This window comes from Burkholderia sola, from assembly GCF_905400185.1.
Taxonomy (GTDB): domain Bacteria; phylum Pseudomonadota; class Gammaproteobacteria; order Burkholderiales; family Burkholderiaceae; genus Burkholderia; species Burkholderia sola.
This window is the reverse complement of record NZ_FR989676.1, coordinates 736,226-851,568: the sequence shown is the minus strand read 5'-3', so window position 1 is coordinate 851,568 and position 115,343 is coordinate 736,226. Positions and strand designations below refer to the sequence as shown.

The window sequence follows — 115,343 nt, the reverse complement described above, 5'->3', positions numbered from 1 at the left end:
CACGGCCCCTCGATCGCGTCGCCGCCGAGCCGGATCAGCTCGCGCAGCTTGTTCGCCGCACCCGGCGTCTCGATCTTGAAGTACGCGACCTGCTCGATCTCGCGGGCCATCCGCGCGAGGAACGGCGCGGACAGCGGCGTGCCGCTCGCCGGTGCGTCCTGGATCATGATCGGGATGTCGATCGCATCGGACACGCGCGCGAAGAAATCGAAGATCTGCGCTTCCGGCACGCGAAACGTCGCGCCGTGATACGGCGGCATCGCCATCACCATCGCCGCGCCGAGCTGCTGCGCGCGCAGGCTGCGCGCCGCGCAAACCTGCGTGCTGTAGTGCGACGTCGTGACGATCACCGGCACGCGGCCGGCGACGTGTTCGAGGATCGTGCACGTGAGCACGTCGCGTTCGTCGTCGGTGATCGCGAACTGCTCGGAGAAGTTCGCGAGGATGCACAGCCCGTCCGATCCGGCGTCGATCATGAAGTCGACCGCGCGCTTCTGGCTCGCGAGGTCGAGCTCGCCGGTGTCGGAAAACGTCGTCGGAACGACGGGGAAGATGCCGCGATAGCGCGGTGTGCTGCTCGATGTCATGGTGGGTCCTGCGTCAGTCGAATCGGCGTTCAGCCGGAAAACAAGGCGTTCAGGATTCGCGGGCGAATGCGCCCGCGGCCGGCTCGGGCGCGCGCAGTGCGGCCCGGACCACGAACGTCATCAGCACCGCGAACAGCAGCGTCGCCGCGAGAAAGTACAGGCCGGCCGCGAGGCTGCCGGTCGATGCCTTGATCAGCCCGATCCCGTACGGCCCGACGTAGCCGCCGAGATTCGCGAGCGAATTGATCGCGGCGATGCCGACCGCGGCGCTCGTGCCGGCCAGGAATTCGCCGGGCAGCGCCCACACGACGGCCTGGATCGAATAGAGCGAGAACGCGGTCAGGCAGATGAACATGAATTGCAGCGCCGGCTGCCGCACCCACGCGCTCGCGGCCATCGTCACGGCGGCGGCCGCCGACACGACGACGATGTGCCAGTAGCGCTCGCGCTTGCGATCCGAATGGCGCGGCACGACGAGCAGGCCGACCACCGCGAACAGGTAGGGCACGGCGGACAGCAGGCCGGTCGTCGCATCGCCGGCGCCGAACGCGTGGATGATCGTCGGCAGCCACAGCGACAGCCCGTAGATGCACAGCGGGAACGGCAGGAACAGCGCGGCGAGCAGCAGCACGCGGCGGTCGCGCAACGCGGCGAGCGGATTGCCGTGCGAATCGGGGCGATACGTGTCGCGGTCGGCGGCGAGCTGCCGCGCGATCCAGCGGCGTTCGTCGTCGTTCAGCCAGCGCGCATGCGCGGGCGATTCGGGCAACAGCCGCAGCGTCGGCCATGCGAGCAGCACGGCCGGCAAGCCGCTGACGACGAACAGTGTCTGCCAGTCCGACAGGCCGAACCACCCGTGCGTCGACAGCAGCCATCCGGCGAGCGGCCCGGTGACGATACCGGCGAGCGGCTGCGCGAGCACGAGCAGGCCGATCACGCGGGCGCGATCCCGCATCGGGAACCATTGCGTGAGGAAGTACAGGATGCCGGGATAGAGGCCGGCTTCGGCCGCGCCGAGCAGGAAGCGCAGCATGTAGAAGCTGGTCGGCCCCTGCACGAGCGCCATCGCCATCGTGATCACGCCCCACGTCGCGAGGATGCGCGCGAACCACACGCGTGCGCCGAAGCGGCCGAGCGCGAGGTTGCTCGGCACCTCGCACAGGAAGTAGCCGATGAAGAACAGTCCGGCGCCGAGCCCGTACGCGGCGTCGCCGAGGCCGATCGCCGCGTTCATGTGGAGCTTCGCGAAGCCGACGACGGTACGGTCGACGTACGCGACCACGTAGATCAGCGCGAGGAACGGCACCAGCTTGCGCGTGAGCAGGCGGGTCAGTTGCCGTTCGTCGACGGCTGCCGGAGAGTCGGACTGGTCCGCCGCGGCCTGCGCGGGCGTGTACTGCGTCGTCATCTTGTCTCCTGTCGGCCGCCGTTAGCGCTTTTACGGCGGCCCCACGCTTCGCGGTCGGCCCACGTTAGCGCTTCAGCGCTTACGCGGGCCGTATCTCTGCACAACCGGCGGTCACCGCCCGCCACTCAATGCGAATGGCTCGGCACGTCCGCGCCGCGCATGCCGACCAGGAAGTCGAGGTCGCACCCCTCGTCGGCCTGCAGCACGTGATCGATATACAGCCGTGCGTAACCGCCCTTGCCGAGCTGCCCGGCCACGCCCGGCGCCGCGGTCGGATCGACGTCCGACAGGCGGCGCTGCAGCTCCTCGTCCGTAATGTCCAGATGCAGCGTGCCGGCCTCGCAGTCGAGTTCGATCCAGTCGCCGTTGCGCACGGCAGCAAGCGGCCCACCGGCCGCGGCTTCCGGCGCGACGTGCAGCACGACCGTGCCGTACGCGGTGCCGCTCATCCGCGCATCGGAAATCCGCACCATGTCCTTCACGCCCTGGCGCAGCAGCTTCGGCGGCAGCCCCATGTTGCCGACCTCGGCCATGCCCGGATAACCGCGCGGCCCGCAATTCTTCAGCACCATCACCGAGCTCGCGTCGATGTCGAGCGCTTCGTCGTTGATCGTCGCCTTGTAGTGGTCGAGGTTCTCGAACACCACCGCGCGGCCGCGATGCTTCAGCAGTTCGGGGCTCGCCGCCGACGGTTTCAGCACCGCGCCGCGCGGCGCGAGATTGCCGCGCAGGATGCAGATCCCGCCGTCCGCGATCAGCGGGCGGTCAAGCGGACGGATCACTTCATCGTCGTAGTTCGGCGCTTCGCGCACGTTGTCCCACAGCGACTTGCCGTTCACGGTCAGCGCATCCGGGTGCGGCAGCAGCCCGCCTTCGCCGAGCCGGCGCAGCACGGCCGGCAGGCCGCCCGCGTAATAGAACTCTTCCATCAGGAAGCGCCCCGACGGCATCAGGTCGACGATCGTCGGCGTGTCGCGGCCGATGCGCATCCAGTCTTCCAGTTCGAGCGGCACGCCGATGCGGCCGGCAATCGCCTTCAGGTGAATCACCGCATTGGTCGAACCGCCGATCGCCGCGTTCGCGCGGATCGCGTTCTCGAACGCCGCGCGCGTCAGGATCTTCGACAGCACGAGCCCTTCGAGCGCCATCTCGACGATCCGGATACCCGACATGTGCGCGAGCACGTAGCGGCGCGAATCGACGGCCGGAATCGCCGCGTTGTGCGGCAGCGCGACGCCGAGCGCCTCGGCCATGCACGCCATCGTCGACGCGGTGCCCATCGTGTTGCAGGTGCCGGCCGAGCGCGACATCCCGGCTTCGGCCGACAGGAAGTGATGCACGTCGATCTCGCCGGCCTTCAGCGCTTCGTGCAGCTGCCACACGGCCGTGCCCGAACCGATGTTCTTGCCCTCGAGCTTGCCGTTCAGCATCGGGCCGCCCGACACGACGATCGCCGGCACGTCGCAGCTTGCCGCGCCCATCAGCAGCGCGGGCGTCGTCTTGTCGCAGCCGGCGAGCAGCACGACCGCGTCGATCGGGTTGCCGCGGATCGCTTCCTCGACGTCCATCGACGCAAGATTGCGCGTGAGCATCGCGGACGGGCGCAGGTTCGATTCACCGTTCGAGAACACCGGGAACTCGACCGGGAAGCCGCCCGCTTCCGAGATTCCGCGCTTCACGTGCTCGGCGAGCTTGCGAAAGTGCGCGTTGCACGGCGTCAGTTCGGACCACGTGTTGCAGATGCCGATGATCGGCCGGCCGTCGAATTCGTGATCGGGAATGCCCTGGTTCTTCATCCAGCTTCGGTACATGAAGCCGTTCTTGTCGTTCGTGCCGAACCATTGAGCGGAGCGCAGCCTGGGTTTTGTTGCCGACATCGTCAGTCCTGTGGTGACGGGATACCGGCGCAGTCTAGGCAGAATTTTGATAACTGGCTAATGACGATTTAGGCGATTACGATATCGATTCAGATATCGATATAAACCCGTACGATGACCGAAGCCAGCCCGTGGGGAAACCGCGCCCGCCTGAAGACGCGCCAGTTGCTGCTGCTCGTCGCGCTCGCCGACGAAGGCAGCATTCACCGCGCGGCGGCCGCGCTGAACATGACGCAGCCGGCCGCGTCGAAGCTGCTGCGCGAACTCGAGGAATCGATCGGCGCGGTGCTGTTCGAGCGCCTGCCGCGCGGGATGCGGCCGACGCTGTACGGCGACGCGCTGATCCGCCACGCGCGCGCGGCGCTCGGCAGCCTCGACCAGGCGCGCGAGGAGCTGGCCGCGCTAAAGGCCGGGCATCTCGGCCACGTCGCCGTGGGGGCGATCACGTCGCCGGGCCTGCGGCTCGTGCCGCCGGCCGTCGCCGCGGTGAAGGGCACGCATGCGGGCCTGCACGTGTCGGTCGAGATCGACACCAGCAACGTGCTGCTCGAACACCTCGCTCAGGAAAAGATCGACATCGTGCTCGGCCGGCTGTCCGCCGAACACGACAAGCTGCGCCTGCGCTACGAACCGCTGACCGGCGAGTCGGTGGCCGCCGTCGTGCGGCCCGGCCACCCGCTGCTCGCGCAGGCGCCGCTGTCGCTCGCAGACGTGCAGCGCGCCGCGTGGGTCGTGCCGCCGGCCGGCAGCGTGCTGCGTCACCGCTTCGAGCTCGTGTTCCAGCGCGCGAGCCTCGCGCCGCCGGCGAACGTCGTCGAGACGGCCGCGCTGCTGTTCATCACGCAATTGATCGAGCAGAGCGACATGATCGCGGTGCTCGCCGAGGACGTCGCGCACTACTACGCGCGGCACGGCATCGTCACGGTGCTGCCGCTGGAGATGGATTGCCGGATGGACGATTTCGGGCTCATCACGCGCACCGACCGGCTGCATTCGCCGGCCGTCGCGGTGATGGTCGATGCGATTCGGGCCGCGGCGCGGGAGGTTTACGGCGTCGCGCCGTGACTGTGCAGCTGCGGTTGCCTACTCCGCGGCAAACTCGACCACCGGTTCGCAGCGAATCGGGAAGTTGACCGAATTCGCGATGTAGCACTGCGCATGCGCATCGTGATGCAGATGCGCGGCCCGTTCGCGATCGTCGCCGGCCCGGATCGTCACCTGCGGCCGCAGCACGATCTCGGTGAAGCGGCCCGCTCCGGCGCCGTCGACCATCATGCCTTCCGCGTGGTCGACGTAGGCCAGTACGCGGATGCCGGCCTCCGCGCACAGATGCAGATACCAGAGCTTGTGGCATGCCGACGCCGACGCGAGCAGCAGGTCTTCGGGGTTCCAGCGCGCCGCGTCGCCGCGGAACGCCGGGTCCGACGAACCGGGGATATCCGGCTTCGAACCGGCGCGGATCACGTGATCGCGGCCGTACTCGCGATACCCCGACGTGCCGGTGCCGCGATTGCCCGTCCACTCCACTGCGACGCGATAGTGATGTTCACCCGATGCCATCTCGCTCTCCATTGATGTCGGTTGTCTTGACCGGTCCGAACGGGCCGGACGCCGTTACGTGAAGCCCGCCGGTGATCGCCATTCTGGCACCGGATCGTCGTTTGGTATACCATTATTCCAAAATAACGGAACACGCAGGCATGGAAGCCAAACTCGACTCCACCGCTGACGCGGTCGCCGCGTCGCTGCGCGACATGATCATCAACGGCGAGCTGGCGGCCGGCGAGCGGCTCGTCGAGCGCGACCTGGCCGAACGGTTCGGCATCAGCCGAATTCCGATGCGCGAAGCGATCCAGCGGCTCGAACGCGAAGGCTTGCTCGATATCTTCAGGAATCGCGGCGCGGTCGTACGGACGCTGAGCGCGTCCGACGTGCAGGAAATCTACGATTTGCGCGTGCTGCTCGAAGGCGATGCGATCTACCGCAGCGTGAAGCGGCTCGACGACGAGACGCTCGCGCGCGCCGAACTCGTGCATCGGCTGCTCGGCGATGCGACGGCGCCGCGCCGGCAAGGCGAGCTGAACCGCGAATTCCACGCGTTGCTGTATGCGTGCTGCGGCAACGCGCGGCAGTTGAAGTCGATCGCGGAGCTGCGCAGCCAGGTCGAACGTTACGAGCGCCTGCAGGCCACGCTGCTCGCGGATACGCCGTCGTTCCAGGTCGATCACGAAGAGATTCTGCAGGCATGTCGCGAACGCAATGCGCGGGCGGCACGCGCGATGACCGTCGCGCATCTCGATTCGGCGCGACGCACCGTGCTGCGGCTCGTCGAAGGTGGTTGAGGCCGGCGCGACGATGCGCGCGGCCCACATCGTCAGCGGGATATCAGCGTGAAGCGCGGCGCTTGCCGGTTTTCGTGGGCGCCGGCGCAGTAGATTGCGCCATGTCCGTGATGTGCCGCAGCGCGATTTCACGCCAGAGCGCGAATGCGGCCCGCGCCACGGCAGGGTCACTGCCCGTCACGACATCGATGGTCAACCCGCGGATCATCGATCCGGCCAGTAACTGCAATTGCGTGATCTTGAGCGCAATCGCACGATCGAAACCCGCGACGGCATCGTCCATCAATGCGCGAAACCCCTCGCCGAACGGCCTGAGGATACGCGTCACCGCCTCGTCGAGCTCCTTGTCGGCGCGCCGCGCCAACTGGATCTCCATGCTGGCGGCGAATAGCGGCGTGCCGATGAGCACGCCCGCGACATCGAGCATCCGGTCGATCCGCTCGAGCGGCGTCGTGGCGCTGCGCGCCGCGCGTTCGAACTGCGCGAAGCGATCGCCGGTGAGCCGTTCCTGCACCGCGGCCATCAATTCCGCCTTGGTCGGAAACTGGTGCTGCATGGCGCCCATGCTGACGTCGGCCTCGCGCCGGATCGCGAGCGTCGTCGCGCCAGAATAGCCTTCCCTGTGCAGCAGCGATATCGCGGCGGCAATGACGCGCTCACGCGTCGCCTGGCTGCGCTCCGCCTGCGTGGGCCGGCGTGCGCGCGCCGTGCCGGAAGCCGATGCCGTACCTGTCTTGACGGTTTTCTTCATTCACGTATTGGATCGAGCGCCGAAGCGGGCGCGGGTCGGCGGTCTGGCGTAGCCGCCGGCTGGCTGGGTCGCTGCCGGCGGCTGTCCACGGATGCGAATTCTACCAACGAACCTCGCGCCGCCACCTGGCCGGTTCGCGGCCTTACGTGCGGCGCGACCGCCCGGCACGGTGCGGTGCGCGGCCGTGCACCGGCCCCGTCGTACCGCGCACCGCCAGCGTCGGCGGTGACGCGACCCGCACGCGCGATGCGTCGTCACCCCGCCCGCCCGCCTCGCGCAGCGTATTGAGCAATTCGACCGCGATACCGGCCGCCTCGGCGGTCGGGATCGCGACGGTCGTCAGCGTGGGCCGCGTGTCGCGGGCGAGATGGATGTCGGTGATGCCGACGATCGACAGATCGTCGGGCACGCGCCGGCCGCGATCGGCCGCCGCGTGCATCGCGCCGATCGCCGGCAGGTCGTTGGTCGCGACGAGCGCGGTCAGCTCGGGATGCGCATCGAGCAACTGCCCGGCCGCGCGCACGCCGCCCTCGATCGAATCGTGCCCGGCGCCGACGCGCGACGCGTCCAGCCCGGCTTCGCGCATCACGTCGACGCAGCCGTCGTAGCGCGCGGCCTGCACGCCGTTTGCCGACCCGCCGACGATCACGCCGATCTCGCGATGGCCGAGTTCGAGCAGATGCCGCGTCGCGATCCGCCCCGCCTCGCGGAAATCGATCGCCACGCATGGCAGCCCGTCGGGCGGCGCCTCGGGCCGCTCCCACAGGCACAGCACGACCGGCACACCGCGCCGCGCGACGTCGAGCAGATCCGGCAGATGCAGGTTCGCGTTGGTCACGAGAATTCCTTCGGAGACCGTGCCGGCGATCTGGTCGAGATACGCTCGCCCCTGCAACGGATCTTCGTTCGTGTTGCAGACGATCAGGAACTGCCCGTTGCGGCGCACCGCGCGCTCGACCGCCAGCGCGAACTCCGGATAGAACGGGTTCGCGATGCTCGATACCATCAGCGCGACCGTCGGCGCGCGCCCTTCCGCCAGCGCCCGCGCGGCGAGATGCGGCCGATAGCCGAGCGCGTCGACCGCTTCGAGCACCCGCGCGCGCGTCGCGTCGCCCACCCGGCCGCGGTCGCGCAGCACGTTCGACACCGTCGCGGCCGTCACGCCGGCGCGGCGCGCCACTTCATCCAGTGTTGCCATCGCTTACCCACTATATGAGACGTCGATCCAGTATTTGCTTCGCTCACCGAAGCGGCGCACTATCGCCGCACACCTTGCCGCCCGCCAACGGGCGCGACTCGGCCGCGATCGCATCGCCCCTTTTTTTGATCGCGGTGATTAAGCGCTTAATCAAGTCGTACGGCGCATTAAAACATGGAGCGGAGACAATGGCGAGCATCTCGATGCGACGCGTGCAGAAAGCCTACGGCGAGCACGCGCCGGTCATTCGCGACGTCGATCTGGAGATCGGCGCGCACGAGTTCTGCGTGTTTCTCGGGCCGTCCGGATGCGGGAAATCGACGCTGCTGCGCATGATCGCCGGGCTCGAGGATCTGAGCGCCGGCGAGTTGTCGATCGACGGCCGCCGCGTCGACGACGTGCCGGCCGCCCAGCGCGGCGTCGCGATGGTGTTCCAGAGCTACGCGCTGTTTCCGCACATGACGGTGTACGAGAACATGGCGTTCGGGCTGAAGCTCGCGCGCGTGCCGAAGGCCGAGATCGACCGGAAGGTGCGCGACGCCGCGCGCATCCTGCAGCTCGACACGCTGCTCGAGCGCAAGCCGAAGGCGCTGTCCGGCGGCCAGCGGCAGCGCGTCGCGATCGGCCGCGCGATCGTGCGCGAGCCCGGCGTGTTCCTGTTCGACGAACCGCTGTCGAACCTCGACGCGGCGTTGCGCGGCCAGACCCGCATCGAGATCGCGCGGCTGCATCGTCAGTTCGAACGCGCGAGCGTCGTCTACGTGACGCACGACCAGACCGAGGCGATGACACTCGCCGACAAGATCGTGCTGCTGCACGCCGGCGCGGATACCGCACAGCACGGCAGCATCGCGCAGGTCGGCGCGCCGCTCGACCTCTACCACCATCCGGCCAGCCGCTTCGTCGCGGGCTTCATCGGCTCGCCGCGGATGAACTTCCTGCCGGCCGTCGTGACCGCATGCGACGCGCGTCGCACGGCCGTCACGCTCGTGCCGTCCGGCGAAACCTTCGTGCTGCCGCGCGACGGCTCGGCGCTCTCCGCCGGCGCCGCCGTGACGCTCGGCATCCGCCCCGAACACCTGACGCTCGGCGCCGCGCCCGACGCGACGACGCTCGCGCGCGACGTCGCGCTCGTCGAACGCCTGGGCGAGCAGACCTACGTGCACCTCGATCCGGCCGGCCAGCCGAACGCGACGCCACTGATCGCGAAAGTGCCCGGCGACGCGCAGGTGCGCACCGGCGAACGCGTGCACGTGCACGCGCCGGCCGCGGCCTGCCACCTGTTCACCGAAGACGGCCGCGCGGTGCCCGCGTGCGCCGACCTTCCCGTCCACCACTACGCATAAGGATCGGGCATGCGCCTCGGAGTCTGTTACTACCCCGAACACTGGCCGGAATCGATGTGGGCCGACGACGCCCGCCGGATGAAAGCGCTCGGCATCGAGCAGGTGCGGATCGCCGAATTCGCATGGAGCCGCATCGAGCCGTCGCCGGGCGAATACGACTGGGGCTGGCTCGACCGCGCGGTCGACGTGCTCGGCGCGGCCGGCCTCGAGATCGTGATGTGCACGCCGACCGCGACGCCGCCGAAATGGCTGGTCGACCGCCATCCCGATATCCTCGCGATCGGCGCCGACGGCCGGCCGCGCGCGTTCGGCTCGCGCCGCCACTACGACTTCTCGTCGCCGACCTATCTCGAAGCGTCGCGCCAGATCTGCACGGCGGTCGCCGAACGCTACGGCCGCCACCCGGCCGTGCGCTACTGGCAGACCGACAACGAGCTGGGTTGCCACCAGACCGTCGTCAGCTACTCGCCGGCCGCGCTCGTGCGCTTTCGCGAATGGCTGAAAGCGCGCTACGGCACGATCGGCGCGCTGAACCGCGCGTGGGGCACCGTGTTCTGGAGCATGGAGTATCGCCATTTCGACGAAGTCGACGCGCCGGTGGGCACCGTGACCGAAGCCCATCCGTCGCATCGCCTCGACTACCGGCGCTTCGCGTCCGACGAGCTCGCGCGCTATCACCGGATGCAGGTCGACGTGATCCGCGCGCACTCGCCGGGCCGCGTCGTCGCGCACAACTTCATGCAGCTGTTCACCGAGTTCGATCACTACGAAGTCGCGCGCGACCTCGACGTCGCGACGTGGGACAGCTATCCGCTCGGCGCGCTCGAGGAGCTGTGGTTCGCGCCCGACGTGAAGGCGCGCTGGCTGCGTACCGGCCATCCCGATTTCGCGTCGTTCAATCACGATCTCTATCGCGGCATGTCGAAGCTGCCGTTCTGGGTGATGGAGCAGCAGCCGGGCCCGGTGAACTGGGCGCACTGGAACCCCGCGCCGCTGCCGGGCATGGTGCGGCTGTGGAGCTGGGAAGCGTTCGCGCACGGCGCCGGCTGCGTATCGTACTTCCGCTGGCGGCAGGCGCCGTTCGCGCAGGAGCAGATGCACGCGGGCCTGAACACCCCCGACAACCGGCTCGACGAAGGCGGCCGCGAAGCGCAGCGCGTCGCGCAGGAAATCGCCGCCGTGCTCGACGCCGGCGCGGATGCCGACGCAACCGGCCCGGTGCGCGCGCCGGTCGCGCTGGTGTTCGACTACGAAGCGAAATGGCTGTTCGAAGTGCAGCCGCAGGGCGCCGATTTCCACTACCCGCGTTTCGCGTTCGAGTACTACTCGGCGCTGCGCTCGCTCGGCCTCGACGTCGACATCGTGTCCGCGCATGCGCCGCTCGACGGCTACCGGCTCGTCGTCGTGCCGCCGCTGCCGGTCGTGCCGGACGATTTCGCGTCGCGGCTCGCCGCATCGGGTGCGCACGCGGTGTTCGGCCCGCGCACCGGCTCGAAGACGGCCGACCTGCAGATTCCGCCGGCGCTGCCGCCCGGCCCGCTCGCATCGATCCTGCCGGTACGCGTGTGGCGCGTCGAATCGCTGCGGCCGAACCTGACCGAACGGATCGACGGCACGCTGCGCGACGGCTCGCCGCTCGCGGGCGAAGCGCGTCACTGGCGCGACCTCGTCGAATTGAACGACGACGGCGCCCGCTGCGTCGTGCACGCACGCTTCGCCGACGGCCATCCGGCCTGCGTGTCGCACGGCACGCTGCACTACTGGGCCGCGCTGTTCGACGACGCGACCACCGCGCGGCTGTTCGCCGATGTCGCAGCCGTTGCGGGCCTGGCCCCGACGCCGCTCGGCGACACCGTGCGCGTGAGCCGGCGCGGCGGCCTGACCTACGTATTCAACTATCGCGACACGCCGCATGCGATCGACGGCGTACCGCCGTCCGCGTTCGTGGTCGGCGCCGCGCAGGTCGAGCCGCAAGGCGTGGCCGTGTATCGAAGCCGTTCGTAGCAACCGCCCCCGGCGCCGCCACGCGCCGGGTCACGCACAAACAACGACACACAGGACTGGAGACACTCATGACCCATCGCCCCCTTCGCGTCGCTGCCCGCCTGGCGAGCGCCGCCGCCATCGCGTTCGCGTCGTTCGGCGCGACGACGCCCGCCGATGCCGGCACGCTGACCATCAACATCGCGTTCAAGGGCGCGAGCCAGCGCGCCGTGTGGCAGTCGACGATCGAAGCGTTCCACAAGGCCCATCCCGACATCGACGTGAAGCCGACCTTCGTCGACGAGGAAGCGTACAAGGTGCAGCTCCCCGCGTGGCTCACGACCGTCGCGCCGGACGTCGTGAACTGGCACGCGGGCGAGCGGATGGCGTACTACGCGAAGCGCGGACTGTTCGAGGACCTGAGCGGCGACTGGACGAAGAACGGCTGGGACGCGATGTACGCGTCGACGCGCAGCGCGTCGTCGTATAACGGCAAGCAGTACGCGGCGCCGACCGTCTACTACTCGTGGGGCCTCTTCTACCGCAAGGACCTGTTCCGCAAGGTCGGCATCGCCGACGAACCGAAGACCTGGGACCAGTTTCTCGATGCGTGCAAGAAGCTGAAGGCGGCCGGCATCACGCCGATCGCGATCGGCGGCCGCGACGCGTGGACGCTCGCCGGCTGGTTCGACTATCTCGACCTGCGCCTGAACGGCAACGCGTTTCACCAGCAGCTGATGGCCGGCGACGTGGCGTACACCGACCCGCGCGTGAAGAAGGTCTACACGACGTGGAAATCGCTGATCGACTCGGGCTACTTCATCGACAACGCGCTGTCCTACGATCTCGACGGCGCGCAGCCGTTCCTGTTCCAGGGCAAGGCCGCGATGATGCTGATGGGCACCTTCATCGCGGCCGGCTTTCCGCCGAACGTGAAGCCGGAAATGGGCTACTACCGCTTCCCCGTCATCGACCCGAAGGTGCCGACCGCCGAGGACGGCCCGGTCGAATCGCTGCACATCCCGACCAAGGCGAAGAACAAGGCCGACGCGCACACGTTCCTCGCATTCGTCGAAACGCCCGAGATCGGCGCGAAACTCGCCGAAGGGCTCGGTTCGCTGTCGGCCAACAGCAAGTCGCCGGAGCCGGCCGATCCGATCTCGCGGATCGGCTTCCGGATCCTCGCCGACACGAAGGGCGGCGTCGCGCAGTTCTACGACCGCGACATGACGAAGGAAATGGCCGACGAGGGGATGAAGGGCATGCAGCAGTTCGTCGCGAATCCCGCGCAGCTCGACACGGTGCTCGCGCAACTCGAACAGACCCGCAAGCGGATCTACAAGAAGTGACCGCGTGACCCAACCGGCGGCGGCGCGCCGCCGTGTCCGTTTCAGGAGGCTTGCCGTGTCCAGTCCGATCGCGTCCCCCCCGCCCGCCGGCGCCGCGCCGCCGTCGCGCGGCTCATCCGCCGACGCATTGCCCGCGCGCCGCCCGTCGCCCGCCGTGCGGCGGCAACGGCGCGCCGCGTGGCTCTTTCTCGCGCCGGCCTGCGCGATGGTGGCCGTCTATGTGATCTGGCCGATCCTGTCGACGCTATGGCTGAGCCTGTACAACTGGGACGGGATGACCGAGCGCACCTTCGTCGGCCTCGCGAACTACGCGGAGTTGCTGCATGCGCCGACGTTCTACACGGCGCTGCGCAACAACGTGATCTGGCTCGTGCTGTTCATGCTCGCGCCGCCGCTCGGCCTCGCGCTCGCGCTCTACCTGAACCAGGCGGTCGGCGGCATCCGGCTCGTGAAGTCGCTGTTCTTCGCACCGTTCGTGCTGTCGGGCGTGGTCGTCGGGCTGATCTTCTCGTGGTTCTACGATCCGACCTTCGGGCTGCTCGCGCTCATCGCCGGGCACGGCATCCCGGTGCTCGGCGACGCGCGCTACGCGACCTTCGGCATCGTGTTGGCCGCGCTGTGGCCGCAAACGGCGTACTGCATGATCCTGTACCTGACCGGCCTCACGTCGGTCAACCCGGAACAGATCGAAGCCGCACGGATGGAAGGCGCGCGCGGCTTCGCGCTGCTGTGGCACGTCGTGCTGCCGCAGCTGCGGCCGACCACGTTCATGGCGATCGTCGTCACCGTGATCGGCGCGCTGCGCAGCTTCGACCTGATCTCGGTGATGACGGGCGGCGGCCCGTTCGAGAGCTCGACCGTGCTCGCGTATTACATGTACGACCAGGCGATCAAGTACTACCGGCTCGGCTATTCCGCGTCGATCGCGGTCGTGCTGTTCGCGATCATGCTCGTCTACATCGCGTTCCAGTTGCGCCGCATGCTGCGCAACGAACAGTGACCTTTCGGGAGTTCATTCATCATGTTTCCGACACCCGTTGCCCACTGGAAGCCGGTATCGCGCCGGCTGTACAAGCTGTCGCTGCCCGTCGCGCTCGTGATCTGGCTGCTGCCGATGATCGCCGTGTTCGTCACGTCGGTGCGCTCGACCGAGGAACTCGTCGAAGGCCATTACTGGGGCTGGCCGCGGCATTTCTCGATGATCGAGAACTATCGCGACGCGCTGACCACGTCGCCGATGCTGCACTACTTCTGGAACAGCGTGCAGATCACGGTGCCGTCGGTCGTCGGCTCGATCGCGCTCGCGGCGATGGCCGGCTTCGCGCTCGCGACCTACCGGTTTCGCGGCAATACCGCGCTGTTCGGCACGTTCGTCGCCGGCAACTTCGTGCCGGTGCAGGTGCTGATGATTCCGGTACGCGACCTGTCGCTGCGCCTCGGCGTGTTCAATACCGTCGAAGCGCTGATCCTGTTTCACGTCGCGTTTCAGACGGGGTTCTGCACGCTGTTCCTGCGCAACTTCATCAAGCAGCTGCCGTTCGAACTGATCGAGGCGGCGCGCATCGAAGGCGCGGGCGAATGGACGGTGTTCTGGCGCATCGTGCTGCCGCTGATCCGGCCGGCGCTGGCCGCGCTCGCGATTCTCGTGTTCACGTTCGTGTGGAACGATTACTTCTGGGCGCTGTGCCTCACGCAAGGCGACGAGGCCGCGCCGATCACGGCGGGTGTCGCGGCGTTGAAGGGGCAATGGACGACGTCATGGAATCTGGTATCGGCCGGGTCGATCCTCGCCGCGCTGCCGTCGGTCGCGATGTTCTTCGCGATGCAGAAGCATTTCGTCGCGGGGCTCACGTTCGGCGCGACGAAAGGCTGAACGCGCGCCGGTTGCGTTTTCGCATCTCCCCCTCCGCATCGTGAGGTTGCCCGCTTCGGCGGGCTTTTTTCATGCCTTGCGGGTTGGGCGGATGTCGGTTGGTGAGCCTGATCCGCCATCCCGGCTTCAACGCTGTCGACGATCGCCTGTCGTCGATGCCGTTTATCCGGATGGTCGGGCTTGCGATTACTCGCCGCGACCCGAAGCGAGGTTGGCATGGATCCACGACGCCACGTCGGTGACCGGGATGGCGTGGCGTTGATTGAACGTCCCGCTCTTGTCCCATGCGACGCCCCGCCCTTGAGCAAATGCCGCACGGTACTTGCGCATCATGTTGTTCGGATCGCGCGCCAGCTCGTCGAGCAAATACTGCTCACTCCATACCGAACGGCTGAAGGGACGGCCGAGGCCCGCTTCCAGCTTGTCGGCGACCTCCCCGTAAGTCACGGTGTCGCCGGCCAGATACACGATCTCGTTCCGGATACGGGGTTCGGCGAACACGATCGCGGCAGTCAGCGCGCCGATATCGTCGGGCGTCGTCAGCGTCACGGCGGTGTCGAGGCTACCCAGCGCGTGGACTGCGTCGTTTTTCAGGTCGACTACGCCGAAGTCCGGCTCGAATAGATAGCTCGTGAACATGCCGGTCGAGATGACGACCCACTCGGTCTCGTGCTGACTACGCAGCAATTCGCGCACGTCCAGCTGGGCGTCGAAGATGTCCTGCGGACTACCGCGACCGATCACGTCGAAATCGACGCCGAACTGCCAGGGGAAGTACCTCGGGATGCGCGCCTGCAACGCAGCCCGCGCCAACTTCATCGGCGTGTCGATGCCGGCTGTAATGCCCGCGCAACCGATTACCGTGTCATATCGCGCGAACAGGGCGGCGAGTTCATCGATGGAATGCTTCACGAAATCGCCTACGACGATCTCGATTCCAAGCGCGCGAATCTCCGCGATATCATGCCGCTTGGCGGGTGCGCTGGACTCGAGGGCACTCGCGCGCAGCAGCACGCTGACCTTCGCGCCGGCGACGTCCTTCGCTCTACGTGCAAGATTGCGGAGTACCGGGAGGCCGAGTTCGCCGGCACCGAGCACGAGGATGTTCCGAGAAGTCGCGTGAGGGTCTGTTGGGTTCATCGTCCAGCCTGCTGAGGAATGTGTTGCACGCAGTCTAGCGATGCACGGACATGTATGAAAGAAGGTACACGCGTGATACTGGGAGCCGGATAGTTGGATCGAGACGAACTTCTCCGATATTCGCAGACCGTGTGTGACGGCCTGCGAGACGATGATGACGGGTTGCGGCGGGAGGTGCTCGCCCATGCCGGAAGCCGTTGGTCGCTCGGTGTCGTCCACACGCTCGGCGTGTACGGCAGACTGCGCCATGCGGAAATCGGCAGGCGCATGCACGGGGTGACTCAGCGCATGTTGACGCGCACGTTACGGCAGCTCGAGCGTGACGGCCTGGTGCTCCGTCACGATTTCGAAGAAGTACCGCCTAGAGTCGAATACGAGTTGTCCGACACGGGCATGGACCTGCTCGTCAGGATGGTTCCGCTGTGGACCTGGATCGTCGAGAATGCGGACCGCTTCCGGGAAGCGAGGCAGAATTTCGACAGAGCGCACCGCGACACAGACGCGTAGCTTGCCGGGATTTCGACGCGCCTCGCAGATGGGTACGACTTCGATCGACATCGGTCGTCGAGACATATTTCGACCTGCTGACAAAACCTGGGAGACAGCGTCCGCGGAAGTTTGGCGTCGTGCGGAACTGCCGTCCGCACACGCCAGCCTTCGGCATCGAGCGACACCGATTCGACTACGCGTACTTGTCGCCGACCGTACTGCGAATCGGATGGGTGTCGTAGACGATGATCATCCGTTCGATGAGCCCCGCAGTGTCGAACTCGAACACGTCGACGCACTCGAAGTGCGCCACCGAACCGTCGTTCAGCGCCCAGTCGTAGATGAAGTAACCTGTCGCACGTCGAGCGCCGGTCGTGCTGACGCAGATATCGATCGGTGTAATCTTGCTTTCTCCGGATACGGCGGCGACCTTCGAAAAGAAGGGCCCGGGGTGCATCCAGCCGAGAAATGGCGAGAAAATCCGCGCGTCCGGCGTGAATAGCGCGCAGATGGCGCCGACATCGCCGCGCTCCAGTTCCCGCAGGTAAGCGCGAACCTGTTCCGTGTAGAGTGATTCCGACGTTGAGCCCAAAATTATCCTCCGATCGTTCGTCGACAACCCGTTCATTCGCCAGAACAGGGCATCCGGTAGACGCACGATAGCGACGCACCGATGACCGAACAATCGAAAAATTTGCATCCCGGGTATGCGGCGCATGCATATCCGCTGGCCGACCTGACGCGGCCGCTCCCGCCGCTGGCGGCAATTCAGTCGTTCGTCGCCGCGGCGCAACTGGGCAGCGTCAGCAAGGCCGCGGATCATCTATGCCGCACGCAAGGCGCGGTGAGCCGCCAGATACAGCAGTTGGAAACGCATTATCGATGCGCACTCTTCGTGCGCCATGTCTCGGGGCTGACGTTGACGCCGGAAGGCAATGCACTGCTGACGGTCGCGGTCAACGTGCTCACGCAACTGGTTCAGCATGCGGATTCCCATGCACGGGCGACCTCGGTGCTCACGTTGAAGTTGCCGTCCACGTTCGCCGTTCGCTGGTTGCTCCCGCGGCTGCCGGACATTCATCGCGCGATGAGCGGCACGGAGCTGCGTATTTCGACCTCCGCGGACGACACGCCGGATTTCACGACGTCCGACGTCGACGCCATCGTCGTGCGCGGCACGGGACAGTGGACCGGTATGGAAGCAGTACCGCTCTTTTCCGAGCGGCTCACGCCGATGTGCGCGCCCGCGTTGGCGACATCGCTGCGATCCGTTGCCGACCTTGCGCAGGTCGATTTGCTCCATCCCGGGCCCAGCCACGCAGAGTGGAGATGCTGGCTCGATCACGTGGGGGCACGCCAGACGGATGCGGGACGCGGGCTCGTATTCGATACCCTCGAATTGACGCTCGCGGCGTCGATGGAAGGACACGGCATTGCAATCGGCGACCCGCGAATGGCGAGAGACCGACTCCGTGCCGGATCGCTGGTGACCCCGTTTGAGGAAGTGGTTGAAGACGGCCTTTCCTACTTCCTCGTCTATCCGCCCCAACGGGCGGCACAACCGAAAATTCGGGCCCTCGCCGATATCTTGCTACGACTGGCGCGAGAAGATTGATCGATAGGCTAGCGTCCGATACGTGGTGCGAAGCCGACCTTCAAATCGCGCACCAACGTACCGACGAACGACGCGCCCGGTCAAAGATCCCCGCGCACTTCCCCGGTTCCCAACGCGCTCCGCTGCCGGTTGACCTCCGCCCACAGTTCATCGCTGTCGTCGTCGCGCAGCACGATCATCCAGTCCAGTTGCTCGTCGGTCACGCCGAAGTACGCCATAATTTCCCGCCGCACCCCATCGATGAACGCCGCGTATTCCGGCGTGGCCTGTGCCCGCGCGTGCAGTGCGTCGTATTCCGCATCGTCCACGCCGCCGCCCTGCTCGTCGATATAGCGCGAGATCCACTGGTCTCGTTCGTGGTCGTAATCGGCCTCGGCGCGCATCGCTTGCACAGCCGTGTAGAAATCCAGTTGGGCAAACGCGGCGATCGCCGCCGTTGTCGCCTCGTCGAATGTCGTCGTCATTCCATCTCTCACTTCAGTCATCGCACATCATGGGTCACGCGGCGAAGCCGCTATCGCGCGCGGTTTCAGGTCGCTCACGAGAAAACCGGCAGCGCTGTTCCGAACCACCCCTATGCGTTCACTGCATCGGACGGTTCGATCGTATCGGGCACTTTGAAAGGGAAGGATTCAGGCTACCTGGACGGTCTGCCAGGTTTGCCGCGACCACCAGCAGATTTACCGGCAGCCTTCCCCGGCGCCGGTTTGCCGGCCGGTTTGCTGCGCGGCTTGTGCACGCTGAACGGGCTGCCGATGGTGTAGTCCGGGCCTTGACCGGCACCATTGGCCGCCGCGTGCTGCACCCCAGGCTTGCGCTTGCCTTCGCCACCTTGCGTATGCGGCTTCTTGCCCGGCGTCTGCTTGGCCACCGGCCCAGCTTGCGGCACCTTCGGTTTCTTCGGCTTTTTGGGTTTCTTGATGATCTGGCCCGTCGCGCTGGTTTCCGGCACGCGGTGTTCGGCTTCGAAACCGGGCTCTTCCTCCCGGCGCAGCGTCTGCCGGATCAGCGCTTCGATCGCGGCCAGTTGTGGCGCTTCATCCGCGCACACGAGCGACACCGCGACGCCGCTGGCGCCCGCGCGGCCGGTCCGGCCGATACGGTGCACGTAGTCTTGCGCGACGATCGGCAGATCGACGTTGATCACCAGCGGCAGATCGTCGATATCGAGCCCGCGCGCCGCCACATCGGTGGCGACCAGCATCTGCACCTCACCCGTCTTGAAGCGCTCCAGCGCGCGCAAACGTGCGGGTTGCGGCTTGTCGCCGTGGATCGTATCGACCGCATAGCCGGCTTTCTCCAGCATCACCGCCAGATAGTCGACACCATTGCGGGTCTTGACGAACACCAGCGCGTGCTCCCACTTGTTCTGGGCCACCAGATGCATGAAGAGGTCGGGCTTGTTCCGCTTGTCGACCGGTACGACCCACTGCTTGATCTTGCTGGCCGTGGCGTTGGGCGGGCTGACGCTGATGTCGACCGGGCTGCGCAGAATGCCGGCCGCCAGCGTGCGGATTTCGTCGGAGAACGTCGCGGAGAACAGCAGCGTCTGGCGCTTGGCGGGCAACGCGGCAAACACCGCGTCGAGTTCGCGCGCGAAGCCGAGATCGAGCATGCGGTCGGCTTCATCGAGCACCAGCGTCTGGACCTGATCGAACTGCACGGCGTTCTGCCGATTGAGGTCGAGCAAGCGGCCGGGCGTCGCGACGAGCACGTCGACACCCTTGCGCAGCTTCATCATCTGAGGATTGATGCTCACCCCGCCGTACGCGGCCAGAAAGCGCAGATCGAGCCCCTTCCCGTACTCGACGAAGCTTTGCAGCACTTGCTCGGCCAGTTCGCGCGTGGGCACCAGCACCAGCACGCGCGCACGGTTGCTGGACACCGCCGGGCCGTGTTGGACGAGCCGTTGCAACAGCGGCAGCGCAAAGCCGGCCGTCTTGCCGGTGCCGGTCTGTGCGGCGGCCATGACGTCCTTGCCGCCGAGCACGACGGGAATCGCCTTGGCCTGCACCGGCGTGGGTGTCTGGTAATTGAGGCCCTGCAGATTACGCAGCAACGGCTCGATCAGGCCAAGCGAGGCAAAAGACATGGACGTGTTCCGGGCTAAAACCGCAATTCTAGCGGTTACCGCATCGGCCAGGCCCGCCCGCTCATGTCCACCCTTCGAGCCGCAACGTCGAACGCACGAGCCGCTGTTCCTCCTGCTCGATCTCGCGCAGATAGTCGACGCACTGACGGATATGTTCGCTCGCGGCCTTGCGTGCCTGGTCGGGCAGCCGGCCGGTGACCGCGTTGTAGAGCCGCGCATGCTGGCGGTCGATCTGCTTCTTCAGCGGTTCGCGGTGATAGAGGTTGTTCACCGACGCGAACACCGAGCTGAGCAGCAGGTCGGTCAGCGACTGCAGCGTGTTGACGAGCACCGGGTTGTGCGATGCCTCGCAGATCGCCAGATGAAACGCGTGGTCGAGCTTCGCACGCGCAGCGGGATCGAGATCCTGCGCGTCGGCCGCCGTCATTTCCTCGTAGCGGCGCCGGATCAGGATGAAATCGGCCGGCGTACCGCGCAGCGCCGCGAGCCGGGCGGCCTCGGCCTCGAGCATCCCGCGCACCTCGAACAGGTCGTACAGCGTGCGCGGCTGCGAGCCGAGCAGATGCATCATCGGCGTGATCGCGCGCTGCGGGGTCAGGCTCGCGACGAACGAACCCTTGCCGTGCGCCGTGTCGATGATCCCGCGCGCGTGCAGCAGCTTTATGCCTTCGCGCACGGCCGTGCGCGATACGCCGAGCTTCTCGGTCAGCCGCCGCTCCGACGGCAACGCCTGCCCGGCCTTCAGCACGCCGTCGACGATCAACTGCTCGATCCGCTCGGCGACGACGTCGGCCACGCGCCGCGCCGGCCGCTCCCGATCCTGCATTTCCATACTGGTATGACCACTTTTGACGGATGCCGTCGATTTTCGCACAAAGCCTTGTCTCGATTGGGTTTTATCGATCATTCAGGAAACCAGGATCGATGCCTTTCCAAAAACTGGTACGACCACTGTCAAGACGGCTGGACAGGCCCGCGCGTCCCGCCAAGAATGCCGTCCATCCGGCGTGTCGCGCATCGCGCGGCCAACTGCCTGGTGGAGACGGAGACACACGATGAGTTTCATCTACGACGAACGGATCGACGGCCCGTTGGCGACCGTCGACCGCGCCACGCTCGCCGCCGCGCTGCGCGCGGCGGCGCCCGGCCTCGACGTGCTGCATGAACGCGAGGCGTTGAAGCCGTTCGAATGCGATGGCCTCGCCGCGTACCGCACGGTGCCGCTCGCGGTCGTGCTGCCCGATACGGTCGACCAGGTGCGCGCGGTGCTGCGCGTCGCGGCCGCGCACCGCGTGCCGGTCGTCGCGCGCGGCGCCGGCACGGGGCTGTCGGGCGGCGCGATGCCGCTCGAAAAAGGCATCCTGCTGGTGATGGCGAAGTTCAACCGGATGCTCGACATCGACCCCGATGCCGGCATTGCGCGCGTGCAGCCCGGCGTGCGCAACCTCGCGATTTCGCAGGCTGCCGCGCCGCACGGCCTTTACTACGCGCCCGACCCGTCGTCACAGATGGCGTGCTCGATCGGCGGCAACGTCGCCGAGAATGCGGGCGGCGTGCATTGCCTGAAATACGGGCTCACGGTACACAACATCCTGAAGGTCGAGATCCTGACGATCGACGGCGACACGCTCACGCTCGGCGCCGACGCGCTCGACGCACCTGGCTTCGACCTGCTCGCGCTGTTCACCGGCTCCGAGGGGATGCTCGGGATCGTCACCGAAGTGACCGTGAAGCTGCTGCCGTTGCCGCCGAGCGTGAAGGTGCTGATGGCGAGCTTCGACGACGTCGCCGAGGCCGGCGCCGCGGTCGCGCGGATCATCGGCGCGGGCGTGATCCCAGGCGGCCTCGAGATGATGGACAACCTCGCGATCCGCGCGGCCGAGGATTTCATCCACGCCGGCTATCCGGTCGACGCGCAGGCGATCCTGCTGTGCGAGCTCGACGGCGCGGCCAGCGATGTCGAAGAAGATGCCGAACGCGTCGCCGCGCTGCTGCGCGACGCGGGCGCAAGCGAGATTCGCGTCGCGCGCGACGAAACCGAACGCCAGCGCTTCTGGGCCGGCCGCAAGAACGCGTTCCCGGCGGTCGGCCGGATGTCGCCCGACTACTACTGCATGGACGGCACGATCCCGCGCCGCGAGCTGCCGCGCGTGCTCGAAGGGATCGCCGCGCTGTCCGCCGAATACGGGCTGCCGGTCGCGAACGTGTTCCACGCGGGCGACGGCAACCTGCATCCGCTGATCCTGTTCGATGCGAACCGGCAGGGCGAGCTCGACCGCGCGGAAGCGCTCGGCGGCAAGATCCTCGCGCTGTGCGTCGCCGTGGGCGGCAGCATTACCGGCGAACACGGCGTCGGGCGCGAAAAGATCAACCAGATGTGCGTGCAGTTCAACGCCGATGAAATCACGTTCTTCCACGCGGTGAAGGCCGCGTTCGATCCGCAGCGCCTGCTCAATCCCGGCAAGAACATCCCGACGCTGCACCGCTGCGCCGAATTCGGCGCGATGCACGTCCATCACGGCAAGCTGCCGTTTCCCGAACTGGAGCGCTTCTGATGCGACGCGACATCGAATCCATCGAGTCCATCGACGACAGCGCGGCGCTCGTCGCGCAGGTCGACGCGGCGATCCACGCTCGCCAGCCGCTGCACATCCGCGGCGCCGGCACGAAGGCGTTCGTCGGCCGGCCGGTCGAAGGCCGCACGCTCGACGTGCGCACGCATCGCGGCGTCGTGTCGTACGACCCGACCGAACTCGTGATCACCGCGCGCGCGGGCACGCCGCTCGCCGATCTCGATGCGATGCTCGACGCGGCCGGCCAGATGCTGCCATGCGAGCCGCCGTCGTTCGGCGGCGCGGCGACGGTCGGCGGCATGTTCGCGGCGGCGCTGTCGGGCCCGCGCCGCCCGTGGGCCGGCGCGGTGCGCGACTTCGTGCTCGGCTGCCGCGTGATCACCGGCCACGCGAAGCATCTGCGCTTCGGCGGCGAGGTGATGAAGAACGTCGCGGGCTACGACGTGTCGCGGCTGCTCGCCGGCAGTTTCGGCTGCCTCGGCGTCGTGACCGAGGTCTCGCTGAAGGTGCTGCCGAAGCCGCGCGCGACCGGCGATCTCGCGTTGACGCTCACGGCGAGCGAAGCCGTGCAACGCGTCGCCGCGTGGCGTCGCGCGGGGCTGCCGCTCGCGGGCGCGTGCCACGCGGACGGCGTGCTGCGCGTGCGGCTCGAAGGCGGCGACGGCTCGGTGAAGGCCGCGCGCGACACGATCGGCGGCGACCGGATGGACGACCGCGACGACGCGTTCTGGGCACATCTGCGCGACCTGTCGCTGCCGTTCTTCGACGATCCGCGGCCGCTGTGGCGCGTATCGGTGCCGGCCGCCGCGCCGCTCGACGCGCTCGCGGGCGCGCAGCTCGTCGACTGGGGCGGCGCGCAGCGCTGGCTGAAGACCGACGCCGCGCCGGCCGACGTGCAGCGCTTCGCCGCGCAGTGCGGCGGCCACGCGACCTGCTACACGCCGGGCACGACAGCGGAGCCGTTCCAGCCGCTGCCGCCCGCGCTGCTGCGCGTGCACCGGCAACTCAAGGCGCAGCTCGACCCGCACACGATTTTCAATCCCGGCCGGCTCTACGCCGACTTCTGACGCGAACCCGACTTCGACCCGCCGATGCAAACCAACCTCAGCGAAGCAAGCAAGGCCCTCGCCCGGGCCGACGAAGCGGAAGCGATCCTGCGCGCCTGCGTGCACTGCGGCTTCTGCAATGCGACCTGCCCGACCTACCAGGTGCTCGGCAACGAGCTCGACGGGCCGCGCGGCCGCATCTACCTGATCAAGCAGCTGCTCGAAGGCGAGCCGTGCGGCGAACGCACGCAACAACATCTCGACCGTTGCCTGACGTGCCGCAACTGCGAAACGACCTGCCCGTCCGGCGTGCGCTATCACACGCTGCTCGACATCGGCCGCGCGGAAGCCGAGAAGCGCGCGCGGCGGCCCACGCGCGAGCGCCTGCTGCGTGCGGGGTTGCGTCACGTGGTGCCGCGCCCGGCGACGTTCGCCGCGCTGCTGAAGGCCGGCCGCGCGCTGCGCCCGCTGCTGCCCGGCACGCTGCAGGACAAGATCCCGGCCGCCGTGCCCGCGGCCGCGCCGCGCCCGGCCGTGCGTCATGCGCGGCGCGTGCTGATGCTCGAGGGCTGCGTGCAGCCATCGCTGTCGCCGAACACCAATGCGGCCGCCGCGCGCGTGCTCGACCGGCTCGGCATCAGCGTGACGCCGGCGCGCGAAGCCGGCTGCTGCGGGGCGACCGAATATCACCTGAACGCGCAGGACGCGGGCCTTCAACGCGCACGCCGCAACATCGACGCGTGGTGGCCGGCGATCGAGGCCGGCGCGGAAGCGATCGTGCTGACCGCGAGCGGCTGCGGCGCGTTCGTGAAGGAATACGGCGACCTGCTGCGCTCCGACCCCGTCTATGCGGAGAAGGCACGGCGCGTCGGCGCACTCGCGCGCGATCTGGCCGAAGTGATCGCGGCGGAGCCGCTCGACGCGCTCGCCGACGCGACGCCACGGCGCGTCGCGGTTCACTGCCCGTGCACGCTGCAGCACGCACAGCGCCTCGGCGGCGCGGTGGAAAGCATCCTGACGCGGCTCGGCTTCGATCTGACGAATGTCGCCGACGGCCATCTGTGCTGCGGCTCGGCCGGCACCTATTCGCTGACGCAGCCCGCACTCGCGACGACATTACGCGACAACAAGCTCGATGCGCTCGAAGCCGCGCAGCCGGACCTGATTGTCACCGCCAACGTCGGCTGCCAGACTCACCTGAACGGCGCGGGCCGCACGCGCGTGCGCCACTGGATCGAGCTCGTCGACAACCGGCTGGTCGACTGACCGCCTATTCCGGAGGAACGCCATGCAAACGAAACCCGAACTCGAACTGGCCGATGCCGAGCGCATGCTCGCCGCGGCCCGCGCGGAGGCGGAACGCCACGGCTGGGCCGTGTCGATCGCCGTCGTCGACGATGGCGGCCACCTGCTCGCGTTCGCGCGGCTGGACGGCGCATCGCCGGCCAGCAGCACCATCGCGCAGGACAAGGCGCGCGCGGCGGCGCTCGGCCGTCGCGAGACGAAGGCGTATGAGGATATGATCAACGGTGGCCGCACCGCGTTCCTGAGCGCGCCGCTGACGGGGTTGCTCGAAGGCGGCGTGCCGGTCACGGTCGACGGCCGGATTGCAGGCGCGATCGGTGTGTCTGGCGTAAAGTCCGAACAGGACGCGCAGATCGCCCGCGCCGGTACACAAAGCGTCGTGGCATAGCCAGCCAACGCGCGCGCGTTTTTCAATTCCCCGGGAGGAATCACGATGATCGACCAAGCAGGACTGCAAGTCGCGCCAGCGCTGAGCCAGTTCATTGAAAACGAAGCGCTGCCGGGCACCGGCATCGACAAGGCCGCGTTCTGGAGCGGTTTCTCGGCCCTGGTGCACGACCTCGCGCCGCGCAACCGCGAGCTGCTCGCCGAACGCGACCGCCTGCAGCAGGAACTCGACGCGTGGCATCGCGCGCACCCGGGCCCGGTACGCGACCACGCCGCGTATCGCGCGTTCCTCGAACAGATCGGCTACCTCGTGCCGGTCCCGTCGAACGTCGCGGCCGCCACCGCGAACGTCGACAGCGAGATCGCCACGCAGGCGGGCCCGCAGCTCGTCGTGCCGCTGTCGAACGCGCGCTATGCGCTGAACGCCGCGAACGCGCGCTGGGGCAGCCTGTACGACGCGCTGTACGGCACCGACGCGCTGCCGGAAGACGGCGGAGCCGAACGCACCGCGGCCTACAACCCGACGCGCGGCCAGCGCGTGATCGACTATGCGCGCAACGTGCTCGACAACGCGGCGCCGCTCGCGAGCGGCTCGCACCGCGACGCGCTGCGCTACCGCGTGCAGGACGGCCAGCTCGCGGTCGAAACCGCGAAGGGCAACGTCGCGCTCGCGCAGCCGGCGCAGTTCGTCGGCTACCAGGGCGCGGCCGACGCGCCGTCCGCGATCCTGCTGAAGCACAACGGCCTGCACGTCGAGATCCAGATCGACGCATCGGCGCCGATCGGCCGCGCCGATCTCGCGAACGTGAAGGACGTCGTGCTCGAAGCCGCGGTCAGCACGATCATCGACTGCGAGGATTCGGTCGCGGCGGTCGACGCCGACGACAAGGTCCAGCTCTACCGCAACTGGCTCGGCCTGATGCAGGGCACGCTCGTCGAGGCAGTCGCGAAAGGCGGCAAGACGTTTACGCGCCGCCTGAACGCCGATCGCGAGTACACGACGCCGGCCGGCGGCACGCTGTCGCTGCACGGCCGCTCGCTGCTGTTCGTGCGCAACGTCGGCCACCTGATGACCAACGGCGCGGTGCTCGATCGCGACGGCAACGAGATTCCGGAAGGCATTCTCGACGGCGTCGTCACGACGTTGTGCGCGCTGCACGACCTGAAGGCCAAGCGCAACTCGCGCACGGGCTCGATCTACATCGTGAAGCCGAAGATGCACGGCCCGGCCGAAGTCGCGTTCGCCGACACGCTGTTCGCGCGCATCGAGGATCTGTACACCCTGCCGCGCAACACGCTGAAGATGGGCATCATGGACGAGGAGCGCCGCACCAGCGTGAACCTCGCCGCGTGCATCGCGGCAGCGGCCGCGCGCGTCGCGTTCATCAACACCGGCTTCCTCGACCGCACCGGCGACGAGATGCACACCGCGATGGAAGCGGGCCCGATGATCCGCAAGGGCGACATGAAATCGTCCGCGTGGATCCAGTCGTACGAGCGCAACAACGTGCTTGCGGGCCTGTCGGCCGGCCTGCGCGGCCGCGCACAGATCGGCAAGGGCATGTGGGCGATGCCGGACCTGATGCATGCGATGCTCGAGCAGAAGATCGCGCATCCGCGCGCCGGCGCGAACACCGCGTGGGTGCCGTCGCCGACCGCCGCGACGCTGCACGCGCTGCACTACCACCTCGTCGACGTGCAGGCCGTCCAGCAGGAACTCGAGAAGACGCCGTACGCGAGCGAGCGCGACGCGCTGCTCGAAGGGCTGCTGACGGTCCCGGTCGTCGAGCGCGCCGCGTGGAGCGAGGCCGAGATCCTGAGCGAGGTCGAGAACAACGCGCAGGGCATCCTCGGCTACGTCGTGCGCTGGGTCGAACAGGGCGTCGGCTGCTCGAAGGTGCCGGACATCCACGACGTCGGCCTGATGGAAGACCGCGCGACGCTGCGCATTTCGAGCCAGCACATCGCGAACTGGCTGCGCCACGGCGTGATCACCGAGGCGTTCGTGCTCGACGTGTTCAAGCGCATGGCCCGCGTCGTCGACCAGCAGAACGCGGGCGATCCGAACTATCGCCCGATGGCGCCCGGCTACGACCAGTCGACCGCGTTCAAGGCCGCATGCGCGCTCGCGCTGCAAGGCACGTCGCAACCGAGCGGCTATACCGAGCCGCTGCTGCATCGGTTCCGGCTCGCGTTCAAGGCGCAACAGCACGGCGCCTGAACCTGCGCACGCGGGCTCGCCCGCATGCCGGGCGCCGGTCGTACGCCGACCTTGCGAAACGGGCAGCCCGCGCGGCTGCCCGTTTTCCTATTTGCGTGCACCGTGCCGTTGAAACCGATAATCGGTAGATATCGCGCGCTTTCGCATGCGGTGCTCACCCGACGTTAATCCCGGTGCGCCCGCGGACGTGCGCCGCACGGCCTTTTCCGCACTGCCGCACAGCCTTGCGCGACAACGCTTCGCCGATATTTGCAAGCCCGGGATTACGCGAAAATTTGATCCCGATCAACAGGTTGCAACATTTTCCGCGCACACAAACACGCGCGTTATACTCCGTTCAATTCGCGTCGCGATTCGTCAGATGGTCGAATTGCAGCAGACGTTACCTGTGAATACCCGGTTTATCGGTTTCTCGGGCCGCGATTGTCGATAATCGGTGCCCGGTTTCTCCGCTGAACGGAAGGCTGGCACGGGAAGGGCGCGCACCGGATCGCCACCGGTAGTCATACGAACAATCGCATCGGCCCGCCGCCCGGCGACGATGCCCCCGATCCACGGACCATGGCAGAAACCGACTACGCAATGCCCAGCGAATCCGGCGTGACGAGCCGTGTCGCCGCTCATCTGCGCCGGTCCCTGCTGCCGCACCTGATCTTCTATACGGGGCTGCTGATCGCGCTGATCCTGCTGCTGCTGTGCGGGATCGTGCTGTACGAAGGCCGGATCGACGCGCGCGACCGCTCGCGCAGCATGCAGCAGAACCTCGCGCTGATGGCGTCGTGGGACATCGAACGCAACATCGAGATCTATTCGCTGTCGCTGCAGGCGGTCGTCGAAGGCGCGAACGACCCGGCGGTGACCCGGCTGCCGATGGCGCTGCGCCGCCAGGTGCTGTTCGATCGCGCGACGACCGCCAAGTACCTCGGCGGCATCTACGTGCTCGACGCGAAAGGCGACATCGCGGTCGACGGCATGAGCGACGTGCCGCGCAAGGCCAACTTCGCCAACGAACCGTACTTCACCGTGCACCGCGACCGTCCCGACGTCGGCCTGTACGTCAGCCCCCCGTATCACTCGCGGCTGCGCGGCGGCTCGCCGAGCATCGCGCTCAGCCGGCGAATCACGCGGCCCGACGGATCGTTCGGCGGCGTCGCGGTGATGTCGATCCGGCTCGAATATTTTCAGAACCTGTTCTCGCGGCTGTCGCTCGGCGATCGCGGCTCGGTCGCCCTGATCAACACGGATGGCAGGATGGTCGCGCGCGAGCCGTACGACCCCAAGATCGTCGGCCGCGACATCAGCCGCGCGAGCACGTTCCGGCACTTCATGACCGCCAACGAAGGCAGCTTCGCCGATACCGCAACGATCGACGGCGTGCGGCGCCTGTACGTGTTCCGGCACCTCGAGCACCTGCCGCTCATCGTCATGGTCGCGCGCTCGGAAGCGGACACCTACGCCGCGTGGTACGACCGTGCGATCCCGATCGGCTCCGCGATGGTCGCGCTCGCGATCGGCTTCGTCGGCCTGTCGCTGCTGCTCGACGTGCAGTTGCGCAAACGCCATCGCGCGGAAACCGAGCTGCAGGCGCTCGCGCGCACCGACGGCCTGACGGGCCTCGACAACCGCCGGATGCTCGACGTCACGCTCGCGCGCGAATGGCGCCGCGCCGCGCGCTCGCAACATGCGCTGTCGCTGCTGTTCATCGACGTCGACGACTTCAAGCGCTACAACGACACGCAGGGCCACCAGGCCGGCGACGACGCACTCGCCGCGGTCGGCCACTGCATCGCCGGCTGCCTGCGCCGCCCGGCCGACTATGCGGCGCGCTACGGCGGCGAGGAATTCGTCGTCGTGCTGCCGGATATCGACACGGACGGCGCGGTGACGATCGCCGAAACCATCCGCACGGGCATCCTCGATCTCGGCATCCGGCACGACGCGGGCACGGTCGGCCGCCTGACGGTGAGCATCGGCGTGACGACCAGCTACCCCGAACACGACGACAACATCCAGGCCGCGCTGAAGCGGGCCGACGATGCGCTGTATCGGGCGAAGGAAGGCGGGCGCAACCGCATCGCCGTGCAGGCGGCCACGTCGCCCGACACTCGCGAATCGCGGCGGGCCTGAACGCACGGGCAGCGGCGGGGCGGCGGCCGCCGCCCGCCTGCAAAATCGCCGACAATACCGGCTCGATATGCCACCGCGCGGCCGCGCGGCCGATGCGCCCGGCCTGCGCGCCTGGCCGGCCGCGTGGGCCGGCCGCTTCGCACCACCATGAGACTCAAGGCAAAGATCTTCCTTCTGGCCATCGTGCCGTTCCTGCTCGCGATTGCCGGCATCGGCTTCGGCGTGCGCCAGCAGGCGACGACGCTCGCGCGCACGCAGCACGCGACGATCCAGGCCGCGTACCTGTCGAGCAAGGAAGTCGAGCTGAAGCACTACGTCGAACTCGCGACGAGCGCGATCATGCCGCTCTACGACGCGAGCGGCCACAATGCGCGCGACGACGCGCTGCTGCGCACGCAGGCGCTCGCGATGCTGCAGAAGATGGATTTCGGCCCCGACGGCTATTTCTTCGTCTACGACCTGCACGGCAATTCGCTGATGCATCCGCGCGAGCCCGAGCGCGTCGGTCACAACTTCTGGTCGATGCGCGACCCGCAGGGCGCGCTGACCATCCAGAAGCTGATCGGCGCGGCGTCGCAGGGCGGCGGCTACGTGCGCTATGCATGGCAGCGGCCGTCGACGGGCCGCGTCGCGCCGAAGCTCGGCTACGTCGTCGCGCTCGAGCGCTGGGGCTGGATGGTCGGCACCGGCATCTATCTCGACGACGTCGACACCGCGCTGCAGCGCATCGATGCGCGCGCGTCCGCGAACATCGAGCGCACGATGAGCTGGCTCACCGCGATCGCGCTCACCGGCGCGGCGGCGATCGCCGTGTGCGCGCTGGTACTGAACGTCAGCGAGTCGCGCAGCGCCGACGCGAAGCTCAAGCTGCTCGCGCAACGCGTCGTCGAATCGCAGGAGCAGGAGCGTGCGCGGCTGTCGCGCGAACTGCACGACGGGATCAGCCAGATGATGGTGTCCGCGAAGCTGATGCTCGAATCCGCGCTGGCGCGCTTCGAGCGCGGCACGTCGCGCGTGCCCGAAGCCGAGCAGGCGCTCGCGTCGGGCGTCGGGCGGCTCGGCGACACGCTGCGCGAAGTCCGACGCATCTCGCACGCGCTGCGCCCGTCGATGCTCGACGATCTCGGCCTCGCGGCCGCGCTCGAGCAACTCGTGCGCGAGCTGGGCGCGGAAAGCGGCATCGACATCGGCTACACGCAGGTCGCGCACGGCGGCACGCAGCCGCTGCCCGAAGCCGTCAACACCGCGCTGTTCCGGATCGCGCAGGAAGCGCTGAGCAACATCGTGCATCATGCGCGGGCGTCGCGCGCGGCCGTCACGCTCGACGTCGGCGCACAATCCGTCACGCTGACCATCGCCGACAACGGCTGCGGCTTCGACGCCGAACGCTCGCAGGCCGACGCGCGCCGCGGCATCGGCCTGCGCAACATGCGCGAGCGCCTCGACGCGCTCGACGGCACGCTGACGATCACGTCGCAGGTCGGCCATACCGTCGTGGCCGCGCGCGTGCCGCTGCGGCGCGCGGCCGCCTGAGCACGCACACCCTACCCGGAGACCTTGCCCATGAGCGCCCCCGATACCGCCCGGCACGCCGCCCGACTACTGCTCGTCGACGATCACCCGCTCGTGCGCGATGGCTTGCGGATGCGGCTCGAAGCGGCCGACCTGTCGGTGGTCGGCGAGGCCGGCAACGCGGACGAGGCGCTCGCGCTGGCCGCCTCGCTCGAACCCGATCTCGCGCTGATGGACGTCGGCATGAACGGGATGAACGGCATCACGCTCGCGGGCGTGTTCCACGAGCGTTTTCCGGGTATTCGCGTGCTGATGCTGTCGATGCACGACAACATCGAGTACGTGACGCAGGCGGTGCGCGCCGGCGCGAGCGGCTATCTGCTGAAGGATTCGCCCGCGAGCGAGATCGTGCGTGCGATCGGCGTGGTGCTGGCCGGGCAGACGTTCTTCAGCGAAGGGCTGGCCGCGCGGATGATCCAGGCCAGCGCGACGGCGTCGCCGCTGGACCGGCTGACGCCGCGCGAGCGCGACATCCTCGACGCGCTGGCCGAAGGGCTGTCGAGCAAGCAGATCGCGCAACAGACGGGGCTGTCGGTGCGCACGGTCGAGACGCACCGGCTCAACCTGAAACGCAAGCTGGAGATCGAAGGGCAGGCCGAGCTGATCAAGTTCGCGGTCGAGCATCGGCGGCGGTAGGCAAGCGCACCCGGATGGCTCGCGCGACGCGCAATTCACTTTCAAATTTCATACTTGTCCAATCGACCTCACCCTGGGGCGATGGAATTCTTTCGCTTGCCGAAACGAGCACCGTGCTCGTGATTCGCATGACACGCGTGAACTCGTCATGCGGCCCCGGCATCACCGGCTGATATCGGTGACCTGGATCGAGGAGCGAAATCATGATGCGCCGTATCGCCGTTGTCGGTGACGCGCTGGAAACCGGCGGACACATTCTCGCCTACGCAGGGCCGCCATTCACGTTTGGCGACGCTGGCCATCAGGTTGCGCTGATCGGCGGCCTCGCGTTCTGCGAAGCGTGTGAAAGCACCGGCCGGATCGCCAAGATGGGCGGCCCCAAGCGCATCGAATTCATGGGCGAGACGGCGGCCGACGGCGACATCGTTCAATGTCGATGCTCGACACCACCGCGCATCGTCGCGCTGCTCGCCGGCAATTCATGGTGCGACGACCAGGCGGAAGCGGCAGGCGTCGTTACTTCCGGACTGAACCGGGCAGGCAACGTCACGAGCTTAGCCGCAGGTGCCTACGACGAATGCGTCCGCGCCGTCGGAAACGGCGCGTCGCCAGACTATCCCTACATCATCGAAACATCGGACGGGCGCATTCATTCAGGCAGGCTCGACAGCACCGCGTGCCTGCCGCGCATCCATACGACCGACAGCGACGAGTACACGGTCTATTGGGGCGACGAAGCGCTCGCGAGATCGGACGGAGACGCTTAATGCCGAACGGAAAAACAGTCGTCAGGACAACCGCCGTGCAAAACTCGTACAAGGAAGTCGAGCTGAAGTCGGTGACGTTTTCCGAGCTGTGGAAGAACTACGCTCACGGCAACCCGTACGATGATCCGAACGGACAGTACAAGAACCAGTGTGCGATCCGGATAAGCGTGACGCTGCACAAGGTCGGCATCGCAATGAAGTCGTTTTCGCAGAAGCGGGTTCGGCCGATGCCCGGCAAACCGGCGCTGGGCCGCCTTCTGATCGACGGCAAACCGACCGCGACTCGCGCATACGAGTTCGCGGAGTGGTTGAAGCTGCGGCCGATCGCGGGAGTACTGGCTCCGGAGAACATCACGGGTCAGAATTGGGCGAGTAGGATATCCGGTCGGACCGGAATCATATTCTTCGACGGCTATTGGCTTCAGGATGGCGACTCACCGGACAACTTGAGCGGCGGTCACGTCGACCTCTGGAACGGGAGCAAACTCACTGGCTTCGGATCAGGCGTGCGGATCTCATGGAATATAGTCCTACCGGGCATCTGGTCGGATTTCCGAAATTCGAAAACCATCTTGTTTTTTCCCGTCAAATGAAACTCGTGACTGTGGTAGCAGGCGCACTTGTCGGTGGAGCGCTCGCGACAATGTTCTGCTGGGGAGCGCTCTACGTGTACGGGGCATTCGTTCTGCATGGCAAGGGAAGCCTCTTCGACACGGACCCGGAGATCGCGAATCTATTTTTCGTCACATGGGGCGGATTGATTTTAATTTTCGCAATGGCCGGCGCAATTGTCGTGACTCGCAGGAAATCCCGTTAGCCAACTGATTACCCCTACGATGCTGTTTTTTCTCGCCTCGTATGTGATTCGCTGAGTCAGCCTCTTGCATTAGCCACCCTCGTTCGACCGACCTACGAATAGAAAAGGCGCCCGAAGGCGCCTTCCATGCATCTGAACTACGCGCAACAGCCGTCAGTTCGTCCGCGAATTGTGCTTCTGCAGATACGCGATCAGGCCGTCGATCCCGCCCGTCGCGAGCTGGCTCTTGAACTGGCCCTGGTAGACCTGGATCAGCCACGCGCCCGACATGTCGATGTCGTAGATCTTCCAGTCGTTGCCGACCTTGCCGAGACGATAGCCGACCGACTGGCTGTCGCCCGGCGTCGTGACCGTCGACTGCACGAGCGCATCGGCACCCGACGCGCCGCCTGGCTTGAACGAGAACTTCGCGTCCTGGTTGCCGAGCTGCGCGAGCGACGCGGCGTAGGTGCGCGTCATCAGCAACCGGAACTGCTTGTACAGCTCCTGCTGCTGTTGCGGCGTGGCCTGCTTCCACGCGTCGCCGACCGCGATGCGGGTCGTGCGCTCGAAGTTGGTCACGGGCAGGAAGCGTTGCTCGACCACCTGCGTGATCTTCGCCATGTCACCGCCGCGGGCGGCCGGATCGGCCTTCATCGCGTTGACGGTGCCCTCGACCGCCGTGCGGACGAGGTCGACCGGCGCGCTCTGCGCGAAAGCGGAAACCGACACGGCGGCCGCCGCGACGAAAGCAAACAGATGACGTTTCATACGAATTTCGCACTCGATGGGAAAAAACGGCCGGCTCTTTGCATCGGCCGGTGGAGCAAAGTATACCGGGCCCGACGCCGCGTTGCCGCCCGGTGACCGACTGTTACCTTTCAGCGCCGTTTGTCACAGGCGCTTCGCGGCGTGTCGACGCATCGCCGCGGCGATTATGTAAATATATGCATACAAATGATCCGGCCGCGCGATCCGATTGCCACGCCGGTAGCAAATATCCTTCCCGCCCCGATTCTCCGCAACGTCACGACCGTCGCCGCGCCGCGCCGGTATACTTGGCTACTTTGCCCTAGCCAGCCGCTCCCCACCACCACATGGTGACATCTCTCATCGTCCGACTCGTTGCGTGGTCGGTGCGCCGCCCCGTCTGGGTCGTCGTCCTGTCGCTCGTCATCGCCGCCTTCAGCGGCGTCTATGTCGCGCAGCATTTCAAGATCAACACCGACATCAGCAAGCTCGTCGATGCGGAACCGCAATGGGCCGCGCTCGGCCAGGCCGTCGACAAGGCGTTCCCGCAACGCAACGGCACGATCCTCGCGGTCGTCGAGGCGCCCGCGCCCGAATTCGCGACGGCCGCCGCGCATGCGCTGACCGAAGCGCTGCAGAAGGACGCCGCCGCCGGCCGCATCGGCCCGGTCGCCGAACCGGGCGGCGGGCCGTTCTTCGAACACAACGGGCTGCTGTTCCTGTCGCCGCAGGAGGTCTCCGATACGACCGCGCAGCTCGCGAGCGCGCGCCCGCTCGTCAACGAACTCGCGAAGAACCCGAGCCTCACCGGGCTCGCCACCACGCTGTCCACCACGCTCGGCCAGCCGCTCCTGACCGGCCAGGTGAAGCTGCCCGCGATGGCGAAGCTGCTCGCGCGCAGCGCGGCGACGGTCGACGACGTGCTGGCCGGCAAGCCGGCCGCGTTCTCGTGGCGCGCGCTGGTCGACAGCGACGCCGCGCGGCAGCCCGCGCGCGCGTTCGTCACCGTGCAGCCGGTGGTCAACTACGGCGCGCTGAAGGCCGGCGCGGCAACGAGCCAGGTGATCCGCGACGCGGCCCGTTCGCTCGACCTCGACAAGCGCTACGGCGCGGCCGTGCGCCTGACCGGCGAACAGCCGCTCGCCGACGACGAATTCGCGTCGGTCGAAGACGGCGCCGCGCTCAATGGCGTGCTCACGCTGCTCGCCGTGCTCGTCATCCTGTGGCTTGCACTGCGCTCGAAGCGGATGATCGGCTCGGTGCTCGTCACGCTGTTTGTCGGCCTCGTCGTGACGGCCGCGCTCGGCCTCGCGATGGTCGGCTCGCTGAACATGATCTCGGTCGCGTTCATGGTGCTGTTCGTCGGCCTCGGCGTCGACTTCTCGATCCAGTACGGCGTGAAGTACCGCGAGGAACGCTTCCGCGACGAGCGCATCGATCACGCGCTGATCGGCGCCGCGCACTCGATGGGCATGCCGCTCGCGCTCGCCACCGCGGCCGTGGCAGCAAGCTTCTTCTCGTTCATTCCGACCGCGTATCGCGGCGTGTCCGAGCTCGGCCTGATCGCGGGCGTCGGGATGTTCGTCGCACTGCTGACCACGCTCACGCTGCTGCCCGCACTGCTGCGCCTGTTCGCGCCGCCTGGCGAATCGAAGACGCCGGGCTTTCCGTGGCTCGCGCCGGTCGACGATTATCTCGATCGCCATCGCAAGCCGATCCTGATCGGCACGCTGGCGGTCGTGATCGGCGCGCTGCCGCTGCTCGCGTTCCTGCATTTCGACTTCAACCCGCTGCACCTGAAGGACCCGAACAGCGAATCGATGGCGACGCTGCTCGCGCTGAAGGATTCGCCGGAAGCCGCCGTCAACGACGTCACGCTGCTCGCGCCGTCGCTCGCGCAAGCCGACGCGGCCGCGAAGCGCCTCGACGCGCTGCCCGAAGTCGGCCGCACGACCACGCTGTCGACCTTCATCCCCGCCGACCAGCCGGCCAAGCGCGCGGCGATCGCCGCGGCTGCGAGCGAGCTGCTGCCCGCGCTGACGCAGCCGGCCGCGCCGCCCGCGACCGACGCGCAACGCGTGGCCGCGCTCAAGCGCGTGTCGGACCTGTTGAGCTATGCGGCCGAGGATCACCCGGGCCCGGGCGCCGCGGCCGCGCAGCACCTGTCCGCGTCGCTCGCGAAGCTCGCCGCCGCCGACAGCGCGACGCGCGACCGTGCCGAACGCGCGTTCTCCGATACGCTGCGCATCGCGCTCAATCAGCTCGCTGCGCTGCTGCAGCCGCAGGACATCACGCGCGAATCGCTGCCGCCGCAGGTCGTGCGCGACTGGGTTGCGCCGGACGGCCACGCGCTCGTGCAGATCTCGCCGAAGGTGCCGAAGGGCGTCGACCCGAACGACGACACGATGCTGCGCCGTTTCGCCAAGGCCGTGAAGGCCGCGGAACCGGGCGCGACTGGCGGCCCGATCTCGATCCTGCATTCGGCCGACACGATCATCAACGCGTTCCTGCACGCGGCGCTGTGGTCGATCATCTCGATCACGGTCCTGCTGTGGGTCACGCTGCGCCGCTTCGGCGACGTGCTGCGTACGCTGGTACCGCTGCTCGTGTCGGGCATCGTGACGCTCGAGATGTGCGTCGTGCTCGGCATGTCGCTGAACTTCGCGAACATCATCGCGCTGCCGCTGATGCTCGGCGTCGGCGTCGCGTTCAAGGTGTATTTCGTGATGGCGTGGCGCGCGGGGCAGACGGGGCTGCTGCATTCGAGCCTCACGCACGCCGTGCTGTTCAGCGCCGCGACGACGGCGACCGCCTTCGGCAGCCTGTGGCTGTCGCACCATCCGGGCACGTCGAGCATGGGCAAGCTGCTCGCGCTGGCCCTGACCTGTACGCTGATCGGCGCCGTGGTGTTCCAGCCCGTCCTGATGGGCAAACCGCGCGTCAAGCGCGCCCAGAACCAATCGCAAGGAATCAATGAATAAGGTGCGAATCATTGCGGCGACCGTCGCCGCCAGCACGATGCTGACCGGCTGCGCGACGGGACCGAACCGCAATCCCAACGACCCGCTCGAGCCGATGAACCGGGCGATGTACACGTTCAACGACACGGTCGACACGCACATCGCGCAGCCGATCGCGAAGGGTTACCAGAAAGTCACGCCGACGCCGGTGCGCACCGCGATCAGCAACTTCTTCTCGAACCTCGGCGATCTCGGCAACATGGCGAACAACCTGCTGCAGTTGCGCATCACCGATGCGACGCAGGATCTGATGCGCGTGGCGATGAACTCGCTGTTCGGCGTCGCCGGCCTGATCGACATCGCGACGCCGGCCGGGCTGCCTAAGCATCACCAGGATTTCGGGCTGACGATGGCGCGCTGGGGCATGCCGTCCGGCCCGTACCTCGTGCTGCCCGTGTTCGGGCCGAGCACGATCCGCGACGGCGTCGGCCGCGCGGTGGACGTGCGCTTCAACCTGCTGAACTACATCGAGCCGGCCGCACGCAATCCGATGTACATCGCGCAGTTCATCAGCGCGCGTTCGGACCTGCTCGGTGCGACCGATCTGCTGAAGCAGGCCGCGCTCGATCCGTATTCGTTCGTGCGCGACGCGTACCTGCAGCAGCGCAAGTCGCTGACGTATCACGGCCAGTCGGCATCGGCTGCCGCGCCGAACGACGCTGAGCCGGGTGAAGCCGGCGCGGTGCCGGCGGCCACGCCAACCACGCCGGGCGGCTTGCCGAACTATGAGGATCCGGGCGATGCGGGCGGCGCATCGGGCGCCACGCCGAACAACGCACCGGCCGCGCCGGGATTGCCGCAGTATGACGATCCGGGTGCGGACAATGCGATGCCGGCGAGTGCGCCTGCTGCGGCACCGGTCGCTGCGTCGGCCGGAGCGACGACAGCGCCGGCCGCCAACGGCGCGCCGATCGCGCCGGCGATGCCGACGATGCCCGCGAGCAGTCCGGCCGCACAGTAACGCCGCAACGGCGGCCGCGCAAAAAAAGAGCGCTGCGTCATGCAGCGCTCTTTTTTTGTCCGCGCGAAACGGCAGACCGGGAAGCGGGGGAAAGGCCAGCAGCGAACGCCGCTCAGACGATCCGCATCGCGCCCGCCCGCTCGAACGCGTGGCGTGCCTGGATCAGTGTCGTGCGCGCCGCGCGCGCATCGCTGGCGACTTGCAACAACGGACCGAGCTGCGACGGCTGCTTCAGCAGTTCGCGCAGGATCGGCAGGATCGCCGTGCTGCCGTCGTCGCGCAGCCCGGCCGTCGCCGCGCGCGGCAGCGTGCGCCACGCCGGATCGACGATCGCGCGGCACACCGCGAACGGCACGCCGCGCGCGGCCGCGAAGGCCGCCGCGATATGCGATTCCATGTCGACGGCAAGCGCGCCATTCGCACGATGCAGCGACGTCTTGTCCTGCTCGCTGACCACCGGCGCGCCGACGGCCGCCATCGTGCCGCGCGTGACACGCGCCCACACCGGCGTGTCCTGCAGCGCGGCGACGAGCCGCGCGCTCCAGCCCGTATCGGTCTGCACGCGGCCGAACGGCCCGTCGATCGCGTCCGCGATCACGAGCGCGCCCGGCGCGAGGTCGGGCGCGAGCCCGCCCGCGGTACCGAAGCTGACGATGCCCGCGCAGCCGCGCGCGGTCGCTTCGGCCAGTGCGCGCTCGAGCCGGTCGGCCCGCGCGGCGAACACGGCCTCGACGCCGTCGCCGCGCGCGATGCGCGCCTCGAACGCCATCCCTGTGACCGCGATGACGGGCAATGCGCCGTTGTGCTGCGTCGTCGCCACGCGTTACATCCCGACCGTCACGCGCGTCGCGTTCGCGCGCTTCAGGTTGCGGTAGCGCGCGAGCGCCCACAGCGGGAAGAACTTGCGATAGCCGTGGTAGCGCAGGTAGAACACGCGCGGGAAGCCCGTCGCCGTGAAGCGCGTCTCGTCCCACAAGCCTTCTTCGTTCTGCTGCGCGACCAGGTAGTCGACGCCGCGCGCCACGGCCGGGTTGTTCACTTCGCCGGCCGCCATCAGGCCGAGCAGCGCCCAGGCCGTCTGCGACGCCGTGCTCGGCGCCTGCTCGTAACCGCGATAGTTGAGCTTGTAGCTGTCGCCGTCCTCGCCCCAGCCGCCGTCCTTGTTCTGGATCGACAGCAGCCACTGCGCACCGCGCTTCATGCGCGGGTCGTCCGGCGTCAGGCCGGCCGCGTTCAGCGAGCACAGGGCCGTCCACGTGCCGTACACGTAGTTCATCCCCCAGCGGCCGTACCAGCTGCCGTCCGGCTCCTGCTCCTTCAGCATGTAGTCGAGCGCGCGGCGGGCCGGCTCGCTGTTCAGCGGCGTCTCGCCGAGCTGCGACAGCATCGACAGGCAGCGGCCCGACACGTCGGCCGTCGGCGGATCGAGCAGCGCGCCGTGATCGGAGAACGGGATGTTGTTCAGGTAGTACTGCGTGTTTTCAGGTTCGAACGCGCCCCAGCCGCCGTCGCTGCTCTGCATGCCGACGACCCATTCGCGCGCACGCGCCATCGATTCGCGATACGTGTCCGACTGCGTGAGCTTCTGCGCACGATCCATCGCCATCACGACCACGGCCGTATCGTCGACGTCCGGGTAGTGCGCATTCGCGTACTGGAACGCCCAGCCGCCGGGCCGCACGTTCGGGCGGCGCGAGATCCAGTCGCCGCGCACGTCGAGGATCTGCAGCGGACGCAGCCATTCGAGGCCGCGCAGCACCGCTTCCTGCGCACGCGCATCGCCGGTCTCGAGCAGCGCATGCGCAACGAGCGACGTGTCCCACACGGGCGACAGGCACGGCTGGCAATACGCTTCGTCCTCCTGCACGACGAGCAGCTTGTCGAGCGCCTTGCGCGCGATCGCGCGGTTCGGATGGTCTTCCGCATAGCCGAGCACGTCGTACATCATCACCGCGTTGGCCATCGCCGGATAGATCGCGCCGAGGCCGTCCTCGCCGTTCAGGCGCTCGTCGACGAACGACACGGCCTGACGGATCGCGCGTTCGCGCGTATAGCTCGGGAACAGGCCGTCGACCGCGCGCAGCGCATGGTCGACCACGCGGAAAAACGCGAACCAGCCCGCGCTCTGGTGGCCCTGACGCGGCAGCAGCCCGGCGTTGACGGGCGGGTCGATGAACAGCTCGTCGATGCGCACGCCGCGCGGGTTCTTCGCGAGCGGACGCTTCGCGTTCAGCACGAGCAGCGGCACGATCACGGTGCGCGCCCAGTACGACACCTTCGACAGATGGAACGGGAACCACTGCGGCAGCAGCATGATCTCGACCGGCATCATCGGCACCGCGCGCCACGGAATCGCACCGTACAGCGCGAGCTGGATGCGCGTGAACACGTTCGACATCTCGGCGCCGCCCATCGCGTGGATCGCGCGGCGCGCGCGCTGCATGTGCTCGGCGTTCTCGTCGTCGCCGATCACCTTCAGCGCGAAATACGCCTTCACGCTCGCGCTGATGTTCGGTGCGCCGTCGGTAAACAGCGGCCAGCCGCCGTCGGCCTGCTGGATGCGGCGCAGATACTTGCCGATCTTCTGTTCGAGCTCGAGGTTCGGCGTCTCGCCCAGATAGTGGACGAGCAGCACGTATTCAGCAGGAATCGTCGAATCCGCTTCGAGTTCGTAGACCCAGTGTCCGTCCGCTTGCTGCGCGGCCAGCAGCGCGTCGGTCGCACACGCGACAGCCGCGTCGACGTCGGCCGGCACGGCGCCGGCGGACAAGGTAGCCATTTCGGTGAGATCGTTCATCGGTCCCTCTCTTTATTGCGTCTGGAGCACGTCCGCGGCCAACTGGCCGGAACGGATCGCGCCCTCGATCGTGGCGGGCAGGCCGGTGGCAATCCAGTCGCCCGCGAGTACAAGATTGGTCCAGCGCGTACGCACGGCCGGCCGTTTCATTTCCTGCGACGGCACCGCCGCAAAGCCCGCGCGCGGCTCGACGACGAGTTGCCACGCGGGGATGGTTTCCGGGTTCGCGCCGGTCACGCGCGCGACGTCTTCCCAGATGCGCCGCGCGAGCGTGTCGCGCGGCATGTCGAGCCAGCGGCCCGCATCGCGGATCGTCGCCGCGAGCTGGCCGTCACCGGTCCGCACCGCATCGACGACGCCGTTGACGACGGTCGTCTGCAGTGGATGACCGGCCGGCGATTCGACCGCGAAATACGCGGTCACGACCGCGCTGAAGGTGTCGGGCGCGGTGAGTTCGGGCACGAGCGGCTGCGCAACCTCGGGCGGCACGGCCAGCACGACCGCGTCGCCCGGCGCGAGATCGATCCGCTCGCCGCCGACCGACACGGCATCGATCGCATTGCCGTGCGCGCCGAATTCGAACGCGTCGAGCCGCGAATTCAGGCGGATCTGCGCGCCGCCGTACTGCAGCATCCGCAGCGCCGGTTCGACGAACGCGCTGCCGAGCCCGCGGCGCGCGACGAGCGGACGGCTGCCGGGGCCGCCCGCGGCAAACGTGCCGCACAGCGCGGCGCGCGCGAGTTCGGCGCTCGCGTGGCGCGGCTCGATATTCAGCACCCCGAGGAAATACGGTCGCAGCCAGCGATCCCACAGCACGCCGTCGCATCGCATCGTCTGCGCGAGCGAGCGGCCCGTGCGGGCGAATGCGAGCGGGGCCAGCGCGAGATAGTCGAGCGGCGTCGTGCCCGGCGCCCGTGACGCAGCATCGAACAGCCACGACGGCCAGCGGCCGTTGCCGAAACGCAGCGTCCAGCGCTGCTGCGACGCGATGTCGATGACCGGGAGTTCAGCCAGCGCGGGCCCCGCGAGCTGATCGGCCGCGCCGATCGCGCGCAGGTAGCGCTGCGTCGCGGGCTGTCCCGCGAAAACCGTGTGCAGCCCACTGTCGAGCGTCGTGTTCAGCGTCCCGTCGAACCACGAGCGGCAGCGGCCGCCCGCGTGCGCATGCGCGTCGTGCAGCACGATGCGCCGCCCGCGACGTTGCAGCTCGACCGCGGCCGACAGGCCCGCGAGTCCTGCGCCGATCACGTGGACGGTTCTGGGCATCGCGTCGGTCGACTCAGAACAGCGCGTAGCGCGCGGCGATCATCAGCATGCGCGCCTTCGGCTTGCGCAGCGGCGCGCGCGGCGCGGCAAAGCCGCGCGCGATCGCGGCCTCGAGAATGCAGCGATACGCGCCCGACATGATGCGCGGCGCCTTCACCTGCGCACGCGGGCAGGTATCCATCACCGCGTCGGCCTGGCGGAAGTGCTCGAGCGCGCGCTCGACGAGCGTCGCGCACACGCGCGGCAGCGCCGGATCGCGCACGATCGTCGCCGGATCGGTGATCGCGATGCCTTCGCGCGCAAGCAGCTCGCGCGGCAGGTAGCACCGGTTGATCGCCGCGTCGTCGTCGATGTCGCGCAGGATGTTGGTCAGTTGCAGCGCGCGGCCGAGGTGGTGCGACAACGTGATCCCTTCGGCTTCCGGCATCCCGAAAATCCTCACCGACAGCCGGCCGGCCGCGCTCGCCACGCGATCGCAGAACAGGTCGAGCGTCGGCTCGTCGGGCGCGCAGATGTCTTCCACCGCGTCCATCGCCATCCCGTCGATCATCGCGTGGAAATCGTCGCGCTGCAGGTCGAACGCGCGAATCTCGCGATCGAGCGCGACGAGGTGGCGCGGCGGGCGGCCGGCGAAGCAGGCGTCGATGTCCGCGCGCCAGCGATTCAGGCCCGCGGTGCGCTCGGCGCGCGGCAGGTCGCTGTCGGCGATGTCGTCGACCGCGCGGCAAAACGCATAGACCTGGAACATCGCATCGCGCTGCACGGCCGGCAGGATGCGCATCGCCAGATAGAAGGAGCTGCCCGATGTGACGGCAGCGGCGTCGGTTTCTTGTTCGTCCACGACGGAATGGGAAACGGCCAAGACGAAGCTCCACGGAGACACCCACGCGGGGCGATTGAAGAAGCCATGCCCGGCTGGGATGGTCAGGGCGTCGAATGCGTGCGAGATATGCGAACGATCGACGCAGACAGGCACAAATTACCGGCCGGAAGCCGGAATTGGGCGAAAGTATAGCAATCTTTGAAGTTCGATGGCGGACGCGCACCCTGTCCGGCGGGGTGCCGAGCGCCACCGGCGGGCCGGTGCGCCGGCCTTTGCGAACGGCGGCCCGAACGCGCGTCAGCCGTACACGATGTCGCGCTGCAGATCGAGCGCGATGAGCCCCATTTCGCGCGTGAGCTGCAGCATCGAGCGGCGCTCGAGGCGCGAGCCCATGAAGCTCGTCACGCGGCCGTCGGGCTCGGCGGTGAACTGGAAAACCGCGCCGCCGGTACCGAACCACGCGCCCGGCACGTCGAGTGATTCCTGCCAGTCGATCTGCTCGAACACGCGCGCGATTCCCGCGCGCACCACGGCGCCCGGGCCGATCGGCGGCGCGATGTCGCCCAGGTCGTCGAGCGAATAGGGGCCGGGTTTGTTCGGCTTCCGATAGAAGAGATAGTCGACGTTCATGGGGTGCAATCGCAGGCAAAGCAACAAATTAGCGCGCTTCGGCACAAATTCAAATCGGATCAGGACGAAATGTGGCCTGTGCGACACAAAGGGACGGATCGTTGCCGGTCAAGAAACGCGCCGCGCGAGCGCGTCTCGATGGCGGCCGGTTCGTCTAAGATGACACCTTTCTCGAAAAAATACGGACACCATGGAGACGAACGCCCCCGCCACCCCGCCGTCCGATCATCCCGTTTTCGTGCTCGTGCACGGCGCGTGGCATGGCGCGTGGTGCTATGCCCACGTGGCGGCCGCGCTGGCCGCGCGCGGCTACCTGTCGATCGCGCGCGACCTGCCCGCGCACGGCATCCATGCGCGCTTTCCCGCGTCGTATCTCGCCCGGCCGCTCGACAAGGACGCGTTCGGCGCCGAGCCGTCGCCGGTCGCCAACACGACGCTCGACGACTACGCGACGCAGGTGACGCAGGCCGTCGACGACGCGTACGCGCTCGGCCGCGGCAAGGTCGTGCTGGTCGGGCACAGCATGGGCGGCCTCGCGATCACGGCGGCCGCCGAACGCGCGCCGGACAAGATCGCGAAGATCGTCTATCTCGCGGCCTTCATGCCCGCGTCGGGCGTACCGGGCCTCGACTACGTGCGCGCGCCGGAAAACAACGGCGAGCTGCTCGGCCCGCTGATGCTCGCGAGCCCGCGCGTGGTCGGCGCGCTGCGCGTCGATCCGCACAGCGGCGACGCCGCGTATCGCGCATCGATGAAGCGCGCGCTGTACGAAGACGTGCCGCAAGCCGATTTCGACGCGGTCGCGAACCTGATGAGCTGCGACGTGCCGGCCGCGCCGTTCGCGACCGCGATCCCGACGACCGCCGCACGCTGGGGCGCGATCGACCGCCACTACATCAAGTGCCTGGCCGATCGCGTGATCCTGCCCGCGCTGCAGCAACGCTTCATCGACGAAGCCGACGCGTTCGCGCCCGGCAACCCGACCCACGTGCACCAGCTCGACAGCAGCCACTCGCCGTTCGTGTCGCAGCCGGCCGTGCTGGCCGGCGTGCTCGCCGACATCGCAAAAAGCTGAGCGGAGCGGGCGCGGTCAGTCGGCGTACGCGACCGACCGATCGCGCCCGAGCCGCTTCGCCCGATAGAGCGCGGCGTCGGCCTCGTTGACGAGTACGTCGCAGGTCGGCGCGCCGGCTTTCGCGCACGCGCCGCCGACGCTCGCCGTGACCGGCACGCTGACGCCCTCGGCGTCGACCGGCACGCTGCCGATCGCGTCGCGCACCTTGTCGGCCACCCGCATCGCCTCGTCGAGCGTCGTGCACGGCAGCAACAGCGCGAATTCCTCGCCGCCGAACCGGCCGAACGTATCCTGCGCGCGCACGATCGACGCGACGCGGCGCGCCGTCTCGCGCAGCACCGCGTCGCCCACCGCATGCCCGAAGCGGTCGTTGATCGTCTTGAAGTGGTCGAGGTCGAACAGCAGCACCGACAGGTCGCCGCCGTAGCGCTGCCAGCGCGCGAATTCGTCGCCGAGCCGCGCCTCGAAGAAGCGCCGGTTCGCGATGCCGGTCAGCCCGTCGAGATTCGCGTGCTCGCGCAGCTTCGCGACCGCTTCCTCGCGCTCTCGCTGCATCACGCTCACATGCGTGACGTCGGAGATCGTCACGCACACGGCCTCGACGTCGCGGCCGCGCGTGAGCGGCATGAACGTGCAGTCCTGCTGCATGTAGTCGACGCCGCCCGTGATCGGCCGATCGTGCTCGAAGCGGAACAGGTAGGGCCGCTGCTCCCACGAGCTGAATGCGAAGCTGCCAAGCTGGAACACGCTCTCGAGCTTGCGCGACAGCCACGCACGCGGCAGGTCCGGGAAGCGGTCGAACAGGTTGCGGCCGATCACGTCGGCGGCCGGGATCCCGCTGTGGTCCTGCATGAAGCGATTCCACATCAGGACGGTCATCGAACGGTCGAGCACGAACAGGCCGAAGCCGACGCGCTCGATCACGAGGTCGCTCAGCGACGGGGCGGCGGCCGTCATAGCGCGGACAGCAACGCGTCGAGCGCGTCGCCCATCAGCCGGATCGAATCCTCGGCCATCAACATCACGAAATGCGCGCGGAACATATGGTTCTCGAGCCCGAAATTCACCTCGAGCAGCAGCGCGACGCTCCATCCCAGTTCGTTCGGCTGGAACACGTCGTCGAACGACACGTTCGCGCCGAGCAGCCCCGGCGGAAAGAACACGGGCTTGCGGCCGAGTTCGTCGAGGATCGACGCGACGCAGGCGCCCATCAGCACGTTCGCGACGTCGAACACGAGTTCGTCCGGCGTCGCCATGCCGCCGTACACGCCGTCGCCGAACGTGCGGTCGACGACCGACATCAACCGCGCGACGCCCGCCGTGCGGCACAGCACGATCGCCTCGCCCTTGATGTCGGAACGGAAGCCCTGGCGCACGGCGGTCACGTTGTCGTGGATGCCCGTCATCTCGCGCAGCGCGTCGCTCGCATCGGCCGCTTTCACGACGCGCACGCGCGGCACCGACAGCTCGATGAAGTGCCCGAGCAGCAACGCAAGCCGCGCGGCGGCGCGGCCCATTGCAAGGTTGGCGATTTCCTGCAACGCGTCGCGTTGCTCCGCCGTGAACACCGATTCAGGCATACAACCCATACTCCTTGAGAATGGGCAGCAATGCCTCCGACGTCACGGGCTTGGCAACGAATGCGATCGCGCCCAATTCACGCACGCGTGCTTGCGCCTGCGGCTGAATATCGGCGGATACCACGATCACGAACGTGTTCAGATCTTCGTGGCGCAGTGTTTCCAGGACCTGATATCCGCTCATGTCGGGCATCGTCAGATCCAGAAACATCACGGAAGCTTTGCCGTCACGATAGAGCGCCAAGGCCTCGCGACCATTCGCTGCATACGCGATGTCGACGTCCCAATCTCCCGGCAGCGCCTTTGTCAGCAGTTTGCGAGCGAGCAGCGAATCGTCGGCAATTACAATCGGCAAAGGCATGGGGCGATGCGGTATACGGAATGGTCTCTCTCGCGTTAACGACCGCGCGGCGCATTTCTTTAGGGCCATGCGTTTCGGCGCGGGCAACCGCCTTGCGGCCGCGCACGGGCGCCGCGACGCAGGTGCGCGCGACGCACCGCGCGGCAATCGCCGGCGGGCGCATGTATCTGTCATAGGGAAAGCAAGGCGCGATTCTCGGAGTAAACCGGAGGCGATGCAACTCGCCATTTTCGCCATTTCGAACAGAATTGGTCCGATCTCGCATCATTCCGAAAATAGCCGCGACCATTTTCGAGATAAGTACGCAAAATTTTTCCTTGTGTACGTTTGCGCTGCCGGATTCGTCGCGTTTTCAATCCGACGGTTTACCGCTGTCATATACGGCAGGATCGCGCCTGTACGAACGGCAGGATCGCCACGTACGGCGCCGCGCGGCGGGCCGTCGCAACTCGTTTATGATGACAGACACCGCTGCCTCACCCGCTTTCCTCGATGACGTCCGAACGGCCTGCCGACTCCCACACCCCCGCGCCTCCTCCCGCCGACGACTGGCAGGACGACGGCAGCTACGCGGCCGGCGCACCCGAGCACGATTTCGCGGTGCGCCGCGTGACGCTGATCGTGCTGCTCGTCGCGGCGATCGTGCTGCCGTGCATCTACGTGGTGGTGATGGCGTACAGCGACCTGAAGGCGCGCGAGGCCGCCGCGAGCGACGTGACGATGCGCACGGTGCGCGTGGCCGAGGAGCACGCGCTCAAGGTGTTCGACCTGAGCGAAACGCTCGATGCGCGCATCGTCGACCTCGTGCAGGACATGGACGACGCGACCGTGCGCGGCAGGGAATCCGACATCCACGAGGCGCTGAACACGATCGGCGGCGGCTATCCGCAAGTGGCCGCCGTGTCGATCTTCGGTGCGAGCGGGATGCTGCTCGCCAACAGCCTCTACTATCCGGCGCCGTATGCGTCGATCGCGAATCGCGACGACTTCGCCGGCATCCGAGACGGCAAGGTCATCGAACACATCTCGAAACTGATGATGGGGCCGCTCAAGCTCGAGAACATTCCCGTATTCAACACCGGCGTCGCGCGACGCCATAGCGACGGTTCGTTCGCCGGCATGGTGTCGATCGCGCTGAAATCGTCGTATTTCAACGCGTTCTACCGCGACCTGCTCGGCGGCGCGAGCACGCCGATGACGATGGCGCTCGCGCGCTCGGACGGCGCGGTGATCGCGTCGTATCCGCCGCCGCCGTCGCTGGCGCACACCGATCGCTCGGTCACGTTCGGCAACGCGCACAACGAGCCGCGCGCGGGCGTCGTGCGCGTGCGTCACGACGACGCGAGCAGCGAGATCGTCGCGTATCGCCAGGTCGGCAGCTATCCCGTCTACGTGAGCTGCGCGTACCGCACGTCGGCAATCTGGCATGAATGGTACGAACACCTGAGCGTGCTGTTCATCTCGATGTTCGCGCCGTCGGTCGCGCTGTGGTCCGTGATCTGGCTGTCGCTCAAGCGGCTGAAGGCGGAAGAGGAGGCATGGGACCGCTGGCAGGCCGAAGCGTCGATGCGGCGCTCGATCGAATCGGCGTACCGGCAGTCGCGCAAGATGCAGGCGCTCGGCAATCTCGTCGGCAGCGTCGCGCACGACTTCAACAACCTGCTGATGATCATCTCGAGCAACGTGCAGATCGCGCGGCGGCGCGGCGTCCAGCATCTCGACAAGGAGCTCGGCGCGATCGAACGCGCGCTGAAGAACGGGCAGTCGCTCACGCGCCAGCTGCTCGGCGTCGCGCGCAAGCAGCCGCTGCACAACGAGACGATCGACATCGGGCAATGGGTCGGCACGTGCCGCGAGCTGCTGAAGACGTCGCTCGGGTCGAAGTCGTCGCTGGTCGTCGCGATCGAGCCGGGCGTCTGGCCGATCCGCGTCGACGTCGCGGAACTCGAGCTCGCGGTGATCAACCTCGCGGTCAACGCGCGCGACGCGATGGCGACCGGCGGACGCTTCACGGTCGGCGCGCGCAACGTCACGCTGCGCCGTGAGGACGGCTTCCCGCTGACCGGCGATTTCGTGCAGATCTCGCTTGACGACACGGGGTCGGGCATGGCGCCCGACGTGCTCGCGCGCGCGTTCGAACCGCTGTTCACGACGAAGGCGCAGGGGATGGGGACCGGGCTCGGCCTGCCGCAGGTCTTCGCGTTCTGCGAACGCTCGGGCGGCCTCGCGACGATCGACAGCGCGGTCGGTGCGGGGACGTCGGTGCGTCTGTACCTGCCGCGCGCGCGCGCCGAGGATGTCGTCGCGCGGCCGGCGGCCGCCGCGCACGATGCGGCCAATGGCGAGCTCGCCGGCCTGCACGTGCTGCTCGTCGAGGACAACGGCGAAGTCGCGGCCGGCACGGAAGCGCTGCTGTCGCTGCTCGGTCATCGCGTGACCTACGCGCCCACCGCCGACGACGCATTGCGCCTGATCGAAGGCGCCGCCGCGAACGACGCGTTCGACCTCGTGATTTCGGACATTCATATGCCGGGCCGCCTGAACGGCATCGACCTGGCCGAAGCGATCGACAAGCGGCCGGGGAAGCTGCCCGTGATTCTCGTCACCGGTTATGCAGAGGAGCTCGACCGCACGCGCACGGTCAACGTCCGCGTGCTGTCGAAGCCGTTCGATATCGCGCTGCTCGACGAGATCCTGCTGGGCATCCGCGAAGCGCGCGACGCACGACACGCCGGCGCGTGACCCGCGGTGCGCAGGGCGGCGCCGGCGCGACGGCGTGAACGAACGCGGCGATCAGGCCGCCGACGACGTCACGCCGATTTCAGCAGACGCACCCAGCCCGCGTAACGATCGACGAAGCCCTGCAGGAACTTGCGGGTGTCCTCGCTGACGATCTGCCCCTGGTCGTCGATGCGCGCCGGGTCGTGCTTGATGAACATCTCGGGCTGACCGAGCGTCTTCACGTCGAGGTAAGCGAGCACGTTGCGCAGGTGCTGCTGCGCGAGCGCGGTGCCCACCGCGCCCGGCGACGTGCCGAGCACCGCGCCCGGCTTGCCCGACCACGAATTCGAACCCCATGGGCGCGAGCCCCAGTCGAGCGCATTCTTCAGCACGCCCGGCATCGACCGGTTGTACTCGGGCGTGACGAACAGCAGCGCGTCCGCGGCTTCGATCGACTGCTTGAAGCGCTTCGCGACTTCCGGGAAATCCGCGTCGTAGTCCTGGCTGTACAGCGGCAGCTCGCCGATCTCGACGAACTCGAACGAAAAATCGGCGGGGGCGAGCGAGATCACGGCGTGCGCGAGCGCGCGATTCGTCGACGCGCGACGCAGGCTGCCGACGACGACCGCAATACGATAGGACATGGCATTCTCCTTCCGGTGAGTGAGGAATCGGATCGATTGCTTCCGAATGGGCGACAAAGGTCTGTTTATAGGCAAGCCAGCCCGCGAGCCGTCCCACGGGGCCGTCCGGCCGACTTTCCACAAGGTTTTCCACAGAAATTGTGGATAACTCGACCGATATGTTCCGACGTTACAGATCGCCCGCCGCGCGGCGTGGTCGACGCGCGACACGGGGTTCGGCAAGCATAGCGCAGCGCGGCGGCGGGCTCCGTGAATTCGTGACGGAACATTGCGTTGCAGGCGCGGACCGCGCCCAGTAAGCTGCTCGCACCGCGACGCGCCCGCTCCCGTGACGCTCGCGCGATTGCCATTGCTTCGAGACACTGCAACCAGACATGCCGTCCGCACACGACGATCCCGCCTATCTCGCGCAACTGCGGCGCGACCTGCTGCGCTTCGCGCGACTCCAGCTCCGCGATGCCGACGCGGCCGAAGACGCCGTGCAGGAAGCGCTGGCCGCCGCGTGGTCGCATGCCGGCGAGTTCGCGGGGCTGTCGGCCCACAAGACCTGGGTGTTCGGGATCCTGCGCAACAAGCTGATCGACGTGCTGCGCGCGCGCCAGCGAATGGTGAGCCTGACCGCGCTCGATGCGGAGCTCGACGGCGAATCCGTGCTCGATCGCGAACTGTTCAAGGACAATGGGCACTGGGCCGCGCATGCGAAACCGCGACCGTGGCCGAAGCCCGAAACGCTGTTGCAACAACAGCAATTCTGGACGCTGTTCCAGGTCTGCCTCGACCATCTGCCGGAGCAGATCGGACGCGTGTTCATGATGCGCGAATTCCTCGATGTCGAGATTGTGGATATCTGTAGCGAATTGACGCTGACGACGAATCATTGCAGCGTGCTGCTGTACCGGGCGCGCACGCGCCTGCGAACCTGCCTGAGCGAAAAAGGACTGACGACCGAAGATGCTGCCGGGGAAATGTACTGACGTGACACGACTGCTGTCGGATGCGCTCGATCGGCATCTGACGCTGCACGAGCGTCTGCAGGTACGCGTGCATCTGCCGACCTGCAGCGGATGCCGCGCCTATCGTGGACAGATCGCGCTGTTGCGGACGGCCGCGAAAGCGGCGGCGGGGCAGGAGTCGGACGATGATGAGGGATCGTCCGGTGGCGGCTAGGCGGCGCGGGGTGTCGACGTGTCGTTCCGCCGGCCGCTCGCGCGTGCGGCCCGGCGGTTGCGTCGGCCTGGATTGCCGTTGCGTGTGCCGGGCCGGACTCGGTCGCGTTGATGCAATAAGAAAAATACGCCGGGGAAGAATTATTCGAACAGCGCCTTCACCGACTCGGGCGGGCGACCGATCGCCGCCTTGCCGCGATATACGACGATAGGGCGTTGCAGCAGGATCGGATGGGCGGCGATCGCCGCGTAGGCTTCGGCGTCGCTCAGATCCGCGCGAGCCAGATTCAATGTCTTGTACGGCTCCTCGCCGTCGCGCAGCATGTCGCGAACCGGGCGGCCGAGCTGCCGATGCAGCGTTTCCACTTCCTCGACCGTCGGCGGCGTCTTCAGGTACTCGACGACGTTCAACGGCGCGCCGGCGGTATTCAGCGACTCGACCAACGCGAGCGTCTCGCGGGACTTCGAGCATCGGGGGTTGTGGTAGATCGTGATCATCATTCAAGCCTGGATGGGGGAGCCCTGTATTGTAGCCAGTCTGCATTGACGGGCTCGGTGGGGTGGTTCAAGCGAGATCGGGGTGGTTTTCCTCTCGACAGGTTGCTGCGGTGGTTCGGTTTGGCGATGTGCTGTGCGTCGGGTGTCTGGGAGACGCTTCGAAGATGCGGTTACGTTTATGCGCATAAAGGCCGGGCAACGGCCTCGCGGGACCGGCAACTGTGGTCAGCCTGACCAATGCCCAGTGAGGGCTGTCCCGGGTGGCGAAAGGGCGCGTGATTGCGGGACACTTCGGCTGCGTTTATGCGCATAAAGCCTGCGATTGTCGGGCGAGGTGCGAGGCCACTCTGACGTAGGTCTATGCCCAGACGAGACGGCACCAGACAATGGCTATATCGATAATCCATCGCCCCGGCACGACATCATTGCGCTCCTGACGCGGGCGAGGCGCCTGCCTTCGGCCCTTCTCCGCGGGCCATCCTTGCGTCTGGTTTATGCGCATAAACGCCGCGGGCCGAGACGGCGTTGTCTCGATGCACATCGGTTCTGCGATGGATATCGAAGACGCACGTCCAGCCTCACAGACCCACTCATCCCGCTCGCGAATGCGCGGCGGGTTCCCCAACGAAGTTGATCGCCGTGAGCTCTGCCGAGTTTATGCGCACAAACTCGGCGGCTCGCAGGCAACGCGGCCCATCTAGCGAAAGGGGAGCGTACCGAGACATATCTCTACGACGAGCAGCGCCCGGCGACGTAGCCCGTGAAGACGCAGCCATCGAGCACCGCATCGACCGCTCGGCATCGGCCTCGCCATCTCCACGACACCACCAACACCCGCCGTCCATCTCCGCCATCTCGTTTATGCGCATAAACCGATAGTCCGAATGGCCAACGCGTAGTTGTCGAACGACAATTTCATTGAAATTCAAATATCGTCCTGTAGAATTCCAACGACCAAAACAGGAGTGAAAATTGGCCGCGGAAATCATTGCAGTCACTCAACAAAAAGGTGGCGTCGGCAAAAGCACGATTGCCATGCATCTCGGCGCCGCGTTCCATGAAAAAGGGAAGCGCGTCCTCGTCATCGACGCAGACCGTCAAAACACGCTGGTTCACTGGTCGAGCGCATCCGGCGACAGCGACAACGGCATCCCGTTTCCGGTCGTCAACCTGGCCGAAGCCGACGGCCAGATCCATCGCGAGATCAAGAAGTTCATCAACGACTACGACATCATCGTCGTGGACTGCCCGCCGTCGATCACCGAGAAAGTCTCCGGCGTCGTCCTGCTGGCCGCATCGATTGCCGTGATCCCGACATCGTCGTCGCCGGCCGATTACTGGTCGAGCGTCGGGCTGGTCAAACTGATTCAGCAGGCGCAGGTGATGAACGAAGACCTCCGCGCGGTGTTCCTGCTGAACAAGACCGAAGAGAAGCGCATGCTGACCCGCGAGCTCAAGCGTGCGCTCGAGGAACTCGGCTTCCCGCTGCTGAAGACGCAGATTCCGACCCGGGAAGCGTACAAGCAGGCAATGGCGCTCGGTCAGACCGTGCTGCAGATGAACGATCGCGGCGGCAAGCTGGCCGCCGCCGAAATTCGCGCATGCGCCGACGAAATCGTCGCCATGCTGCCCTGACTTTATGCGCATAAAGGAGTCACATGAAACCTTCCCAATTTGCCAAAGGATTCCAAGCGCGCCCGGATATCACGACGAGCGAGAAGCGCACGGCGCTTGATCGGCTCAATGCGATCGACGGCATCGTCAAGTCCGACACGCCGACCCCGGCATCGACCAAATCCGCGAAAAAGGACATCGCCCCTCCGCCTGCTCCGGAATTCACGATCGATCCGTCGATCGACGAATCGCAGCAATATCGCGCGTGGCGCCTCGAGAATCGCTATGCGCCGGGGCAAGTGATCGAGTTGCCGCTGAAGGCGATCAAGCATAGCCCGTTCAACCCGCGGCACTTCTATCTGAAATCGTCGATTGCCGAACTTGCGGTCAACCTCGCGAAGCAGGGTCAGCAGCAGGCCATCCACGTGATTCCGGATTACGACAATCCGGGCACGTATTTCGTCAGTGATGGCGGCCGCCGCGTGCGGGCGCTGAAGGAAGCGAACAAGGAGTCGGTCAAGGCGATCGTGATCGACGTGCCGATCGGCATCCAGAGCTACAAGCTCGGCTACGACCTCAACGTTCAGCGCGATTCGCAGACGGTGTTCGACAACGCCGTCGTGTGGCGCCGTTTCCTCGACGACAAGCATTTCCAGAGCCAGAAAGAACTCTCCGAGCACCTCGGCCTCGACGAGTCGACGGTGGCCGTCGCGTTGTCGATCGGCAAGTTGCCGGAAGCGATCATGCAGGAAATGGTCGCGCGCCCCGATCGCTTCGGATCGAACATGGCGTATCAGGTCGGCCGCTATCACAATGCGCGCGGCACCGAGGCAACGCTGCGGCTGATCAACAAGATCGTGTCGGACGATCTCAGCACGCGTCAGGTGTCGGATATCGTCAAGGGCCGCGTCGCGGCGCAGGAGACGCCAAAGGCGGCCGGCCGTCAACGCTATGCGCAGCGTCTCGAGATCAAGCTCGGCGGCAAGTCAGTCGGCGACCTGAAGTCGTATGGCGAAGACCGCATCGAGCTGCGCCTGCGCGGCCTCCCGAAGGACAAGCGCGACGCGATCCTCGAGCAGCTCGAGCGGATGCTGTTGTCGGAGTGAGGGAAGCGGCCGGCAGGGCCTGGTGAGGACGCCGGCCCCGCCCGACTGGGGCTGGGGACCGGCGGCGGCCCGTCAGCGGGCCTGAGCGGACGTCAAGCGGCCCGCGACTGGTTCAGCGTGAACGACAGCAGGTCGCCGTCCGTCGGCTCGCCCCAGGTCTTCTGGGCCAGCCAGTCGAAAAAGGCCGTCTCGGCCAGTTTGGAATCGAGGCCGCGCTTGCGCCAGTCGTCGCGCAGATGCGAGCCCATCGTCGGCAATGCCTCCGACTCGAATGACTCGCGCGCGACTTCGCGCTCCGCGTCGCCCTGCTCTTCGTACAGCACCTTCGCTTCCTTGCGGCGGAACGCCGCGAACTCGCTCAGCAAGCGCGCCTTCAGATCGTCCGGCTGCGCAACCGCGACCTTCGCGGACGGCGTGCCGGCCGGCAGTGCGTCGACCGACTCGACCGGCGGCGCATACCCCTTCTTCAGCGCATCCTTGAACAGCGCCGGCGCGCTGCGCACCGGCGGCAGCGTCGTACTGCGCATCCGCTGCTCGGTCATCTGCAGCGCGGCGCGAATCCGGTTTTCCTCGCTGTCCGCATAGAGCGTCTGCGCTTCCTTCAGCGGGATCCCGAGCTTCACCATCCGGTCGACCAGCGTGCTGTCGAACACGTTCGGGTGTTCGTCGAGCGCGAGCATCGGCTGCTTGCGCTCGGTCACGCGGAACTGGATCTCGGCCACCCGACGCCCTTCGCGGTGCTCGATCAGCTCGACGAAGATGTTGGTGACCGCGTTGACTTCCGCGATCGCGGGGCGCAGGTAATCGCGCTTGAAGTACTTGTACTCGCGCTTCGCTTCGTCGCCGGCTTCCGTGTCGGGCGTGCCCGACAGGATCGGCCGCCACCATTCCCACGGCTCGCGCATCGTCAGGTGGCTCGGGTTCGTCAGGTAGCGCACGCAGATCTCGTACAGCGCGAGACCGGCGCTGCTGCGCAGCTGGCTCTGGAACTGCAGGCTGAGGCGCGCGTACTGGACCGGGTCGAGCAGCTTCTTCTTGATCTTCGGCGCGAACGAGAATTCGACCCACACGCGACGGGTAGTCGGATCCTCGAGAATTTCCGCATCGGCGATCAGCGTGGAGATCCCCCACTTGCGGCCGGGCTTCTGGCTTGATGTGCCCGTGCTCCATTCGACCTGTACGGACACCATGCGGCGCAGGTGTTCCTTCACCAACGCGGTGTCGTTCGAATCGAAAGCGGAGTTGGCGACGATGTCCGACAGCAGCGCACGATACGTGTCGCCCGAGTCGTCGGCCTGCTGCGCGACGGCCAGCAGGACATTGAACAGCTTGCGAGTGAGGAGCGTGATCTTGCCGCTCTTCGGCTGAATGGCGATCGCCTCGACGGCCTTTCGCAATTCGGCTGAACTGGCACTCACCACATCCACATCGGTTTTCTTGGCGCGCTTCGTCGTGGCCATACGTCGGGTCGGAGGAGAAGTTTCCCGGAAGGATAGCGCCTGCGGTGATGTGCGTCCAGAACGACATGCTCACCATAGCCGGTGAAGCACGCCGGCAAAACGGCACTCACCCGTACCGCTCCCGAAAACGCTCACCGGTCCGCCCGGACGGCGTTCCGGACTCGTCCAGACGTGCCGCGGCATGCGCCGATTCACAGAATTTCACCTGTGCAGGACACGTGCGAAATTGGCTCCCGTATCGGCTCACCTTTCGATTTGTCGTAATTTTGCGACTGCGCAACCGTGAGTTCGACACAGGGTCGCGATTGCACCTCACCGTTCGTCCCGGACCGCCGCCCATCGGCCTGTATGCATGTACAGGCGTGATCCGCCGGAACATCGGTTCGGCTTCGACACGTGGAAAACCGCCATCGAAACCGGTACGCGCAGCCCGATCGGCGGCTGCTTCGCCAGCCCGGGCGCGCATTGTACAGTGCGCGAATCGTGTCCAGTCCCGAAAATACTCACCTGTGGCACAGCATGCGGATTCGTTCGGATGCCGACGAAGGTCCGACACACGCGGGACTCGCTACCAATGACTCCCGCAAACGCTCACCTTACAGAAGAAATGCGGCACCGCAGCGGGTCCGGAAATGACTCCCGAAAAATCTCACCGTAACCGGCGCGGTATCAAAAATCTCAATCCCTTCCGATACTTATGCACAGAAGGCATTTGGCTGTGCATCGCCGGGATCCCCCGAAAAGCCTCACCTTTCGACGGGAATCCTTCATACGACAACCGAATCTCGGCCCCTGAAAAGTCTCACCTGTGCCAAAAAGTGGCACAGCAAAAACGAGATTTCCGCCAGTCCTGACGGGCTTTTCGGCGAATTAGGCCGGTCACGAGTCCCGAAAAGCCTCACCTCTGACCATTTTTTCAGCAAATACGGCTCCCGGAAAGCCTCACCTGTGAGCGAGATCGCAGCCTGTGATCGATGCCCCGAAAAAGCTCACCTTTAGGGGATCGGAGCAGGAAAACCCGGATTTCGCTCCCGAAAAACCTCACCTTTGGGGCATCACAGGCGCCGAAAAGCACTTTTGCTGTGCAAAATGGCGTTTGCTTCCCGGAAATCCTCACAGCAAATTCCCGTGGAGTCCCGTGAAACCTCACCTTTCGCCAAATCTGCCCAAAAGATGGGCAGAATCAGGGCGCGAAGCACGTCCTGCAAGTTCTCACCTATGTCTGCACAGGCAGAAAACTGTGCAGCCAGGCATGGCGCGGGTTCTGTGGCTGTGCGGCCCCGAAAACCCTCACCTGTGGGAAAACGCGTGTTTTACTGTGATCCCGAATCCGCTCACGACCCTTCCTGCAACGGCTCACGCAGCTCCCTGAACCCCATCACGTCAGCTCCCGCAGAAGATCACCTTGGCTCCCGTAAAACTTCACCTTGTCGGCCGGAAAGCCTTGCGCCATAAGGCTGTGCCGTGGCGTTAACGTTTTTAACTAAGGGTTCAAGGGTGTTTACTTCTAATACTCTCAAACCATCCGCTGGGGAGTTTTCCACAGACACCCCAACCCCTGAACACCCACAGGCAACCCGATCGATCGTCATGTGAAACAAATGCCCAAATTCGGGGTTCACGGAAAATCGCTTGCAGTACAAAGACTTGGCTGACTTTCTTCGCTTTGTTTCACGGAATTCCAGGTCACCGTCAGCAGGATGGACTCGCCGAGCCGATTTCTGTGCAAAACGACGTAAATTCACAACGGACCCTCGAAATAAGTATCGGTGAATACGTATTTCGTTATGATTGCCACATTTCATTGTCTGTGAGCATGGCCATGACCCTGGACGAAATGCGTCAAGTCATTCGGGAAGAACTGGAATCGCTACGCGCAAGCGGTGCACGGCGTCAGGAATTGTCGCTCCATGCATGCAAGCGCTTGTTCTTCGATCTCGGCATCCGGCCGTCGGCCGCCAACGTCCGCGATCTCACCCAGACCGGCAGCGCCAGCGACATCCCGAAAGACATCGATCATTTCTGGGAGCGCATCCGTGCCGCTTCCAAGATCCGGCTCGACGGCGCGGCGATCCCGAAAGCTGTCGAGGAAAAAGCCGGCGCGTTGCTCGGCGCACTCTATGAAGAGGCATTGAAAGCCGCACGCGACAGCCTCGATGGAGACCGCGAGCAGGTCCGCGCCGACATGGCCGACGCGGAACAGCGGTTGCGCGACGCAACTATCCGTCAGGAGACGCTCGAAGGCGCGCTCGCGCGCGGGGAAGCGAGAAACGAGCAATTACAGGCGCGGGTGACCGAACTCGAGGTGCAGCTCGCGTCCCAGACCACCCACGGTTCGGCAAGCGAAGCCACGTTGCTCACCACAGTCGCTCGACTGGAAAAGGAATTGGCCGCGGCTGCCGGCCGGATCGATGCCGAGCAAGCGCAGAACGCCGCGCTACGCGACCGCATCGATGCGCTGCAGGCCGAATTGCAGCAGCGCACCGAGCATTACGCGCAGCAAATCAAGGATGCGGTGGCCGAAGCCGAACGCCGCGTCAAGCCGATGCTGGTCGAACTGGATTCGTTGCGCAGCATGGCGTCGACGTACCAGAGCGGGTTGCGGGACGTCCAGCGCAAGGAATTCGATTTCCTGCAGCAGTTGAGCTCGGCCAAGGCGCGCGCCGACCGGCTCGAAGAACAGTTGCGTACCCAGAGCGACGAACTGGAGCGCGCCACGCGCGACGTGAATTCATTGCGCGCGAACCGCGGAATGAATCCGGAAATCGCCGCGCTGATCCGGCGCCTGGCCGAGGCGGGACGGCTCGATGCCAACGCGTATGCCGCGATCGGCACCTCGCTGGACCACGAGATTCCGGCGCCGACCCGGTGCCCGCATTGCGACGGCGAACCGGAACTGTCACATGGCAACGAGGGGTTTGAAGTCGCGTGCCCCGAGTGCGAGCACGCGTCCGGCGCATGGCCGTCCCGCTTCGAAGCCGTCGCGCGTTTTGCGCAGACCTGACGTGAAAGCCGGCAGCGCCTCACAGGTGAGAAGATCCGGGAAGCTTGAGGTGAGGTTTTTCGGGAGCTGTGAAACGGTGAGGCTGCGCCACACAAGGCTGCTCACGGATCGTTTCCGTGAGCAGCCTTTTCCCGATCAGTGAGTTTCGTCGCGGTCGGACGCGTCACCGTTGCTGTCGGCCAGCCCGTCACGCCAGTTTTTCCAGGCGCGATGCAGGCGATTCGACGAGATCGGCCGCATGAAGCCCAGCCATTTGCCGACGCGCTCCGGCGGCACGTCGTGCTCGAACAGTTCGGCCGCGTAGCTATTGCGCAGGGTTTGCGGGCTGGCGCGCGCCGTGCGTGACGATGTGAGCCCGGCCGATTCGACGATCGCGTCGATCGCGCGCAGCATCGTCGCCTTGTGCATCGGCCGCCCGGCATGCGATGCGGGGAAGACGAGTTCTCCTGGAATCTCCTGGCGTTTGCGTTCGGTGAGCCACGCTTCGAGCAACGCGATCGCAAACGAGGCCAGATGGGTGTCGCGCGAGTAATCCGGATGCGTCGACGCGATCCGCAGCGACGTGCCGCTCGTATTGATGCAACTAATCGTAAGTGCGCGCGCTTCGCCGGTTTTGATGCCGGCGCCAAGAAACGCGGCGACGAGCGCACGGTCGCGGCGTTCCTTCCAGTACGCGGAACCCGAGACGCCGATCGGCGAAAACAGATACGCGAGCAACGTCGCCCGTTCCGCCGGCGTGAGGAAACCGGTCGGTTCGTTGTCGCGTGCCTTGCGCCAGTTCGCTTCGCCATCCTGAGCAATGAAGCGGGCCGGATTGGTCGATGCGTACTCGGTGCGGCGGACATGATCGAGCACCCGCTCGATCAGCCGGAGATAGCGCATTCGCTGGGTTTTCTTGATCGGCAGTTCGCCGACGAAATTCGCAATGGTCGGCGTATCGACCGTCGCCAGGTTCTTTTGATGGGCGCGCATCCACGTGAGAAACGCACCCCATTGCGCGCGATAGACGTCGGCCGACGAGCGGCGATAGTCCTGCATCGCCAGCCAAGCGTCGAACGCGGCTTCGGGCGAGGCGACCCAGTCGGACGCATCGCGGTCGAACAGATCCTTTTCTTCCGGCGAGGCGGCGGTGTCGGGAGAGGCGGGAAGGGACATGGCATTAATTCCGTTAGTTGCGTACATGGTAGCCCTTTTCCGCAACGTATCGGGCAGCAAGCGGGTGAACCGGCCGCCATGCGCGACGGCCGGGGCCGGGCCGTCAGTCGCCCCACGCCTTGGACTGGCGGTGCGGGCGCGCGGGACGCGCGGTGTCGTGCGCGTTTGCCGCGGCTTCGTACGCGAGCACGGCAAACGAAAAGACCGCCGGCAGCGCATTCGAGCGCCCGAAGTCGATCGGATCGTCCGTTTCGGGAAACGTCATGTCCGACGGCCGTTCGAACAGTTGACGCATGCCCGCGTCGTGTCGGCTGGCAAAGCCGAGATCGGCGAGCGCTTCGGCTTCGATCGCATGCAGCAGGCGCCACGTCAGCGGCACGCGCTGACGGATGTAGCGCGCCGCGATATGGCGAACGATCAATTCGAGGTCATGCGCGGCAGCCTTGAAGCTGAGCGCGGCTAAATCTTGTTCTTCTGTCATTGCAGGCTCCTGTCGACCGGGACGGGCGCCTCGGTGCGCCGGCTCCGGCCCATGCATGGCGGAATGTCCGTATACTGTACAAACATACAGTATTTTCCGCAACTGGCCTGCGACTGACCTTTTAGCGTGAACAGGCCCTGGCTATCCGCGCCGTCAGCGATGGATCACGATCAGCAATGCCCGCGCTTCGGCCTTGCCGGGATTGCGGATCGCATGCGGCTCGTCGGCCGGGTAGCGCGCGGTGTCGCCCGTCTTCAGCCGGCGGCTGGCCGCGGCGGCCTCGATTTCCATCGCGCCCTGCAGCACGGTGAGGTGCTCGCGCGTGCCGGGTTCGTGCGCGTTCGATACCAGTGCGCCGCCGCCCGGCAGCGTCAACTCGTACCACTCGAACTTGCCGGCGAGGTCGATCGGGCCCCATACGCGCAACTGGTACCGGCCGTCGTGGCCGGCGAGCGTCGGAATGTCGTGCGGGCCGTCCACGCGGATCGTCTCGGGCGCCTTCGGCTGCGAAAACAGTTCGTCGAGCGTGATGCCGAGCGCGTTCGTCAGCCGCCATGCGACGGCGATCGTCGGGTTGGCCTTGTCGCGTTCGATCTCGGAGAGCATCGATTTCGATACGCCGGCTGCGCGCGACAGGTCGTCGAGCGTCAGCTTGCGCTCGTTGCGCAGCCGCTGGATCTGCTCGCCGACGCGCGGCGGAGTCGCGGCCGGTGGTTGCGGGGCGGCGTCGGCGGGCGTGCGCCGCGATCCGGAGGAACTTGCCATTTGGATTCCGTTCGCTTAGAGTTGTTCGATATTTCGAATTCTAGTTCGGAATATAGGATAAATGCGGTCAACCGAACGACCGACTATAACAGTAGCAAGCCGTTGCGCCGCCACGAGCCGTGCGCCGCGGAATGCGAAACCCTGTCAGGAGCTTTGCGATGCGTGATGCCTTTCTCGCCCAGGTGCGCGGGACGCTCGACCAGATCCGCGCGGACGGTTTTTACAAGACCGAGCGCGAGATCGCGAGTCCCCAGGCGGCAGCCGTGCGGCTCGCCGGCGGCGCCGGCGTGCTCAATTTCTGCGCGAACAACTATCTGGGTCTGGCGAACGATCCGCGGCTGATCGACGCGGCCAAGGCCGGCCTCGACCAGGACGGCTTCGGCATGGCGTCGGTGCGCTTCATCTGCGGCACGCAAACCGTCCACAAGCAACTGGAAAGCGCGCTGGCCGCGTTTCTCGGCACCGAGGACAGCATCCTCTATTCGAGCTGCTTCGACGCGAACGGCGGGCTGTTCGAGACGCTGCTCGACGAGAACGACGCGGTGATCAGCGACGAGCTGAATCACGCGAGCATCATCGACGGCATTCGCCTGTGCAAGGCGAAGCGCTTTCGCTACAAGAACAACGATCTGTCCGACCTCGAGGCGAAGCTCAAGGAAGCCGATGCCGCGGGTGCGCGCCACAAGCTGATCGCGACCGACGGCGTGTTCTCGATGGACGGCATCATCGCCGATCTGAAAGGCATCTGCGATCTCGCCGATCGCTACGGCGCGCTCGTGATGGTCGACGATTCGCATGCGGTCGGCTTCATCGGCACGCACGGTCGCGGCACGCCCGAGCATTGCGGCGTCGAAGGCCGCGTGGACATCATCACCGGCACGCTCGGCAAGGCGCTCGGCGGCGCGTCGGGCGGCTATGTCGCCGCGCGGCGCGAGGTGATCGAGCTGCTGCGCCAGCGCTCGCGTCCGTATCTGTTCTCGAACACGCTCACGCCGAGCATCGCCGCGGCATCGCTGAAGGTGCTCGAACTGCTCGGCAGCGACGAAGGCGCGAAGCTGCGCGAGCGCGTGCGCGAGAACGGCGCGCAGTTCCGCAAGCAGATGACCGAAGCCGGCTTCACGCTCGTGCCCGGCGCGCATCCGATCATTCCGGTGATGCTCGGCGACGCGCAGCTCGCGACGAACATGGCCGACAAGCTGCTCGGCGAAGGCGTCTACGTGATCGGCTTCTCGTTCCCCGTGGTGCCGCGCGGCCGGGCGCGCATCCGCACGCAGATGAGCGCCGCGCATACGCCCGAACAGATCGACCAGACGGTCGCCGCGTTCGTGCGTGTCGGCAAGTCGCTTGGCATCATCTGACGGAGGCGCGACCATGAAAGCACTGGCAAAGCTCGAACGCGGCCCCGGCCTCACGCTCACGCGCGTGAAGCGCCCCGAAGTCGGCCACAACGACGTGCTGATCAAGATCCGCCGCACGGCGATCTGCGGCACCGACATCCATATCTGGAAGTGGGACGACTGGGCGCAGAAGACGATTCCGGTGCCGATGCACGTCGGCCACGAATATGTCGGCGAGATCGTCGAGATGGGGCAGGAAGTGCGCGGCTTCGCGATCGGCGATCGCGTGTCCGGCGAAGGGCACATCACCTGCGGTTTCTGCCGCAACTGTCGCGCCGGGCGCCGGCATCTGTGCCGCAACACGGTGGGCGTCGGCGTGAACCGCGAAGGCGCGTTCGCCGAATACCTGGCGATTCCGGCGTTCAACGCGTTCAAGATTCCGCCGGAGATCTCCGACGATCTCGCGTCGATCTTCGATCCTTTCGGCAACGCGACGCACACGGCGTTGTCGTTCAACCTCGTCGGCGAAGACGTGCTGATCACCGGCGCGGGCCCGATCGGCATCATGGCCGTCGCGATCGCGAAGCACGTCGGCGCGCGCAACGTCGTCATTACCGACATCAACGACTATCGGCTGGAGCTCGCGCGCAAGATGGGCGCGACGCGCGCGGTCAACGTCGCACGCGAGTCGCTGCGCGACGTGATGGCCGACCTGCACATGACCGAAGGCTTCGACGTCGGTCTCGAGATGTCCGGCGTGCCGAGCGCGTTCACGAGCCTGCTCGAGGCGATGAACCACGGCGGCAAGGTTGCGCTGCTCGGCATCCCGCCCGCGCAGACGGCGATCGACTGGAACCAGGTGATCTTCAAGGGGCTCGAGATCAAGGGCATCTACGGCCGCGAGATGTTCGAGACCTGGTACAAGATGGTCGCGATGCTGCAGAGCGGCCTCGACCTGTCGCCGATCATCACGCATCGCTTCGCGGCCGACGATTACGAGCAAGGCTTCGCCGCGATGCTGTCCGGCGAAAGCGGCAAGGTGATTCTCGACTGGACCGTCTGAGTCGGGGGGCGACAGAGCCGGGGCGGCGCGGCACGTTGGCCGGCTGCCCCGTTTTCGTTTGCACACGCACGCACCGTCGTGCATCGAAACGCGTGATTCAACGCTTGAGGTGAGGTTATTCGGGAGCGGTGTTCGCGCGCCGAATCGTCGCACGATCCCGCATAGGTGACGTGCAATGGCAGATTCGCTTCACCTATCGGCAGCCGCTTCGCTTCTCGCCGTCACGCTATTCGGTGCTCGTTTTTCCTCTTCCATGCACTTCCCCGCTTCGTTTGGCGCGCGAGCGTTCGCCCGCAACCTTAGGCGGCATCGTACCGACCCGGAACATCAACCGTGAGCCGCATGCAGCGCTGCGACTCACTGAGACGAAGCGCGATCGGCCTCGACCGGTGCGCGACCCCCACTTGATCCGTTCACCCTCGAATCCGCGCGGATCGCGCTGAAGGCTCAGCCCGACGAGCCGGCGCTTCGCGCGAGATTCAGCCCTCCCACCGGCAGGGCTTTTTTCATCCGGGTATTGACGACGGAGAACGATCGTTCTACCGTAAACCGATGAACACACCTCTCGACTCCTCCGGCGAACCGGGCGTTCGCGACCGGCTGCTCGACGCGGCCGAAGCGCTGATCTATTCGGGCGGCATCCATGCGACCGGCGTCGATGCGATCGTCAAGCGATCCGGCGCGGCGCGAAAGAGCTTTTATTCGCATTTCGAATCGAAAGAGGCACTGGTCGTCGCCGCGCTCGAACGTCGCGACGCGCGCTGGATGCGCTGGTTCGTCGACGCCACGCTGGCGCGCGGCCACGCGCCGCGCGCGCAACTGCTCGGCATGTTCGACGTGCTGCGCGACTGGTTCGGGCAGCCCGACTTTCACGGCTGCGCGTTCCTGAATGCGTCGGGCGAGATATCCGACGCCGACGATCCGGTGCGCGTCGTCGCCCGCATGCACAAGGCACGCCTGCTGGCATTCGTGCGCGAGCGCTTCGACGCCTACGCCGACGAAACCGGCGTCGCGCGCCGCGGGCTCGCACGCCTCGCACGTCAGTGGCTCGTGCTGATCGACGGCGCGATCGGCGTGGCGCTCGTCAGTGGCGATGCAAACGCCGCGCGCGATGCGCACGCGACGGCTGAACTGCTGCTCGATACCGTATCGCGGTAGCCGACGCAGCGAATCCGAACCGGCTGCGTGCGTTCGCAGCCAGAACCCTGAACAGGAGCAATCCATGTCCGCTTCCCCCGAAGTTCGTCCGCCCGTTCCGCCCTTCACGCTTGAAACGGCGCGCCAGAAAGTGCGCGCCGCCGAGGACGGGTGGAACACGCGCGATCCGCAACGCGTGTCGCTCGCCTATACGCCGCAAAGCCGCTGGCGCAACCGCGCGGAATTCGTGACGGGCCGCGACGAGATCGTCGCGCTGCTGCAGCGGAAGTGGGCGCGCGAACTCGACTACCGGCTGATCAAGGAGCTGTGGGCGTTCGACGGCAATCGCATCGCGGTGCGCTTTGCGTACGAGTGGCATGACGATGCCGGCAACTGGTTCCGTTCGTACGGTAACGAGAACTGGGAGTTCGACGAAAACGGCCTGATGGCGCATCGTCACGCGAGCATCAACGATCTGCCGATTCGCGAGGCGGACCGTCTTTATCACTGGCCGCTCGGCCGTCGTCCGGACGATCATCCGGGGCTGTCCGACCTCGGGCTGTGATGCTCGCGCCCGTTCGAAGGAGCGGCGAACGCATCAGCGGAGGTTCAATGGTGAGGAAATTCGGGAGCCTTCCGCTGAAGGTGAGATTTTTCGGGACGAGGTGAAATGTCGCGTCGAACTGTGTGCGTTGAACAGGTCGACGCGACATCGCACGGGTAAAGCGGTGCATACGTCGACGTGCAGCGGTGTGCGTCACCGTGCGATGCATTTCACCGATCGTGTCGAAGCGATCGTGCATTGACGATCGGTGTGCGCGAGCGACACGTGCAACTCATCGATCGGATCATCTTTCGGCTTGCGATGAAAAACCGCGCAAGCAGTGCGCGTTGCGATGCGTTGTTGCTCACCGCTCGACTTCACGCCGACGCATCGGCGGAGTCCGCTAACGTGCGCGACCGCATCGTGCGTCGCTCGCCGCAGACCGATTCACGAAGCGCCGCCCGGCGCGCGCGCCGGGCACGACCCTCGACCCTCAGCCCGCGATCCGCGCGGCGATCGCCTCGCCCACTTCCTGCGTGCCCGCGTTGCCGCCGAGATCGCGCGTACGCGGCCCCGTGCGCAGCACGTCCTCGATCGCGGCGACGATCGCATCGTGCGCGTCGCGTTCGCGGCCCGTGCCGTTGCCGAGGAAATCGAGCATCATCGCCGCCGACCAGATCATCGCGACCGGATTCGCGATGTATTGCCCCGCGATGTCGGGCGCCGAACCGTGCACCGGTTCGAACAGCGACGGGAACGTGCGATCGGGGTTCAGGTTCGCCGACGGCGCGATGCCGATCGTGCCCGTACAGGCCGGCCCGAGATCCGACAGGATGTCGCCGAACAGGTTCGACGCGACGACGACGTCGAAGCGGTCCGGCTGCAGCACGAAGCGCGCGCACAGGATGTCGATGTGCTGCTTGTCGACCGCGATTTCCGGATAGCGTTCGGCCATCTCGGCCGCGCGCGCATCCCACCACGGCATGCTGATCGCGATGCCGTTGCTTTTGGTCGCGACGGTGACGCGCTTCGCGCGCCGCTGCGCGAGCTCGAACGCGAATTTCAGCACGCGCTCGGTGCCGTGCCGCGTGAAGATCGACTGCTGCATCACGACTTCGCGCTCGGTGCCTTCGAACATCGTGCCGCCGACCGACGAATATTCACCCTCGGTGTTCTCGCGCACGATCATGAAATCGATGTCGCCCGGGCGGCGGCCGGCGAGCGGCGACGGCACGCCGTCGAACAGGCGCGCGGGCCGCAGGTTGATGTACTGGTCGAATTCGCGGCGGAATTTCAGCAGCGAGCCCCACAGCGAAATGTGATCGGGCACCGTCGCCGGCCAGCCGACCGCGCCGAACAGGATCGCGTCCATGTCCGACAGCTGCGCTTTCCAGTCGTCCGGCATCATCGTGCCGTGCTGCGCGTAGTAGTCGCAGCTCGCCCAGTCGATCTCGACGAAGTCGAAGCGGATGCCGAAGCGCGCGGTCACGGCGGCGAGCGCGCGCAGGCCCTCGGGCATCACTTCGCGGCCGATGCCGTCGCCGGGGATCACGGCAATCCTGTAAGTCCTGTCGGTCATGCAAATCTCCTTGTCTGGTTGGCCGGCCGCCGGGAAGGCAACGGCCCGTCACGCCATTCTATTTATTTCCATCTGGATTAAAATCGCTCAAAAGTTAATCGACTTTCCACGAATCGTGAATAAATCGCCGAACCTCGACGACCTGCGCGTGTTCAGCCTGGTGGTCCGCCTCGCGAGCTTCAGCGCGGCCGCCGAGCAGCTCGCGGTGTCGCCCGCGTATGTCAGCAAGCGCGTCGCGATGCTCGAGGCGCAGCTCGGCACGCGCCTGCTGCATCGCTCGACGCGCCGCATGACGGTCACCGAAGCCGGCGAACGCGTGTTCGCGCGCGCCGAAAAGATTCTGGACGACGTCGATCATCTCGTCGAGGACGTGTCGACCACGCGCACGGTGCCGCGCGGCACGTTGCGCATGTCGAGCAGCTTCGGCTTCGGCCGGCACGTCGTCGCGCCGGCGCTGCTCGACTTCAGCGCGCGCTATCCGCAACTGAACGTGCGGCTCGATCTGTTCGACCGGCTCGTCGATGTGGCCGGCGAAGGCTACGACCTCGACGTGCGCATCGGCGACGACATCGCCGATCACCTGATCGCGCGCCGCCTTGCCGCGAACCATCGCGTGCTGTGCGCATCGCCCGACTATCTCGCCCGCCGCGGGACGCCGCGCTCGCTCGCGGATCTGGCGTCGCACGACTGTCTCGCGATCAAGGAGCGCGATCATCCGTTCGGCGTATGGCGGCTGACCGTGCGCGGCGAAACGGCGACGGTGAAGGTCGGCGGCGCGCTGTCGACGAACCACGGCGAGGTGGCCGTGCAATGGGCGCTGGCCGGGCGCGGGATCGTGCTGCGCTCGATCTGGGAAGCCGGGCCGCTGATCGAGCGCGGTGCGTTGTGCCGCGTGCTGCCGGACGCGGTCCAGCCCGCGAACATCTGGGCCGTGTATCCGGAGCGCGTCGCGGCGTCGGCGAAGGTGCGCGTATGCGTGGATTTTCTGGTGGAGACGCTGGCCGGCCTGAATGCCGCCGCGGGTGACGATACGGCCTGAAACCGGCTAAAGGTGAGCTTTTACGGGGGGCATGCGCAGGCACCGTCGACGATGCCTGCGGGCGCGTCACGCCGCGTGTCGCGCACCGAGCATCAAGTCGAGATTCTGCACGGCGGCGCCGGATGCCCCTTTGCCGAGATTGTCGAACACGGCGGACAGCAGCACCTGGCCGCCGTCTGCGTTGACGAACACGCCGAGCCGCAGGTCGTTGGTGCCGTTCAGCGTTTGCGGATCGAGATGCGTGGCCGCGCGTGTGTCCGCGAGCGGCATCACGTCGACGTGACGCGCGTCCGCGTAATGGTGCGCAAGACACGCATGCAGCCGCTCACCGGTCACCTCGGCCGGCAGCAGGCGCAGCTCGATCGGGATGGTGAGCACGATGCCTTGCCGATAGGCACCGTAGGCCGGCACGAAGAACGGACGGTGCGCGAGCCCCGCATGCTGCCGGATCTCGGGCACGTGCTTGTGCTCGAGCGCGAGGCCGTAGACCTGCAGCGGCAACGCGTGTGCGGCGGCGTCGCCCGATTCGAACGCGTCGACGGCGGCCCTTCCGCCGCCCGAGTAACCGGACACCGCGTGGATGCTCACCGGGTAGTCGCGCGGCAGCAGCCCGGCCTGCAGCAGCGGGCGCAGCAGGCCGATCGCGCCCGTCGGGTAGCAGCCCGGATTGGTCACGCGCTTCGCCTGCGCGATGTGTTGCGCTTGTCCGTCGGCCATCTCGGGAAAGCCGTAGACCCAGTCGGGCTGCGTGCGATGGGCCGAACTCGCGTCGATTACGCGTACCGCCGGGTTCCGGATGAAGCCGACCGCTTCGCGTGCGGCCGCATCGGGCAGGCACAGGATCGCGATATCGCACGCGTTGAGTGCGTCGGCGCGGCGGGCCGCGTCCTTGCGTTCGGCGGCGGGAAGCGTGAGCAGCCGCAGGTCGGTGCGCTCGCGCAGACGCGCGTGAATCTGCAACCCGGTCGTGCCCTGGTCGCCGTCGATGAAGACAGTGGGGAAGCTCATGATGGTCGTGTGCGTCGCGTTCGGTCGTCGGGGGAAACCGTATCGTCCACCGAACGCCTAGAATAGGAAAAGTTGAATTTGCTGACCGTCCGATTCAGCTTTTCTGAACGAGAGGTGTGTGATGCGCGAGATCAGTCTGGACCGCCTGCGTACGCTGGTCGCGATCGCGGACCACGGATCCTTCGTGGCGGCGGCGCAATGGCTTCATCTCGCGCCGCCGACCGTCAGCCTGCATGTCGCCGAGCTGGAAAGCCGCATCGGCGCGCCGCTGCTGTCCCGCACGCGCGGCAACGTGCGTCCTTCGGTGATCGGCGAAGTGCTGGTGGAGCGGGCGCGGCGTCTGCTGGCGGAAGTCGAATCCACGCTGGACGACGTGCAGCGACAGGTGCAGGGGTTGACCGGGCGCGTCCGCCTCGGCGCATCGACCGGCGCGATCGCGCACCTGTTGCCGCAGGCGGTGGCCGGATTGCGCGCGCAGCATCCGGATATCGACGTGCAGATCGCGGTGCTCACGTCGCAGGACACGCTGGCGCGCCTTGCGCAAGGCACGCTCGATGTCGGGCTGGTCGCGCTGCCGCAAGCGCCGGTCGCGGGGCTGTCGATCCACCCGTGGCGTCGCGATCCGGTGATGGCCTTCCTGCCCGCGGACTGGCCGCTTCCGGCGCGTGTGACGTCCGCGTATCTGGCCGAGCGGCCGCTGATTCTCAACGATGCGACGACGCGCCTGTCGCGGCTCACGACCGAATGGTTCGCGCTCGGCGGCCACCGGCCCGAGCCGCGGATCGAACTCAACTACAACGACGCGATCAAGAGCCTGGTCGCCGCAGGATACGGCGCGACGCTGCTGCCGCATGAGGCGGGCGCGCCGCTGCCGGATGCGCGCATCGTGATGCGGCCGCTACGCCCGGCGTTGTGGCGTGAATTGGGGATTGCGCATCGAGCCGGCCCGGTCGAACGGGCGACGCAGCACGTGCTCGATGCGCTGCGGGCGCTCCGCGCGCGATAGCGTCCGTCGTGCGGCTGACGCGCGCGAGCCGTGCGGCCCAACGCGCGTTCAGAGCCGGTTGTCCTTCGCGAGCGTGAGCACGCGCGCCCAGCGCTGCGCATCGCGCTTGTCCATCATCGGCAGCTTCCATTCGCCGCGCACGGCGTCGCGCACGCGCACGACGAGATGCCAGCGGCCGTCGATCGGCGCGGCCTCGCAGCCGTCGAGCTGCGACAGCGTATAGCGGCCGTCCGCGCCGTCATGCGACAGCCACAGCAGCCCTTGCGTCGCGGACACGCGCAACTCGCCCCACGCGCGATGCACGATATGCGTCCAGCCTTCTTCCTTCGTGTTCGGTGCGATGTCGCGACGGCGCTTCAGCCACCACGCGATCAGCGCGATCAGGAGCGCGGCGGCCAGCACGGCGGCCGCGATCGCGACCGGCGGGCCGAACTGCGCGGCGATGACGTGAAACAGGTGAACGGCGCCCCAGCCCAGGGCGATGAGCGCGAGCAGCGCAATGAAAATCGGCATGTCGAATCGGAAAGGAGGACGGGCCGGCGCAGGCGGCGCGCCGGCCCGTGGCACACGGCATTACCGGCGGCGGTGAATGTCGTGCGTGACGAAGCCCGCGTCGTTGACGGGCAGCGCGAGGCCGTCCTTCACCGCGAGCGTCTTGCGGATGTCGTCGAGACCCGCGGACCAGTGGTCGCGCATCGTCGACAGACCGAACTGATAGTCCTTGTAGTGATGCTCGTACGCTTTCTGCTGATAGATCAGGTGCTGGATGTTGTATTTCTTCCCGCTCGACATCGCTTCGGCCTCGATGCACCACGGATCGTTCTTGCGCTGTTCTTCCGGCACCTGTTCGAGCACGTGGCGCAGCACGTTGCGGTAGCGCTGTTCGCGCTGCAGCGTGTCGGTGACGAAACGCGTGCGGCTCGAATACTGCACGTCCTTCGTGCGCTCGGCGACGTCGGCCATCGTGCGCGGCAGCGGCCCGCGCGCGCTCCACAGATCGACCTGGAACGCGAGCGTGTCGCTGCGCGGGCGGGCGCGCAGCACTTCCATCAGCGGCGTGTTCGACACGACGCCGCCGTCCCAGTAGTACTCGCCGTCGATCTCGACGGGCGGGAACGCGGGCGGCAACGCACCGGACGCCATGAAATGCTCGGGCTCGAGACGGATGCGCGAGTTGTCGAAGTACACGAAGTTGCCGGTACCGACGTTGACCGCGCCGACCGACACGCGCGTCTCGCCCGAATTGATCCGGTCGAAATCGCACAGTTTCAGCAGCGTCGTGCGCAGCGCCGACGTGTCGTACCAGCTGATTTTTTCCGGATGGTCGGACACGCCCGGCAGCGGCGGCGGAAAGCGCGGCACGAAAAAGCCCTGCTGGCCCTGCATCATCGCGCTGGCGGCCTGCGACGCGGTGAAGAACGTGCGGATCTGATCGATGCTGTTGAACAGCGCGAATTCGAACGCGGCCGGAATCGTCGGGAAGAACGCCGGCTGGCAGATCGTTTCCCAGAATTCGCGCAGGCGCTCGACGCGATGCTCGGGCGCATTGCCGGCGATCAGCGCGGTGTTGAGCGCGCCGATCGAGATGCCCGCGATCCAGTCGAGCGGAATGCCTGCTTCATGCAGCCCTTCGAATACGCCGGCCTGATACGCGCCGAGCGCGCCGCCGCCCTGCAGGACGAGCGCGATCGTTTCGTACGGCAGCGACCGCGCAGCGGCCGGCGCGCCGGCTTCGTGGCGCAGGTCCGCCGCATCGACGGCCTGCTTTTCTGTACGCGCGTGCGGTTTCATCAGTTGCTCCGAGAAATCCCGCCGTGGACGGCGGTGATGGATGGCGTGACGTCGATCGACGGCACGCCATCTCGAGAAGGGCGGTGGCGCGGAAGTCGCCTACCGTCGGGGAAACGCCGGCGTTACTGCATGAACCAGCCGTGGCTGACGACGAACGACTGGCCGGTGAGCGCGGCGCTCGGGAACGCCGACAGGAACAGCACCGTCTGCGCGACGTCCTGCACCGTCGTGAACACGCCGTCGACCGTGTTGCCGAGCATCACCTTCTTGATCACGTCCTCTTCGCTGATCCCGAGCTCCTTCGCCTGCTCCGGAATCTGCTTGTCGACCAGCGGCGTGCGCACGAAGCCCGGACACACGACGTGCGAGCGCACGTTGTGCTTCGCGCCTTCCTTCGCCAGCACGCGGGCCAGGCCGAGCAGGCCATGCTTGGCCGTCACGTACGCGGACTTCAGCGGCGACGCCTCGTGCGAGTGCACCGAGCCCATGTAGATCACGACGCCGCCGCGATCGTCCTTGTACATGTGCTTGAGCGCGGCCTTCGTCGTCAGGAACGCGCCGTCCACGTGGATCGCCTGCATCTTCTTCCAGTCGGCGAACGAGTAGTTCTCGATCGGATTGACGATCTGGATGCCGGCGTTCGACACGAGGATGTCGACCGAGCCGAACGCGTCGGCCACCTTGTCGATGCCGCTGTTCACGGCGTCCTCGTTGGTCACGTCCATCGCGACGCCGATCGCCTTGCCGCCTGCCTTGACGATCTCGTCGGCGACCGCGTTCGCGCCGTCCTGGTTCAGGTCGGCGATCGCGACGGCCGCGCCTGCCTTGGCCAGCTCCAGCGCGATTTCCTTGCCGATGCCGCTCGCGGCGCCCGTGACGACTGCGGTCTTGCCATTCAGGTTGCTCATGTTCGAATTCCCGTGGTGAAAGGATTGACAGGGAGAAAGGAGTGCGGACGTGTTACTGGGCCAGATAATCGTAGACGACTTCGCCGAGGCCCAATGTCAAATCTGCGACGATGTGCCGGGCTTCGACGATCTCGAGCACGGGCAGGTCGGCCACCGGCGCGAGCGCGTGCGGCGCCAGCTCGAGCGATGCCGGGCCCGTCCATGCGCCCTTCATCTTGATGTCCTGCATGTAATAGCGCACCAGTTCGCATACGCGCGCGGTGCCGTCGACGTGCGGGATGATCTTCAGCAGGAAATTGGGGCCGGCGAGCCGTTTCGTCTGCTCGTCGATGTCGAGTTCCTTGTGCTTGTAGCCCATCGTGCCGGTCGCGACGCGCACCTTGCCGTAGTCGAGCGTGCCGAGGAGGTGGTCGGTGTTCACGTGCAGCGTGGGCGACGCGAGCTTCTTCGGGAAACCCCACAGCTCGCGGCCGCCGGCGATCGGCGGGTGATCGTCGAGATACATCGCGAGCGTATAGCCGCCCGGCTGGCCGTCGTATTCGACGGGGATCACCTGGCCGCTTTCGGTGTAATCGCCGAAGCCGGTCGAATCGGCCATGCGAATGAATTCGTAATGCACGAGCGGCTCGGTGATTTGCAGCGGCTCGGGGACGATTTCACGAAGGCGGTCCGGATCGGTGCGGTACGTGATGATCAGAAACTCACGATCGACGAAACGGTACGGGCCCATCGGGAACGCAGGGCTGGTCAACGGCATCGCAAACGCTTTCGATCGGACATCGCTGGGTTTCATGCGGACTCCTTGTTGTTGATCGCTTCGTGGATGAGTGGTCGTAATCGTATGCCTGTGCGTTGCCGTTGTGCGATGCCGCATATGGAATTAATTGTTGCCGATTTCGAATTATTTGCGGCGTAAATATTGAGATGAACGGTGTAAAACGGCGGTGTCGGCACCCGGCCGCGTCAGCGTCGCACGCGTCGATGACGCCATCATGTGAAAAAGGTGAGTCTTTACGGGAAGCAGGGTGAGCTTTTGCGGGAAGCCCGGCGCGGGAATATGACAATTGTGTGAACTTGTGTTGCAGTGCAGGTTCTAAGTGCGTTCGCCGCGCGGTCCTCGTCTGGGCGGCTGCCGCCTTAAGCACCGCCTAAGCGGTCACGTCCTAGCATCGTTCGTCTCTGGCCGGGCCACTGGCCGATCATTCATGCCTCACGCAACCGGATTCATGCAGAACCTCAATCTCGCCCTCTTTTCCGCCATCAACGCCGGGGGTGCGCCGCACCCGGGCGTTGCCCGCCTCGCGATCTTCGCCGCCGACTGGCTCGTCTATGCGCTGCCCGCGATGCTGCTGCTGACCTGGATCTTCGGTGCGCGCCCCGCGCGGCGCCAGGCGATCGAAGCCGGCGTCGGCGTCTGCGTGGCGCTCGTGCTCGCGCAGGCGCTCGGGCATGTCTGGTTCTCGCCGCGCCCGTTCATGGCCGGCGTCGGCACGCAGTTGATTCCGCATGCGCCGGACAGCTCGTTTCCGAGCGATCACATGACGTTCGCGTGGAGCATGGCGGTCGGCCTACTGCTCGGCGGCACGACGCGGGTCACCGGTTTCGTGATGGCCGCGATGGCCGTGGCGATCGCATGGGGACGCGTCTATGCGGGCGTGCACTGGCCGTTCGACATGGCGGGCGGCGTGCTGGTCGGCACGGTCGGCGCGCTGGTCGCGCACCTGTACGGGCACCGCGTGACCGCGCTGCTCGAACGGCTCGGCGATTCGGTGCATGCGGTCGTGATGGGGCGCCGGCAGGCGCCGTAAGCGGAAGGAAACCGGCAGGACGCCGTCAGCCGGACGAGCCCGGTGTGCGGGCCGATTCGGCCGAGGCGGATGGACCGCCACCCGCGTCGCGCAGCTCGGGTGTATCGGCCGGATGCCGCGCGGTATCGCGGTCGAGGGCGCTTTCCGTGAGGATCGCGCACATCGCGACGAACAGCACGACGACGACCGCGGCGAGGCCGCAATAGCCGGCGATCTTCAGGTGGCGAAGGAAGGGCGAAGCGTGGCTTTCTTTTGTCATGACCGGGCGCTCCTGGGCGGGCTGCGGCGGCTGTCGCCCGACAGCGGCGCGCAGACATAGATATATACCAGCCGCGATGCCGGTGCCAAGCCCGCTGCTGCGCGGGCGCCACGATTGTTGCAACCGCCCGGCAACCGGGCGCCTCTGCTCAATCTTCCAGCGTTTCGTGCACGGCCGCCGCGCCGCGCTTCCAGTAGGCCGCCGCGCGGATGCGCGACTTGTCGATGCCGCGTTCGCCGGTCAGGTGCTGGCGCACCGCGCGCATCGACAGCGCTTCGCCGGCCGCCCACACGTAGCCGTCGCCGGACGGCGGCAGCGGCAGATCGCGGACGGCGTTCAGCAGCGTGTCGCCGTTCGCCGTGTCGGCTTCGGCGCGGAAGCGCCAGATTTCATGCACGTCGGCGCGCGTCTCGAACGAGATCTGCGCGGTGCGATCCGCGACTTCCAGCACGACCGCCGCGCGCGCACCGGCCGGCAGTTCCTCGAGGCGTCGTGCGATGGCCGGCAGCGCCGTATCGTCGCCGATCAGCAAATGCCAGTCGAAATCGGTCGGGACCACGAACGAACCGCGCGGGCCGCCGATGCCGAGCCATTGGCCGACACGCGCTTGCGCGGCCCACTGCGATGCGGGGCCGGGATGGTTCAGCACGAATTCCAGATCGAGTTCTCCGGCGGCGCGATCGAAGCGGCGCGGCGTGAAGTCGCGCGCGACCGGCTTCGGTTCGCCTTCCGGAAACTCGGGGCCGTTCGCGCCGAGCGTCGGCAGCGCGGGCCGTTCCGCGCCGGGCGGCGGGAAAAAGACCTTCACGTGATCGTCGAACGACGCGGATTCGAAATCCGCGAGATCGAGGCCGCCGAGCGTGACGCGCAGCAGGTGCGGCGTCACGGTATGCACGCGCAGCACCTGCAGCAGGCGGAACTTGAGGGTGTGGCGCACGCGGGTGACGGTGCGTTCGGACGTGTTCTGCATCGATCCGTTCTCCTTGGGTGGTGACGGGGCGGCGCGGATCACGCGCCGGCGCCGCCTTCGATTTCAGCCGTCGCGCGGCGCATGATGGCCGCGATGCGGCGCTGTTCGTCGGCATCGGCGGCGCTCTTGTGCAGCAGCGCGCGCTTGAGCGCGAGACGCGCCTCGACGAATTCCGGCAGCCAGCCGGCCTGCGATTCGTCCTGCGCGTCGGCGCCCGCCGATTCCCCGGCGAACGCACGGCGCATGAATTCCATCTTGCGAGCGAGGTGCGTGAGGCGCGCGAACAGCGTGTCGACTCTTTCGCGCTGGGCGTCGAGATGCACGCGGCCGGCGTCGGTCAGCGCATAGCGCTTGCGGTTGCCTTCCGCCTGCGACGCGACGAAGCCGACTTCGTCGAGATACGTGAGCGCCGGATACACCATGCCGGGGCTCGGGCTGTAGAAACCGTTCGAGCGCGTGTCGAGCGCCTTGATCAGTTCGTAGCCGTGGCTCGGTTGTTCGGCCACCAGCGCGAGCAGCAGCAGCTGGAGATCGTCGGAGCTGAACTGGCGGCCGCGCGGCATCGCGTCGTCGCCGAAATCGCCAAAGCCGCCGCGCCCGCCCCGGCCGCCGAACGGGTTGCCGCCGCCAAACGGATCGTGGCCGCGGCGATGGCGGCCGATCGCGTGCAAGACGCCGGCAAACCAGTCAGGGCCGGCATGCGCACCATGACCGTCGCATCGGGCATGGCCGCGGGAGGGGTTGTGTCGCATGATCGTGTCCTATATTTCGTAAAACATATCTAAAGATATATATCGAAAGATAGAGTGTCAAGGGCGATTAATTGGGGGCGGGATGGGGGGCCGAGCTGTGGTGGAGGGCTTGCGGGCAGCGGTCCTGCCTGATCGCTGGGGAGTGAGGCGGCGAACTCGAACGTAGCAGATTGGCACCTACATGCGCGTAATGTCGGTTCCGGTCCGCGTGCGGTGGGCTTTGAAAAATGCTCTGCGTCGAGAGACTTGGGGGATAGCCGGCATTCGAGCATTCCCGTCGCTTCAGATAGAGCGACGGAAAGTGTTTTTCGTCAAATAACATGAAAAATTGCTAATCGGCATACCGATTTGTTACCTGTGTGTCACATTTTGGTAAACTCGCGCGCAGCCGCCCGCTATTTAGAACAACAACATCCGGCGGATCATAATGAATCAAACTGAGAGACGGTCGTGAATATCCGAGAGTCATTCCGCAATTTCGTATCGGGAATCGATGCGAATCGCCGGCCAGTCGTGCTGAATTGGGGTAAGGCGCAGCACGCGCTGGGGTCGAAGATCGCGTTGCAGCACGCGAGCATTCGTGAAAGCATGATGACAGGCATCAGCGGTCATTTGACCTGCATTTCTCAGCAGGGCGATCTGCCTCCGAAGCTTTTCATTGGAGCGCCGGTCTCAATCGGTATCGTCACGGACCGCGGCCAAGTGCATGCCATCAACGCAATTATTAGCGCCGTTCAGGTCGGACGGACCGACGGGGAGTTGACGGTTTACCAGTTCGCCGTGACTGACGCGTTGAACCTGCTGCACAAGCGCACCAACTCTCGCATCTTTCGTAACGTGAGCGTGGTCGATGTACTTGGCGTCGTCCTGAGCGAATGGCGACAGCGTAGTGTGGCCCTTGCGCAGGCGTTCGAGTTCGACCTGTCGCAACTCGATAGATCCCGCTATCCGGTTCGCTCTTTCGTACGTCAGGTCAACGAATCTGATGCCCGTTTCATCTCCCGGATTGCGCGTCGCGACGGCATCACGCTGTTCGTGCGCGCCGGACGGGTAAGCGGGGAGACGAAAGACGGCGATTCTCCCGTGCATGCGCTGGTGTTCTGCGATGACCCTCGGAAACTGGGCGAGTCCGCCGCGGGTATAGTGCGGGTTCATCCACGAGACGCTGGAACGGAACAGCGCGATACCATCACCGCTCTGACGATGCGTCAGCAACTGATTTCGGGGGAATCGGGGCGCCCTTCGTGGGACTATCGATATGCCCGCGTGGACCAGTCCAGTGCATCGACAAGGATCGATCAAGGCGAATCGGGTAACGATCTCGCGAAATTGCTGACGGACATCGTGATCGACGTCCCGCATATGGCGGACTCGTGGGCAGACCACGAACGGATGACGGAAGATCGCATTCTGGCTCATGAAGCGCAGGCGGTGCGATACGACGGCGTGAGCGGAATTCGCGACCTTGCAGTCGGCGCATGGATCACGATCGCCGGAGAGGACGAGTGGGGCGCGCTCCCGTCCGACAAGCAGCAATTCGTGATTACATCATTGCACCACGAGATCTGGAACAATCTGCCCAAAGGGTTGAGCGAGCGCGCGCAGGCACTGTTCGCCGCCAGCCACACGCTTCAGCAACCACAGTCGCTGAGCGATGGAGATCCGTCTGGTCAGGATACGCGCTACGAAAATACGTTCTCGTGCGTGCCGCGTGGCACGCCTCTCACGCCGCCTTACGATCCCAAGACTGACCTTCCGCCGACGCCGTTGATTACCGGGCGCGTGGTCGGGGCCGATGGCGAGGAAGTCAGTTGCGACGAGAATGGCTGCGTGTTCGTGCAGATTCTCGGGCAGGATTCCCGCGATCATGCGCACGCGCAGGGTGCCGGGACAAACAGCAACGAGAGCGACAGCGCACCGATTCGCGTGGCATCCAGTCTGGCCGGGCCGAATTTCGGCGAGACGTTCTTGCCGCGGGTGGGCACCGAAGTTCTGCTCGGGAGCCTCGGCGGAGATCCGGACAGGTTGGTCATCATCGGCGTACTGGCAAACGGCGCGAACATGCCGGCGAGTTTCACTCATACCGGCAGTTTGCCCGGCAATCGCTTTCTTTCCGGTATCAAGACGAAGGAAATCAAGGGGCAGCGCTACAACCAACTTCGTCTCGACGACACACCGCAACAAATCAGCGCGCAGCTTGCATCGGAGCACGCGCATAGTCAGTTGAATCTCGGCTATCTGACGCAACCGCGTGATAACGGACAGGGTGCTGACCGCGGCCAAGGTGCCGAATTGCGCACCGACGCGGCAGCCGCGTTGCGCGCGGCGCAAGGGATGCTTTTGACCACCTACGCGCGTACTCAGGCGAGCGGCGGACAGCTTGATCGCGATGAACTCGTCGAATTGCTCAGCGAGTGCGCGGAGCTGTTCAAGGCGTTGGGTGATTACGCCGGACAGCACGGTGGCACGGCGACCGATGCGACGGGGCAGCAAGCTGTCGTGACCGCCTTCAAGGGTTGGACGCCAGGCGGTCATGCGTCCGGCGGCGATCGTGCGCCGAACGCTGACGCAGGCGATTCTCAGGCGCTGATGGCATTTGGCGCAAAGGCCGGTGCGCTCAATATCACTCCCAAGACTTACGTGACCTACGCTGGCGAGAACATCGATCAGATCGCGCAGCAGAACCTGCAATTCGCCGGGGGGCAGCGCGTGATCACGACGGCTGGCAAGGGAATCCACCTGTTCGGGCGCGGGGAAGGCGTCCGCGCGATTGCCGGCGAAGGCCCCGTTGTCTTGCAGGCGCAACAGGACACGCTCGCGGCGACCGCGCAGAAGGGGATACAGATCATGTCGGTCGGCGACGAAGTGTTGATCTCGGGTAAGTCGATCCGGTTCGTCGCGGAAGACGGAAGCTACGTGAAGGTCGGTGGCGGCGTCGAGGTCGGTTCCGACGGTGCGTTCACCGCACACACGGCGGGACATGATTTCGTCGGTCCGAAGACGGACCACGTTGCGCCGCCGGCGTTCAATCGCGGAGGAGCCGATCAGAAGTTCCGCTTGCGGTACCCGGGCACCGACGGTGACGATGGTACGCATCCCGTGCCGAATCGTCCGTACAAGATCACGCTGCGCAATGGCCAGGTCATTAATGGTGTCTCGGATGCACACGGGTTGACGGAGCTTGCATCGAGCGACGCGATGCACATTGCACACATTCAGGTTTTCGACGCTTAAGGCAGGCGATCATGTCCGATACCACAACCTCTTCGCCCCGGATCGTCGGCGAGCATCAGGCGATTCTCAATTGCAACCGGCCACAGAATGCGTTCGTCAATACCGACGTACAAAATCGTTTCCCGTGCACGACGATCCTGATCCATGGCGTGAACGACCTGGGAACGGATTTCGGCACGGTCGAAGGCGGACTGTGCGAGGGATTGAACGACCGCCTCGGTCGCACCGATTTCAAGGGCGCGGAGTACTCGCACGGCCGCATGGCGAACGACCCGAGCCAAGTGAGCGTTGCCGACATGATGAAGAACATGGACGACGTCATCTATCGTCGGCAGGAAAGCGAAGAGACGAGGAGTCCGTTGATTCCGTTTTATTGGGGATTGCGCGTCGGGAAGGAGGATTTGCCCCGGGACCCCAATAAGGAAACCGTCAACGGCCAGTACGTCGACCGGTTCGGCAATCGCCTCGATGAGCACCGTGCGCGCAACGGCGGATTCTTCGCCAATGCGACCAACAACATTCCCGACATGTTCGACTCGAATTTCAAAGGGGGAATGGCGACGAAAATTCTCGACAGGATGCAGGGTGACCCGACGCATCCGCTTCGCGAGGCGGAAAATCGGCATTACATGGTGCTGGCAGCACGGCGGCTCGCGGCATTGGTGCGGCAAATCCGCCTTATCGACGCGGACGGGACGGTCAATATCATTGCGCACAGTCAGGGCACGCTGATATCGCTGCTCGCCCAGGCCTATCTCGTCGAGGGACTGATTCCGAACCAATGTGGCCCCGCTGACCGCCCTGCCGACACGTTGGTTCTGATCGACTCGCCCTACAGCTTGAGCGAGGAGTTCATGGATCGGCTGCTGCAACGTGGGGATCAGCAGCAGACGACTTATGCGCGTGCAAAGACCCTGGCAAACCTGGTCGGGCATGTGGCGAGCGGCAAATATCCGACGCCACCATTCGATCAATTGAAGTACGAGCCGGGCCGGGACAATTTTGGCGTCGTCGGGCCGACGTGGGATCCCGCGCAGGCGAGGCGCCTGAGCGGGCCGCAAGGCAATGAATGCGTCGTGTTCGCCGAGCGCGACAATCGCGGCAAAGTGTATATGTACTTCAGCCCGGAGGATGCGACCGTCGGGCTGAGCGGCGTCAACGGCATGGGTTGCTCTGGCCTGCCCGACTCAATCGACGTGCGTGCGGCGCAGCAGGGAGGCAAGCCGGAGACTATCAATTTGCTGTCGGCGGCTTTTCGGCAGCGCGTCTTTACCCGGCGTCTGCGACAGGGCAAGCCGGTTCAGGTTGGTACGCCGCCCGGAAACTTTACGATACGGGAAAAGGGCGAAACATCCCATGGCTTGCCCGGTGGCTTTACGACGTGGATCAAATCGGCGCAGATAAGCGTGGGTACCCAGCGCAATATCAATGGCGAAGCATTGACGCCACCATTCGATCCCGAAATGGAAGGCAATGTGCTGCCGGGAACCGCAGCGACGCCGCTCTCGAAAAATAATGACGGCGAGTTTGCGCCCGGCAAGCAAGCCATTGACCAGCTTGAAGCGGAAATTGCATTGAGCACGAACAGTGGCGAAGGTGCGTTGCAGGCATTGCCTGCACAAACCATCGACTGGCCAACGAGTGAGGATGGGACGCTGCCGACCTCTACCGAGGTCGAGGCGTCGCTGAACGCTGGCAAGGGTCCCGACGATCAGTGCAAGGTAAGCCGGGTCGTATCGACGGTACCGCCGTCGCCCGGGCACATCGTCGTCTATCGGCAGGAGACGCTCAATGAAGCCAAGGTTCGGCTGATGAATCAGCATAAGGGAGAAAGCTCATATCACTCGGCGGTCATGAGTGGTCGCAGAAATCACCGCTGTGCGACTGCGTTCGATGTGTCGGTAGGCCAGGCGCGTGCGCTGGACGATCCGGACTGGGCGACGCTGCTGCGTGCTGTCGCCGACTGGCGTACACCAATGAGCAGGATCGACAAATTGACGAAAGCCCATACGAACCTGGACGAGCAGACGCTGCACATCATCAGGGCGAACTGCGAATATTACGACCAAGGGAATTTCCCTGGGGAAGACGTCATTCCCAAGGCCTTTCCTGCAGGCGTAGTCAGCGAAACCATCGAGATGAGAACCGATGAAATCAACAAGCAGGTTCGAGCTCGTTCACCCCACCATATGCACGGTTGACGCTACATGACGACAACATCGGTCCCGCGTCTATCAGGATCGCGAGTATTTATTTTTTTGTTCGCGAGCCTCACTTTGATTTGGCTCCTGGCATTCGAGTTGACTGCGAGATATGGATTTTCGTTTCTGGAAAATATGACGATGATAAGGCGATTGCTATTGTTGATCCTGCCGCCACTGTTACTGGCTGCTGGCGTGAGCCTTACCTATGGCGCATCGCTGCGCAAGGACTCGTCACGTCCAGAGGGAGCCAGTACCGCACAGTCTGCTCTGAGTGTGGCATCGGCCGGAGCGGGATCGCAGGATCCTCAATTCACATTGGAGATTCGGCGTATCGGCGTGACGGTTGACCGCTTCCGGCAACGGGCACTATTGATGCGCCTGGATGAAACTGGGGCGAGCGGAACGCTGCTGCTGCAAGATCCCAAGCAATATCCCTGGTCAAGTGATACGCGCGATTCGGAATACGCCAAGCGCCAGAACAACGTGTTCGGCTATGCATTGCGCAACTGGGTGGATTACTGGCCTATTCCCGTTGTCGTGCTGGGACCGCCCCGTAACGTCGCCGATCCGCATGCCGATCGCATGGCGACCCACATCAATAGCGCTGATAACGGCGCGGGCATTGGTAACACGCTATACATCAGACTCGACGAGATTCACGGCGAACATGGCGACACGGCGGTAGCGCGCCTGTTCGATTTCTTCGACCAGCATCCGGATTTGCCAGCTGTCGTGGTGCTTGCCGAAGATGGTCTTGTGACGCGAGGCTACATGCGCACGCCACACGGTGATTATCTGGACAAGTCGAACGCGAACGGCAATTTCGTTCCGCAATATCCGGATAGTTTGGTTGCGATGCTGGTGACGCGCAAGGATCGCGTCGATCGGACGATTCGACCATATGTTGTCGATGCGCCGGAGGCGATCGACAAGACCAAGACACAATTTGATGTCATCAAGCTGTGGAACTACTTCTGGGCACAGCAGAAATCCTATCCCAGGCCAGCGCCCGGTGTTTATGAAATGTCTTGGGACTATTGGCACGCGAAGCTCCCCGAGTTCTGGAAGACCGCAGCGCTGAAGATGCCGGACGGCTTCAAGCCGAACCCGTGGGTGCCGATTCCGTGGACGACGTGGCAACTGAAGGAGTACGACAAATGGCCGGTTCTGGCCAATCTTCATCGGCCGGTGCGAGTCGATCTGAGCAACGGCCACGGGGCGCCGTTGAAGAAGGGCCAGCGAATCGAAAAGATCCGCGCCGGCTGGCAGCAGGCAGTGGACACGCTTGCGCCCGGCGAGCAGCCGGGACGGATGTTCTACGATACCGGCACCTCGACCGCCAATCTCGCGTTGCTGGTGCAGTCGCTGCACGACAATCCGCAGCATATCGATATTGACGACCCGAAAGACGCATTCGACATGCAGCGTCGTATAGGCGGCGACACCGGAACGAGTTCGATCTGGGTTCAGAGCGCACTGGCGCTGATGATGGGTTATGGTGACGGGAAGACGAGCGCACTGATCAACCTGAGGGACCCGCTGCATGCCACGATCGTCATGCTGACGCCGCCGGACGCCGCGTCGCGGCAGGCGCATCCGCAGACCTTCAACTGGGATTACTGACGGACCGGATCGACACGTCATGGGTCAAAAGCGATACATCATCGAAGGCGATGTGCACAGTCACGGCGGACGCGTTGTGTCCGGGGCACCGAACTCGCGAATCAACGGGCGCGCAATCGCACGCTTGCACGATCCCGCGATCTGCGAGATTCACGGCCTGACCTTCATTGCGACGGTGTCGGGCCACGCCCGATTCGACGGGCAAGTCGCCGCATGCGACGGCGACTTGCTGGCATGCGGAGCACGCCTGATCGCGAGCCAGCACCAGACAGGAGGCTAACGGAAATACGGTGCGCGTGAGCGGTGCGCCTCGAGCCGGCGGGCATCGGCTGATCACGCTGGTCACGCTCAGATCACGAATTCCATCGGCTTCGTGCCGCATTGCGCATCCGGCAACGGCTCGCCACGCTGCGTCGCGGCCAGCAACCGTCCGATCGCAATATGGACCACATCGGCGCGCACGCTCGACGGCGTGAAGCCTGCGGCGTTGTCGAGTCCCTCGCGGTGCGCACGCATGATTCGCACGTCTTGCTGGATCACGGAATGCGTGTAGAGGTGCAGCAGTGGTTTCAGCGCGCGCAGCAGCGCGGCCGGCAACGCAAAGCGATAGGCGATGTACGTATAGACACGCGATCGACGCGTGTCGAGCGGTGTGATCTGGCTGATGATCAGAAAACTCGAGCGGCTCCCCCAGTGATAGTCGCATCGCGTGACGTTCGGTGCATAAAAATGATCGGTATGCCGAAGCGGTTCCCTGGATGGATTGGTCAGCCAATCCAGCATGCCGATCTTGTCGCCGTCATCGTGATACGTGACCTCGACGCTTTGCTGCTTCAGTTCGACGGTCGCCCGTAGTCGCCGCCCAGTGGATGAACGAAAAATCCGGTCGTGCACGAACACCGTATGCGGGACGTCCATGAAGTTCTCGACCAGTGCACCGAGATCGCCATCGAACGTATTGATCATATAGTACGACTGCCACGGCCGTTCGCCGTGGTGTGGCATGTCGAACGGTCGCTTCAGCGCTGGATCGCCTCGCCCGCGGTAGACCCAGACGAGACCGTGCCGAGTCAACACCGGCAATCTGCGCTGACGATATGGGTAGGTCGTACCGGTCGGTTCGGCGCTTGCGCTGTCGATGCTGGGAATTCGGGTGACGCTGCCGTGCTGGTCGTAATGCCAGCCGTGATACGGACAGACGAGGCAGCCGTCGACGACTTTCCCGGCCGACAACCGGGTGCCGCGATGCACACATTGATCGACGAGCGCGACGATCTCGCCGTCGGCCGCCCGGAATAGCACGATGCCGAGGCCCAGTACGCGAGTACCGAACGGTTTGTCCCGCTTGACCTCGGCTTCGGTGCTCGCGACATACCATTGCTCGACGAGTGCGCCGAAGGCTTCGCCATCGGCATCCGGCGCGGATTCGTCGCACGGCGAACACGTTGATGCGATCGATATGTTCAACATGAGCACGCGTCCTCGATAAATGCGCGGAGTGCGTTCGCCACGGCGGGCTTGGCCACCAGAGCGCGGGGTTTGACATCCCCAGCCCGGATGCATGCACGCTCGTGGGCTCGCTGGACGAGATCCGCCAGCTGGGCGGCACCCCCACGTATGCGAACCGCGCGCAACGGGCCAAGCTGGCCGACCGTGCGTGCGTGCCGGTAGTGAAAAGCGCGGGCGAGAGCCTGTTCCAGCGCAACGCCCAAGGTGGCGACGTCCGGCGTATCGCTTGCAAGCAACAGCAGGTAATGGGGTGGATCCGCGTCCGCGCACGGAATCACGCAACCTTCGTCGCCTGGTTGCAGTAACTTGGAAAGCGACGCGGCCAGATAGGCTTCGTCCAGCTTTTCACCGACCAGATCGCTTTGCGTGTCCGCCCGCCCGACGAAGGTCACGCATGGCGTTCGTCCCGCATATCCGGTCACACGGACCCGATCGCCGAGCCGATAGCGGTACAGGCCGCCTCCGGTCGTCACGACGACCTCGACCGTGTCGCCCGGCTTCAGTTCTTCCACGCCTATCGCGGTTCCATCATCGAGCAGGAACTCGAGGAAGTGGCTGCAGACGGCGAGGGGACAGCCGGCCGTATCGCCGAACGGCAGGCTGACCACTGCCTCGGTGGAAAACAAGCCTTTCGGAAACCATGCGGCCTGGGGTAACAAGGTGCGGGCATGTGCGGCGTAGTGTTTGCTTGGACCGTCCATCCAACAACTCACTGCCGCGAGTTGAGGCCACAGCCGGCCGCAGTGACCATCGTCGAGTGCGCGCCGCAGCGCGGCCGTACGATTCGGCGGCAGCGAATCGAACAGGAAGGTGAGTGTGTCGCGGCGTTGCGGTTCGGCGTTGTCGAACAGCGGACGAAGCAGACTGGTCAGGAAGGTTGGGCTCCATACGCTGATGAAGGCCAGATCATGAGCGGCGATCAACGCGCGCAACGTTTCGGTGCGCCACGTGCGAGCATCACCCGATAGCGATGGTACGACGAGCGTCGGCAGCAGATCGACGAGCGGGCTGTCGGCCAGATAATCGAGATCGCTGTCCGACCCGATCATGATGCCGTTGGGAGCGCGGCCGCGCGCTTGCAGCGGAGGCGACATCGACCAGTACGCGCGGCCGGCTGCGACGCCGGGCACGGCGTGATGCAGATCGGAGAGCCAGACGACCAGTGCGAACTGCAATTCTTCGAGAAAGGCCGGCGTATAGGGAATGAGCTTTTGCTGCTCGCTGCCGCCGCTTGTGCGCTCGAAGAAACGTGGCGGTTGCGCGGTCAGGATCGGAGTGGACTCCTGGAGTGCACGATCGATCCATCGGGACACGCCAGCGTAGGGGGCAACCGGCACGCGTTCGCGAAATTGTGCCGGATCCGCGATATCGGCAAACCCGTGGGCGATGCCGAACGCCGTGTTCCGATTGGCGGCGAGCAAGCGTGACAGATAGGTCGCCTGCGCGTCACCCGGCGCGTCGAGCGCCGTGAGCCACACGCGGCGAAAGGGTTCTGCAGCAGCGCCGAACGCGGCCCACGCATCCTGTGCACGCACGTGCGTCCTCTCGTTAGAAATAGGTTTTTTCGAGTTGTGTCGGATCGCTCGGCAAACGCCGGGGCGCTTCGAACACATGCAGCCAACCGTACCACAGCGGCCGCGTCTCCGCCGCGTCGGAGCACGCATGAAGCTCCTGCCAGCGCAGGCTCGGACGCCGGTGATGCGTCAGGTTGTAGTTGAAGTTGAGGAATGCCCAGCGGATCAGTATGGGGGCACGCATATTGTATGTGCCCTCCACAACGTCGAGCGGCGTGTGCATGTGATAAACCCATTGGAGCGACGACCACGAAAACGCGAATGCGAGGTAGGCAAGCGAGATGTCGAGCACGCGCCAGTCCAGCAATGTCCCCAGTGCAATCCATACGGCCACGCCTGCGAGGGTTTCGTATCGAATTCGTCGGAATTCCGCGTGGCCGAAGTCTCTGAACGCGGCCGCATAGGTGTTGTCGTGTCCGTACTTGGCCCAACCATACGGAATGCGACTCGGAAGCACGGCCAGGACGAAGCTGCCCGCGAAACTCGCGAACCAGATGCCGCCGACGATCGCCGCGTAGTATGCGACTCGCTTGCGCCACAGCGAAGCATCCGGCTCGACGAAGTCCACCCGCTCCGCAGGCGTTCGATTTCGCACGTGGTGACCGAGATGATTCACGTGAATCAGCGTTGCCGCGGCGCCGAACATCGTCGATGCCCACCACATCATCAAGTAGTTGATTTTCCCGCGCCGATGCCCGAAACCGTGGAATGTTTCGTGCATCATCGAAAACACGCCTTGCATGATCAGGCAGAACGGTACGAGCGCCCCCCAGCGCCACGGGCTCGTACCGTGCGACAGCCACGTCAGGATGCCCGCCCATATAACGCTCTGTAGCGCGAGCACGCAGAGGTTCAGCCGATCGAACCGTCGCGAACGATTATCTATGGCGCTTGCATTGGCATCGAACATACAATTCGGACATGGATGGTGGCAGCGACGCAGAGCATACCTTCGATCGCCATCGTCGAACAATACGCCCGCCTGCGCTGACCCTGCGCGTTACGCCACGATCGGCCACGACCATGTACGCCAAACGAACCGACGATTCAATGCATGAACGCCGCAACGACGCGGCAGACATCCGTCGGCGCAATCCGCGGTTTCGTTTTGCCGACGACATTCCGCGCTATTGGTATCGTGACAACCGCAGGGTGACGCGCTTTTTCGACGCGTTCTCGATCATGTTTCCGCTTGGCGAGAAGTTCTTTGTCGATAGCGTGAGGCAGTACTGCGACGCGCTGCCGGCCGACGGCACGCTCGCCGCGCAAGTGGATGCATTCCTGTACCAGGAAGCCACTCATATCCGCGAGCACCGCGCGTACAACCGACGCCTGGCTCGCCAAGGCATGCCGGTCGACGCACTCGAGGCGCTGATGAGGAGACGGCAGGAACAATGCCGGCGTGTCGCGTCGCCGCTGCTTCAATTGACCTTCACCGCATGTCTTGAGCACTACACCGCCATTCTGGCCGATCTGCTGTTGCGCGACCCCGCCATTTTCGACGGTGCCGACCCATCGATGGCCGCGATCTGGCGGTGGCATGCGATAGAGGAAACCGAACACAAGTCTGTCGCGTTCGACGTATTTCGCGCTTGCGGCGGCGGCGCGATCAAGCGCTATGTCATACGGGCGGCGGCGATGCTCGGTGTCACGGCATGCTTCATCGTCGATCTGGGGTATTTCATCGTCCGTCTCGCGCGTGCCGACCGCGACGCCGGCAATTGGCGAAGCTGGGCACAGCTTGGCTGGTGGCTGTTCGGCGCGCGGGGCATCGTTACCCGCGTGCTACCCGCGTGGCTGGCATGGTTCTCGCCGCGTTTTCACCCTGACGGAATCGGGAATCCAGCCACGCTGGCTGCTGCCCGCGCGGCGCTCGCTGCCGATGGCGTGACAACGGAGCCGGCATGAGTGCACGGTATCCGGCATGGTCGCCGTCCGGCTTCGACGAGTGGCGGCAACACTACCCATTGACGCCGTTCGAACCGGCGCCCACAGCACTCGACTGGACCGAGCGCTTCATCGAATGTTGGCACGCGCATGACGCCCATGCATCCTCGAACATCGTCATCGTGCTGATTGCGGGACTCTATTCCGAGTGGATACCCGCCTGCTTCCGGCATGCTGCGCAGGCGTTGCGTGCCGCGCGGTACTCAGTCCTGCGTGTGCCGGTCCGCTCGTCGCGCGCGGTTGCCGAGCAGGGCGCGCATATCGTTCGCAATCTGTATGCGCGCTTACCCGCTGATCGCCGCTTTATCGTCCTTGCCCACAGCAAAGGGGGACTCGATGCATTGGCGGCGCTGCATGCGGATTCAGGGCTTCGTGCTCGCTGCGACGGTATCGCACTCGTTCAGCCGCCCGTCGGTCCGAGTGCGATCATCGATGGCTTGCTCGAGCAACGGGGGGCGCGCATCGATCCCGCATGGTTGGGTCGAGCCGCCGGGAGATTGCTGCGCACACGCTGGTTGTATGCAGGCTCGCGCGATATCGGCAGCGGGCGCGACGCCGACATCGCGAATCTGTTGTCTGCGGTGCCCGGTGGCCTGCACTGTGTGCATGTCGTAAGCTGGTCGATAGAACGCACGTCCCGGTTCGATGCACATCACTCACGCCTCGACCGCTACCGTCCCGGCTGTGCGCATGACGGACAGTTCTACCTCGACCATCAGACGATTCGCGGCATACCGCGAGTTTGCATGCCACATCTCGACCATGGCCAGCCTGTGCTCGGCGGCGCCGGCTTCGATGCGGGGCGTTTCTGGCTTGCACTCGTTGCGCTCCTGAACGACGCGCGGGCGGCAGCGGTCGCAAGCGGTCAGACGAGATAGATCTCGAACCCGGGGATTGCTTCGGTGGCGCCCGAATCGAGTGCGCTCGTGCCGGGCGCGGATAGCGTGTATAGATCCATCGGTAATGCGGTGTATCGATAACCCTGCAAGGCGGGCCATAGCGGATCGTGATCGTACAGGCAAAGCTGCAGCAAGGCATAGCGGCTCCGCTCTTGTTGCCAGACCGCATCGAGCAACGCCTGTGCAATGTCCGGGTCGCGTCCGCTCACATGCAGATGAGTCAGGTAGATATCCCGGAGCGGCTGGCCGGGAGCTGTGATGGGAGGGCGGCCGAGCAAGGGTGCGATGGCGTTGAAGCTGTGACGCAGCGCACCGAGCGAGCGCGGCAGACGTTCCAGCACGATGCGTTTGATACGCCCTGCATCCCACGGAGCAACGCAGCCCACGATACGCCGCTGCGCGTTACGTGCGACCAGAAAGCGCTCGATTCCGAAGTCGGGCCAGGTGTTCAGGCGGCGCGCGAATTCGTCCGCCGTAAAGACGCAACCGAAGGGTTGGGAACGAGACTCTTGGTCCAGGAATGCGCGGAGTGCGTCGGCATCGGCAGCCGACGCGTTCGTGATCTTGACCAAGCCGGCGCTCCGCGCAGCAATACGCCGCGCATAGATCGATACGTTACTGTAGCCGCGCCAATGTCGAAATCCGAGCCGGGGCCGCTTGCCTGTCCTGAATAGCGATTGCGTCGCGATCCGGTTGTCGCGAATGATGCAGCAGTACGTATGCTGTACGCCTTCGTGTCGGGCGAGATCGGCGAGGCGGTCGACGACATAGTCGACCCAAGTGTGCGCTAGTTCGCGATCGGGTGCGATGCGCAAGTCGCCGAGGTAAGCGATGCGCTGTTTCTCGCCGGCGAGGTAGCCGTCGCGAACGACCATGCTGGCTATTCCCTTGACGCGCCCTGCGCTGTCCTCCGCGAGCCACGTTCGACAGTCGTTCGAATGACACCGATGCAGTGCGAAGTAATCCGGTGAACGATCGAAGCGAAGTGGCATCCCGCTGAGCATCGCGTAACGTGTTTGAAACGCGAGGAGCCGTTCGTTGTCGACCGCTGTGGCTAGCCGGATCCGCGTCATTGGCTCATTCACCGGTGAAGATTCGTCTTGCCATCGGGCGTAGGTTTTCCGGCGTCAGTTCGCACAGGCATACGAGCTCGTTGCCGCACGCGTATTCTGGATTGCGCTTCAGAAAATAGGCGACATCCGGCAGCCGTCGATGCGCGTCCGGCACTTCGGCGAGGGCTGGGGCGAGGCGGCCTTGCGGTACCGGAAACTTGAGCACGCCGGACGCGGCGTCGTATGCGTACCCGAAGCGCTCAATTGCCAGATGATCCAGTAGCGCCTGATTTACGGGTTCAGTCGGTCGGTCGAATCGCGGGGTGAAATCATGTGCGAACGCTCGCAAGTAGCGGTACGTACGATGCCCCTTGCAGATTAGAAACCAGTATAGTGCGACGTCAGGCACGTTGCGTTTGAGTTCACCGGCGAGTCGAATCCAGCAAAACGCGAGTTGCTGACTGCCCCAACAGGCCGGATCCACAATCGTGTCACCGGAAAACAGGATGCGCAGTGTAGTGTCTTGCCACTGCTGTTCATATAGTTTCAACGTGGAGAAGCCGCGTAGCTTGCCGGTGTCGTCACGCATGATGACGCAATGTGTCTTGTCGTCGAGATCGTGTTCGAAGCGTGCCTGTTCCGTATCCCGGTAACAGGTCGAGTAGAGCGCGTACATATGTGCAACATCGACGTCGCGCAGCTGCGCACGTGTCATGGAACTGGCTCGAAGCGGCATAGCGTCGTTATTCATGCGAGCTGAAACGATTTATCATGATACGCGATTGAGCCGCTCCTTTTTTCACATGCGTGCCATACCTCCTGTTTCCGTCTCCTATATACCGTCGGCGTTCGACGCGTGGCGCTGGCTCGCGATCTATGTCGTCGTGTCGGGTGCACTGTACTTCTGGGTCACACACGCGCCGATGGCACCCGTGACGCTGTTGCGTCCGGGACCGTACGATGCGGTCATTCCGCGTGTGTCTGCCAGCGTACCGCTTTATTTGAGCTACGCGCTCGTGATGCCGTCGATTGTCTGGTTCGGCCGCAGCCGAAATTGGCTGCTGCCCGCATTTTTCGCCGGGGCACTTGCCGCAGGCCTGTGTATCGTCTGTCATCTGTTATGGCCGACTGCCGTGAGCCGGTCGCCGGCAGCGGCAGGATGGATCGCGTGGCTGTATCGGATCGACACGCCGCTCGCGGCGAGTCCCTGCGGGCATGTTGCGCTGCCTGTGGCTGTAACCGTGGTGCTGGCTGCGCTACGCGTCCGGGCAGCGCGCTATTACGCTGCGTGGAGCACGATGCTGGCGATCACCGTCTTAACGACCGGACAGCATTTGCTCGCGGACATGCTCGTGGGACTCGCACTCGGCATCGGCGTCGGCTGTGCGACGACCGTACTCATTCGTCTCGACGTCGACCTGCGTACGGCCGCCGCATTACTGCTTGAATGGCTATGTATCGTAGTTGCGCTTCGAGTTGCGTTATCGGTGGGGCATTGGGGGGGCTACCTTGTCGCCGCCGTTGTTGTCGCGACTCGGCAACACGCATTATTCATTCTGTATCACGACGCGACCCACTATCACTTAACCCGCCGCCGTTCCGCGAACGACTTTCTGATCAACTTGGCAATTGGCGTACCGGGGCTCGTGCCCATCGAATTTTATCGCCCGCTGCATCTTGCCCACCATCGACATGTCGGGACGGCGGAAGATCCTGAGCGGAATTATCTGTACCACGCGCAGCCATGGAAATTCGAGCCACTCGACACACTCCCCCTCGTCCGGCAACTGCTCGGTGATTTGCTCCTGGTCAACATGGTGAAAAACATGCGCGCATATCGGCGTGCGAACGGGCGTGGTGCATCCATGTCACTGCCGCTGCTTACGGCGATAGCGACGTGGGGTATCCTGCTTTTGTCGCTCGTGCATGCATGCACAGTACGCGAACTGTTGACGCTTGCGGCGCTTTGGTTCGTCCCTCTCGTGACAATCGGGGCGTTAGTGCAGAAGATCCGTAGTATTGCAGAGCACAGTGGTGGGCCTGGTGCCACGGCTGGCTGGAATGACTGGACTTATTCGTGGCGCGTCGGGTTACTTGGCCGCTTCTTTATCTGGCCGTACAACATTAACTATCACCAACAACATCATCGCGAACCCGGCGTGGCGTGGCATCGCCTGCCCGAATTGCGTGCGTCTGACGAGCCGGTTCTGTCTTCGCGGCAATTGCTTGCGTTGCTATGGTCGGGTGCCTCGCGCAGTGGTAACCCAAGATAGAAAAATCCCTTCGACGGCGCGATGAAGTTTCCCGTCGGTCCTGGTGCGAAAGATCGGCACGACCCGTCGTGCTCCGTCTGACGCGTGCCGCGCAGCCATTGGCCTCTGCGCATGGTCGTGCCGGCCCGTCTGCGTTTGCGATTAATCGCTGGCTATTCCGCCGGCACGTGATTCCTGAATAAGTTAAACAGCATCGTTTTTAAGAACGACGATGAAAATTATTTAAATAATAGAAATTGTTCGATTTTATTTTCGCTCGATCAAACAAGATGTCCGCAGCACCAAAACCCATTGGATCCACCCCATCGTTCAATGTCATGATGTTTGTGTGATTTATGACTGGCGCAGATTCTAGCGGAGGCAAGAGGCGTGACCCTTTATTCACACCCCGAAAATTCATCGAAAATGTAAAGCATTGCAATATAAAACCATGATCCGCGAATTCCGATTGCGACGCGTGATTTTATTTGGCAGGATTTTCATCGAGGGGCACGATTTTAAAACAACAAAGCGGTCGACAATTCAATTTACCGAAATAACGCGCGACGCTTGGCACCCCGTGGCAGGGAAGCTGGCTAGAAAAACAGGTAACGAGACGGCGAACGGGCGGCACCGTTCGCGATCATTGAATCAATCGCTTGTCCGGCAGCGTCGATGCGTCACTCGAACGAGCCGGGCGAATCCGACACGGGGCGGCCATGGCGATACTCAAGAAAGACGCGTCCGGAGAAGCATGCCTGCTCCGCGCGTATCACGTGTTCGGTCGCGACGACGCACGCTGCGACACGGTCATCCGGGACGGCTCGGTGTCCCGCGTCCATGCCCATATCCGCTGGATCGGCGGGTGCTGGGAGCTCCACGATCACAGCAGCAACGGCACATCGGTATCGGGCGTATCGCTGCGCGACGGCGAGCATGCGGTGCTGCAGCGGGGCGACGTGATCCGCTTCGGCAGGGCCGGCGTCGCGCCGTGGCGCGTCGAGTCGCTCGACGATCCGGCCGATACACTGTGGCCGATACGCGGCGCCGCCGCGCCGATCGTGCTCGCGCCGCGCCAGATCCTGCCGCCCCCCGCCGCGCAGCCGGTCACGATCGTCCGTTCGCCGGCCGGCGAATGGCTATGCGACGACACATTGCCGCCGCGCGCGCTCCATGACGGTGACGAAGTGTCGACCGGCGACTTCGCATGGCGCCTCGCCCTCGCGCGCCACGGCTCGACGGTGATGCTCGCCGCCCGCGCCGATCCGGCCGTGCCGGCGCAATTGCTCGAATTCTTCGTCAGCCGGAACGAGGAGCACGTGCGCATGCTGCTGCATGTCCGCGGCGGCGTGGTCGACCTCGGCGAGCGCGCCCATCACTATGGTCTCGTCACGCTTGCCCGCGCCCGCTCGGCCGACATGCAGGCCGGGTACGACGCCGCCACGCAGGGATGGATCGAACTCGACCGGCTCGCGCGCATGCTCGGCATCGACGCGTCCCATGTCAACGTGCAGATTCATCGCGCCCGAAGCCAGTTCGCGGCGCTGCCCGGGCTGGGCGCGAGCCAGCTCGTCGAGCGTCGGCGCGGCAGCGTCCGCTTCGGCGATGTTCCGTTCCGGATCATGCGCGGCGAGCATCTCGAATGCGAGTCGGTGCCGGCCGTCGGGCCGCGTATCGGCCTGCCGCGCGCGGTGCCGGCCCCGGTCGTCCAGTGCTCGTGAACGCGGGAGAACCGGCCGTGCTGACGAGCGCACCCCGCGCCGCCGCGGGACCACTCGCGCGTGAACCGCAGCGGCACGCGGTGCCTTTCGCGACGCTTGCCGGTAAATGGCATTACCGGCTCGGCGCGCTGCTCGGCGAAGGCGGCAACGGTGTGGTGTTTCGCGCGACCTGCGACGAGACGGGGCAAGCCGTCGCGATCAAGCTGATGCGCGACGACGCCGCGCTGATCGCGCCGGAGCGCATGCGCCGGCGCGCGCGCTTCCGGCGCGAGACGAGCCTGTGCGAGGCGCTGCGGCATCCGAACATCGTGGCGCTGCTGGACCAGGGGGAAGCGCCGGACGGGCGGCTGTTCGCCGTATTCGAACTGGTCGAAGGCCGGACGGTGCGCGACCGGCTCGCGGTGGACGGGCCGCTGTCGGCCGTCGATACCGGGCGGCTGATGACGGAGGTGCTCGACGCGCTCGCGGCCGCCCATCGGCGCGGCATCGTGCATCGCGATCTGAAGCCGCAGAACATCGTGATCGCGATGGCCGACGACGGGCCGCACGCGAAGCTGCTCGATTTCGGCATCGGTGCATTGCTGCCCGGTGCCGAAGACATCGCGCGCGAGACGGCGACGCTCGCGACCGAGGTGCTCGGCTCGCCACCTTACTGCGCGCCGGAGCAATTGCGCAACGAGCCGCCGACGCCCGCCAGCGATCTGTATGCGTGGGGCCTGATCGTGATCGAATGCCTGACGGGCGAGGTGGTCATGCAGGGCGCCAGTGTGGCCGAGATCGTCTATCGACAACTGAGCCCGGTGGATGTCGCGCTTCCGCCGTCGATCGCGTCGCTTCCGCTCGGCGCGGCATTGCGGGATGCGCTGAACAAGAATCCGCGCCAGCGCGCCGCGTCGGCCGAGGCGCTCGCGGCGCGGTTTCGTGCGCTCAACTTCGCCGCGCTCGTCGGCCAGTTCGACACCGCTCGCGCCGGCCGGCAGACGCGCTCGCGCCCGCTCGCGCCGCGCGGCGAAACGATCGTCGAGGCGGGCGAGTATCGGCAGATCACCACGCTGTGCTGCTGCGTGACGATTGCCGGAGAGGGCCGCGAACGCCATGCCGGAACCGAGCACGGCATCGCGCTCGACGGCTACGAGGAGCAGTGGCTGACGAAGTGCGCCGATATCGCGGTCGGGTATGGCGCGCATGCGGGCGGACAGCTCGGCGACACGCTGCTGTTTCATTTCGGTCTGCAGGGCGACATTGACCGGCCCGCCCGCCGTGCGGCGCGGGCGGCGCTCGACATGGTGCGCGTGGCCGAGCGCGCGCGGTTGCCGGCGCTGACGGCTGCCGGCGGGCATGCGGCCGGCGCGGCAGAAGGTTGGCGGGTCGAAGTGGCGGCCGCGATTCATGTCGGGCGGGTGCTCGCGCATGCGTCGCACATGTCGGGCGTATCGACGGCCGCCGCGGCGTCGCGGCTGCTCCGGCTGGCAGGCCCCGGACAGATCCTGATCAGCGACGATGCGCGGCTCGTGCTCGAACGGCATGCCGATGCCCGGCCGACCGCGTTGCGGCTGGCGCGGGCGGGCCTCGTGTCGCAGCCGGTTCATGAATTGCTCGGCGAGCGGCATGCCGATACGCCGTTCGATTCGCTCGATGCCGACAGGCGGACGCCCATGGTCGGCCGCGCACGCGAGCTCGACGCACTGCTGCGCGCGTGGCAGGACACGCATGGGCGGCATCGCCGCGCGGCGCGTGGCGAGCCGGTACCGCTCGGTGTGCCGAGGCTCGTCGTCGGCGACGCGGGCTTCGGCAAGTCGCGGCTCGTGCACGAGCTGTGCGAGGCCGTGCGGACACGCGGCCACGCGTTCGCGCAGTGCGGGTGCCTGCCCGAACGCGAGAATCATGCGTTGTTCCCGATCCTGCGGTTCATTGCCGCGCACTGGCATGTCGATGCCGAGCGCGCGCCCGGCATGGCGCTCGCGGCGATCGACGCGATGATCGCGCCGCTCGATTGCGATCATGCGGCGGCGCGTGTCGCGCTCGCGACCTGGCTCGGGCTGCCCTGCGATGCGAATGGGCTGCTGTGGTCGAGCGCGCGCGAGCAGCACGCACTGTTCGACGTCCTCGAACAACTGATCGTGTCGCTCGGCAACGGCGCGCCGGTGCTGCTCGTGATCGAGGACGTTCAGTGGCTCGATCGCTCGACCGAGGATTTTCTCGCGTATCTGCACCGCTCGCCGCGCGCAGCGGCACTGTGCATCGTGCTCACGTCGCGCCCCGACAAGCTCGCGCGCTGGCGCGGCGCGACCGACCGCGTGGTGCTGCGCCGCCTGCCGCGCGACGACGCGCAGCGCCTGATGTCGGCGCATCTGGGCCCGGGCGCGGCCGATCCGGCGTGGCTCGACCGGCTCGCCGATCGCACGGCGGGCATCCCGCTGTTCATCGAGGCCGTCGCGCGCGAACTGGCGGTGAGCGGCGCGGATGGTCTGCTCATCGAGCCATCGGCAACGGACCCGTATCCGTTGCCGCTCAGTCTCGGCGGCATGCTCGGTCTGGCGTTCGACCGGCTCGACGATGCGCGCGGTACCGCGCAGCTCGCCGCGACCATCGGGCTCGAAGTGGATGCGCAACTGCTCGCCGATGCGTCGCCGCACGACCGGGCCACACTCGACGCCCATCTGCGGCTCCTGCTCGAAGAACGGATCGTGTATGCGCAACATCGGCGCGATCGCGTGTTCTATGCGTTTCGCCATGCGCTGATTCGCGACGCCGCATACGAATCGATGCCGCCTGCCGTGCGGCGCGGCAACCATGCGCGTGTCGGCCGCGCGCTGCTCGCGCACGCCGATCGCGGCGCCGGTGCGCATGCGTTCGGCATCGCCGGGCACTTCGCGCGGGCAGGCGCATGCGCGGACGCGATCGCGCACGGCATCGACGCGGCGCGTCGCGCGCTCGAACGGTCGCGATACGACGACGCGATCCGCTACGGGCAGGCCGTGTTCGACTGGCTCGCCACCGCCGACCACGCGCAGCGCGAGCACGACAGCGCGCGCATCCGCGCCACGTTGACGCACGCGACGATGGCGCGATTCGGCTGGGCCGATCCGCAGGTACGCGAGCATGCGGAGCAGTTGCTGCGGCAGACGCAGACGCTCGACGATCCCGAACTCGAGATCAGCGCGTTGTGGACGCTGTCGACGTGCTACCACGTCGCCGGTGACCGCCCGACCGTGCGCCGGATCGGCAAGCGGCTCGACACGCTCGCGACCGAGCGCCGCGATGCGGGCGTGCAGGTGGCGGCGGACGCGATGCGCGGCATGAGCCTGTGGGTCGATGGCGACTATGCGCGCGCCCGTGTCGCGTTCGACGCGGTGCTGGCCGGCTACGACGTGCGACGCGATGCGGGGCACCGGCGCATCCTCGGGCTCGATACGCGCGCGTGGACGATGGCGTCGCTCGCCAGCGTGCGCTGGTGCATGGACGACGATCCCCAGCCGTCGCTCGCGATGGCGCGCGAAGCCGTGTATTGCGCGACCTGCCTCGATCATCTGCCGACGCTCGGCGTCACGATGATGTACCTCGCGCGCACGCATCAGCTTGCGGGCGACCGCGATGCGGCGCGATCCGTGTCGGAAGCGATTCTCCGGCTGGCGGACGCGCACCGGCTGCGCGCGGTCGGGCACTACGCCGCGACCATTCACGCGTGGACGCAACGCGATCGCGCGGGCGTCGTCGCGCATCTCGACGCGCAGCGGCAGTCGGGCGGCCTGCTCGGGCTGACCTACTACGCGTCGCTGCTTGCAGAGCTGGATGCCGAACGCGGCGACTACGACGCGGCGCTCGCGCAGATCGGGACGTGTCTCGCCTGGTGCGATTCGAGCGGGGAACGGTATTACGAAGCCCAGCTGTGGCTGAAGCGGAGCGAGTACTTGCGCCGTGCCGATCCGCGTTGCGGCGGGGTGGCCGCGCTGGACGCGTGCCGGCGCGCAGTCGAAATTGCAAGGACGGCGGGCATGGGCCGGATCGCCAGGCTCGCCGAAGCGATGTTGCAGTCGTTGCCGTAAGCAGTTCAAACCGTCATTCAGGAGAACAGACCGATGAGCAAGGATCTTCGATTGCCGACGTACGAACAGTTTCTCGAATACCGCGCGACCGTCATTCGGGCGATCGCCCTCGCCTGGCATTCACCGGCGTTTCTCGACAAGCTCGAGGCCGATCCGGTCCATGCGTTGCGCGAGCAGTTCGACTATCACTTTCCGTTCAAGCTCGACCTGAAGGTGCAGGTCAAATCGTCGGAATGGACGCCAACCGTCAACGGCGACTGGACGGCCGGCCAGAAAAACAAGCTCACGCTGTATCTGCCGCCCGCGCCGGCGGACGACGCGCAGTTCGCGCAGGCGCTGGCCGCGTACAACGCGGACCACATCACCATCATGGAATGACTCCGGAGAAACCGACATGGCAAAGGACAACGCCAATCCGACGCTCGAATCGATGCTGGAGTTTCAGAAGATCTATCTGCGTGCGATCGCGCTTTCGTGGCGCGATCCGGCGTTCAAGGCCGAATTGCTGGACCGGCCGCTGGATACGCTCGCGAAATACTTCGGCTATCAGTGTCCGTGGATCATCGACATCGACATCGAGAAGACGGGCGCCGATCATGGCTGGACGAGCGACGGGAAAGGCGGCGGGAGCTGGAACCTGCCACGCAACGTGATGACCGTCGGCATACCGGCGCAGCCGGCACGCCTGGACGAGGAGGCGGTGGCGCTCGCGGCCTACTGCGACGCGGGGCCGTGCTACCTGTTCACCTGCTGCTGACCGGGCGCGGCCGACCCGCGCACCGTCGCGCGGCCCGGGAGGGTTGCCGGGCCGCGCGACGTTTGTCCGACCCCGTCGCACGGAACCCGACGATGCTCGATGATCTCTCGCGCGTATTGCGCTTCAAGCCGCATTTGCTCGTGCTCGATGCCGGGCCCGAGACCCTGTTCGTCGTCGACGAATTCAAGCGCGCGATGCTGTCCGGCGCAATCTTCGTGCGGATCGCCGCGTGCCTGCGGGCGCGCATGACGACTGCCGAGATCGTGACGTCGCTTGCCCGCACGTTCGGCGAATGGGAGGTGCTTGCGCGGCTCGACCATCTGGTGCGGCGCGGCTACGTGCGCGCCGATCCGCCGCACGGCGACGACGCGGCGCGCGGTTTCTTCGAGCGCGCCGGGCTCGACGGCGACGCCGCGTGCGCGCGCGTGGCGCAACTGCGTGTCGCGGTGGAGACGTTCGGCGCGGACGGCGCGGCGCTCCGGCGCGCACTCGACACGGCCGGCATCGGCGTCGTGAAGGATGCCGAACTGACCGTCGCGATCGTCGATACGCACGACCGTGACGATCTCGCCGCGTGCGCCGCCCGCGTGGCGGCGCGCGGCGGTGCGCTGCTCGTCGTGGCGACCGGCGGCGTGCAGACGCTGATCGGGCCGTTGCTGGCCGGCAGCGGTAACGGCAGTGGCGTCGGCGCGCTCGCCGATGCGCCGTGCATCGAATGCGTGCGCTACTGGATTCGCATCAACCGGCCGGTCGAGGCGCTGCTGGCGCGCCATCATGGCAGCGACGCGACGCATGTGCCGCTGGCCACCTCGCGTGCGGGGGCCGCGGCGGCCGCGGCGCTCCTGGCCGCGACGGTCGAGCAGATCGCCGTCAATCGCGCGATCGCGGAACGTGCGCAAACGCACATCGTCGCGCATCGCCTCGACACGCTGGCCGTCGAACCGCACCGCGTGATCCGGCGACCGCAATGCCCGTGCTGCGGGAATCCCGCGTGGATGCGCGAGCAGGCGGCGCGTGCGCCGCGGCTCGCCGGGTCGGTGCCGTTGGCGCGCGCCGACGGTGGCTACCGGGCCGCCGAGCCGCAGCAGGTGTTCGCGCGCCACGCGCATCTGATTTCGCCGGTCAGCGGCGCAATCGCGTATCTGCATCCGATGCCGAAGCGGCACGCGGGCCTGCGCAAGGTCTATGCATCGGGTTTTCTCGTGTGCCCGGCTGCCGTACCGGACGGCAACCGGTTCGACAGGCTCTGCTCCGGCAAGGGCCGCACCGACGAGCAGGCTCGCACGAGTGCGCTGTGCGAAGCGCTCGAACGGTTCAGCAGCGTGTACCAGGGCGACGAGGCGACGGTGACCGGCAGCATCGACAGTCTGCGTGCCGATCCGGCTTGCGACGCCGAGCCGATCCATGTGAACGATCTTCAGCAATTCAGCGAACGGCAATTCGACACGCGCGACGCGATCAACGCATTGACACGCGATGTCCGCAAGCAGGTGCCGCCGCGCTTCACGCTGCGGGACGTCATCGACTGGACGCCTGCGTGGTCGCTCGTGAGCGGCCGGCGTCGCCTCGTGCCGTTGAGCTACTGCTATGCGGAAACGCCCGACAGTGCGCAGGCCGCGGCTGTGTGCGTGCACAACCCGAACGGCTGCGCGGCGGGCTCGAGCGTCGACGAGGCGATCCTGCAGGGCATGCTCGAATTGATCGAGCGCGATGCGGTCGCGATCTGGTGGTACAACCGGATCGAACGCCCCGGCATCGATCTCGCGAGTTTCGACGATCCGTATTTCGACGCGCTCGTGCACGAATACGCGACGTTCGGATGGCGGGTGTGGGCGCTCGACATCACGACCGATCTCGCGGTGCCGACCGTGGTCGCGCTCGCGGAAAATCTGCAGGACGGGCGTTTCTCGATTGGCTTCGGTTGCCATCCGGACGGCCGGATCGCGGTGCAGCGGGCGCTGACCGAGGTCAACCAGTTGCTCGATATCGCGGCGGATGCGCCCGATCCATGGGATCGCGACAAGCTTTCGTCGACCGGATTTCTGTATCCGGCGGCGAGCACGCCCGCGACGACGCATTCGACGTGGCAGTCGATCGATGCCGCGTCGTTGCCGGCGGCGATCGCGCAGTGCGTCGGGCGCATCGCGGCGGCCGGGATGGACGTGCTCGTCGTCGACAAGACGCGGCCCGACATCGGCTTGTCCGTGGTGCAGGTAATCGCGCCGGGGCTGTGCCATTTCTGGCCGCGTTTCGGCGCGCGACGGCTGTATTCGGTTCCGGTGGAGCGGGGTTGGCGCACGCAGCCGTGCGACGAAACGGCGCTGAATCCGGCGCTGCTGTTTCTGTGACCTGAGCGCGGAATCGTATTGTCGGCGAACAGCGCGGGCTGCCCAACGCCGACAACCCGCGCCGCATCAGAACCGCGTACTGAAGCCGATGCGCGCGATCGACTGCAACGCGCCGCTCGACGCGCCATCCGCATCCATCACGCCGTTGATCTGCGCGTGGCTGCCGTGGCCTGCGCGCTGATGCACGCCCGCGACGTACACCATCGTGCGCTTTGACAGCCAGTACTGGACGGCGGCGAGCACCTGGTGCGCATGCGCGTTGTCGAGCGTGTCGTTGCCTTTCATGTACGTGTAGCTCGCGCCGATCACCCATGCCGGCGACGGCCGCCACGCGGCACCGGCTTCCGCCGACCACGCGAGCGCGCCATTCCGCGCGTTGTGCACGGTCGTGAAGAGCGCCTTCCCGGTGACCGTGCCGACCGTGTAGTGCACGCCCGCGCCCCAGTTGCGCACGCTGGTGGGCGGCAGCCCGTCGGCCGCGCCGTATTTCTGGTTCGTATAGGCGGCGCCCGCGCCGAACGGGCCGTGGTCGTAGCTTGCGCCGACGCTGACCGTGTTGTTCGCGCCGATCGACCCCGCGACGTTGCCGAAGCCGTACAGCGCGCCGAAGCTCAGGCCCGACAGCGACGGGCTCGTGTACTTGACCGAATTCGCGACGCGATTGCTGCCGGCGACGCGATCCCAGTCGAATGCGCCGGTCGGATTGTTCGGCAGCGCGAGCCGGTCGAACGGCCCGTTGCGAAAACCGTACAGGCCGACGAGATCCTGCGCGATCTCGTTGCCGCTGGCGGCCAGCGCATCGACCATGAACTCGTACTGGTTGCCGAGCGTCAGCGTGCCGTACCGGTCGTTCTGCAACCCGACATAGGCCGTGCGCGCGAATAGCCCGCCGCCGATGATCGCGCCGTTGCCGAGCGAATACTGGTTGACGAGCCGAAAGATCGCCCGCGTGCCCGCGCCGAGATCCTCCTTGCCCTCGAAGCCGAGCAGGTTCGGAAAGAAGATGTTGTCGTCGAATTTCGCGGCGCCGTGGCCGCCTTGGTTGCTGACGTAGCTGATGCCGGCATCCATCAGCCCGAACATCGTCACGCTGCTCTGGGCGAACGCCGCCGCCGGAAGTGCGCAGGCCGCGAGCGCCAGAAAGGTCTTTTTCGTCATCTCCAAAGTGCTCCTCACATGATCCGATCGAGCCGGAATATTTTTAGTCGGACTACTGATTGATATGAAGAAACATGAACCGGGCGAACCCGGTTCAGCGACAGTCAAAGCAAGCCGTGGCGCGCAACGGGCATCAGCAGGCCTCGTCGATCCTCCGATGCGCCGCGCGCCATGCGCTAGACCGTCGAATACCCGCCGTCCACCGGCACGACCGCGCCGGTGACGAACGACGCGCCGGACGAGCACAGGAACAGGATCACTTCCGCGACTTCGTCGGCCGTGCCCCAGCGCCCGAGCGGCGTGCGCTCGAGGATGCGACGCGATGCCAGCGTGTCGGCCATCAGCCCGCTGCTGAGCGGCGTGTCGATCCAGCCCGGTGCGACCGCGTTCACGCGGATCGCATGATCGGCCCACGCTTGCGCGAGCGAACGCGTGAGCTGCGCGATGCCGCCCTTGCTCGCGCTGTACGCGGGCCGGTCCTTGCTGCCGAAGTACGTGTACATCGACGCGATATTGACGATGCTGCCGCCGTTGGTCGCCAGCGCGGGCCGCGCGGCGTCCGATGCCCGCATCACCGACGTCAGGTTCACGTTCAGCACGTGCTCGAACTGATCCATCCGGTATTCGTCCGCGTGGCGGCTGATGCCGACGCCGTTGACGAGCACGTCGAGCCGCGGCAGCGCGGCGATCGTGCGCGTCAGTGCATCGCCGTCGGCCACGTCGAGTTCCACGCAACGGATGCCGGCATGCACGGGCGCATGCGGGCCGGTTGCGTCGAGCCCGAATGCGACGACCGATGCGCCGGCCTGCGCGAACCGCAGCGCGGTGCGCGCGCCGATGCCCGACGTGCCGCCCGTCACGACGACGGACTGCCCTTCAAACGTCCACAGACGACTCATGCTCGACACTCCCGATGGTGGTGGCGCGGCGGGCCGGCCGCTGCGCGGGTGAAACGAGGATCTTGATCTGCGTGCGGTCGGCGAGCAGCGCGTCGAAGCCGTCGGCGACGGCATCTTCGAGCGCGACGGTGCGCGTGACGATCGACGTGAGATCGAGCGCGCCCGACGCGACGATGCGCAGCAGGTCTTCGTACGCATGCCGGTAGCCGACGCTCGCGGTGAAGGTCAACTCGTCGTTGACCGCGCGGAACGCGTCGAATCCGGCGTGCGGCATCAGGCCGACCATCACGACGCGACCGCCCTTGCGCAATGCCCGCATCGCCGATTCGAACGTGGCCTGCAAGCCGGCCGCTTCGAAGCTCGTATCGACGCCGAGGCCGCCCGTGGCCGCGCGAATCGCGTCCTGCAACGCGGACGCTTCGAGCTCGCGCGCGTCGAACGCATGGGTCGCGCCGAAGCGTGTGGCGGCCGCGAGCCGTTCGGGCGATACGTCGACGGCGACGATCGTCGCCGCGCCCTGCAGCTTCGCGAGCATGATCAGCAGCAGGCCGATCGGCCCGAGCCCGAACACCGCGCAGGTTTCGCCGAGCCGCAGCTCGCCGCGCCGCAACGCGTGCAGCGCGACGGCCGCCGGCTCCATCACCGCGGCCTGTTCGAGGCTCACGCCGTGCGGCAGGCGATGCAGCATGTAGGCCGGCACGACCGCGAAGTCGGCCATCCCGCCGTCGCCCATCAGCCCGGCGAAGCCCATCGACACGCACAGGTTGTACGACCCCGAGCGGCAGTACGCGCACTGGCTGCAGCGATACTCGGGCTCGACCGCGACGGGGTCGCCCGCGCGCAGCGTCGTCACGCGTTCGCCGACTTCGACGACGGTTCCACAGAACTCGTGGCCGAGCGTCAGCGGCGCGGTGCGGCGCGACAGCGGATGCGGCGCATCGACCGGAATCGCGTGCGGGCCGTCCGCGTATTCGTGCAGGTCGCTGCCGCAGATGCCGCAATACGCGACCGCGATGCGCACGTCGCCGGGGCCGACGCGCGGCGTGTCGATTTCCACGAGACGGACGTCGTGCGGGCCATGCCATTGAAGTGCGCGCATGTCAGCGTCCTCCGAGGTTCTGCGTGTCGAGACGGCCTGCGGCAGCGCCTGCGAGCGCGCGCTTGCGCAGCACGGCCGGTGCGGTTTCGACGAGGCCGAACGACAGCACGCACGCGAGGATCGCGCCGGCAGCCGACGTCCACATCGCGAACTGCAGGCCGTATCGGTCCGCCGCGAAGCCGGCGACGGTCGGCGCGACGAAGCCGCCGATCAGCTCGCCGGCGCCCATGATCAGCCCGAGCGCGCTCGCGATCGCGCGCGGCGGCACCGTTTCGGCCGGAATCGTCGCCATGAACAGCGTGAAGCAGCCGAGCCCCGTGTACGTGGCGAACACGAGTGCGCCGAGCGCCCACACCGAGCCGACGTGGATCAGCACGACCGGGCACGCGGCCGCGACCAGCGCGAACACGATCATCGTCGGCTTGCGGCCGATCCGGTCGGAGATCGCCGGCACCGCGAAGCCCCAGAACACCCACGCGGCGCCGAGGCAGGTCATCACGGCGCCCATGGCGGACGGCGACAGGTGGCGGCTTTCGACGAGGAACACCGGCGCGAACGAGATGATCACGACGAACCACGTGAGGAAGAAGCAACTGATCAGCACGCACAGCAGGATGTTGCGCTCCTTCAGCAGCGCCCAGCGGCTGACCGCCGCGCCGCTTGCGGCCGGTATTGCAGTGGTATCCGCCTGCGTGTGGCGCACGCCGCCGGGCGGTACTTCGCGCACCCAGCGCCAGATGCAGAACGCGATCAGGAAGCCCGGGATGCATGACACGTAGAACGCCTCGCGCCAGCCGTACGCGGTGGCGATGACGATCACGACCGGCGGGCCGATCATCGCGCCGAGCAGGCCGGCGGCCGAGCCTTGCAGCAGGCCCATGTTCAGCCCGCGGCGGCTCGGCGTCGAACTCTCGACCATCAGCGATTGCGACAGCGGCAGCACGGGGCCTTCGGCGATGCCCATCAGCGCGCGAAATGCGATCAGGCTCGCGAAGCCGCCGACGAGGCCCGACAGCGCCGAGCACACGGAAAAGCCGAGCACGGCCGCGACCAGCAGCGGCTTGCGGGTGCCGCGCGCGTCGGACCACGCGCCGGTGGCGGCGCCCGACAGCGCCCACGTGAGCGCGAGCGCGGACGACACCATGCCGAGCTGCGTGTTCGTCAGGTGCAACTCGGCCGACATGAACGGGAACAAAAACGACAGCGCGAGGCGGTCGAAGAACACGAAGCCGAACGTCATGAACAGGATCAGCAGCAGCCGGTTCTCGTACGTCAAGGCGGGTCTGCAAAAGGAAGGGGACGTCATCGTGAGCCTCGCCGCGCGTCAGCGGAACAGCTTCTCGATCGCTTGCGCGCCGAGGCCGACCTTCTCGTAATGCGCCTTGCACATCGCGATGTACGAATGCACGTCGAAGTAGCCGTCGGGATTGCCTTCGTCGTCGAGCCAGATCAGCGGGCCCGTGACGATGAAGAACGCGCGCATCGGCTCGGGGTGATCGAACGCGACGAGCGTGTGGCCTTCGCCCGGCGTCTCGTACACGAAATCGCCGCGCGTCGCGGTCCATTCGTGCTCCAGGTAGCCCCATTTCCCCGACAGCGTGTACGCGAACACCTCGTGCGGGTGATAGTGCCGGTTCACGAGCCCGGCTTCCTTCGCCATCAGGATGTCGCACCATTTGTTCTGCGACGGCGAGATCCACAGCGGCCGCGACGAAACCGTTTCGGTGAACGGAACGTAATAGCGCTCGTCGTCGGTGGCCGCGTTCGGGATGTAGGCCTCGGGCAGCGCATCGGGCTTGAACGGATTGGCAATCGCCGGGATGTTTTGCCAGAATTCGGATACGGCTTTGTCGACCACGGTTGTCTCCTTGTATGGGTTGTCGTGGGCTCGACTTTAGCCAGCCGGTGTGCGCCGCTCTTGACTGGGCTGGACGAATTGCTTGACCGCGCCGGACATTGCAGCGCACCAAAAATCCAGACGAACCATCCCCCAATCCGTGCCGCTCCGCACGACAGGCGCCCGCAGGAGGCGATGTGACGAATTCGACCGTTCTTTCATGCACGCGAGGCTCGACGGCCGACGTGCCGGCGCGCGACAGGATGGCGTACTGGGATGCATTCAACGCGGCGACGCTGGTCGGCCTGCGCTGCTCGTCGCTGTCGCCGGCCGGGCTCGAAGCCGAGAAGACCGACATCGCGCTGCCGGGCCTCGGCATCGCCGACATCAGCGGGCAGGACCACGTGATCGAACGCAGCCCCGCGCTGGTGCGCCAGTTGCCGAAGGAGTCGCTGTTCGCGTGCCAGATCGTGAGCGGGCGCGCCTATTTCATCCAGCACGACCGGTGTCTGCTCGCGGAAGCCGGCGATGTGGTCGTCTACGACACGCGCGTGCCCTATCTGTTCGGATTCCTGACGCCGATGCGGCAGCTGCTGATCGATATCCCGATCACCACGTTCGACGATCGCCTCGATGCGGCGCTGGCCGCGCTGCCGCTGCGGATCGCGCCGAAGCCGGGCGCGGGCGCGATGCTCGGCGCGACGTTGCGCGCGAGCGTCGAGCGGTTCATGAAGGCGCCGGTCGAGCGCGACGCCGCGCGATTCGCCGAGCACACGCGCACGCTGATCGCGGAACTCGTCGACACGGAAGTGAACGGCGCGGGCACATCGCGCGCGTCGCTGTCGTACCTGCTGACCGCGAAGCAGTACATCGCGACGCATCTCGGCGAGCCGGAGCTCGCGCCGCAAGCCGTCGCCGATGCGGTCGGGCTGTCGCTGCGGCATCTGGGCCGCCTGTTCGCGGCGGAAGGCGAATCGATCACGCAGCACATCTGGTCGGAACGGCTGTCGCACGCGCACCGCGAGCTGACCGACGCACGGCTGCGCAAGACGAGCATCGGCGAGATCGCGTTTCGCTGGGGATTTTCGAGCCAGGCACACTTCAGCCGCGCGATCCGCGAGCGCTATGGCGCGTCGCCGATGACGCTGCGCGATGCGGCGCGTGAGGCCGGCAGTTGACGCCGGTTTTCCGGTGGGTTCGGCGGCAGCGGCGCGCGCATGACGCGCCGCTTTCGTTTTCGGGGCGATGTAGCGCGCATCGCGTCACTCCGCCAGCATGAACGCCGCACAGCGCTCCGCGATCATGATCGTCGGCGCGTTCGTGTTGCCGGACACGATGCGCGGCATCACCGACGCATCGCAGATCCGCAATCCGTCGACGCCCTGCACCGCGAGACGCGGCGTGACGACCGCGTGCGCGTCGCTGCCCATGCGGCACGTGCCGGCCGGGTGATAGACGGTTTTCGCGCGACGCCGCACGTAGTCGGCGAGCGTGGCATCGGTCAGCGGCTCGGCTTCGCGGACGATGCGCGCGAGCGACGGTGCGCGCAGGATCCGCCGCGCGAGCGCGACGCCGCGCACGAGGCCGTCGACGTCGGCCGGATCGGACAGCGCGCCGCTGTCGAACCGGATCGGCGCGGCCGGATCGTTGCCGCGCAGTTGCACGCGGCCGCGCGAACGCGGCCGGAGCAGGCACGGATTGATCGACAGGCCGTGGCCGGGCAGCGGTTCGCGATCGACGTCGCCGACCAGCGTCGGCAGCACGTGGAACTGGATGTCCGGGCGGCCGCTGCCCGTCGTGTCGACGAATGCGCCCGATTCGACGACGTTCGACGTCAGCAGGCCCGAGCGGCACAGCATCCATTGCAGCCCGTGCCGCAGGGCCTTCCACCCGCGATCCTCGCCCAGCAGGCTGACGGGCGCATCGCTGCGGCCGTAGATCGACACTTCAAGATGGTCCTGGTAGTTCGCGCCGACTTCCGGGCTGTCGTGCAGCACGTCGATGCCATGTGCGTGCAGATGCGCGCCGGGCCCGATGCCCGACAGCATCAGCAGCTTCGGCGTGCTCAGTGCGCCGGCCGCGAGCACGACGTCGGCGCGCGCGGCGGCCGACCCCGTCGCGCCGCTCGCGGTGCGCCATTCGACGCCGGTCGCGCGGCGGCCGTCGAACCGGATGCGCGTCACGCGGCAGCCGGTCAGCACGCGCAGGTTCGGATCGGCGATCACGTCGGCCAGATAGGTGGCCGCGGTGCTGCCGCGCTGCCCGTCGAAGATCGTCGTGTGATAGAAGCCGACGCCATGCTGCGCGGCGCCGTTGAAATCGTCGTTGTACGCGATGCCGGCTTCCTGCGCGGCCTTCACGAACGCGCGGCTCAGCGGATGCCGGAAGCGCGTGTCGCCGACCTTCAACGGCCCGTCGGTGCCGTGGTACGGCTCCGAGAGCCGCAGATGCGATTCGGCGCGCTTGAACACGGGCAGCACGTCGTCCCAACCCCAGCCGGTGCAGCCGAGCGCGGCCCAGTCGTCGTAGTCGTCGCGCGTGCCGCGCACGTACAGCATCGCGTTGACCGAGCTGCCGCCGCCGAGCGTGCGGCCTTGCGGCACGTAGGTCTTGCGTCCCGCCGCGCCCGGCTGCGGCTCGCTCTCGAACGTGACCGTGCGCTGCGTGCCGAGCACGCGGATGAACGTCGCCGGAATCCGGATGAACAGGCTGTCGTCCTTCGGGCCGTCCTCGAGCAGCAGCACGCGCCGGCCGGCCTTCACCAGCCGGTGCGCAACCGCGCAGCCGGCCGACCCGCCGCCGACGACGATGTGGTCGTACGTCTCCATCCCGCTTCTTCTCCTGGCTGTCGGGCGGCGGAACGGATGCCGCCGCGCACGAAGCCAGCTTAGCGAGCAGGTTGGGGCCCTATTTGACCGAGGCGGACGCCGTGCTTGCCTCGCCGGGACATCGCAGGGAGTGGCGGTGGCAGCGGCGAGTATCGGCCTAGGGCGTGAACACGCCCTAGCACGCTCCGGCCGGCGCGCGCGTGTCGCTCGGCGTCTCGCCGAACCGCGCGCGATAGCTGCGGCTGAAGTGCGCGCTGTTGTTGAAGCCCCAGCGGAACGCGATCTCGCTGACCGTCAGGTGCTTCAGCGATCGGTCGCGCAGATCGGCGCGGCAGCGTTCGAGCCGCCGCGCGAGAATGTAGCGCGTGAGCGGCATCCCCTCGATCTCGAAGATGCGCGCGAGCTGGCGCGGCGACAGGTTGATCGCACGGCTGACCAATCGGCTGTCGAGGTCGTCGTCGGCGAGATGGCTGTCGATGAACGCCTTCGCGCGCGACAGCGTGTGGACCGTCGACTTCGTCGGTGACGCGTCACCGTCGTGCAGCCGCAGCATCGATTGCACGAGGTCGAGGATCGCGGCGGCGCGCCGTTCGCGCGCGTCGGGCGTCGGCTCGGGCGGCGCGGCGAGCAGCGCAACCACCTGCCGCACGGCCCACGACGCGACGCCGTCGCCGCGGTCGATCTTGACGAGGCTGCGGTAGCGCCACGGGCCGACGCGCGCCTCGAATACGTCGCGCGGCACGTCGAGCACGGTCATCGCCATGTCGGCGGGAAAGCCGTGACCGTACGGCATCGACGTGTCGTACAGCACGAGGTCGCCGGGCCCGTGCTGCATGCAGTCGACGTCCTGGAACGTATAGCCGTGCCCCTCGTGCATCACGCAGATGAACACGGCGTCGCGCTGGTCCGCGTGGATGTTGTGCGGCGTGCGCACGACCGCGTGCCGGTTCGCGACGATGTCGCACGCTCGGAACAACCCGAGATCGCGTTTGCGCAGCGACGCATCGATCCCTTCGGACGACCTTCCGCTGCATTCGATCCGCACGAGCGTGCGCGCGACATGGTCGACCCAGAAGTCGACGCGCTCGGCGCCGCGTACGGCGCGCGTCGAGATCGTGGCGATCTCCGTGCTGGTGTCCGGCATGACGTTCTCCCGATGACGGCCCGAGCGGGGCAGTCTCGGGCACGCCGAACGCCGCGGTCAATCCGTGAAAGACCCGGGGCACGCGCGTGACGCGCTTGCAGCGGGGCGCGGCGGGCGATTGCGCGGTCGATGTCCGTCCGGGTCAACGAAAGCGGCTGGGCGAGTCAAGACACGTATGCGGCTTTGGGGTAAGCGTGACCGGCCTACTTCGACTTCGATGAAGACGACGGCAGCCCGAGCGACACGTTCTGCTGGTAGCCCATCTTGCCGCCGCGGAACTCGACGCTCACGTGGCCGGCCGGCTGCGTGTCGGCGACATTCGCGTAGATCGACGTCATCACCATGCCCGCGTCGCAGTCGAGCGCGATCGTGCGATCGACGCGGCCCGTCGCAATGTTCACGGCCCGCAGCGACTGCATCGCGATGCCGCACTTGTCGGACAGCGCGTAGACGCCGACCAGCATGTGCGTCTTCGTGCGATACCACATCGGGATATCGACGCTGCCGTCGAGTTGCAGGTGCTGCGTATCGGTGTCGTTCAGCCGGCCGACTTCGTTCAGCGTGATCGGCAGCGTCTTGCGGCCGTCGTCCCACGTGCCGGTTGCCGTTTTCCCGACGACGACGAGCGCGATCGGGCAGGGCTTCGGCCGTGACGGCGCCGCGGCCGGCACGACCGGCGAGTCGGCATTCGATGCGGGCGATGACGCTTCGCACAGCGTCAGGCGGCCGTCGGGCTCGCGGTGGCCGCGCAACGGGATCGGTTTGCGATGCGCGTCGTAGTAGTAGCTGCCGTCGACGCGCCAGCGGCCCGCGTCGTTGTGGTTGATCGCGTCGTAGGTCTGCACGGACACGTGCACCGGCGCGTTGCCGATCGTGCCGATGTAGTTCGCGACTTCGTACCAGCCCGCGAAGGATACGGCCGGTGCGCAGGCGAGCAGCGCGGCGATCGTTGCGACGAGCGGACGGCCATGACGGACGTAACGGGAACGGCGGGCAAGGTGGTTCATCGGCGGTTTTTATGTGTGGTTTTGATTCGGCGCGAAGAAACCCGGTCGAGCCCCGCGGCCATCGGATGCTCGCCATTGTATCCATCCGTCCTGCATGACTCGCAGGCAAGCCGCGGAACCGCCTGCCCGTGCGATTCCGTCGGCCTGCCGCCGCCCCTGACCTCAAGGCGCGCTGGCTTCGTCGATCCGGCGGATGTCGTCCCGATCGAGCGTGACGCGGATCGCTTCGCCGAGCAGCGCGAGTTGCTCGAGCGACGTCGCGCTCGCGATCGGCGCGGTGATCGTCGGCCGCGCGATCTGCCATGCGAGCGCGATCGCGGCCGGCTGCGTGCCGTGCTTCGCCGATACGGCGTCGAGCGCGGCGAGGATGCGCAGGCCGCGTTCGTTCAGATAGCCGGCGACGCGATCGCCGCGCACGCTCTTCTTCAGGTCGGCCTCGCTGCGGTACTTGCCCGACAGGAACCCGCTCGCGAGCGCGTAGTAGTTGACGACGCCGAGCTTCAGGTCGCGCACGACCGGCTCGAGATCGCGTTCGTAGTCGGCGCGGTTGAGCAGGTTGTATTCGGGCTGGATGACCTGGTACGCGGGTAGCCCGTCGCGCGCGCTGATGGCGGCGGCTTCGCGCAGGCGCGCGCCGCTGTAGTTCGACGCGCCGAGGATGCGTACCTTGCCCGCGTCGATCAGCGTTTGATACGCGCCGAGCGTTTCTTCGAGCGGGGCCGTGTCGGCCAGATCGCGGTGCGAGAAATACAGGTCGATGTAGTCGGTCTGCAGGCGGCGCAGCGAATCGTCGGCGGCCTTCAGGATGTTGTCTTTCGACAGCCCCGCGCGCGTGCCGAGCATGCCGACCTTGGTCGCGATCACGACCTGCTCGCGCTTGCCGGAGCGCTTCAGCCACTTGCCGATGATCGTTTCCGATTCGCCGCCTTGGTTGCCGGGCGCCCAGGCCGAATAGACGTCGGCCGTGTCGATGAAGTTGATGCCGGTGTCGGCGAGTGCGTCGAGCAATGCGAACGATGCGTTCTCGTCGACGGTCCAGCCGAAGACGTTGCCGCCGAACGCGAGCGGCGAAACCTGGATGCTGGATGTACCGAGGGTGCGATGTGCCATGTTCCTCTCCGATAACGGCAGGTAACGGGATTGAACTGCGGGATGGGTCGAGACGATCCCGGCGGGACGGCAGGATGCGCGGTGCGGTTCCGCCGTGGTCGCGGGACACCGGACATTCTCGCCGATCGTTTCGATTCGTGCAGGCGCAGTAACGCCGCGATGGTGGACGGCTTGCGGCAGATGGCGGAGACCGCGTCCGCTGCATGCGTATTCCGTGCGGTTGCGTTGGATCGGGAGCGAATTTTGCGGCGACGTGCGCGACGGGAATCACGCAGCTTGCGCTGGCGTGGTGCCCACGCGGAGGGAAAGCCGGGCGGCAGGGCGCCGCCCGTTTGCAGAAGGTTCGGTCAGCGCAACTGCACCGCCGCGAGGAACAGCACCATGCTGCCGATCGCGCCATCCAGCACGCGCCACGCGACCGCCTTGCGGAACCACGGCGCCAGCAATCGCGCGCCATAGCCGAGCCCGAGGAACCACACGACGCTGACCGTCATCGCGCCGATCGCGAACGCGAGCCGCGCGCCTTCCGGCTCGCGCGCGCCGGCCGTGCCGATCAGCAGGAACGTGTCGAGATACACATGCGGGTTGAGCCAAGTGAACGCGAGCGTCATCAGCACGATCGCGAGCGCGCCCTGCGGCGGCGGCGCGACCGCGTTGCCGCGCACGTCGAGCGTGTCGTGGCCCGGCTTGAACGCACGGCGCAGCGCGTTGATGCCGAACCACGCGAGATACGCGAGGCCGACGTACAGCACCGCATGGACGAAGGTCGGATAGCGCTCGACGAGCGCCGAAGCGCCGCCGACGCCCGCGCCGATCAGGATCATGTCGGACACCGCGCACAGCAGCACGATCTTGCCGACGTGCGAGCGCATGATGCCCTGGCGCAGCACGAATGCGTTCTGCGCGCCGATGGTGACGATGAGCGACGCGCATAGTGCGACGCCGTGGGAAAAAGCGAGCCAGTTCATGAGGGGACAGCCGTGGAAGCAGTAGACGAATCAATCGGGTAGCGCTAGTCTGCGATCGGCACGAAAATAAGAGAAGCTAAATCACCTAATGCGGATTAAGGAAATCTAATGCTCGACTACGCGTTGCTCGATGCCCTCGCGGCCGTGATCCGGCACGGTTCGTTCGAGCGGGCGGCCAAGGAGCTGAACGTCACGCCGTCGGCCGTGTCGCAGCGCGTGAAGCTGCTGGAGGAGCGGGTCGGCAGCGTGCTCGTCAAGCGCGGGCAGCCGTGTGTCGCGACCACGTCGGGCGCGCTGCTGTGCCGGCATACCGAACGCGTGCAACTGCTGGAAGCCGAACTGGGCGGCCGGATGCCCGCATTGCCGGGCCAGATCGCGAGCGCGTGGCCGACGTTGCGCGTGGCCGTCAACGACGACAGCGTCGCGACGTGGTTCATCGACGCGGTCGGCCCGTTCTGCACCGAGCGCGAGACGCTGCTCGATCTCGTGATCGACGATCAGGATTACACGGCGTCGCGCATCCGCGACGGCAGCGTGCAGGGCGCGGTGACCGCGCAGGCCGAGCCGATCCAGGGGTGCCGGTCGGAGCGGCTCGGGCGGATCCGTTATCGTGCGGTGTGCTCGCCGGCGTTTTACGCGCGCTATTTCGACGCGGGGATCACGCGCGATGCGCTGCGCCGCGCGCCGTGCGTGATGTTCAATCCGAAGGACGGGTTGCAGGCGCGTTTCATCCGGCGCGTGACGCGCGCGGATCTCGATCCGCCGCAGCACTGGATACCGCACGTCGCGGGCTATCTGCGCGCATGCGAAACGGGATTGGGATGGGGGATGTGCCCGGACCGGATGGTCGACCGCCAGCTGGCGGCGGGTGAATTGATCGACATGTCGCGGGGGCGCACCATCGACATCGATCTGTACTGGCAGAGCTGGCGTCTGTCGATCGGCTGGCTCGACGATTTCAGCGCGGCGCTGAAGGCGCGCGCCGCGCTGTTTCTCGATTGACCGGCGACGTGATGCAGGCGGCGCGCGCGAGATGCGCGCCGTGCGGCGTCAGACGTGTTGCAGGCCGTCGAAGTCGACGATCTGCACGTGGCGGCCCTGCATTTCGATCAGGCCGCGCTTCTGGAATTTCGACAGCGTGCGGCTGACCGTTTCGAGCGTCATGCCGAGATAGCTGCCGATGTCCTCGCGCGTCATCCGCAGGTTGAATTCCGACGGCGAGTAGCCGCGCTTCAGGTAGCGCGACGACACGTCGAGCAGGAAAGCGGCGACGCGCTCTTCGGCATTCAGCGAACCGAGCAGCATCGTTTGCGACGTTTCGCGCACGATCTGTTCGCTCATCAGCTTGTGCATGCGCAATTGCATCGAGCCGGCTTCCGAGCACAGCGCCTTGAGCGCGCTGTACGGGATCACGCAGACCGAGCTGTCTTCCAGCGCGACCGCGGTGCGCGGGTGCGTATCGTCGCAGATGCCGTCGAGGCCGAGCGCTTCGCCGGCGAGATGCAGGCCCGTGACCTGTTCGCGGCCGTCATGGCGCGTCGCGACGGTTTTCAGCGAACCCGAGCGCAC

The 115,343-nt window shown here is 66.2% G+C and carries 100 protein-coding genes (2 of these 100 running past the window's edge); 49 read left to right on the top strand and 51 right to left on the bottom strand.

Annotated elements, in window-relative coordinates; all coding sequences use genetic code 11:
* The 3 genes from KR541_RS20365 to KR541_RS20355 form a co-directional block, all read right to left on the bottom strand.
* Positions 1–587: the 5' portion of a dihydrodipicolinate synthase family protein gene (locus tag KR541_RS20365; RefSeq protein WP_050013431.1), read on the bottom strand. 343 nt of this gene lie to the left of the window's left edge; only the first 587 of its 930 coding nucleotides appear in the window; its start codon is at positions 585–587; its stop codon lies beyond the left edge, outside the window.
* 49 nt (positions 588–636) lie between these two features.
* Positions 637–1,995 carry an MFS transporter gene (locus KR541_RS20360; RefSeq protein ID WP_204383951.1) on the bottom strand — a complete coding sequence of 453 codons (1,359 nt, stop codon included), beginning with the start codon at positions 1,993–1,995 and terminating at the stop codon, positions 637–639.
* A gap of 125 nt (positions 1,996–2,120) precedes the next feature.
* Positions 2,121–3,872 carry an IlvD/Edd family dehydratase gene (locus KR541_RS20355; protein ID WP_089489919.1) on the bottom strand — a complete coding sequence of 584 codons (1,752 nt, stop codon included), beginning with the start codon at positions 3,870–3,872 and terminating at the stop codon, positions 2,121–2,123.
* Positions 3,873–3,986: 114 nt separating this feature from the next.
* On the opposite strand from KR541_RS20355, the gene KR541_RS20350 reads away from it, so the two are divergent.
* Positions 3,987–4,937 carry a LysR substrate-binding domain-containing protein gene (locus KR541_RS20350; protein ID WP_050013434.1) on the top strand — a complete coding sequence of 317 codons (951 nt, stop codon included), beginning with the start codon at positions 3,987–3,989 and terminating at the stop codon, positions 4,935–4,937.
* 18 nt (positions 4,938–4,955) lie between these two features.
* Here KR541_RS20350 and KR541_RS20345 read toward each other — a convergent pair whose 3' ends face one another.
* Positions 4,956–5,432 (bottom strand): OsmC family protein, encoded by a 477-nt coding sequence (locus KR541_RS20345; RefSeq protein ID WP_050013435.1) that lies wholly within the window; start codon positions 5,430–5,432, stop codon positions 4,956–4,958.
* Positions 5,433–5,572: 140 nt separating this feature from the next.
* Between KR541_RS20345 and KR541_RS20340 the strand changes: the two genes are divergently transcribed.
* Positions 5,573–6,214 (top strand): GntR family transcriptional regulator, encoded by a 642-nt coding sequence (locus KR541_RS20340; protein ID WP_050013436.1) that lies wholly within the window; start codon positions 5,573–5,575, stop codon positions 6,212–6,214.
* A 43-nt stretch (positions 6,215–6,257) separates the two neighbouring features.
* Here KR541_RS20340 and KR541_RS20335 read toward each other — a convergent pair whose 3' ends face one another.
* Positions 6,258–6,965 carry a TetR/AcrR family transcriptional regulator gene (locus KR541_RS20335; RefSeq protein WP_050013437.1) on the bottom strand — a complete coding sequence of 236 codons (708 nt, stop codon included), beginning with the start codon at positions 6,963–6,965 and terminating at the stop codon, positions 6,258–6,260.
* Positions 6,966–7,107: 142 nt separating this feature from the next.
* Positions 7,108–8,163 (bottom strand): LacI family DNA-binding transcriptional regulator, encoded by a 1,056-nt coding sequence (locus KR541_RS20330; protein ID WP_050013438.1) that lies wholly within the window; start codon positions 8,161–8,163, stop codon positions 7,108–7,110.
* Positions 8,164–8,351: 188 nt separating this feature from the next.
* Between KR541_RS20330 and KR541_RS20325 the strand changes: the two genes are divergently transcribed.
* The 5 genes from KR541_RS20325 to KR541_RS20305 all read left to right on the top strand — a co-directional run bounded on the left by KR541_RS20325 (position 8,352) and on the right by KR541_RS20305 (position 14,714).
* Entirely contained in the window at positions 8,352–9,509 is a 1,158-nt protein-coding gene (locus KR541_RS20325) for an ABC transporter ATP-binding protein (protein ID WP_089489922.1), read from the top strand.
* A 9-nt stretch (positions 9,510–9,518) separates the two neighbouring features.
* On the top strand, positions 9,519–11,513 hold the full coding sequence (locus tag KR541_RS20320; protein WP_089489923.1) for a beta-galactosidase: 1,995 nt from the start codon (positions 9,519–9,521) through the stop codon (positions 11,511–11,513).
* Positions 11,514–11,581: 68 nt separating this feature from the next.
* Complete coding sequence (locus KR541_RS20315; RefSeq protein ID WP_050013441.1) at positions 11,582–12,841, top strand: ABC transporter substrate-binding protein; 1,260 nt, start codon at positions 11,582–11,584, stop codon at positions 12,839–12,841.
* A gap of 55 nt (positions 12,842–12,896) precedes the next feature.
* Positions 12,897–13,841: a carbohydrate ABC transporter permease gene (locus KR541_RS20310; RefSeq protein WP_050013442.1), complete on the top strand. Its 945-nt coding sequence runs from the start codon at positions 12,897–12,899 to the stop codon at positions 13,839–13,841.
* Between the two features lie 21 nt (positions 13,842–13,862).
* The gene (locus KR541_RS20305) at positions 13,863–14,714 is read left to right on the top strand and encodes a carbohydrate ABC transporter permease (RefSeq protein WP_050013443.1); all 852 of its coding nucleotides are present in this window, start codon (positions 13,863–13,865) and stop codon (positions 14,712–14,714) included.
* Positions 14,715–14,900: 186 nt separating this feature from the next.
* Here KR541_RS20305 and KR541_RS20300 read toward each other — a convergent pair whose 3' ends face one another.
* Entirely contained in the window at positions 14,901–15,854 is a 954-nt protein-coding gene (locus tag KR541_RS20300; protein WP_089489925.1) for an aromatic alcohol reductase, read from the bottom strand.
* A gap of 93 nt (positions 15,855–15,947) precedes the next feature.
* Here KR541_RS20300 and KR541_RS20295 point away from each other — a divergent pair, with 93 nt between their 5' ends.
* Positions 15,948–16,361, top strand: coding sequence for a winged helix-turn-helix transcriptional regulator (locus KR541_RS20295; RefSeq protein WP_050013445.1), 414 nt, complete (start codon positions 15,948–15,950; stop codon positions 16,359–16,361).
* Positions 16,362–16,536: 175 nt separating this feature from the next.
* Here KR541_RS20295 and KR541_RS20290 read toward each other — a convergent pair whose 3' ends face one another.
* Positions 16,537–16,935: a nuclear transport factor 2 family protein gene (locus KR541_RS20290; RefSeq protein ID WP_080334230.1), complete on the bottom strand. Its 399-nt coding sequence runs from the start codon at positions 16,933–16,935 to the stop codon at positions 16,537–16,539.
* Positions 16,936–17,016: 81 nt separating this feature from the next.
* Here KR541_RS20290 and KR541_RS20285 point away from each other — a divergent pair, with 81 nt between their 5' ends.
* A complete protein-coding gene (locus KR541_RS20285; protein WP_213346138.1) occupies positions 17,017–17,958 on the top strand; it encodes a LysR substrate-binding domain-containing protein in 942 nt (313 codons plus the stop codon).
* 80 nt (positions 17,959–18,038) lie between these two features.
* Here the strand turns inward: KR541_RS20285 and KR541_RS20280 are convergent, their stop codons facing one another.
* The 3 genes from KR541_RS20280 to glcC form a co-directional block, all read right to left on the bottom strand.
* The gene (locus tag KR541_RS20280) at positions 18,039–18,422 is read right to left on the bottom strand and encodes a hypothetical protein (RefSeq protein ID WP_050013447.1); all 384 of its coding nucleotides are present in this window, start codon (positions 18,420–18,422) and stop codon (positions 18,039–18,041) included.
* Positions 18,423–18,595: 173 nt separating this feature from the next.
* On the bottom strand, positions 18,596–20,050 hold the full coding sequence (locus KR541_RS20275) for a DEAD/DEAH box helicase (RefSeq protein WP_050013448.1): 1,455 nt from the start codon (positions 20,048–20,050) through the stop codon (positions 18,596–18,598).
* Between the two features lie 61 nt (positions 20,051–20,111).
* Complete coding sequence (gene glcC, locus KR541_RS20270) at positions 20,112–20,882, bottom strand: transcriptional regulator GlcC (protein ID WP_089489927.1); 771 nt, start codon at positions 20,880–20,882, stop codon at positions 20,112–20,114.
* Between the two features lie 223 nt (positions 20,883–21,105).
* Here glcC and glcD point away from each other — a divergent pair, with 223 nt between their 5' ends.
* The 10 genes from glcD to KR541_RS20220 all read left to right on the top strand — a co-directional run bounded on the left by glcD (position 21,106) and on the right by KR541_RS20220 (position 33,277).
* The gene (glcD, locus tag KR541_RS20265; RefSeq protein ID WP_124631374.1) at positions 21,106–22,605 is read left to right on the top strand and encodes a glycolate oxidase subunit GlcD; all 1,500 of its coding nucleotides are present in this window, start codon (positions 21,106–21,108) and stop codon (positions 22,603–22,605) included.
* Positions 22,605–23,690, top strand: a complete 1,086-nt coding sequence (gene glcE / locus KR541_RS20260) for a glycolate oxidase subunit GlcE (protein ID WP_050013451.1) — start codon at positions 22,605–22,607, stop codon at positions 23,688–23,690. The genes glcD and glcE overlap by 1 nt, the downstream gene beginning before the upstream one ends.
* 24 nt (positions 23,691–23,714) lie before the next feature.
* The gene (gene glcF, locus KR541_RS20255) at positions 23,715–24,935 is read left to right on the top strand and encodes a glycolate oxidase subunit GlcF (RefSeq protein WP_216089752.1); all 1,221 of its coding nucleotides are present in this window, start codon (positions 23,715–23,717) and stop codon (positions 24,933–24,935) included.
* A 22-nt stretch (positions 24,936–24,957) separates the two neighbouring features.
* Positions 24,958–25,362: a GlcG/HbpS family heme-binding protein gene (locus KR541_RS20250; protein WP_050013453.1), complete on the top strand. Its 405-nt coding sequence runs from the start codon at positions 24,958–24,960 to the stop codon at positions 25,360–25,362.
* Positions 25,363–25,407: 45 nt separating this feature from the next.
* Positions 25,408–27,582, top strand: a complete 2,175-nt coding sequence (locus KR541_RS20245; RefSeq protein WP_216089751.1) for a malate synthase G — start codon at positions 25,408–25,410, stop codon at positions 27,580–27,582.
* A gap of 561 nt (positions 27,583–28,143) precedes the next feature.
* Entirely contained in the window at positions 28,144–29,709 is a 1,566-nt protein-coding gene (locus KR541_RS20240) for a sensor domain-containing diguanylate cyclase (RefSeq protein WP_050013455.1), read from the top strand.
* Between the two features lie 147 nt (positions 29,710–29,856).
* Entirely contained in the window at positions 29,857–31,242 is a 1,386-nt protein-coding gene (locus KR541_RS20235; RefSeq protein ID WP_050013456.1) for a cache domain-containing protein, read from the top strand.
* A 30-nt stretch (positions 31,243–31,272) separates the two neighbouring features.
* On the top strand, positions 31,273–31,917 hold the full coding sequence (locus KR541_RS20230) for a response regulator (RefSeq protein ID WP_050013457.1): 645 nt from the start codon (positions 31,273–31,275) through the stop codon (positions 31,915–31,917).
* A 203-nt stretch (positions 31,918–32,120) separates the two neighbouring features.
* On the top strand, positions 32,121–32,684 hold the full coding sequence (locus KR541_RS20225) for a PAAR domain-containing protein (RefSeq protein ID WP_089489930.1): 564 nt from the start codon (positions 32,121–32,123) through the stop codon (positions 32,682–32,684).
* Entirely contained in the window at positions 32,684–33,277 is a 594-nt protein-coding gene (locus KR541_RS20220) for a type VI secretion system amidase effector protein Tae4 (RefSeq protein WP_050013459.1), read from the top strand. Before KR541_RS20225 ends, KR541_RS20220 begins: the two co-directional genes overlap by 1 nt.
* A gap of 377 nt (positions 33,278–33,654) precedes the next feature.
* Here KR541_RS20220 and KR541_RS20215 read toward each other — a convergent pair whose 3' ends face one another.
* Positions 33,655–34,251 (bottom strand): MlaC/ttg2D family ABC transporter substrate-binding protein, encoded by a 597-nt coding sequence (locus KR541_RS20215; RefSeq protein ID WP_050013460.1) that lies wholly within the window; start codon positions 34,249–34,251, stop codon positions 33,655–33,657.
* Positions 34,252–34,577: 326 nt separating this feature from the next.
* Between KR541_RS20215 and hpnN the strand changes: the two genes are divergently transcribed.
* Complete coding sequence (gene hpnN, locus KR541_RS20210; protein WP_050013461.1) at positions 34,578–37,211, top strand: hopanoid transporter HpnN; 2,634 nt, start codon at positions 34,578–34,580, stop codon at positions 37,209–37,211.
* Positions 37,204–38,211 (top strand): MlaA family lipoprotein, encoded by a 1,008-nt coding sequence (locus KR541_RS20205; RefSeq protein WP_216089750.1) that lies wholly within the window; start codon positions 37,204–37,206, stop codon positions 38,209–38,211. The genes hpnN and KR541_RS20205 overlap by 8 nt, the downstream gene beginning before the upstream one ends.
* A gap of 112 nt (positions 38,212–38,323) precedes the next feature.
* Here KR541_RS20205 and KR541_RS20200 read toward each other — a convergent pair whose 3' ends face one another.
* From KR541_RS20200 to KR541_RS20180, 5 genes are all read right to left on the bottom strand, one after another.
* Positions 38,324–39,031 carry a phosphorylase gene (locus KR541_RS20200; RefSeq protein ID WP_080334231.1) on the bottom strand — a complete coding sequence of 236 codons (708 nt, stop codon included), beginning with the start codon at positions 39,029–39,031 and terminating at the stop codon, positions 38,324–38,326.
* 3 nt (positions 39,032–39,034) lie between these two features.
* Complete coding sequence (shc, locus tag KR541_RS20195) at positions 39,035–41,008, bottom strand: squalene--hopene cyclase (protein ID WP_216089749.1); 1,974 nt, start codon at positions 41,006–41,008, stop codon at positions 39,035–39,037.
* Between the two features lie 12 nt (positions 41,009–41,020).
* Positions 41,021–42,274, bottom strand: a complete 1,254-nt coding sequence (gene hpnE / locus KR541_RS20190) for a hydroxysqualene dehydroxylase HpnE (protein WP_050013464.1) — start codon at positions 42,272–42,274, stop codon at positions 41,021–41,023.
* Between the two features lie 13 nt (positions 42,275–42,287).
* Complete coding sequence (gene hpnD / locus KR541_RS20185) at positions 42,288–43,136, bottom strand: presqualene diphosphate synthase HpnD (RefSeq protein WP_050013465.1); 849 nt, start codon at positions 43,134–43,136, stop codon at positions 42,288–42,290.
* 258 nt (positions 43,137–43,394) lie between these two features.
* A complete protein-coding gene (locus tag KR541_RS20180; RefSeq protein ID WP_050013466.1) occupies positions 43,395–43,727 on the bottom strand; it encodes a hypothetical protein in 333 nt (110 codons plus the stop codon).
* A gap of 190 nt (positions 43,728–43,917) precedes the next feature.
* Between KR541_RS20180 and KR541_RS20175 the strand changes: the two genes are divergently transcribed.
* Entirely contained in the window at positions 43,918–44,802 is an 885-nt protein-coding gene (locus KR541_RS20175; RefSeq protein WP_050013467.1) for an alpha/beta fold hydrolase, read from the top strand.
* Between the two features lie 15 nt (positions 44,803–44,817).
* Here the strand turns inward: KR541_RS20175 and KR541_RS20170 are convergent, their stop codons facing one another.
* From KR541_RS20170 to KR541_RS20160, 3 genes are read right to left on the bottom strand one after another with little or no spacing between them, the layout of a single operon-like run.
* Positions 44,818–45,759: a GGDEF domain-containing protein gene (locus KR541_RS20170; protein ID WP_050013468.1), complete on the bottom strand. Its 942-nt coding sequence runs from the start codon at positions 45,757–45,759 to the stop codon at positions 44,818–44,820.
* Complete coding sequence (locus KR541_RS20165; RefSeq protein ID WP_050013469.1) at positions 45,756–46,382, bottom strand: chemotaxis protein CheC; 627 nt, start codon at positions 46,380–46,382, stop codon at positions 45,756–45,758. Before KR541_RS20165 ends, KR541_RS20170 begins: the two co-directional genes overlap by 4 nt.
* Entirely contained in the window at positions 46,375–46,743 is a 369-nt protein-coding gene (locus KR541_RS20160; protein WP_050013470.1) for a response regulator, read from the bottom strand. Before KR541_RS20160 ends, KR541_RS20165 begins: the two co-directional genes overlap by 8 nt.
* Positions 46,744–47,235: 492 nt before the next feature.
* Here KR541_RS20160 and KR541_RS20155 point away from each other — a divergent pair, with 492 nt between their 5' ends.
* A complete protein-coding gene (locus tag KR541_RS20155; protein ID WP_089489934.1) occupies positions 47,236–49,485 on the top strand; it encodes a hybrid sensor histidine kinase/response regulator in 2,250 nt (749 codons plus the stop codon).
* Between the two features lie 68 nt (positions 49,486–49,553).
* On the opposite strand, the gene KR541_RS20150 is transcribed toward KR541_RS20155, so the two are convergent.
* Entirely contained in the window at positions 49,554–50,108 is a 555-nt protein-coding gene (locus KR541_RS20150) for an NADPH-dependent FMN reductase (RefSeq protein ID WP_050013472.1), read from the bottom strand.
* A 374-nt stretch (positions 50,109–50,482) separates the two neighbouring features.
* Here KR541_RS20150 and KR541_RS20145 point away from each other — a divergent pair, with 374 nt between their 5' ends.
* Positions 50,483–51,082 (top strand): RNA polymerase factor sigma-70, encoded by a 600-nt coding sequence (locus KR541_RS20145; protein WP_050013473.1) that lies wholly within the window; start codon positions 50,483–50,485, stop codon positions 51,080–51,082.
* Positions 51,060–51,275: a zf-HC2 domain-containing protein gene (locus KR541_RS20140; protein WP_050013474.1), complete on the top strand. Its 216-nt coding sequence runs from the start codon at positions 51,060–51,062 to the stop codon at positions 51,273–51,275. The genes KR541_RS20145 and KR541_RS20140 overlap by 23 nt, the downstream gene beginning before the upstream one ends.
* A 140-nt stretch (positions 51,276–51,415) precedes the next feature.
* Here the strand turns inward: KR541_RS20140 and arsC are convergent, their stop codons facing one another.
* The gene (arsC, locus tag KR541_RS20135) at positions 51,416–51,772 is read right to left on the bottom strand and encodes an arsenate reductase (glutaredoxin) (protein WP_050013475.1); all 357 of its coding nucleotides are present in this window, start codon (positions 51,770–51,772) and stop codon (positions 51,416–51,418) included.
* Positions 51,773–52,744: 972 nt separating this feature from the next.
* Between arsC and parA the strand changes: the two genes are divergently transcribed.
* Positions 52,745–53,407 carry a ParA family partition ATPase gene (parA, locus tag KR541_RS20130; protein WP_006480195.1) on the top strand — a complete coding sequence of 221 codons (663 nt, stop codon included), beginning with the start codon at positions 52,745–52,747 and terminating at the stop codon, positions 53,405–53,407.
* Between the two features lie 23 nt (positions 53,408–53,430).
* Positions 53,431–54,492, top strand: coding sequence for a ParB/RepB/Spo0J family partition protein (locus KR541_RS20125; protein ID WP_050013476.1), 1,062 nt, complete (start codon positions 53,431–53,433; stop codon positions 54,490–54,492).
* A 92-nt stretch (positions 54,493–54,584) separates the two neighbouring features.
* On the opposite strand, the gene KR541_RS20120 is transcribed toward KR541_RS20125, so the two are convergent.
* Positions 54,585–55,952 carry a replication initiation protein gene (locus KR541_RS20120; RefSeq protein ID WP_050013477.1) on the bottom strand — a complete coding sequence of 456 codons (1,368 nt, stop codon included), beginning with the start codon at positions 55,950–55,952 and terminating at the stop codon, positions 54,585–54,587.
* Positions 55,953–57,774: 1,822 nt separating this feature from the next.
* On the opposite strand from KR541_RS20120, the gene KR541_RS20115 reads away from it, so the two are divergent.
* Complete coding sequence (locus tag KR541_RS20115; protein WP_050013478.1) at positions 57,775–58,956, top strand: DNA-binding protein; 1,182 nt, start codon at positions 57,775–57,777, stop codon at positions 58,954–58,956.
* A 135-nt stretch (positions 58,957–59,091) separates the two neighbouring features.
* Here KR541_RS20115 and KR541_RS20110 read toward each other — a convergent pair whose 3' ends face one another.
* The 3 genes from KR541_RS20110 to KR541_RS20100 all read right to left on the bottom strand — a co-directional run bounded on the left by KR541_RS20110 (position 59,092) and on the right by KR541_RS20100 (position 61,357).
* A complete protein-coding gene (locus KR541_RS20110) occupies positions 59,092–60,111 on the bottom strand; it encodes a tyrosine-type recombinase/integrase (RefSeq protein WP_089489935.1) in 1,020 nt (339 codons plus the stop codon).
* 103 nt (positions 60,112–60,214) lie between these two features.
* On the bottom strand, positions 60,215–60,592 hold the full coding sequence (locus KR541_RS20105; RefSeq protein ID WP_050013480.1) for a DUF2471 family protein: 378 nt from the start codon (positions 60,590–60,592) through the stop codon (positions 60,215–60,217).
* Positions 60,593–60,745: 153 nt separating this feature from the next.
* Complete coding sequence (locus KR541_RS20100; RefSeq protein WP_050013481.1) at positions 60,746–61,357, bottom strand: helix-turn-helix domain-containing protein; 612 nt, start codon at positions 61,355–61,357, stop codon at positions 60,746–60,748.
* Between the two features lie 158 nt (positions 61,358–61,515).
* Between KR541_RS20100 and KR541_RS20095 the strand changes: the two genes are divergently transcribed.
* The 4 genes from KR541_RS20095 (at position 61,516) to KR541_RS20080 (ending at position 65,459) form a co-directional block, all read left to right on the top strand.
* Positions 61,516–62,715, top strand: a complete 1,200-nt coding sequence (locus tag KR541_RS20095) for a glycine C-acetyltransferase (RefSeq protein ID WP_050013482.1) — start codon at positions 61,516–61,518, stop codon at positions 62,713–62,715.
* 13 nt (positions 62,716–62,728) lie between these two features.
* Entirely contained in the window at positions 62,729–63,757 is a 1,029-nt protein-coding gene (tdh, locus tag KR541_RS20090) for an L-threonine 3-dehydrogenase (RefSeq protein ID WP_006480187.1), read from the top strand.
* Positions 63,758–64,309: 552 nt separating this feature from the next.
* On the top strand, positions 64,310–64,915 hold the full coding sequence (locus KR541_RS20085; protein ID WP_050013483.1) for a TetR/AcrR family transcriptional regulator: 606 nt from the start codon (positions 64,310–64,312) through the stop codon (positions 64,913–64,915).
* Between the two features lie 64 nt (positions 64,916–64,979).
* Positions 64,980–65,459 (top strand): nuclear transport factor 2 family protein, encoded by a 480-nt coding sequence (locus KR541_RS20080; RefSeq protein ID WP_050013484.1) that lies wholly within the window; start codon positions 64,980–64,982, stop codon positions 65,457–65,459.
* 472 nt (positions 65,460–65,931) lie between these two features.
* On the opposite strand, the gene KR541_RS20075 is transcribed toward KR541_RS20080, so the two are convergent.
* Positions 65,932–67,017, bottom strand: coding sequence for a tartrate dehydrogenase (locus KR541_RS20075; protein ID WP_050013485.1), 1,086 nt, complete (start codon positions 67,015–67,017; stop codon positions 65,932–65,934).
* 115 nt (positions 67,018–67,132) lie between these two features.
* On the opposite strand from KR541_RS20075, the gene KR541_RS20070 reads away from it, so the two are divergent.
* Positions 67,133–68,056 (top strand): LysR substrate-binding domain-containing protein, encoded by a 924-nt coding sequence (locus KR541_RS20070; protein ID WP_050013486.1) that lies wholly within the window; start codon positions 67,133–67,135, stop codon positions 68,054–68,056.
* A gap of 66 nt (positions 68,057–68,122) precedes the next feature.
* On the opposite strand, the gene argC is transcribed toward KR541_RS20070, so the two are convergent.
* A complete protein-coding gene (gene argC / locus KR541_RS20065) occupies positions 68,123–69,064 on the bottom strand; it encodes an N-acetyl-gamma-glutamyl-phosphate reductase (RefSeq protein WP_050013487.1) in 942 nt (313 codons plus the stop codon).
* 121 nt (positions 69,065–69,185) lie between these two features.
* Between argC and KR541_RS20060 the strand changes: the two genes are divergently transcribed.
* On the top strand, positions 69,186–70,070 hold the full coding sequence (locus KR541_RS20060; protein ID WP_050013488.1) for a LysR family transcriptional regulator: 885 nt from the start codon (positions 69,186–69,188) through the stop codon (positions 70,068–70,070).
* Positions 70,071–70,118: 48 nt separating this feature from the next.
* On the opposite strand, the gene KR541_RS20055 is transcribed toward KR541_RS20060, so the two are convergent.
* The 4 genes from KR541_RS20055 to KR541_RS20040 all read right to left on the bottom strand — a co-directional run bounded on the left by KR541_RS20055 (position 70,119) and on the right by KR541_RS20040 (position 73,562).
* Positions 70,119–70,583 carry a hypothetical protein gene (locus KR541_RS20055; protein ID WP_050013489.1) on the bottom strand — a complete coding sequence of 155 codons (465 nt, stop codon included), beginning with the start codon at positions 70,581–70,583 and terminating at the stop codon, positions 70,119–70,121.
* Between the two features lie 60 nt (positions 70,584–70,643).
* Complete coding sequence (locus KR541_RS20050) at positions 70,644–71,861, bottom strand: patatin-like phospholipase family protein (RefSeq protein WP_050013490.1); 1,218 nt, start codon at positions 71,859–71,861, stop codon at positions 70,644–70,646.
* Between the two features lie 122 nt (positions 71,862–71,983).
* Positions 71,984–72,769, bottom strand: a complete 786-nt coding sequence (locus KR541_RS20045) for a 3-hydroxybutyrate dehydrogenase (RefSeq protein WP_050017225.1) — start codon at positions 72,767–72,769, stop codon at positions 71,984–71,986.
* Between the two features lie 52 nt (positions 72,770–72,821).
* Positions 72,822–73,562, bottom strand: a complete 741-nt coding sequence (locus KR541_RS20040; protein ID WP_050017224.1) for an acetoacetate decarboxylase — start codon at positions 73,560–73,562, stop codon at positions 72,822–72,824.
* A 433-nt stretch (positions 73,563–73,995) separates the two neighbouring features.
* On the opposite strand from KR541_RS20040, the gene KR541_RS20035 reads away from it, so the two are divergent.
* Complete coding sequence (locus tag KR541_RS20035; protein WP_089489938.1) at positions 73,996–74,577, top strand: phosphatase PAP2 family protein; 582 nt, start codon at positions 73,996–73,998, stop codon at positions 74,575–74,577.
* A 25-nt stretch (positions 74,578–74,602) separates the two neighbouring features.
* Here KR541_RS20035 and KR541_RS20030 read toward each other — a convergent pair whose 3' ends face one another.
* The 3 genes from KR541_RS20030 to KR541_RS20020 form a co-directional block, all read right to left on the bottom strand.
* A complete protein-coding gene (locus tag KR541_RS20030) occupies positions 74,603–74,836 on the bottom strand; it encodes a hypothetical protein (RefSeq protein ID WP_089489939.1) in 234 nt (77 codons plus the stop codon).
* Positions 74,837–74,984: 148 nt separating this feature from the next.
* Positions 74,985–75,806, bottom strand: coding sequence for a siderophore-interacting protein (locus tag KR541_RS20025; protein ID WP_050017221.1), 822 nt, complete (start codon positions 75,804–75,806; stop codon positions 74,985–74,987).
* Positions 75,807–75,844: 38 nt separating this feature from the next.
* Positions 75,845–76,558 carry a PadR family transcriptional regulator gene (locus tag KR541_RS20020; RefSeq protein WP_089489940.1) on the bottom strand — a complete coding sequence of 238 codons (714 nt, stop codon included), beginning with the start codon at positions 76,556–76,558 and terminating at the stop codon, positions 75,845–75,847.
* Between the two features lie 450 nt (positions 76,559–77,008).
* On the opposite strand from KR541_RS20020, the gene KR541_RS20015 reads away from it, so the two are divergent.
* The 4 genes from KR541_RS20015 (at position 77,009) to KR541_RS20000 (ending at position 83,899) form a co-directional block, all read left to right on the top strand.
* On the top strand, positions 77,009–79,792 hold the full coding sequence (locus tag KR541_RS20015; RefSeq protein ID WP_089489941.1) for a type VI secretion system Vgr family protein: 2,784 nt from the start codon (positions 77,009–77,011) through the stop codon (positions 79,790–79,792).
* Positions 79,793–79,803: 11 nt separating this feature from the next.
* Positions 79,804–81,993: a T6SS effector phospholipase Tle3 domain-containing protein gene (locus tag KR541_RS20010; protein WP_089489942.1), complete on the top strand. Its 2,190-nt coding sequence runs from the start codon at positions 79,804–79,806 to the stop codon at positions 81,991–81,993.
* Positions 81,994–82,152: 159 nt separating this feature from the next.
* Positions 82,153–83,619 carry a type VI lipase adapter Tla3 domain-containing protein gene (locus KR541_RS20005; protein ID WP_252996732.1) on the top strand — a complete coding sequence of 489 codons (1,467 nt, stop codon included), beginning with the start codon at positions 82,153–82,155 and terminating at the stop codon, positions 83,617–83,619.
* A 19-nt stretch (positions 83,620–83,638) separates the two neighbouring features.
* A complete protein-coding gene (locus KR541_RS20000; protein ID WP_012339060.1) occupies positions 83,639–83,899 on the top strand; it encodes a PAAR domain-containing protein in 261 nt (86 codons plus the stop codon).
* Positions 83,900–83,967: 68 nt separating this feature from the next.
* On the opposite strand, the gene KR541_RS19995 is transcribed toward KR541_RS20000, so the two are convergent.
* The 3 genes from KR541_RS19995 to KR541_RS19985 are packed head-to-tail and all read right to left on the bottom strand — an operon-like array spanning position 83,968 to position 87,612.
* Positions 83,968–85,182: an aromatic ring-hydroxylating oxygenase subunit alpha gene (locus KR541_RS19995; RefSeq protein WP_235590048.1), complete on the bottom strand. Its 1,215-nt coding sequence runs from the start codon at positions 85,180–85,182 to the stop codon at positions 83,968–83,970.
* Complete coding sequence (locus KR541_RS19990) at positions 85,083–86,663, bottom strand: GH3 family acyl-acid amido synthetase (RefSeq protein ID WP_050017215.1); 1,581 nt, start codon at positions 86,661–86,663, stop codon at positions 85,083–85,085. The genes KR541_RS19995 and KR541_RS19990 overlap by 100 nt, the downstream gene beginning before the upstream one ends.
* Before the next feature lie 13 nt (positions 86,664–86,676).
* On the bottom strand, positions 86,677–87,612 hold the full coding sequence (locus KR541_RS19985; protein ID WP_204383957.1) for a fatty acid desaturase family protein: 936 nt from the start codon (positions 87,610–87,612) through the stop codon (positions 86,677–86,679).
* 11 nt (positions 87,613–87,623) lie between these two features.
* On the opposite strand from KR541_RS19985, the gene KR541_RS19980 reads away from it, so the two are divergent.
* Together KR541_RS19980 and KR541_RS19975 are read left to right on the top strand one after the other, a co-directional pair.
* Complete coding sequence (locus KR541_RS19980) at positions 87,624–88,610, top strand: metal-dependent hydrolase (RefSeq protein WP_252996742.1); 987 nt, start codon at positions 87,624–87,626, stop codon at positions 88,608–88,610.
* Positions 88,607–89,527 carry a lipase family protein gene (locus KR541_RS19975; RefSeq protein WP_050017212.1) on the top strand — a complete coding sequence of 307 codons (921 nt, stop codon included), beginning with the start codon at positions 88,607–88,609 and terminating at the stop codon, positions 89,525–89,527. The genes KR541_RS19980 and KR541_RS19975 overlap by 4 nt, the downstream gene beginning before the upstream one ends.
* On the opposite strand, the gene KR541_RS19970 is transcribed toward KR541_RS19975, so the two are convergent.
* Together KR541_RS19970 and KR541_RS19965 are read right to left on the bottom strand one after the other, a co-directional pair.
* A complete protein-coding gene (locus KR541_RS19970) occupies positions 89,515–90,621 on the bottom strand; it encodes a hypothetical protein (RefSeq protein ID WP_050017211.1) in 1,107 nt (368 codons plus the stop codon). The genes KR541_RS19975 and KR541_RS19970 overlap by 13 nt on opposite strands.
* Positions 90,622–90,625: 4 nt before the next feature.
* Entirely contained in the window at positions 90,626–91,315 is a 690-nt protein-coding gene (locus KR541_RS19965) for a hypothetical protein (protein WP_235356292.1), read from the bottom strand.
* Between KR541_RS19965 and KR541_RS19960 the strand changes: the two genes are divergently transcribed.
* The 6 genes from KR541_RS19960 to KR541_RS19935 all read left to right on the top strand — a co-directional run bounded on the left by KR541_RS19960 (position 91,314) and on the right by KR541_RS19935 (position 101,724).
* On the top strand, positions 91,314–92,873 hold the full coding sequence (locus KR541_RS19960) for a fatty acid desaturase family protein (protein WP_235356291.1): 1,560 nt from the start codon (positions 91,314–91,316) through the stop codon (positions 92,871–92,873). The two genes, KR541_RS19965 and KR541_RS19960, sit on opposite strands and share 2 nt — an antisense overlap.
* 698 nt (positions 92,874–93,571) lie before the next feature.
* On the top strand, positions 93,572–94,573 hold the full coding sequence (locus KR541_RS19955; protein WP_050017208.1) for an FHA domain-containing protein: 1,002 nt from the start codon (positions 93,572–93,574) through the stop codon (positions 94,571–94,573).
* On the top strand, positions 94,570–98,619 hold the full coding sequence (locus tag KR541_RS19950) for a TOMM system kinase/cyclase fusion protein (RefSeq protein ID WP_216089748.1): 4,050 nt from the start codon (positions 94,570–94,572) through the stop codon (positions 98,617–98,619). Before KR541_RS19955 ends, KR541_RS19950 begins: the two co-directional genes overlap by 4 nt.
* Positions 98,620–98,652: 33 nt before the next feature.
* Positions 98,653–98,997, top strand: a complete 345-nt coding sequence (locus tag KR541_RS19945; protein ID WP_124557164.1) for a BMA_0021/BMA_0022 family TOMM bacteriocin — start codon at positions 98,653–98,655, stop codon at positions 98,995–98,997.
* 16 nt (positions 98,998–99,013) lie between these two features.
* Positions 99,014–99,376 carry a BMA_0021/BMA_0022 family TOMM bacteriocin gene (locus KR541_RS19940; RefSeq protein ID WP_050017206.1) on the top strand — a complete coding sequence of 121 codons (363 nt, stop codon included), beginning with the start codon at positions 99,014–99,016 and terminating at the stop codon, positions 99,374–99,376.
* Positions 99,377–99,468: 92 nt separating this feature from the next.
* Positions 99,469–101,724, top strand: a complete 2,256-nt coding sequence (locus KR541_RS19935) for a TOMM precursor leader peptide-binding protein (RefSeq protein WP_216089747.1) — start codon at positions 99,469–99,471, stop codon at positions 101,722–101,724.
* Positions 101,725–101,790: 66 nt separating this feature from the next.
* On the opposite strand, the gene KR541_RS19930 is transcribed toward KR541_RS19935, so the two are convergent.
* The 5 genes from KR541_RS19930 to KR541_RS19910 all read right to left on the bottom strand — a co-directional run bounded on the left by KR541_RS19930 (position 101,791) and on the right by KR541_RS19910 (position 106,738).
* Complete coding sequence (locus KR541_RS19930; RefSeq protein ID WP_216089746.1) at positions 101,791–102,882, bottom strand: porin; 1,092 nt, start codon at positions 102,880–102,882, stop codon at positions 101,791–101,793.
* Positions 102,883–103,058: 176 nt separating this feature from the next.
* Positions 103,059–103,781 (bottom strand): SDR family NAD(P)-dependent oxidoreductase, encoded by a 723-nt coding sequence (locus KR541_RS19925; protein WP_050017203.1) that lies wholly within the window; start codon positions 103,779–103,781, stop codon positions 103,059–103,061.
* The gene (locus tag KR541_RS19920; RefSeq protein ID WP_050017202.1) at positions 103,759–104,880 is read right to left on the bottom strand and encodes a 2,3-butanediol dehydrogenase; all 1,122 of its coding nucleotides are present in this window, start codon (positions 104,878–104,880) and stop codon (positions 103,759–103,761) included. The genes KR541_RS19925 and KR541_RS19920 overlap by 23 nt, the downstream gene beginning before the upstream one ends.
* Position 104,881: 1 nt before the next feature.
* The gene (locus KR541_RS19915; RefSeq protein WP_216089745.1) at positions 104,882–106,186 is read right to left on the bottom strand and encodes an MFS transporter; all 1,305 of its coding nucleotides are present in this window, start codon (positions 106,184–106,186) and stop codon (positions 104,882–104,884) included.
* 18 nt (positions 106,187–106,204) lie between these two features.
* Positions 106,205–106,738 carry a 2,4'-dihydroxyacetophenone dioxygenase family protein gene (locus KR541_RS19910; RefSeq protein WP_050017200.1) on the bottom strand — a complete coding sequence of 178 codons (534 nt, stop codon included), beginning with the start codon at positions 106,736–106,738 and terminating at the stop codon, positions 106,205–106,207.
* Positions 106,739–106,914: 176 nt separating this feature from the next.
* On the opposite strand from KR541_RS19910, the gene KR541_RS19905 reads away from it, so the two are divergent.
* Positions 106,915–107,895 (top strand): helix-turn-helix domain-containing protein, encoded by a 981-nt coding sequence (locus KR541_RS19905; RefSeq protein ID WP_050017199.1) that lies wholly within the window; start codon positions 106,915–106,917, stop codon positions 107,893–107,895.
* Between the two features lie 84 nt (positions 107,896–107,979).
* On the opposite strand, the gene KR541_RS19900 is transcribed toward KR541_RS19905, so the two are convergent.
* The 5 genes from KR541_RS19900 to KR541_RS19880 form a co-directional block, all read right to left on the bottom strand.
* Positions 107,980–109,545 carry a GMC family oxidoreductase gene (locus KR541_RS19900; protein WP_216089744.1) on the bottom strand — a complete coding sequence of 522 codons (1,566 nt, stop codon included), beginning with the start codon at positions 109,543–109,545 and terminating at the stop codon, positions 107,980–107,982.
* A 175-nt stretch (positions 109,546–109,720) separates the two neighbouring features.
* Positions 109,721–110,689, bottom strand: coding sequence for a helix-turn-helix domain-containing protein (locus KR541_RS19895; RefSeq protein WP_050017197.1), 969 nt, complete (start codon positions 110,687–110,689; stop codon positions 109,721–109,723).
* A 203-nt stretch (positions 110,690–110,892) separates the two neighbouring features.
* A complete protein-coding gene (locus tag KR541_RS19890; protein ID WP_050017196.1) occupies positions 110,893–111,696 on the bottom strand; it encodes a hypothetical protein in 804 nt (267 codons plus the stop codon).
* Between the two features lie 162 nt (positions 111,697–111,858).
* On the bottom strand, positions 111,859–112,806 hold the full coding sequence (locus tag KR541_RS19885; protein ID WP_050017195.1) for an aldo/keto reductase: 948 nt from the start codon (positions 112,804–112,806) through the stop codon (positions 111,859–111,861).
* Positions 112,807–113,153: 347 nt separating this feature from the next.
* Complete coding sequence (locus KR541_RS19880; protein ID WP_124631482.1) at positions 113,154–113,774, bottom strand: LysE/ArgO family amino acid transporter; 621 nt, start codon at positions 113,772–113,774, stop codon at positions 113,154–113,156.
* A 108-nt stretch (positions 113,775–113,882) separates the two neighbouring features.
* Between KR541_RS19880 and KR541_RS19875 the strand changes: the two genes are divergently transcribed.
* A complete protein-coding gene (locus KR541_RS19875; protein ID WP_006480142.1) occupies positions 113,883–114,776 on the top strand; it encodes a LysR family transcriptional regulator ArgP in 894 nt (297 codons plus the stop codon).
* A gap of 48 nt (positions 114,777–114,824) precedes the next feature.
* Here the strand turns inward: KR541_RS19875 and fnr are convergent, their stop codons facing one another.
* Positions 114,825–115,343, bottom strand: partial view of a fumarate/nitrate reduction transcriptional regulator Fnr gene (fnr, locus tag KR541_RS19870; RefSeq protein WP_050017192.1) — the 3' portion only. It continues 228 nt past the right edge of the window; the window shows 519 of its 747 coding nt (coding positions 229–747); its start codon lies off the right edge, out of view; it ends in the stop codon at positions 114,825–114,827.

Coding starts and splice junctions, on each gene's coding strand:
- KR541_RS20225 (WP_089489930.1), top strand. CDS start 32,121: ATGATGCGCCGTATCGCCGTTGTCGGTGACGCGCTGGAAACCGGCGGA.
- KR541_RS19930 (WP_216089746.1), bottom strand. CDS start 102,882: ATGACGAAAAAGACCTTTCTGGCGCTCGCGGCCTGCGCACTTCCGGCG.
- KR541_RS20030 (WP_089489939.1), bottom strand. CDS start 74,836: ATGACAAAAGAAAGCCACGCTTCGCCCTTCCTTCGCCACCTGAAGATC.
- KR541_RS20125 (WP_050013476.1), top strand. CDS start 53,431: ATGAAACCTTCCCAATTTGCCAAAGGATTCCAAGCGCGCCCGGATATC.
- KR541_RS20240 (WP_050013455.1), top strand. CDS start 28,144: ATGGCAGAAACCGACTACGCAATGCCCAGCGAATCCGGCGTGACGAGC.
- glcE (WP_050013451.1), top strand. CDS start 22,605: ATGCGACGCGACATCGAATCCATCGAGTCCATCGACGACAGCGCGGCG.
- KR541_RS20050 (WP_050013490.1), bottom strand. CDS start 71,861: ATGAAACCGCACGCGCGTACAGAAAAGCAGGCCGTCGATGCGGCGGAC.
- KR541_RS20080 (WP_050013484.1), top strand. CDS start 64,980: ATGTCCGCTTCCCCCGAAGTTCGTCCGCCCGTTCCGCCCTTCACGCTT.
- KR541_RS19955 (WP_050017208.1), top strand. CDS start 93,572: ATGGCGATACTCAAGAAAGACGCGTCCGGAGAAGCATGCCTGCTCCGC.
- KR541_RS20180 (WP_050013466.1), bottom strand. CDS start 43,727: ATGAACGTCGACTATCTCTTCTATCGGAAGCCGAACAAACCCGGCCCC.
- KR541_RS19970 (WP_050017211.1), bottom strand. CDS start 90,621: ATGACGCGGATCCGGCTAGCCACAGCGGTCGACAACGAACGGCTCCTC.
- KR541_RS20025 (WP_050017221.1), bottom strand. CDS start 75,806: ATGCAGAACACGTCCGAACGCACCGTCACCCGCGTGCGCCACACCCTC.
- glcD (WP_124631374.1), top strand. CDS start 21,106: ATGAGTTTCATCTACGACGAACGGATCGACGGCCCGTTGGCGACCGTC.
- KR541_RS20340 (WP_050013436.1), top strand. CDS start 5,573: ATGGAAGCCAAACTCGACTCCACCGCTGACGCGGTCGCCGCGTCGCTG.
- KR541_RS19885 (WP_050017195.1), bottom strand. CDS start 112,806: ATGGCACATCGCACCCTCGGTACATCCAGCATCCAGGTTTCGCCGCTC.
- KR541_RS20105 (WP_050013480.1), bottom strand. CDS start 60,592: ATGACAGAAGAACAAGATTTAGCCGCGCTCAGCTTCAAGGCTGCCGCG.
- KR541_RS20110 (WP_089489935.1), bottom strand. CDS start 60,111: ATGTCCCTTCCCGCCTCTCCCGACACCGCCGCCTCGCCGGAAGAAAAG.
- KR541_RS19890 (WP_050017196.1), bottom strand. CDS start 111,696: ATGAACCACCTTGCCCGCCGTTCCCGTTACGTCCGTCATGGCCGTCCG.
- KR541_RS19895 (WP_050017197.1), bottom strand. CDS start 110,689: ATGCCGGACACCAGCACGGAGATCGCCACGATCTCGACGCGCGCCGTA.
- KR541_RS19925 (WP_050017203.1), bottom strand. CDS start 103,781: ATGAGTCGTCTGTGGACGTTTGAAGGGCAGTCCGTCGTCGTGACGGGC.
- KR541_RS19915 (WP_216089745.1), bottom strand. CDS start 106,186: ATGACGTCCCCTTCCTTTTGCAGACCCGCCTTGACGTACGAGAACCGG.
- KR541_RS20235 (WP_050013456.1), top strand. CDS start 29,857: ATGAGACTCAAGGCAAAGATCTTCCTTCTGGCCATCGTGCCGTTCCTG.
- KR541_RS20315 (WP_050013441.1), top strand. CDS start 11,582: ATGACCCATCGCCCCCTTCGCGTCGCTGCCCGCCTGGCGAGCGCCGCC.
- KR541_RS20245 (WP_216089751.1), top strand. CDS start 25,408: ATGATCGACCAAGCAGGACTGCAAGTCGCGCCAGCGCTGAGCCAGTTC.
- KR541_RS19900 (WP_216089744.1), bottom strand. CDS start 109,545: ATGGAGACGTACGACCACATCGTCGTCGGCGGCGGGTCGGCCGGCTGC.
- KR541_RS20275 (WP_050013448.1), bottom strand. CDS start 20,050: ATGTCTTTTGCCTCGCTTGGCCTGATCGAGCCGTTGCTGCGTAATCTG.
- KR541_RS20020 (WP_089489940.1), bottom strand. CDS start 76,558: ATGCGACACAACCCCTCCCGCGGCCATGCCCGATGCGACGGTCATGGT.
- KR541_RS20095 (WP_050013482.1), top strand. CDS start 61,516: ATGCGTGATGCCTTTCTCGCCCAGGTGCGCGGGACGCTCGACCAGATC.
- KR541_RS20155 (WP_089489934.1), top strand. CDS start 47,236: ATGACGTCCGAACGGCCTGCCGACTCCCACACCCCCGCGCCTCCTCCC.
- KR541_RS20355 (WP_089489919.1), bottom strand. CDS start 3,872: ATGTCGGCAACAAAACCCAGGCTGCGCTCCGCTCAATGGTTCGGCACG.
- arsC (WP_050013475.1), bottom strand. CDS start 51,772: ATGATCACGATCTACCACAACCCCCGATGCTCGAAGTCCCGCGAGACG.
- KR541_RS19985 (WP_204383957.1), bottom strand. CDS start 87,612: ATGTTCGATGCCAATGCAAGCGCCATAGATAATCGTTCGCGACGGTTC.
- KR541_RS20145 (WP_050013473.1), top strand. CDS start 50,483: ATGCCGTCCGCACACGACGATCCCGCCTATCTCGCGCAACTGCGGCGC.
- KR541_RS20000 (WP_012339060.1), top strand. CDS start 83,639: ATGGGTCAAAAGCGATACATCATCGAAGGCGATGTGCACAGTCACGGC.
- KR541_RS20325 (WP_089489922.1), top strand. CDS start 8,352: ATGGCGAGCATCTCGATGCGACGCGTGCAGAAAGCCTACGGCGAGCAC.
- shc (WP_216089749.1), bottom strand. CDS start 41,008: ATGAACGATCTCACCGAAATGGCTACCTTGTCCGCCGGCGCCGTGCCG.
- KR541_RS20280 (WP_050013447.1), bottom strand. CDS start 18,422: ATGACGACGACATTCGACGAGGCGACAACGGCGGCGATCGCCGCGTTT.
- KR541_RS20205 (WP_216089750.1), top strand. CDS start 37,204: ATGAATAAGGTGCGAATCATTGCGGCGACCGTCGCCGCCAGCACGATG.
- KR541_RS20175 (WP_050013467.1), top strand. CDS start 43,918: ATGGAGACGAACGCCCCCGCCACCCCGCCGTCCGATCATCCCGTTTTC.
- hpnE (WP_050013464.1), bottom strand. CDS start 42,274: ATGCCCAGAACCGTCCACGTGATCGGCGCAGGACTCGCGGGCCTGTCG.
- KR541_RS20320 (WP_089489923.1), top strand. CDS start 9,519: ATGCGCCTCGGAGTCTGTTACTACCCCGAACACTGGCCGGAATCGATG.
- KR541_RS19945 (WP_124557164.1), top strand. CDS start 98,653: ATGAGCAAGGATCTTCGATTGCCGACGTACGAACAGTTTCTCGAATAC.
- KR541_RS20100 (WP_050013481.1), bottom strand. CDS start 61,357: ATGGCAAGTTCCTCCGGATCGCGGCGCACGCCCGCCGACGCCGCCCCG.
- KR541_RS20150 (WP_050013472.1), bottom strand. CDS start 50,108: ATGTCCTATCGTATTGCGGTCGTCGTCGGCAGCCTGCGTCGCGCGTCG.
- glcC (WP_089489927.1), bottom strand. CDS start 20,882: ATGGAAATGCAGGATCGGGAGCGGCCGGCGCGGCGCGTGGCCGACGTC.
- KR541_RS20165 (WP_050013469.1), bottom strand. CDS start 46,382: ATGCCTGAATCGGTGTTCACGGCGGAGCAACGCGACGCGTTGCAGGAA.
- KR541_RS20300 (WP_089489925.1), bottom strand. CDS start 15,854: ATGAACCCAACAGACCCTCACGCGACTTCTCGGAACATCCTCGTGCTC.
- tdh (WP_006480187.1), top strand. CDS start 62,729: ATGAAAGCACTGGCAAAGCTCGAACGCGGCCCCGGCCTCACGCTCACG.
- KR541_RS19995 (WP_235590048.1), bottom strand. CDS start 85,182: ATGCATCCGGGCTGGGGATGTCAAACCCCGCGCTCTGGTGGCCAAGCC.
- glcF (WP_216089752.1), top strand. CDS start 23,715: ATGCAAACCAACCTCAGCGAAGCAAGCAAGGCCCTCGCCCGGGCCGAC.
- argC (WP_050013487.1), bottom strand. CDS start 69,064: ATGAGCTTCCCCACTGTCTTCATCGACGGCGACCAGGGCACGACCGGG.
- KR541_RS20360 (WP_204383951.1), bottom strand. CDS start 1,995: ATGACGACGCAGTACACGCCCGCGCAGGCCGCGGCGGACCAGTCCGAC.
- KR541_RS20085 (WP_050013483.1), top strand. CDS start 64,310: ATGAACACACCTCTCGACTCCTCCGGCGAACCGGGCGTTCGCGACCGG.
- KR541_RS20140 (WP_050013474.1), top strand. CDS start 51,060: ATGCTGCCGGGGAAATGTACTGACGTGACACGACTGCTGTCGGATGCG.
- KR541_RS19960 (WP_235356291.1), top strand. CDS start 91,314: ATGGAACTGGCTCGAAGCGGCATAGCGTCGTTATTCATGCGAGCTGAA.
- KR541_RS19980 (WP_252996742.1), top strand. CDS start 87,624: ATGGATGGTGGCAGCGACGCAGAGCATACCTTCGATCGCCATCGTCGA.
- KR541_RS20120 (WP_050013477.1), bottom strand. CDS start 55,952: ATGGCCACGACGAAGCGCGCCAAGAAAACCGATGTGGATGTGGTGAGT.
- KR541_RS20040 (WP_050017224.1), bottom strand. CDS start 73,562: ATGAAACCCAGCGATGTCCGATCGAAAGCGTTTGCGATGCCGTTGACC.
- KR541_RS20055 (WP_050013489.1), bottom strand. CDS start 70,583: ATGCCGATTTTCATTGCGCTGCTCGCGCTCATCGCCCTGGGCTGGGGC.
- KR541_RS20010 (WP_089489942.1), top strand. CDS start 79,804: ATGTCCGATACCACAACCTCTTCGCCCCGGATCGTCGGCGAGCATCAG.
- KR541_RS20345 (WP_050013435.1), bottom strand. CDS start 5,432: ATGGCATCGGGTGAACATCACTATCGCGTCGCAGTGGAGTGGACGGGC.
- KR541_RS20160 (WP_050013470.1), bottom strand. CDS start 46,743: ATGCCTTTGCCGATTGTAATTGCCGACGATTCGCTGCTCGCTCGCAAA.
- KR541_RS20115 (WP_050013478.1), top strand. CDS start 57,775: ATGACCCTGGACGAAATGCGTCAAGTCATTCGGGAAGAACTGGAATCG.
- KR541_RS20330 (WP_050013438.1), bottom strand. CDS start 8,163: ATGGCAACACTGGATGAAGTGGCGCGCCGCGCCGGCGTGACGGCCGCG.
- KR541_RS19880 (WP_124631482.1), bottom strand. CDS start 113,774: ATGAACTGGCTCGCTTTTTCCCACGGCGTCGCACTATGCGCGTCGCTC.
- hpnN (WP_050013461.1), top strand. CDS start 34,578: ATGGTGACATCTCTCATCGTCCGACTCGTTGCGTGGTCGGTGCGCCGC.
- KR541_RS20350 (WP_050013434.1), top strand. CDS start 3,987: ATGACCGAAGCCAGCCCGTGGGGAAACCGCGCCCGCCTGAAGACGCGC.
- KR541_RS20305 (WP_050013443.1), top strand. CDS start 13,863: ATGTTTCCGACACCCGTTGCCCACTGGAAGCCGGTATCGCGCCGGCTG.
- KR541_RS20230 (WP_050013457.1), top strand. CDS start 31,273: ATGAGCGCCCCCGATACCGCCCGGCACGCCGCCCGACTACTGCTCGTC.
- KR541_RS20250 (WP_050013453.1), top strand. CDS start 24,958: ATGCAAACGAAACCCGAACTCGAACTGGCCGATGCCGAGCGCATGCTC.
- KR541_RS19935 (WP_216089747.1), top strand. CDS start 99,469: ATGCTCGATGATCTCTCGCGCGTATTGCGCTTCAAGCCGCATTTGCTC.
- KR541_RS20220 (WP_050013459.1), top strand. CDS start 32,684: ATGCCGAACGGAAAAACAGTCGTCAGGACAACCGCCGTGCAAAACTCG.
- KR541_RS19875 (WP_006480142.1), top strand. CDS start 113,883: ATGCTCGACTACGCGTTGCTCGATGCCCTCGCGGCCGTGATCCGGCAC.
- KR541_RS19975 (WP_050017212.1), top strand. CDS start 88,607: ATGAGTGCACGGTATCCGGCATGGTCGCCGTCCGGCTTCGACGAGTGG.
- KR541_RS20335 (WP_050013437.1), bottom strand. CDS start 6,965: ATGAAGAAAACCGTCAAGACAGGTACGGCATCGGCTTCCGGCACGGCG.
- KR541_RS20170 (WP_050013468.1), bottom strand. CDS start 45,759: ATGACGGCCGCCGCCCCGTCGCTGAGCGACCTCGTGATCGAGCGCGTC.
- KR541_RS20215 (WP_050013460.1), bottom strand. CDS start 34,251: ATGAAACGTCATCTGTTTGCTTTCGTCGCGGCGGCCGCCGTGTCGGTT.
- KR541_RS20060 (WP_050013488.1), top strand. CDS start 69,186: ATGCGCGAGATCAGTCTGGACCGCCTGCGTACGCTGGTCGCGATCGCG.
- KR541_RS19940 (WP_050017206.1), top strand. CDS start 99,014: ATGGCAAAGGACAACGCCAATCCGACGCTCGAATCGATGCTGGAGTTT.
- KR541_RS20035 (WP_089489938.1), top strand. CDS start 73,996: ATGCAGAACCTCAATCTCGCCCTCTTTTCCGCCATCAACGCCGGGGGT.
- KR541_RS20045 (WP_050017225.1), bottom strand. CDS start 72,769: ATGAGCAACCTGAATGGCAAGACCGCAGTCGTCACGGGCGCCGCGAGC.
- KR541_RS20285 (WP_213346138.1), top strand. CDS start 17,017: ATGACCGAACAATCGAAAAATTTGCATCCCGGGTATGCGGCGCATGCA.
- KR541_RS20075 (WP_050013485.1), bottom strand. CDS start 67,017: ATGACCGACAGGACTTACAGGATTGCCGTGATCCCCGGCGACGGCATC.
- KR541_RS19965 (WP_235356292.1), bottom strand. CDS start 91,315: ATGACACGTGCGCAGCTGCGCGACGTCGATGTTGCACATATGTACGCG.
- KR541_RS19920 (WP_050017202.1), bottom strand. CDS start 104,880: ATGCGCGCACTTCAATGGCATGGCCCGCACGACGTCCGTCTCGTGGAA.